Source organism: Bradyrhizobium sp. LLZ17 (assembly GCF_041200145.1).
GTDB lineage: Bacteria > Pseudomonadota > Alphaproteobacteria > Rhizobiales > Xanthobacteraceae > Bradyrhizobium.
Genome location: NZ_CP165734.1, coordinates 6,647,803 through 6,763,145 on the forward strand (window position 1 = coordinate 6,647,803; position 115,343 = coordinate 6,763,145).

Here is a 115,343-nt window from a genome sequence, read left to right on the forward strand (position 1 = left end):
AAGGTCGTCATCTCCGATGTCGATGCCGAAGGCCTTGCCGCGACGGCCGCCGAGCTGGGACGGCCGGATGCCTTGCGCGTCGTCCCCGGCAATGTTGCCAGGCGGGCTGACGTCGATCAGATCGTTGCGACAGCCGCCAAGGAGTTCGGCCGGCTCGACATCATGGTCAACAATGCCGGCGTCGCGCGCAACCAGGACATCCTGGACATTTCCGAGCAGGATTTCGACGACGTCATCGCCATCAATCTGAAGGGCGCGTTCTTCGGGGTGCAGGCGGCGGCGAGGCAAATGATCGCGCAAGGCGGCGGCGGGGTCATCATCAACATGTCCTCGGTGAATGCGCTGCTGGCAATTCCCACGCTTGCGACCTACGCCATCTCCAAGGGCGGCATGAAGCAGCTGACCTCGGTGGCGGCTGTGGCGCTTGCTCCCCACAACATTCGCGTCGTCGCGGTCGGGCCGGGTACGATTTTGACCGACATGGTGGCATCGGCGATCTACACCTCGGAGGATGCACGCAGGAACGTCTTGTCGCGCACCCCGATCGGCCGAGGCGGCGAGCCGAGCGAGGTCGCGTCCGTGGTGGCGTTCCTCGCCAGCGATGATGCCTCCTATATCACCGGCCAGACCATCTATCCCGACGGTGGCCGGCTGATCCTGAACTACACGGTGCCCGTGAAGTAGGGGCGATTGCAGGGGACTTCGGGGAGACGGGTCGGAATTGCTTCAACACCCGTCATTGCGAGGAGCCCTTGCGACGAAACAAATCCAGACTGTCTCCGCGGCAAGATTCTGGATTGCTTCGCTTCGCTCGCAATGACGGGGGTTGATGCAGGCGGGCGCAGATCTCTGGTGGTGTGATACGGTACGTTCAACACCGCCGGAGGTTGCAACCGCGACCGCGATTGGCCATGATGCTCTCCGGAATGTTGGGGGCATCACATGACGGCAGCAATGACGGTCTCTGCGGCGGCGGAGAAAGCGACGACGGCGCATGTGGTGTGGGCGAGCGCGCTTGGCACCGCGATCGAGTGGTACGATTTCCTGATCTACGGCACGGCGGCTGCGCTCGTGCTGAACAAGCTGTTCTTTCCGAGTTTCGATCCTGTCGTCGGGACCTTGGCGGCGTTCTCGACCTATGCGGTCGGCTTCGTCGCAAGGCCGATCGGCGGCGCCATCATCGGGCATTATGGCGACCGGCTCGGGCGCAAGACCATGCTGGTCGCGACCATGATCGCGATGGGGCTTGGCACGTTCCTGATCGGCTGCCTGCCGACCTATAGCCAGATCGGCGTCTGGGCGCCGATTCTGCTCGTGTGCCTGCGCTTCATTCAGGGCATCGGGCTTGGTGGCGAATGGAGCGGCGCGGTGGTGATGGTGGCCGAACATGCGGGCGACCGCCGCGGCTTTTACGGCAGCCTGGTGCAGATCGGTTTTCCGGTCGGTGTTGCCGCCTCGACCGGCATCTTCGGCTTGATGACGCAACTGCCCGAATCGGATTTCCTGAGCTGGGGCTGGCGCGTGCCGTTCCTGATCAGCATTCTGCTCGTTGGCGTCGGCCTCATCGTGCGGCTCAAGCTCGCCGAGACGCCGCATTTCAAGGAGGTGGTGGAGCGCAAGGAGGTGCTGGCGCAGCCGGTGTGGGAGGTAATCCGCCGCGACTGGCGCAGTTTTCTGCTGGCGATCGGCATCACGGTGTCCGAAGTCGGGCTCGCTTATCTCCTCACCGTCTTCACGGTGGTCTATGCCACGACGAAGCTCGGCCTGCCGCGCCAGGTGATCCTCAATGCGGTGGTCTATGCCGCGATCGTCGAGTTCGCGACGCTGCCGCTCGCCGGCTGGCTGTCCGACATCTTTGGCCGCAAGGCGCTGTATCTCGCCGGCGGCGTGTTCTCGGTGGCGCTGGCGTTTCCGCTGTTCTGGTTCCTCGACACCAGGGAGCCGGCGCTGATCACGATGGCGCTCGTCGTGACGATGACGCTGACCCATGCACTGCTGTTCGGACCAAAGGCGGCGTTCATGCCGGAACTGTTTCGCACTCAGGTGCGCTACAGCGGCGCTTCGTTGGGGGCCAATGTCGCAGCCGCCCTGAGCGGCGGCTTCTCGCCGCTGATCGCCGCGGCGCTGCTGGCGTGGGCCGGCTCGTACTGGCCGGTGTCGCTCTACATCATCGCGCTCTCGATCATCACGCTCATCGCAACGCTGATGGCGCCGGAGACGGCGCGGGATTCGCTCAGATCCTGAGCGCCGTCATCGGCACGCGGAGTTCGCGGCGCCCGGAAAGGTGAGGAAAGTGATGGTTGCCGGCGCGAGCCGGATCGCGCCGGCCGCCGTTGCCTGCCCGGAAAGGCGCGGCAGTTCATTCGCGTCGGCGAGTGCGAGTGTGGCGCCATTCAATCTCACCATGGCGCTTTGCAGTCTTGCCGCCTGCAACGTGTAGCGCTCGGACGGAAGCGGCAGCACGATCGTGCGGAATGCGTTCCGCGAGATATTGAGCGCGAGCACCGTCACGGCGCCCGGCGTTGAGGGATGACAGTGTGCGTAGACGTGAAGGTTCGACGCCGTCGCCGCGCTTGCATCGAGCACGGTCGTTCCCATCAGCTGATGCCAGAGCAGCGCGCCCCAATAATCGGGGCGCGGACGGAACGTGATTTCGTCGAGCAGGCCGTAATCGCTTGCTGCCAGCGTATTGTGAAACACCACCTGAACGCCGGCCTTCGCCAGCCGTCCGAGCTGGTCGAGATAGCGGAATGTGTCGAGAAAGGTCTTGTCCCAGCGGTTGCCGCCACAGGCGGCATCGGCGGTTTCGGTCAGCCAGATCGGCTTGCCCGGCGCGAACTGATCGCGCAAGCCGCGATAAACCGCGAACGTCGCATCAGTGCGGGCGAGCCATTGTTCCGAGAGCGCCTGCGCCGGCTCGTCGTTTCCGCCACAGCGCGCCGAGACCGCGTTGTAATGATGGTAGGAGAAGCGATCGATTCCTTCGCCTGACGCCGCGAGCAGATCGCGCGTGCGTATGCCGGGTACGGACGGCGCGGCGGAGTCGCCGACCGAACCGGGGCCGACGATCAGCGTCTCCGGCGCGGCGCGTTGTAGCCACGCGCGAAAGATCCTGAAATCGCGGCCGTAGGCTTTTGCATCATATCCGGGCGGCGCGCCATTCGTCGCTGCCAGCGTCGGCTCGTTCATGAATTCGGCAGCGGCGATCCGGCTGCCTTGCGATCGCGTCTCATCGACAAGGCGCTGCGCCTGGTCCGGCCTCCACGCGCCGTCCGCATCGCGGCAGCCGGCACTGACCGCAAAAGAGGTGACGATCTCGGCATCGACCGCGCGCGCAAAGTCGATCATGCCGCGCCACTGCGAGCGGCCTAGCACCGCGTTGAATCCCGGTGGCGGTGTCGCCGGCGCCTGTTCGCCGTCGGCGAAGAACGCCGCATTGGCCCAGGTCCCGCTGACGCGCAGATACGCCGGCGATAAAGCCGCAGCGAGCCTGCGCAGACGGGCGTTGGCAAGATCGATCGGAGATCTGTCGCTGTAACGATCATGCTGATCGAATGGCCGTGTCGTGCGCGGATACGGCTTCCAGAATCGGCCGCCCATCACCTCGGCCATCTCAATGTTGTATGATTGAAAGCGCGGATCGATCGTGCCGATCGCTTTCAATTCCGCAGCCACGATCGCCAGCTCGCCGGCCTCCGCGACGCATGAGGTTGCGGCAACGAGCAGTGCAACCCCTGTCACACGCAAAGCGCGAAGCCGCCCCCGTCGTTGATTGCGCCGTCTTGTGTGCACGCCCTGACGCCTTCTTATGCGCGCGCTGCCAAAAGCAAATGCAGCCGCCATATCCATTAGCCGCGTTTATATCGCGAATTTTTACTTCAATTTTACTTCGCGAAATCCCGCCAATACCCTCACGGGCAATTGATCTCATCGCAGCCGCTCAATGCCGATCGGTGCGACGCGTTTATTGTAGCCAACGAGGGTTGCCATGCTTGACAAGGATAAGCGGACATCCACTTCCAATCCGGCTGGAACGGAGGTCAAAACGGACGCCAAGTCGACAAAAAAGCTGAGCCGGCGCACGCTGTTGAAGGGGGTCGCTGCCGTTGCCGGCGCGGCCGCTGGCTCGGATGCGATCCGCGGATTCCCGACCATCTGGGCGCAGGAGATCAAGGACATCGAGCTGCGCCATGTCGGCGTGTCCTATTCGGTGGTGAAGGCGATCGGTGACCAGGCGGCCAAGGATCTCGGCTTCAAGGTGACGATGCAGAACCTCGACACCTCCGCTGCCATCAACCGCTTCATTAGCCAGCCTAATACGGTCGATATCGCCGATCTCGAGGGATGGCAGGCCAAGCTTGCCGCCAAGCGCAGCGTCATCCAGGGTATCGAGGTCAAGAAGATCAAGGAGTTCGACAGCATCCTGCCGATCTTCACCAAGGGCGAGATCGACGGCCACAAGATCCCGCGCCAGGGCATCTCGCCCTACGAGGCGATGTATATCGCGAAGCCGGATTCGACCGATCTGAACGACGGCGTCACCGAATGGGCGACCTTCCTGCCGCAGGTCTACAACGCCGACTCGATCGGCTATCGGCCCGACCTCGTCGGCCATCAAGTCACGGAATGGAAGGATCTGATCGATCCCAAGTTCAAGGGCAAGGCCGCCATCCTCGACGTGCCCGCCATCGGCATCATGGATGCCGCGCTCTGCTTCGAAAGCGCCGGACTGATCAAGTACGGCAACAAGGGCAACATGACCAAGGAGGAGATCGACTTCACCTGCAACAAGCTGATCGAGCTGAAGAAGCAGGGGCAGTTCCGCGCGACCTGGACAACCTTCGACCAGTCGGTGCAGCTGATGGCTGCCGGCGAAGTGGTGATCCAGTCGATGTGGTCGCCGGCGGTTGCCGCCGTGCGCGTCAAGGAGATTCCCTGCGTCTACGCGCCGGTGAATGTCAAGAACGGCAAGGAAGGCTATCGCGGCTGGTGCAACGGCATGGGCCTGATGAAACATCTCTCCGGCAAGAAGCTCGACGCGGCCTACGAATATCTCAACTGGTACCTGTCGGGCTGGCAGGGCGGCTTCGTCGCGCGCTACGGCTATTACAGCCCGGTGCCATCGACCGCGAAGAAATTCCTCACCCCGGCCGAATGGGCGTTCTGGTACGAGGGCCAGCCGGCACCGGAGGTGGTCAACGATCCCTACGGCGTGCCGATGGAGAAGGCCGGCACCAAGCGCGACGGCGGCTCGTTCCTCGACCGCGTCAAGAATATCTCGTGCTGGAACACGCTGATGGACGAGGCCGCCTACATGAACAAGCGCTGGAACGACTTCAAGGTGGCCTAGAACCGGCTTTCCCTGACCTGACGAGACCGCCGGCACGGCGACGTGCCGGCGGAAGAGACCGACTTCGAGGCGTTCGCCGACATGCAGTCCAGTTCAACTCCACAACGCGCCAATCTCGCCGGCTGGCTCTACGTGTCGCCGCTTGTGCTGGTGCTCGTGCCGTTCTTCATGGCGCCGATCCTGGTCGTGCTGGCGGCAAGCTTCTTTGCCACCGACGGTTTTGGCGGGCTGACGCCGGGCTTCACCCTCGCAAGCTATGTCGAGGTGCTGCACTCGGCGCTGACGCTGAAGCTGTATCTTGCGACCATCAAGTTCACGGTGCTGACCTGGATCTTCACGCTCATCATCGGCTTCTTCGTCGCCTATTTCCTGGTCTTCCACGTTCGCAACCAGCTTTTCGCGATCGCCCTGTTCCTGCTCTGCACCGTGCCGTTCTGGACCTCGAACATCATCCGGATGATTTCCTGGATCCCGCTGCTCGGCAAGGAAGGCTTGATCAACCAGACGCTGCTCGCGCTCGGCGTGATCCGCCAGCCGCTGGAGGTGCTGCTGTTTTCTGACCTGGCGGTGGTCATCGCCTATGTCCATCAGCTCACCATCTTCATGATCGTGCCGATCTTCAACTCCATGGCGCGGATCGACAAGAAACTGATCGAGGCCGCGATCGATGCGGGTGCCAGCCGTTTCGACATCATGCGCCTGATCGTGGTGCCGATGTCCAAGAGCGGCATCGCGCTCGGCACCATCTTCGTGGTGTCGATCGTGATGGGTGACTTCTTCGTGGTCAAGGTGATGTCCGGCGGCGGTTCGGCCTCGGTGGTCAGCGCCTTCTACGAGGACGTCGGCGTGCTGCAATATCCGACCGCGGCGGCAAGTGCGGTGCTGCTGACGCTGGTGCTGGTCGCGATCGTCTCGCTGATCCTGCGCACCGTCGACATCAGGCAGGAGATCACGCGATGAGCGCTGTTCTCGCAGAGATGCCCAAAGCTGACCTGCCCAAGCCTGACATGTCCAAGACCGACACGCCAAAGACGGTCGCGCCCGTGAGCACCAAGGCAATCGCGCCAAGCAAGGGCGGACGGCCCTGGACGTTCTACGTGCTCGCGGCGTTGTTTGCACTCTACGTGCTGGCGCTCTACGGCCCGATGTTCTGCATCTACATCCTGTCGTTCCAGGATATCCGGGGCGGCCTCGTGTTCCCGATGAAGGGGCAGTCGCTGCACTGGTTCGTCGATCTCTTCACCCAGGTGCGTACCGGCGACGTCAAGGGCTCGTTCGACCGCTCGATCAAGCTCGCGGTCATCGTCACCATCATCACGGTGGTGGTCTCGTTCCTCGCCGGCCTCGGTTTCCGCAAGCGCTTCCGCGGCGACACCGTGGTGTTCTACCTGATGATCGGCAGCCTGGTTGCGCCGGGCCTCGTGCTCGGACTCGGCACCGGTCTTCTGTTCCAGGCGCTCGGGCTGAATGCGAGCTGGTATAGTTCTGCGCTCGGCGCGCAGCTGTCCTGGACCTTGCCGTTCGGCGTGCTGGTGATGTTCGCGGTGATGTCGCGTTTCAACCATGTCTGGGAGGAGGCGGCCTATGATTTGGGCGCCAGCCGCTGGCAGTCGATCCGGCTGGTGATGATCCCGGTGCTGGCGCCTGGCCTGGTCGCGGTCGCGCTGTTCGGCTTCACGCTGTCCTATGACGAATTCGCGCGCAGCCTGCAGACGGCGGGCTCGCTCAACACCTTGCCGCTGGAGATCTGGAGCATGACGCTGAACGTCACTTCGCCGTCGCTCTACGCGCTCGGCACGGTGACGACCATCGTCTCCTTCATCGTCATCGGTGCGAGCCTCGGCAGCATCGTGCTGATCCAGAAGAAGCGCGGCAGCGGGGCAAAGGGCTAGGCCGGGAATGAACAAGGATCGCGGCGATATCGAACTGGCGGGCGTCTGCAAGAGCTTTGACGGTGCGACCTACGTGGTCGACGGCGTCAATCTCAAGATCGCGGACGGCGCCTATTGCTGTTTCATCGGGCCGTCCGGCTGCGGCAAGACCACGATCCTGCGCATGATCGCGGGCCATGAAGATCCGACCGCGGGCGAGATCGTGATCGGGGGCCAGAACGTCGTCGGGCTCGCGCCGGTGCAGCGGCGCACCGCGATGATGTTCCAGTCCTACGCGCTGTTTCCGCATTTGACCGTGCGCGAGAACATCGCCTTTGCGCTGCGCGTGCGCGGCATGTCGAAAGCCGATCGCCTGCGTGCGGCCGATGCCATGATCGAGAAGGTCCGTCTGACGCAATTCGCCGACCGGCTGCCGGCGCAGCTCTCCGGCGGCCAGCAGCAGCGTGTGGCGCTGGCGCGCGCGGCAATCACCGAGCCGCGGGTGCTGCTGCTCGACGAGCCGCTGTCCGCGCTGGACGAGCAGCTCCGGGTGCAGATGCGCCAGGAGCTGCGACGGATGCAGCAGGAGCTCGGCATCACCTTCATCCACGTCACCCATACCCAGCTCGAGGCGATCGCGCTGGCTGATCTCGTGGTGGTGATGGAGCAGGGCAGGATCAAGCAGGCGGGCGCCGCGCGCGATGTCTACGCGCATCCGCACGACCGCTACGTGGCCGAGTTCATGGGCGGCCAGAACGTGCTGTCGGGGCGGGTGGAAAAGGTCAACGGCGCGAGCTTCACGCTGGCGCAGGCCGCTCCCTCCGGCATCGAGGTGCCGCTTCAGGCGCGCTCGACAGTTAGCGTCGGCGACCAGGTCGACATCGCCGTGCGCCGTGACGATGTCGTGCTGGTCAGGTCCGGCAAGGACTTGCCGCCCGGCTGCACGACGTCACTGCCGAGCCGCGTGCTCGCGATCGAATACCAGGGCTATTTCGTCAAGGTCATGCTCGACACGGTGCCGGACGACGCGTTCGTGGCCTACGTGCCGGAAAAGATCTTCTTCGCGGATCCCTTCACCGTCGGCGATGTCGTGACGGCCACATGGGCCACCGGCAGCGCCCTTCCACTCGCCTAAAGCCCCGTCGCGCACAGGAGTATGACCGTGCAGATATCCTTCACACTCAACGGCCGGCCAACCACGATCGATGTCGAGCCGGCAACGCTCGTGACCGAGCTCCTGCGCGAGACGCTCAGCCTGACCGGCACCCATATCGGTTGCGACACCAGCCAGTGCGGCGCCTGCGTGGTGCACCTCAATGGGCTTCCGGTGAAGAGCTGCACGCTGCTCGCCCCCGCGCTCGACGGCGCGACGCTGCTGACCATCGAAGGCCTGCAAGGCGCGCCTGGCTCGAACCAATTGCATCCCATGCAGGAAGCGTTTCGCGAGCACCACGGCCTCCAGTGCGGTTTCTGCACGCCCGGCATGCTGATGACCGCGGTGGCGCTTGCCACCGAAAAGCCGGTGCTGACGGAAGCCGACGTCCGCCACGGCCTCGAGGGCAATATCTGCCGCTGCACCGGCTACCAGAACATCGTCGTCTCGGTCATGGCCGGCGCAGCCGCCATGAACGCCGCCAAGGGAGAGTGACCATGGGCAATGTGATCGGGATCGGTGCGTCACCGAAACGCAAGGAAGACCAGCGTTTCCTCACCGGACGCGGCAATTACGTCTCCGACATCAAGCGCCCCGGCATGACCGCCGGCGTGTTCGTGCGCTCGCCGCACGGCCACGCGGTGCTACGCGGCATCGACAAGAGCGCCGCTCTCGCGGCCCCCGGCGTCATCGCCGTCCTGACCGGCGACGACGTCAAGGCCGACAAGCTGGGCTCGCTGCCCTGCGGCTGGGGCATTTCGGATGCCAAGGGCGTGCCGATGAAGGAGCCGCCGTTTCCAATGCTGGCGCAGGACAAGGTGCGCTTCGTCGGCGACATGGTGGCGTTCGTCGTCGCGGAGACGCCGGCGCAGGCCAACGCGGCGGCCGAGCTGCTGACAGTCGACTACGAGGTGCTGCCTTCCGTGGTCGGCGTGCTCGAAGCGGTCCGGCCGGGGGCACCGCAATTGTTCGACGACGTGCCGAACAACATCTGCTGCGACTGGGAGCTGGGCGACAAGGCCGTGGTTGAGACCGCATTCCGCAAGGCGGCGCATGTCGCAAAGCTGAGCCTCGTCAACAACCGCCTGATCGGCAATCCGATGGAGCCGCGCGCGGCGATCGCCGAATACGAGCCCGGCACCGACCGCTTCACGCTGTGGACCACCAGCCAGTTCCCGCATGTCGTGCGCTTCCTGATGGGCGCGCTGGTCTTGAACATCCCCCAGCACAAGCTGCGCGTGGTCGCGCCCGATGTCGGCGGCGGTTTTGGCGTCAAGCAGTTCCACTACGGCGAAGAGGCCGTGATCACCTGGGCCGCCAAGCGCGTGATGCGACCGATCAAATGGGTTGCAAGCCGCTCGGAGGGCTACGTGTCCGACCGTCACGGCCGGGATCATGTCACCGAGGCCGAGCTGGCGCTCGACGAGACCGGAAAATTTCTCGCCTTCCGCGTCAACACGCTCGCCAATATGGGCGGCTATCTCTCGACCTTCGGGCCGAACATCCCGACCAATCTCTACGGCCCGCTGCTCGGCGGCGTCTACACCACGCCGGCGATCTACTGCAACGTGAAGGTCGTCTTCACCAACACCGTTCCGGTCGACGCCTATCGCGGTGCCGGCCGTCCCGAGGCGACCTTCGTGCTGGAGCGCATCGTCGATGTCGCCGCCAGCGAGATGGGCATCGACCGCGTGGAGATCCGCCGCCGCAACATGATCCCGAAGGAGGCCTATCCGTATCAGACCCCGGTGCTGGTGCAGTACGATTCCGGCGATCCGGTTGGCTGCCTCGACGGCGCGCTGGTCGCCGCCGACGTCAAGGACTTCGGCATCCGCAAGGCGGAATCCGCGCGCAGGGGCAAATTCCGCGGACTCGGCTATTCGACCTATGTCGAGGCCTGCGGCCTCGCGCCGTCGCGCTTCGCGGGCAGGCTGGGCGCGCGCGGCGGCCTCTATGAGAGCGCCACGGTGCGCGTGCATCCGACCGGCCAGGTCACCGTCATGATCGGCACGCATAACCACGGCCAGGGCCACGAGACGACTTTTGCGCAAATCGTCTCGGAAAAGCTCGGCGTGTCGTTTGAGAATGTCGACATCGTGTTCGGCGATACCGATCGCGTGCAGTTCGGCATGGGCACCTACGGCTCGCGCTCGCTGGTGGTCGGCGGCGCCGCACTGTCGAAGGCGACCGACAAGGTCGTCGCGAAAGGCAAGAAGATCGCCGCCCATCTGCTCGAGGCGGCCGAAGTCGACATCCAGTTCGAGGCCGGACAATTCTCGGTCGCCGGCACGGATCGCATGAAGACGTTCGAGGAGATCGCGGGCGCCGCCTATGTGCCGCACAATTATCCGCTCGAAGTGCTGGAGCCCGGGCTCGAAGAGCAGGCCTATTACGACCCCGTCAACTTCACCTATCCCGGCGGTTGCCATATCGCCGAGGTTGAGGTCGATCCGGAGACGGGCACGGTGACGCTGGTCAACTACACGGCGGTGGACGACGTCGGCACCGTCATCAACCCGATGATCGTCGAGGGCCAGCTGCACGGCGGCATCGTGCAGGGGGTCGGCCAGGCGCTGTTCGAGAACGCGGTCTATGACGAAGGCTCCGGCCAGCTGCTGTCGGGCTCGCTGATGGACTACTGCATGCCGCGAGCCGACCACATGCCGATGATGAAGGTCGCAACTCACTCCACCCTTTGCACGCATACCCCGATGGGCGTGAAGGGCTGCGGCGAGGTCGGGACCATCGGCTCACCGGCCGCTGTGATCAACGCGGTGGTCGATGCGCTATCGCATCTCGGCGTCACCCATGTCGACATGCCGGCGACGCCGAACCGGATTTGGCGCCTGCTTCAGAACGCATCGCTGCCAGTCGCCGCGGAATAGGGAGGTCCACAAATGAAACCGTTTGCCTATCACCAGCCGGATCAGATTCCCGACGCCGCAAAGTTGCTGATCGCGATCGAGGACAGCAAGCTCGTCGCCGGCGGCATGACGCTGATCCCGACGCTGAAGCAGCGGCTGGCCAGTCCAACGGCGCTGGTCGATCTTTCCAAACTCGGCAGCCTGAAGGGTATCACCGATGACGGTGCCACCATCACCATCGGCGCGATGACGCCGCATGCGGTGGTGGCCGCGTCAAAGCTGGTGCAGGCAAAAATCCCCGGGCTTGCCGCGCTGGCCTCGATGATCGGCGATCCGGCGGTGCGCAGCCGCGGCACGATCGGCGGCTCGGTCGCGAATAACGACCCGGCGGCGGATTATCCGGCCGGGGTGCTCGGCCTGGGCGCGACCATCGTCACCAGCGCGCGCGAGATCGCGGCCGACAAGTTCTTCCTCGGCCTGTTCGAGACAGCGCTTGTGACCGGCGAGATCATCACGGCGATCCGCTTCCCGGTGCCGCTCAAGGCGGGCTACGCCAAGTTCAAGGCGCCGGCCTCGCGCTATGCGCTGGTGGGCGTATTCGTCGCGAAGTTCGCCGGCGGGGTCCGCGTCGCCGTCACCGGCGCGGGCTCTGGCGTGTTCCGGGTGCCGCCGATGGAGGAGGTGCTGTCGCGAAACTTCGATCCCTCCGCGATCGCGGCGATCAAGATCGACACCGACGGCCTCACCTCCGACATCCACGCCGAAGCCGACTACCGTGCCCATCTCGTCACGGTGATGGCCAAGCGCGCCGTCGACGCAGCGCTCAGCTAGCTCTTTAGGGTTCATGATGACGAATGGTTCCGGCCGAACGGCCTTCCCGCCGGCGCCGACTGGCCTTGGTGCGCTCTCGGCAACCGAGATCATCGCCGGTTACCGGCGCAAGGCGTTCACTCCGCGCGATGTCATCGACGACACCATCGCCGCGCTCGAGGCGACGAATGAGGCCTGCAATGCGGTGGTGACGCCGATGTACGAGCAGGCGAGGGCGGAGGCCGATCGTGTCACCCGGGAGATGCGAGCGGGCGAGGCCAAGGGGCCGCTCGCGGGTGTGCCCGTCACAATCAAGGACCTGGTGTTCGTGGCAGGCGTGCCGGCCTATGGCGGCTCGCCCATGAACAATGCGTTCGTGCCCGAGGTCGATGCCGCCGTGGTGTCGGCGCTGAAGGCCTCCGGCGCAATCGTCACCTGCAAGACCACGACCTGCGAGTCCGGCTACAAGTTGACCGCCGATAGTCCCGTCACCGGCACGACGCGAAACCCCTGGAATCCCGCTCGCACCAGCGGCGGGTCGAGCGGCGGAGCGGCGGCGGGCGTCGCCGCGGGCTGCGGCCCGATCGCGATCGGCACCGACGGGGTCGGTTCGATCCGCGTGCCTTCGTCGTTCTGCGGCGTGTTCGGGTTGAAGCCGACTTTCGGCCTGGTGCCGCGCTCGCCCGGATTCTCGCCGCCGTCCTGGGCCTCGCTCGCGCATACCGGGCCGATCACGCGCACGGTCGCGGATGCCGCGCTGGCGCTGGAGATCATCGCTGCTTACGATCTGCGCGATCCGGCGAGCCTGCCGGTGCCGCCGCGCCGCTTCGATACGAAGGCGGGCCCATTGAATGACCTTCGCATCGGCGCGAGCGCCGATCTCGGCTACGCCCCGATCAGCGCCGACGTGCGCGCGGCGTTCAGCAAGGCGCTCGCCATTCTCGATTCCTGCGGCGCGCAAGTCACCATCGATGGGCCGGGGCTCGATCCCGGCATTCTCGAGCACACGCTGAAGCCGATCGCCTTTACAGAGCAAGCGGCAGCGGTCGCCGGCAAGACGACGGTCGATCTCGCGAGCTCGGAAGCGGATTATCGCGACGTCGTCAGCGCGGGCCGTCGCTACAGCGGCACGGACTATGTCGAGGCCGGCTACCGGCGCGGCCAGGCGCGCAACGCGTTCCTGAAACTGTTCGAGCGCGTCGATGCGCTGGTGACGCCGACGGTCGCGGTGACCGCGTTCGAGGCGGGCCGGATCGGCGTCGACCGGATCGACGGCAGCATTGTCGATCCGCATCTCGGCTGGTCGCCGTTCACCTGGCCGATCAACCTCGTTGGCCTTCCGGCCGCGACGCTGCCCTGCGGCTTTGATCGCGACGGCCTGCCGATCGGGCTGCAGATCGTGGCGCCCTGGCTCGACGAGCCGACGATCTTCCGCATCGCCGCGGCATTCGAAGCGGCGCAGCCCTGGTCGAACTTCTGGCCCCCGCTGGCCTCGCGCGAACCGGATCGGGCGCGGGCGAAGGCGTGAACCCAACCCGGCCCGGAACCGATTGGCCGCCGGCTTGCCGGCCCCGCCCCGACGCCCGAAAAATTTTTTCCGATCCCCTCTTGAAACCAGTTTCCGTTCTTCTAATTCATTTTTCGCCGCGAGAGCGGTGTGCCGGGCGCCCGAGAGGGCTTGGCACGGGCGCTGGACCGGCGTCTTCGGAGACTGTCTGAGACCTCTGTCCTGCGTTCCTTCGTATCCATCTTGCTCTTTGGAGGACTTGGTTATGAGGACCACATTCGACTTCGCGCCGCTGTGGCGCTCCACCATCGGCTTCGATCATCTGGCCGACCTCGTCGACAGCACGCTGCGCCAGACGACCGAGGACAATTACCCGCCCTATAACATCGAGCGCTCCGGCGAAGACCACTACCGGATCAGCCTCGCCGTGGCCGGTTTCGGCGTCAACGACATTACCGTGACCGCCGAACAGAACGCGCTGACGATCGAGGGTCGCAAGCCCGACGATGCTGCGCGCGAATATCTCTACCACGGCATTGCTGCGCGTCCGTTCCGGCGCGTGTTCAACCTCGCCGACTATGTCCAGGTGAAGCAGGCCTCCTTCCAGGACGGCCTCCTGATCGTCGACCTGGTCCGTGAGGTCCCCGAAGCCATGAAGCCGCGCCGGATCCAGATCGCGGGCGCGACCTCTCCTGCATCCCAGATCGAGCAGAAGAAAGCGGCCTAAGCGGCCGATCGAGGGATTGGCGGAGCGCGGCGCTCGGATGTCCGCGCCGCGCTCCGGATGCGTGAAGGAGAGAGAACCATGGCTTTTCGTGATCTCATTCCCTGGTCGAGGGGCCAGGAGCTTGCGCCGGTCCGCGACAGCTTCGATCCGTTCCTGACGCTTCATCGCGAGATGAACCGTCTGTTCGACGACGTGTTTCGCGGCTTTGCCGGAAGCAATTTGTCGCCGATGATGGAGGGCCGCTTCGGCTGGCCCAAGGTCGAACTCAGCGAGACCGACAAGGTGCTGACCGTCACGGCCGAACTTCCGGGACTGACGGAGAAGGACGTCGACGTCGAAGTCGCCAACGGCGTCCTCACCCTGCGCGGCGAGAAGAAAGCCGAGCGCAACGGTGAAGGCAGGTATTTTACCGAGCGCTACTACGGCGCCTTCGAGCGGCAAATCCCGCTGCAAGACGTCGAGGAAGACAAGGCCGAGGCGTCGTTCAAGAACGGCGTCCTGACCGTGTCGCTGCCGAAATCCGACAAGGCGCGGGAAAGCGTCAAGCGTATCGTGATCAACACGCACTAGCACGAACAGGGATGGCGGCGGTGCTCGCCGCCATCCAACCATCAACCGTCCCTTCGAAAGGAGCGTTAGGGGAGGCACATGCGATGACAAACGTGAACACGAATTCCGGCAACCTCAGTCCACTGTTTCACCCAGCGGCCCATTACGACTCGCCCGCCGATGTCCTGAACGCAGAAGAGCTGTCTGCGCCGGAGAAGCGGATCATCCTGTCGTCCTGGGCGTCCGATATGTACGCGGTCGAGTCCTGTCCCGCGTTGCGCGACATTCCCGGCATGAGCCATACCGTCCGGCTCGCCGATATTCTCGCGGCGCTGCGCCGGCTCGACGGCGACAATGACGACGACCCGCCGCGCGGCGGCGGTGTCCCGATGCGCCTGCGGCGGCCCTGGGCCGCCGCGGACCGGCGAGGCGCATGATGCTCACGCAGACCGTTCTGGCTCTGGTGCTGCTCGGGCAAGTCTCTGCGGCCTTCGCCGTCCCGTTCCTGGCCTTGCAAGGCTGGATGGACACGCCGCGCGGCCACGCGTGAAGCGGCTCTCGAATTTCAACCTCAGGCGATGCGACAGGTCATGAAGACGTATGCGGTGCGTTGGCTTTCACTTGCCGTGCTGGTGCTGACGCTCACGGCGTCGCATCCTGCCGCAGGCCAGATCCCGGATATGAAGACGGGCGGCTCGGTGCCGACCTTGGCGCCGCTGGTTCGCCAGGTGACGCCGGCAGTGGTCAACATCTCCGTGCACGGCCGCGTACGCGAGGACAATCCGCTCTATCGCGATCCGCTGTTCCGCGAGTTCTTCGACGTCCCAAAACAGATCGAGAAGGAAGTCAGTGCGACGGGCTCCGGCGTGATCGTCGATGCCCGCAGCGGCTACGTGCTGACCAACAACCACGTGGTCGAAGGCACCTCCGCCGTCCAGATCACGACCAAGGACGGTCGGCAATTTTCCGCGAAGGTCGTCGGTCGCGATCCGCCCACCGACGTCGCCGTGCTCCAGATCCAGAACCCGACGGGCCTCAAGGCGCTTCCGCTCGGCGACAGCGACGCGCTCGAAGTCGGCGATTTCGTGCTCGCGATCGGCAATCCCTTCGGTCTCGGCCAGACCGTGACGTCAGGGCTCGTCAGCGCCCTCGGCCGGACCGGCCTCGGCAAGCAAGGCTACGAAGATTTCATCCAGACCGATGCGGCGATCAATCCCGGCAATTCCGGCGGAGCCTTGGTGAGCCTGCGCGGCGAACTGATCGGCATCAATTCGGCGATCATCTCGCCCGCCGGCGGCAATGTCGGCATCGGCTTTGCCATTCCCGTCAACATGGCACGCAAAGTGATGGAACAGATCATCGCAAACGGCCGGGTCGAGCGCGGCCGCATCGGCGTTTCGCTAAAGGAGGTGCATCCGTCCGCCAACAACGGACGCAAGGAAGGCGCCGCCATCGCCGAAATTGCCGCGGATTCGCCGGCGGAAAAGGCAGGCCTGCGCAAGGGCGACATCGTGACGGCGGCGGACGGCCACCCGATCCGAACCGCCGCGCAGCTCCGCAACACGATCGGCCTGACCCGGGTTGGCGAGGATGTGAAGCTTGCGCTGCTGCGCAATGGCGCGCCCCTCAGCGTCGTCGTGCGAGTAGCTCCGGCGCTCGATCCGGGCCATGCGTTTGCAGGGGGCAATCGCGTGGTGCGCTAACGCGATCGCAGCAGAGCTGATCTCAGCAACGGTCGGGGCTCGACGCCCTGCGACCCCCAACCACCGGACAGCTCATGTCGCCCGGTGATCGAACCCGCCCTGGATATCCCTGATCAACCGCCACTCGTCGCTGTCAAGATGTTCGCGAGCTTAAGGTTGCCGCTCACGACAACTCGATCGGCACGCCCATGCCGCTGAGCTCTTCGTCCAGCCGCAGATAGTGGGCGAGGTAGTCATGGAGCGCGGTCGCGGCTTTTTGAGGTGGCGCCGCTCGACTTGTAGAGCAGGAGCTCGATCTTCGGCAGCGGTGGCAGGCCCTCGTTCGGGCCGATCTCGCGCATCGCCGGCACCAGCGCGCTGCGCCCGAGCACCGTGACGGCCATGCCGGCAAACGCGGCGGCCTGGAGCCCGCCTACGCTTTCACTGACGCAGGCGATGCGCCAGCGCAAATTGGCGCGCTCCAGCGTATCGATCGCATAGTCGCGATAGATGTTGCCCGGCGGCAGCAGCGCCAGCGGAATCGGGCGTTCCTGGTGCGCGGCGGACTGCTCACCGGTCATCCAGACCAGCTGCTCCCGCCGCACCACCTGGCCGCCGGTGAAATCGTTCATGCGGGTGACGAGCGCGATGTCGACGTCGCCGCGCTTGACGAGACCGACCAGCGGCGTCGACAGCGCGCAGTTGAGCTCGACCTGGACGCGTGGAAAGGACTTTCGGAATACGCTCAGGATCGAGGGCAGCATGAAGGCCGCATAGAGGTCCGGCGTGCCGAGCACGACCTGACCCTCGATCTCCTGCGAGGCCAGCTGCGAAATCAGCTCGTCATGCAACCGCAGGATGGATTTGGCGTAGGTGAGAACCGTGGTGCCGTCGTCGGTCAGCATCAGCCGTCGGCCGACATGCTCGAACAACAGCTTGCCGGTGAGCTCCTCCAGCCGCTGCAATTGCAACGTGATCGCCGGCTGGGTGCGGCCCAGCCGTCGCGCGGTCTCGGTGATGCTGCCGGTCTCGACCACCGAGATCAGCGACCGCAGCATGCGGATATCGAGACTGATGAGGTTCATGCGGCGTCCATGTCGCCCAGAATTTATGCAAGTTCCATGCTAGGGCGGGCCGGCGTCGGAAGATACGGCCCTGCGATGCGCTGGTCTCACCGACAGGCCTGCCCCGCGTCCCGCCAGTTCTGCGTTGCTGGCATACGGAATATCGATTATCAGCCGGGCGGCGCGCACAAAGCTGCCCAAGGCATATATGCCGCCGCCTTCGGCCGTCGCGGCTCCGATCAGGGAGATCAACAGCATGGATTTCGCGCTCACCGATCAGCAGGAAGCCATTCGCGACGCCATCGCCAAGATCTGCGAGGGCTTTGACGATGCCTATTGGCTGAAGAGGGATCACGATGGCGGCTTCCCGCATGATTTCCACAAGGCGCTGGCCGATGCGGGCTGGCTCGGCATCTGCGTGCCGGAAGCCTATGGCGGCTCGGGCCTCGGCATCACCGAAGCGGCGATCATGATGCGCACGATCGCGGAATCCGGCGCGGGCATGTCGGGTGCGTCCGCGGTGCACATCAACGTGTTCGGGCTCAACCCCGTCGTCGTGTTCGGCACTGAGGAGCAGCGCAAGCGCATGCTGCCGCCGATGGTCGAGGGCCGCGAGAAGGCCTGCTTCGCCGTCACCGAACCCAACACCGGCCTCAACACCACGCAGCTCAAGACCCGTGCGGTCGCCAAGAACGACCGTTACATCGTCAACGGCCAGAAGGTCTGGATCTCGACCGCCCAGGTCGCGCACAAGATCCTGCTGCTGGCCCGCACCACGCCGCTGGAGGAGGTGCGCTCGCCGACGCACGGCTTAAGCCTGTTCTATACGGATTTCGACCGCAACAAGATCAAGGTCCACGAGATCGACAAGATGGGTCGCAAGGCCGTCGATTCCAACGAGCTGTTCTTCGAGGATTTCGAGATCCCGATGGAGGATCGCATCGGCGAAGAGGGCAAGGGCTTCCAGTACATTCTCGAAGGCATGAACCCCGAGCGCATCCTGATCGCGGCGGAAGCCGTCGGCCTCGGCAAGCTCGCGCTGTCGCGCGCGACCGAATACGCCAAGACGCGCGTCGTGTTCAATCGGCCGATCGGCAAAAATCAAGGCGTCCAGCATCCGCTTGCGGTGAACTGGGTCGAGCTCGAGGCCGCCTGGCTGATGGTGATGTCGGCGGCCTGGCAATATGATATGGGCTTGCCCTGTGGCGCCGGCGCGAACGCCGCGAAATATCTCGCGGGCGAAGCCGGATACCATGCCTGCGAGCAGGCCGTCATGACCCATGGCGGTTTCGGTTACGCCAAGGAGTTTCACGTCGAGCGCTATTTGCGCGAAGTCTTGATCCCGCGCATTGCACCAGTCAGCCCGCAGCTCGCGCTCAGCTTCATCGCGGAGAAAGTGTTGGGCCTCGCCAAGTCGTACTAGGCGACAGTTTGGTCGGAGACAAACCTCGCGAGCTATCCCGAGTTGGCCGAGCCTATTCGGCGGCGATCCATTCCAGCGCCATGGCGCGGAGCTGGGCGCGCTGGATTTTGACACCATTGGCGCTGTCGGTAACGGGGAAGGCGTCGACAACATAGATCCGCGCCGGGATCTTGTAGCCCGCGAGCCGTTCGCGCAATTGCGCGGTGAGCGCGTCCTGCTGCGGCGTTGCTTGTTGTGGCTCCCGGGCCGGGATCACGAAAGCGACGCAGCGGGCCTGCCCCTTCAGATCGACCGCGACGACCTGGGCATCGGCAACGCCGGTGCAGGATTTGAGCTCATCCTCGATCTCGCCCGGCGCAACCAGAAAACCGCCGAGCCGCATGGCGTCGCCTGCGCGGGTCTCGTAGACGAAGGAGCCGTCGCCGCGCAGACGGCCGATATCGCCGGTGCGGAAGAAGCCGTCCGCGGTGAGGGCGTCGCGCGTTGCCTCCGGGTTGTTGAAATAGCCGAGGAAACACGATGGCGCGCTGATCTCGATTTCGCCGGAGACGCCGTCGGCTGCAAGCGCGCCGGTTTCGGTGTCGCGCACGCGCACATTGGCCCGCGGTGACATCGGCCAGCCGCCGCCCTCGATGCGATCGGCAAAGCCGTCGCTTGCGCGGCCGATCGAGAACAGCGCCTGCACCTCGCTCGAGCCGTAGAGGCCGTACAGTGGCACGCCGCGCGCCTCAGCCGCAGCGGCAAGCTCGCGCCAGCCTGGCTGAAACGCAGCGAAGCCGAACAGTTCGAGATGCGGAAACGGGCGTGGCGCATCGGTGAGGGCAAGGGTGCGGCGGAACATCTCGTCGGAGCCGAAGCTGTGCGTGATCTTGTGCTTGCTCAGGATAGCCAGCGCCGAAGCCGCCTCGAAGGCGTCGAGCACGTGGACGGTCACGCCGGCGGCCAGGCATGCGAGCAGGCCGGTCATGCCGAAAGTGCCGCAGAACGGCAGCATGGCGAGCAGCGAATGTTTTCGCGGATCAAGCTTGAGCGCCTTGGCCACCGACGCGGCATGCGTGGCCAGCGTCCTCTGCGAATGCGCGACCAGTTTTGGTCCCTTGGTGGTGCCTGACGTTGTGTAGAGCAGCACGGGGAGTTCGACGTCCTCCGGAGCTGGCGGCACAACCGGATAGGATTTCTCAAACGCGTCAAAGCGCACGTAAGGCCAGTGCGCGGGAATTGCATCCGCGCCGAGCACCGCAAGCTGTCGGAGCGCAGGGACATCGGTGGTGGCGATGTCGGCGAGAATGGCCGCGAAATCGATGGTGCGAAAGGCAGGCTCCAGCACCAGCAGCTTCGCGCCGGACAGCTTCAGGAGATGAACGACTTCGGCGCTGCGATAGCGCGTGTTGACGGCGGCTATGACTACACCGAGACGAGCGGCGGCAAACAGCAGGGCGATCCACTCGACCCGGTTGACCAGCCAGACCGCGACGACATCGCCCTTCCCGATGCCGAGCGCGGCAAGCCAGGTCGCAGTCTGCTCGACCTTCAGGGAAAATTCCGCGCGCGAGACGGGCGTGCCGTCGAACACGAAAGCGGGGTGGACGGCGGTCTCCGGCCCGATCAGCGAATGCAGTGAAAAATCGTCGGCGCGCATGGCAATCGGAGTAACCCGACCGCGCGAACCTGTCTACTTGGTGCCGAACATCCGGTCGCCGGCATCGCCGAGACCCGGCACGATGTAGCCGTGATCGTTGAGCCGCTCGTCGATCGCAGCGGTCCAGATCGGCACGTCGGCATGCTCGCTCTGGAACTTCGCGATGCCTTCGGGGGCGGCGAGAAGGCAAACGAAGCGGATGTCGCGGGCGCCGCGGTCCTTGAGCAGGGAGGCGCCGGCGCAGGCCGAATTGCCGGTCGCCAGCATCGGATCCATCAGGATCACGGTACGGTCGGACAAATCCTGCGGCGCCTTGAAGTAATATTCCACGGCCTGCAATGTTTCGGGGTCGCGGTACAGCCCGATATGGGCGATGCGCGCCGACGGCATCAGTGCCAGCATGCCATCGAGAAAGCCGACGCCGGCGCGCAGGATCGGCGCCAGCGTAAGCTTCTTGCCGGCGATCTTCGGCGCCTGCATCGGCGAGATCGGCGTCTCGATCTCGACCAGCTCCAGCGGCAGGTCGCGCGTCACCTCGTAGCCAAGCAGCATCCCGATCTCGTTCAGCATCTCGCGAAAGCTCTTGGTCGAGCGATCCTTCTCCCGCATCAGCGAAAGCTTGTGCTGGACCAGGGGGTGGGCGACGACGTTGACGTTGTTGGTGCTCATGAAGCCGCTCTACACGGTTCCGCGAAACTGCGCCAGATCGGCCGAGGTTTTTCCGCGGGATATGCGGCCTTGGCGAGGCCTGCGGTTCGCGCCCTGTTGCTCGCCCTGCGGGCAGGCGATGCTCAATTCGCGGTCGACCGCCCCTGCTAGACCCCGAGCCCGCGCGCCACGAGGGTGATGACGATCGTCAGGATCGAGCCCCAGACCAGGCTCAACGTCATGGTCAGGATGGTCGTGGTGACCGCGTGCTCGAGATTTTCCTTCAGGAGTTGCATTTTAGGTGTCCGAGGCGGGCTCTGCGGTGATACGCCTGCCGAGGAGCAGCAAGCCGATCAGCGCGACCATCATGGCGATCTTCAGCTCGATCATGTCCGCTGCCGTGTGATCACGCGTGCCAAGAGCTGCTTGGCTCCCTCCAACAATCGTGCAGCCAGCACGATCAGCGGATTGCCCCCGTTCTCGAGGTCGAGCTCGAAGGATTCAGTGGGGAACACCAACGCGCAACGCACCGGCTCGCTCTGATGGTTTGCGAAATCGACCGCGGAGCTCTTCAACAGGAAGACACCGCCGATGCGTCCGTTCGCCTCGCGCGCGACCCAGAGGCCGGCCTTGTTGCGGCCGATGAAGAACGCGGGAATGGAGGCGCTGACGACATCGGGATCGAGCGGCTTGAGCATTGCCGCGTGCGCCTGCGGGGCCTCAGGCCGGCGACGGGCAGCTTGAACAGCAATCGCGGCCATGGCCGCCTCCTCACACATGTGCAGGGTCATGACGGGCACGGGTGCCCTCAGGCGGGGAGATGCCAGACGAAGATCGCGGTTTTCAGCGCGATGAGCCCGGCGAGCACGCTACCCATTGAGAGCACGGCCAGCACGCGCAGCACGACGCGCTTGAGCTGGGCCTGACGCGCGTTCGAGATCCACGCCGGCCGTTCCGCCCAGCTAAAGGGCCGTTCAAAACCATGTGTAAGCATCGACATTTTAGGAGTGTCCTTCGTCTCTCCAGCGGCCGTTTCGGCCGCCGCTAGTCTGTTCCGTATGATGAGCGCTGCGGCATAGGAATGCGAGACGAGCGGCGGTTCTGTCATATAGCAACGTCATAAGCGCCCGCCTGATCTAGCCGAAATTATCGCAGGCGACCGGCTCGTAGAGCGGGTCCGGCGCCGGACGTACGGAGGGAACGCTCGGCCGCGGCGCGTCCATGGCCAACGCCTGGACTTCGATGAAAGCCGACAGCAATGCGAGCGCAAGATCGGCGTGGCGGGCCTCGACCGCGGCGTCGAGCCAATCCGGCAATTCGCGTTCGCGCGAAATCGCGCAATGCCATTCGCCCTCGTCATAGGCGATGCGGCGGACCTGCCACAGCGGTAGTTCAAGCTCCATCAGTGCCAGCGCGGCATCGGCCCAGGCCTCGGCATCGATCAGACGCGCGAGGCGCGCGGTGCGTTCGCTCTGTGCGAGCGAGGGGAGGCGGCGACACGCCTTGTCGATGATCTCGAGCAGCAACGGCCGCGTCATCGCCTGCACGTTGCGCAAGCGATCGTTGAGCGAGGGTGGATCGTAGTGGCGGAGAGCGGCGATCATGTCAGGCTTCCCGGATTGGGCGTCGGTCAGTCGGCCGGCCTCTCCAGGATGGCGGGAGGGGCATTTGAAAACGAGACGGGGAAGGGGCGGAAGATATAGGGATTTCATAAGTGCTGGGGATGGGGCGGTGAGGGACGCAATGCGCTGCCGACACCTCACTGTCGTCCCGGCGAAGGGCGGGACCCATTCCCCCCAGGGAGAAGTTGTTGCGCCAAGCTCTCAACCCCGAGCCTTCGCCAAACAAGATCCTGTGGTTATGGGTCCCGGATCTGCGCTTTCGCTTCGCTGCGCTTGTCCGGGACGACGGGCGAATTGCCTCGCATGCCTCGTCTGACCGCGCCACCGGGCTCCGTCCTTATGAGATTCCTATAAGTTCGCGATAGTCCTCGTCTCGAAAACCTATGTCGGTGGTGGCACTTCAGCACGGTCAAAAGTGCCGGCTGCTGCTGTGGAAGCGCGCTTCCGCATCCGCATAGGCCGCCGGACGCCCGAGAAGCGGTTGCGCCAGGCATGAGAGGCGCAACGAGGAGTTTTCCCATGATGGACGTTCTAATGCTGGCGCTGGGCTTCGGCTTCTTCGCGCTCGCGATCGGCTACACCTACGCCTGCGAACGGCTGTGAGGGAGCGGACCATGATCTTCGATTATGCGCTCGCCGGTGCCGTCTCGTTCGGCCTGCTGTTCTACCTCACCTACGCGCTGCTGCGACCCGAGCGATTCTGACCGTGCTGCTTCTCCAATTGCTGCTGGCGGGTGCCGCGACGCCGGCTGCGTGCGGTGCTGATGCCGCTATCGCGCCGGACACCAAGCCTGAAGGGTTAATGCCATGACTGTGATCGGTTGGCTCCAGATCATTCTTTTCTGCGCGCTCGTCGTCGCGCTGACCAAGCCGCTGGGCTGGTACATGACACGCGTCTTCAACGGCGAGCGGACGTTGCTGTCCCCGGTGCTGCGTCCGATCGAGGCCGGCATCTACTGGATCTCCGGCGTCGACGAGAAGCGCGAGCAGCACTGGGTGACCTATACGGTTGCGATGCTGCTGTTCCATATCGGGGGCTTCCTGATCATCTACGGCACGATGCGGCTCCAGGCCGTGCTGCCGTTCAATCCGGCGGGGCAGGGCGCAGCGGCTGAGGATCTCTCCTTCAACACCGCGATCTCCTTCATCACCAACACCAACTGGCAGAACTACGGCGGCGAGAGCACGATCTCATATCTCGTGCAGATGGTGGGCCTGACGCACCAGAACTTCCTGTCGGCGGCAACCGGCATCGCGCTCGCGGTGGCCCTGATCCGCGGCTTCTCGCGCGCCTCGATGCGCACGGTCGGCAACTTCTGGGTCGACGTGACACGCACCACGCTCTACGTGCTGCTGCCGATCTGTGTCGTCTACACGCTTTTCCTGGTCTCGCAGGGCATGCCGCAAACGCTCGGCGATTATGTCGAGGCCACGACGCTTGAAGGCGCCAAGCAGACCATCGCGGTCGGCCCCGTCGCCTCGCAGGTCGCGATCAAGATGCTCGGCACCAATGGCGGCGGCTTCTTCAATGCCAATGCCGCGCACCCGTTCGAGAACCCGACCGCACTGTCGAACTTCGTGCAGATGATCTCGATCTTCGCGCTCGGCGCGGCGCTGACCAATGTGTTCGGCCGCATGGTCGGCGACCAACGCCAGGGCTGGGCGATCCTTTCGGTGATGGGCGTGCTGTTCGTCGCCGGTGTCGCCGTCACCTATTGGGCGGAAGCCAGCGGTACCTCGATCATGCATGCGCTCGGCCTGACCGGCGGCAACATGGAAGGCAAGGAAGTACGCTTCGGCATCGTCGCGTCCTCGCTGTTCGCGGTAATCACCACGGCCGCCTCGTGCGGCGCGGTCAATGCCATGCATGACAGCTTCACCGCGCTCGGCGGCATGATTCCGCTGATCAACATCGAGCTCGGCGAGATCGTCGTCGGCGGTGTCGGTGCCGGGATGTACGGCATGCTGCTGTTCGTCATTCTCGCGATCTTCGTCGCAGGGCTCATGGTCGGCCGCACGCCGGAATATGTCGGCAAGAAGATCGAGGCGCGCGAGGTCAAGATGGCGATGCTGGCTATTCTCGTGCTGCCGCTGATGATCCTGGGCTGGACGGCGGTCGGCGTGGTCTATCCGCCCGCGGTCGCCTCGATGGCCAATGCCGGGCCGCACGGCTTCACCGAGGTGCTCTACGCCTACACCTCGGCGACGGGCAACAACGGTTCGGCCTTCGCAGGGCTGACCGGCAACACCTTCTTCTACAATTTGACGCTCGCCAGCGCGATGTTCGTCGGCCGCTTCTTCATGATCATCCCGGCGATGGCAATCGCCGGCTCGCTCGCCGCCAAGAAATCCATCCCGCCGTCGGCCGGCACGTTCCCGACCACCGGCGGACTGTTCGTCGGCCTCGTCGTCGGCGTGATCCTGATCATCGGCGGTCTCACTTTCTTCCCGGCCCTCGCGCTCGGCCCCATCGTCGAGCACCTCGCGATGAACGCCGGCCAAATCTTCTGATTGATTGGAGTGACCTCCATGGACACCATGAAACTGCAAAAACGCGCTTCCGGCTCGGCGATGCTCGATCCCCGGATCGTCGTACCGGCGATCCGCGCGTCCTTCGCCAAGCTCGACCCGCGGCTGATGATCAAGAACCCCGTGATGTTCGTGGTCGAGATCGTGGCCGCGCTCACCACCGTGATCTTCCTGCGCGACCTCGTCACGGGCGGTGCAGATCTTGGCTTCACCTTCCAGATTATCCTCTGGCTCTGGTTCACGGTGCTGTTCGCCAATTTCGCCGAAGCGGTGGCCGAAGGGCGCGGCAAGGCCCAGGCCGACTCATTGCGCAAGACCCGCACCGAAAGCCAGGCCAAGCTTCTGACCGGTACCGGTCATGCTTTCACACTGGTACCGGGCACGACCCTCAAGGTCGGCGACATCGTCGTGGTCGAGGCCGGCGACACGATTCCCTCCGACGGCGAAGTGATCGAAGGCGTCGCCTCCGTCAACGAAGCCGCCATCACCGGCGAATCCGCGCCTGTGATCCGCAGATCCGGCGGCGACCGCTCGGCGGTAACCGGCGGCACGCAGGTGCTGTCCGACTGGATCCGGGTCCGCATCACCGCGGCACAAGGCTCGACCTTCATCGACCGCATGATCAAGCTGGTCGAGGGCGCCGAGCGGCAGAAGACGCCGAACGAGATCGCGCTCAACATCCTCCTGGCCGGCCTCACCATTATCTTCGTGTTCGCCACCGTCACGATTCCGAGCTATGCGGCTTATGCCGGCGGCTCGATCTCCGTGGTCGTGCTGGTCGCGCTATTCGTGACGCTGATCCCGACCACCATCGGCGCGCTGCTCTCGGCTATCGGCATTGCCGGCATGGACCGGCTGGTCCGCTTCAACGTGCTGGCGATGTCCGGTCGCGCCGTCGAGGCCGCCGGCGACGTCGACACGTTGCTGCTCGACAAGACCGGGACGATCACGCTCGGCAACCGCCAGGCAACCTCGTTCCGTCCCGTGCGCGGTGTCACCGAGCAGGAGCTTGCCGATGCGGCTCAGCTCGCTTCGCTCGCCGACGAAACGCCGGAGGGCCGCTCCATCGTGGTTCTGGCCAAGGAGAAATACGGCATCCGCGGCCGCGACATGGCCGAGTTGGGCGCGACCTTCATTCCGTTCACGGCGCAGACCCGCATGAGCGGCGTCGACGCCGGCGGCTCGTCGGTGCGTAAGGGCGCGGTCGATGCGATGCTCAACTATGTCGGCGGCGGCGCACCGCTGGCCGTTGCCTCCGGCAACGCGGCCCGTGCCATTCAGCCCGCTGCCCTTTCGGATATCGGCCGTGAGGTTCAGGCCATTGCGGACGAAATCGCCAAGGCCGGCGGCACCCCGCTTGCGGTCGCCAGGGACGGCAGGCTGCTCGGCGTCATCCAGCTCAAGGACATCGTCAAGGGCGGCATCCGCGAGCGTTTTGCCGAGCTGCGCCGCATGGGCATCCGCACCATCATGATTACCGGCGACAACCCGATGACGGCCGCCGCGATCGCGGCGGAAGCCGGCGTCGACGACTTCCTGGCGCAGGCAACGCCCGAGGACAAGCTCAAGCTGATCCGCGACGAACAGGCCAAGGGCAAGCTGGTCGCGATGTGCGGCGACGGCACCAACGACGCGCCGGCGCTCGCGCAGGCAGATGTCGGCGTCGCCATGAACACGGGCACGCAAGCGGCGCGCGAGGCCGGCAACATGGTCGACCTCGATTCCAACCCGACCAAGCTGATCGAAGTTGTCGAGATCGGCAAGCAGCTCCTGATGACGCGCGGTGCGCTGACGACGTTTTCGATCGCCAATGACGTCGCGAAATACTTCGCGATCATCCCGGCGATGTTTCTGGCGTTCTACCCGCAGCTCAACGTACTCAATGTCATGAACCTGTCGAGCCCGCAAAGCGCCATCCTGTCGGCGATCATCTTCAACGCGCTGATCATCATCGGGCTGATTCCGCTCGCGCTGAAAGGCGTCGCCTATCGTGCGGTCGGCGCCGGCGCGCTGCTCCGCCGCAACCTGCTGATCTACGGGCTGGGCGGTATCGCCATTCCCTTCATCGGTATCAAGGCGATCGACCTCGCGGTGACCGCTTTGCATTTGGCTTAACGCGTCATTGCGAGGAGCGAGATCTCTGTCATTCCGGGGTGCCTCGAAGAGGCGAGCCCGGATCTCGAGGTTCCGGGTTCGATGCTTCGCATCGCCCCGGAACGACGGCAGGGATGCTCCGCTCGAGATGACGAAATAACTGGAGACCTAACATGCTCAGAGAAATTCGCCCCGCCATCGTCCTGTTGCTGGTGCTCACCGCCATCACGGGCCTGGCCTATCCGCTCGCCATGACCGGAATTGCCGGCATGCTGTTTCCCGCCCACGCGCAAGGCAGCTTGATCGAGAAGGACGGCAAGGTCGTCGGCTCGGCACTGATCGGGCAGGAGTTCAAGGATGACAAATATTTCCACGGCCGGCCGTCGGCGACGCTGGCGCCGGACCCGGATGATGCGACCAAGACGGTGCCGGCGCCTTACAATGCCGCCAACTCGGGCGGCTCCAATCTTGGCCCGACCAGCAAGGCGCTGGCCGACCGGCTGAAGGAAGATGTGGACGGGCTGAAGGCCGAGAACCCGAATGCCGCCGTCCCGGTCGATCTGGTCACGACGTCGGCCAGCGGCCTCGACCCTGACATTTCGCCGGAGGCGGCGCAATTCCAGGTGCCGCGCGTGGCTAAGGCGCGAAATTTGCCGGACGCTCAGGTCAGCCAACTCGTGGCGGCCAGCACCCAGGGCCGTCTGTTCGGCCTGCTTGGCGAACCGCGTGTCAACGTATTGGCGCTGAACCTTGCGCTCGACCGCGCCACCGCGAAATAGCGGTCTAGGCCCGCGGCGACCGAATGATTATATTGGCCTGATGGTCCGAGAGCGCCGCGATCCCGAACAACGTCCGTCTCCTGAGGCGCTGCTGGAAACAGCACGCCGGGAGGAGAGCGCGAGCGGCAAGCTCAAGATCTTCGTCGGCGCCGCTCCCGGCGTCGGCAAGACCTACGAGATGCTGCAAAGCGCCCACGCCAAGCGCAAGGCCGGCATCGACGTCGTGGTCGGCTTTGTCGAGACCCATGGCCGCGCCGAGACCGAGGCGCTGGTGCGCGGGCTGGAAGTGATCCCGCGCAAGACGCTCGACTATCGCGGCCAGATCGTCGAGGAGATGGACCTGGACGCCGTGATCGCGCGGCGGCCGAAAATCGCGCTGGTCGACGAGCTCGCGCACACCAACGCCGCCGGCTGCCGCCACCCCAAACGTTACCTCGATGTCGAGGAGTTGCTGTCCAACGGCATCGACGTCTACACCGCGGTCAACATCCAGCACATCGAAAGCCTGAACGACGTCGTCGCGCAGATTACTCATGTGCGGGTGCGCGAAACCGTGCCGGATTCGGTGTTCGACCGCGCCGACGGGATCGAGCTGATCGACCTCACGCCCGACGATCTGATCCAGCGGCTGAAGGAGGGCAAGGTCTACGTGCCCAAGCAGGCGGAGCGGGCGCTCGAGCATTACTTCTCGCCCGGCAACCTGACAGCCTTGCGCGAGCTCGCGCTGCGGCGGACGGCCGAGCGGGTCGACGAGCAGCTTCTGACCCACATGCAGGCGAACGCCATCGCCGGCCCCTGGGCCGCGGGCGAGCGCATTCTCGTCTGCGTCAGCGAGGACCCGCGCGCGGCCGGGCTGGTGCGCTACACCAAGCGACTCGCGGACCGGCTGCACGCGCCGTTCACCGCTGTCTCGATCGAGACGCGGCGCTCGCTCCAGCTCTCCGACGCAGAGCGCGACCGGCTCGCCGATACGCTGCGGCTTGCCGAATCGCTCGGTGGCGAGGCGCTGACCATTCCTGCCGCCGGCCGCCGCATCGCCGATGATGTCGTCAATTTCGCGCAAGGCAACAACGTCACCCAGATCGTGATCGGCAAGTCGAGCCGCTCGCGCTGGTTCGAGATGACGCGCGGCTCCGTCGTGCACGATCTGGTGCGCAGCGCCGGGAATATCAGCGTTCACGTCATTCCGGGCGACGATCTGCCCGGCGAGTCCGCGCCCAAGGCTGCGGTGCAGACCGCGGCCCGTTCGGAGCCGTTCAATCCGCTGCCCTATGTCAAGGCGCTCGGCATCGTGCTGCTCGGCCTCGGCGCAGCCGAGCTGATCCAGCCACGATTCGGCATCGAGAACGTGGATCTGGTGCTGCTGACGGCGGTGGTGGCGGTTGCGGTCCGTTATGGATTGTGGCCGTCGCTGCTCGCGACTGTCGCGGCCTCGCTGTGCTACAATTTCTTTTTCCTACCGCCGATCTACACCTTCACGATCACCGATCCGACCAATGTCGCCGCCTTCGTCCTGTTCATGGTGGTTGCGATGATCGTCTCCAATGTCGCGGCGCGGGTGCGGACGCAGGCCGATTCCGCTATCGGCCGCATCAGGACCACCGAACAACTCTATGCGTTCAGCCGCAAGCTCGCCGGCACCGCCACGCTCGACGACGTGCTGTGGGCCACCGCCTATCAGATCGCGCTGATGCTGAAAGTCCGCGTCGTGCTGCTGCTGCCGGAGGACGACCTGCTCACGGTGAAGTCCGGCTATCCGCCCGAGGACCAGCTCGACCAGGCCGACCTTGCCGCCGCCAACTGGGCCTGGAGCAATGATCGTTCCGCCGGCCGCGGCGCGGATACTTTGCCAGGCGCCAAGCGGCTGTTCCTGCCGATGCGGACCGGGCGCGGCCCGATCGGGGTGATCGGCATCGACAATGACCGTACCGGTCCGCTGCTGACGCCGGAGCAGCGCCGGCTGCTCGACGCGCTGGTCGACCAGGGCGCGCTCGCGATCGAGCGCGTGCAACTGGTCGAGGACATGGACCGCGTCAAGCGCACCGTCGAATCCGAGCGGCTGCGCTCGGCGCTGCTGACCTCGATCTCGCATGATCTCAAGACGCCGCTGGCGTCCGTGCTGGGCGCTGCTTCCACCATGCGCGATCTCGCCGCCGCGCTGTCCGACAGCGAGAAGCGCGACTTGCTCGCGACCGTGATCGACGAATCCGAGCGGCTCAACCGTTTCATCGCCAATCTGCTCGACATGACCAAGCTCGAATCCGGCGCCATCGTGCCCAACACGGCGCTGCACGATCTCGGCGAGATCGTCGGCAGCGCGCTGCGGCGTGCCAGCAAGATCCTGACCGCGCACAAGGTCGAGCTGGTCTTGGCGGCTGATATGCCGATGCTGCAGTTAGATGCCGTACTGTTCGAGCAGGTGCTGTTCAATTTGCTCGACAACGCCGCGAAATACTCGTTGCCTGACACCACGATCTCGATCAAGGGCCGGCGCGAGCGAGATCAGGTGCTGCTCCAGATCTCCGACGAGGGCGACGGCATTCCGCCCGACGAGCTCGAGATCGTGTTCGACAAATTTTATCGCGCGCAGAAGGGGGACCATGTCCGGCCCGGCACCGGGCTCGGGCTCGCCATCTCGCGAGGCTTCGTCGAGGCGATGCAGGGCACGATCTCGGCCGCCAACCGCGGCGACCGCAGCGGCGCGGTTCTGACGATCCGTCTGCCCGTTCCGGCCCCGACCCAGGCATTGGATACCGCCGCATGAGCGCTGCTCCGATCAAGGTTCTGGTCATCGACGACGAGCCGCCGATCCGAAAATTGCTCCGCATGGGGCTGACGACGCAGGGTTATGAGATCCTGGAGGCGTCAAACGGCAAGACGGCGCTGGAAAAGCTCGGTGAAGACCCGGCGCTGATCATTCTCGATCTCGGCCTGCCCGACATTCAGGGCCACGAGCTGCTGCGCACGATACGCGCGCGCAACGAGGCCGTGCCGATCGTGGTGCTGTCGAGCCGTGGCGACGAGGCCGGCAAGGTGCAGGCACTTGATCTCGGCGCCGACGATTATCTGACCAAGCCGTTCGGCATGGACGAGCTGCTGGCCCGACTGCGCGCCGCGCTCCGGCACCAGCTCCAGGTCCAGGGCGAGCGCCCGGTGTTCCGCAGCGGCGATCTCTCCGTCGATCTCGTGCGCCGGATCGTCAAGGTCGGCGAGCGCGATGTGAAATTGTCGCCGAAGGAATACGATCTTCTGCGCGTGCTGGTCCAGCACGCCGGCAAGGTGCTGACCCATCGCTTCCTGCTCAAGGAGCTCTGGGACGAGCTGACCGACGCGCAATATCTGCGGGTCTATGTCCGCCAGCTCCGCCAGAAGATCGAAGCCGATCCGGAGCGTCCGCAATATGTGCTGACCGAGACGGGGATCGGGTACCGGCTGAAGGCGGGGGATTAGCTGTTCACGTGAGACAATCCGTCATGGCCGGGCTTTGTCTCGGCCACGACCACTGGGATGGTGGCGCACGCCTGCATCAACATCGTCATTGCGAGCGCAGCGAAGCAATCCAGAGTCCCTCCGAGGAAAGATTCTGGATTGCGTCGCTACGCTCGCAACGACGGAGCTGATCAACCCGCCTTGCGGTGCCGCGCCGTCGAACGGTGCGTCTTCTTCGCAGCTCGTTGCCGGCCGGTCGCCCGGCGTGGGTGGGACTTGGCGGACTTTCCGCCGCCGCGCCCCTTCAGGCTCTGCTTCAGGGCGTCCATCAGGCTGACGACGTTGCTCGGCCGCTCCTCGGGCTCGGGAAGCTCGATCTTCTTGCCGCTCGCCTTGCGCTTCACCAGCGCCTTCAGCGCATCCTCGTACTCGTCCTTGAATTTGCCGGGGTCGAAATGCGCGGCCTTGGTGTGGAGGATGTGGCCGGCGAGATCGACCATGTCCCTGGTGATCTTCGGGCTCTTGATGTCGTCGAAGAACTGGTCCTCGTCGCGCAGCTCGTAGGGATAGCGCAACGTGGTGCCGAGCAGGCCCTTGCCGAGCGGTTCGATCGCCATGACATGCTCGCGGTTGGTGAGCACGATCTTGGCGAGCGCGACGCGGTCCTGATCCTTCATGGCGTCGCGGATCACCGCAAAGGCATCAATCGCGGCCTTGCCGTCGGGCGCGATGTAATACGGATGGTTGAGGTAGCGCTGATCAATCTCCTCGCTCGGCACAAAGCTCTCGATGTCGATGGTATGGTTGCTTTCGATCTGCACTGCCTCGAGCTCCTCCGGCTCGATCTCGACATATTTGCCCTTGCGCAGCTCGTAGCCGCGTCCCTTCTGCTCGCTCTCGACGATGTCGCCGGTCTCGGAATCGACCATCTGCTGCTTCAACCGGTTCCCGGTCTCGCGGTTGATCAGGTGAAACCGGGTCTTCTCGGCCGCGGTGGCGGCGGGGTAGAGTACGACGGGGCAGCTCACCAGCGAGAGCTTCAGCGTCCCTTTCCAATAGGCGCGGGGAGCCATTCCATTCTCCAACGTTTTCAAGGCCTTTCAGGAACTCCAACCGGGCTCCGGGGTTTTGGTTCCGGGGGCGAGTCCGGCCATGATAGGCTCGGGCAAGCGTGGAAGAATGCAGGATCAACCGTGCTGAGAAACCTCTCCACCTATCGCAAGAAGCGGGATTTCGAGATCACGCCCGAGCCGTCCGGGGCCACGGCAGTCGCGCCGTCGACCCAGCGGCGGTTCGTGATTCAAAAGCACGATGCGACGCGGCTCCATTATGACCTTCGTCTGGAGTTCGACGGCGTCTTCAAGTCCTGGGCGGTGACGAAAGGACCCTCGCTCGACCCGCACGACAAGCGGCTGGCCGTCGAGGTCGAGGACCATCCGCTCGATTACGGCGATTTCGAAGGCACCATTCCGGAAGGCCAGTATGGCGGCGGCACGGTGATGCTGTGGGACCGCGGTTATTGGGAGGCGGAGGATCCGGACCGCGGCTTCAAGAAGGGCGACCTGAAGTTCACGCTGCACGGCGAAAAGCTGCACGGCAGCTGGGTGCTGGTGCGCATGCGCAATGACCGCAGCGGCGGCAAGCGCACCAACTGGCTCCTGATCAAGCACCGCGACGAATATGCGCGAGAGGCCAAGGACAACACCATTCTCGATGAAGACAAGTCGGTCGCCTCCGGACGTGCGATGGAGCAGATCGCCGAGGGCAAGGGCCGCGCGCCGAAGCCTTTCATGCGCGCGAACGGCGCCAAGGCCAAGGCCGATGCGGTGTGGCAGTCCAATCGCACCGAGGAGCCGAAAGGCCACACGGTCAAGCCGGCCCCGCGCGCTGCGCTAAAGGGTGCCAAGACAGCAAAGAAAGCCGCGACCGCTACCAACGCCAAAAAAGTTTCGGAGATGCCGGATTTCGTGGCGCCGCAGCTCTGCACTTCGGTCGAACGCCCACCTGCTGGCGAAGGCTGGTGCCACGAGATCAAGTTCGACGGCTATCGCGTGCAGCTTCGGGTCGAGGACGGCAAGGCGGCGCTGAAGACCCGCAAGGGCCTCGACTGGACCGACAAGTTCGCCGCGATTGCCAAGGAAGCGGCCGCGCTACCGGATATGATGATCGACGGCGAGATCGTGGCGCTCGACCACAACGGCGCGCCGAATTTCTCCGCGCTTCAGGCCGCGCTGTCGGACGGCCAGTCCGAAGATCTCATCTTCTTTGCTTTCGACCTCCTGTTCGCCGAGAGCCTCGACTATCGCAGCCTGCCGCTCGGCGAGCGCAAGTCCCGTCTCAAGGAGCTGTTGGATGCGCGCAAGCGGAAATCGACCCAAATCCGCTATGTCGAGCATTTCGAGAGCGGCGGCGATGCCGTGCTGCAATCCGCCTGCAAGCTCGAGCTCGAAGGAGTCGTGTCCAAGAAGCTCGACGCGCCCTACCGCTCCGGCCGCACCGAGAGCTGGACCAAGGCGAAATGCAGGGCCGGCCATGAGGTCGTGATTGGCGGCTACAAGACCACCAACGGCAAATTCCGCTCACTGATGGCCGGCGTGCATCGCGGCGATCACCTCGCCTTTGTCGGCATGGTCGGTACCGGTTTCGGCGCCGACAAGGTGAAGCGTATCATGCCGCTGTTGAAGGCGGCGGAAGCGAAGCAAAGCCCATTCGGCGGCAAGAATGCGCCGAAGAAAGCCCGCGAGGTGCACTGGCTCAAGCCGGAGCTTGTCGCGGAGATCGAGTTCGCCGGCTTCACCGCCGACGGCAACATCCGTCAGGCCGCTTTCAAGGGCCTGCGGCAGGACAAGCCGGCCGCGGAGGTCGAGGCCGAAACGCCCGTCGATGTTAAACTTGCCAAGCCCTCGGCCGACACGCGGACCAAGTCGCGCGCGAAGGCGAAGCCCGCAAGCGCCCCGAAACAGAACGGCCAAAGCGCCGAGGTCATGGGCGTCGTCATCTCCAAGCCGGACAAGGAGCTCTGGCCCGAGGATCGTGAGGGCGAGCCGGTCACCAAGCTGGATCTCGCGCGCTATCTCGAAGCCGTCGGCGACTGGATGATCGTCCATCTCAAAGGACGGCCCTGCTCGCTGATCCGCGCGCCCGATGGCATCAAGGGCGAGTGCTTCTTCCAGCGCCACGCCATGCAGGGGACGTCGAATCTTCTGGAACTCGCAAGGGTCTCCGGCGATCGCAAGCCGTATCTGCAGATCGATCGGGTCGAGGGGCTCGCGGCCGTGGCGCAGATCGGCGGCGTGGAGTTGCACCCCTGGAATTGCGCGCCCTATGCCTATGACACGCCGGGCCGTCTGGTGTTCGACCTCGATCCGGCGCCGGACGTGGAATTTGCCGTGGTCGTCGAAGCGGCAAAGGAGATGCGGCAACGGCTGACCGCTCTCGGGATGGACAGCTTCTGCAAAACCACCGGCGGCAAGGGCCTGCATGTCGTGGTGCCCTTGCTCTACGGCGCGCGCGACAAGGTGAGTTGGAAGGAAGCCAAGGCCTTCGCGCAAGGCGTCTGCCAATGGATGGCTGATGACGATCCCGAGCGCTATCTGCTCAACATGTCCAAGAAGCTGCGCAAGGGAAAGATATTCCTCGACTATTTGCGCAATGATCGCATGTCGACCGCGGTGGCGCCGCTCTCGCCCCGCGCGCGCGATGGCGCGACCGTGTCGATGCCGGTGACGTGGACGCAAGTGAAAAGCGACCTTGATCCGAAGCGATACACGCTGCGGACCGTGCCGGGATTGCTGGCGCGCTCAAAGGCCTGGGACGGCTATGACGATGCGGCCGCGCCGATCAAGGCCGCGATGAAGAAGCTCGCGGCGAAAGTGAAGTAGCGTGGGCAAGTGAACTAGGGTGGCAAAGCGGAGCGTGCCCACCGTCGTACTGGTTGCGGCGAAAAAGGTGGGCACGGCGCAACAGCGCCTTTGCCCACCCTACGAGAACTAGATTCGCCCCATCAGCAGCAGGATCAGCAGGATGATGATCACGAGCCCGAGCCCGCCGCCGCCGTAATAACCGGTGCCGTAGAACGGGCCACCGCCGATGCCGCTGAAGCCGCCGAGCAGGGCGATGACCAGGATGATCAGAATGATCGTACCGATAGACATGCGAAACTCCTCCAGCCCTTTGTCAGAGGGTTGTGTTTGTACGTTGTGCCACGGCAACTTGCCGCAGGTTTGAAAGTTCCGCGTATGAAACAGGATGGCAGGCGGCAAGCGCATGGAACCTTTGCCCGTGCGGCCGACATAATGAGTTGAGGATCGCAGGATCATGTCGGCACCGCTCGTCGTTTCAATTCCCCATCGTCTCGGCCGCGAAGAGGCTATACGACGGCTCAAGAGCGGCCTTGGCCGTGCGGCGGCCAGCATTCCCGTCATGCAGGTGGAGGAGGAGCGCTGGAGCGGCGACAGCATGAATTTTCGCATCCGTGCGCTCGGCCAGATCGCGAGCGGCCAGGTCGATGTCACCGACGACCACGTCAACGTTCAGGTGGTGCTGCCGTGGTTATTGCAGCGCTTTGCCGAAATGGCGCAGGCGACGATCCGCAAGCGCGGGCAGTTGCTGCTGACAAAGGACGACGGAAAGTAAGCTTCAGGCGCGGAGGCGCTGCCGCGCGGGCTTGACCGCGCCTGCGGTGCGTGCCTCGACCACGGCCGCGGGAAGTTCACGAAAAGCCTGTGCAACTTGCAGCGCGTTTCTCGTCAAGCCCGGCGCGGAATAGCCTGCGATATTGATGGTCGCGTCGAAGCCTTCCAGCACGGGCCATTCGCGGCCCGTTTGCGTAAATGGCGCGAACTGCCGTCCGACCACGACGATCGCCGCGTCACGGCCATGTCGCCGGGCGAAGGCGATGACATGCTCCGCGTGCGCGCCCCGCACCTCCAGCGGTTGGTAGTCGCCATGGGCGAAGACGTCGGCGAGTGCGTTGCGCAGCTTGAGCAGCCGCCGCGTCCAGGCGAGTTTGATCTGGCCGTCCGGCCAGCTCTTGATCAGGCCGCTCCAATCCCGGTTGTCCGGCGAGCTCAGGGCTGCATGCCTCGCGGCAAAATCCACCGGGCGGCGGTTATCGGGATCGACCAGCGACAGGTCCCAGAATTCGGTGCCCTGGTAGAAATCAGGAATGCCGGGCAACGTTGCCTTCAGCGTGAGCTGGCTCAGCGAGTTCAACGCGCCCAGCAGCGCGACGCGGCGCGCCAGGGTTTGCAGCGACTCCAGAAATTCGGCGGACTGCGCGGGATCGAGGATTGTCGCGATGAAGCTCCGCACGCCCGCTTCGTACGCCTCATGCGGATTGAGCCAGCTCGTCTCTTCCTTGCCCTCGCGTGCGGCCTTGAGCGCGTAGGCCTGGATGCGCTCCACGAAATCGCCGCCGAGCCCGTCGAGCGGCCAGGCGCCGAGCAGGGTCTGGTAGAGCATATATTCGAATGTGGCCGACGGCGCGCGCAAATTACCATCCAACGCGAGATGCGGCGCGTTCAGGACTTTCCAGCGCGAAACCATGCTGGTCCATTCGCCGGGAATTTCACTCAGGGCTGCGATCCGCGCGCGAGCGTCCTCGCCGCGTTTGGTGTCATGCGTGGCCGTTGCCGTCATGCCGTGCGGCCATTCCTTGGCGCGGGCCCGCATGGCCTCGTGGAAAGCGGGAACGGTGAGCCCATTGCTGGCGGGATCGCCGCCGACCTCGTTCAGGGCGAGCAGCCGGTGGAATTGATAGAAGGCGGTGTCCTCCAGCGACTTCGCCATCATCGGTCCGGTGAACTGCTGCACCTTGAGTGCAAAGCGGCGCACTCTTGGGGCGCTATGCGGGGGGCGGTCGGGCTTGAGCAGGTCCATGGTGAGCGCATCGCGCAGGAAGTCGAAAATGCCCTCGTCCGCGGCGAACCATTCAGCGCGGGCGCGTTCGATGGTATGGTCGATCAATTTGCGGTCGTGCGCGGCGGGCGCGCCGGTCGTGAGATAGGTGCGGTACACCGGGAAGTGCAGCACGTAGAGTTCGAGCGCCTGCCGCAGGCTGTCGGCGGAAAAGTCCCGGCTCGAATAATGCCCGTTGGCGATGCGTGCGAGCAGGCGCGTCAGCACGATGAATTCGCTGGTGAGCAAGGTCTCCAGCACGCGCCGCTTGGCATCCTTGACGTAAGGCGCAAGCCGCGGCGGCCGGTTGCTGATTTGCCGCCAGGTCTCGTCCAGTGCCTCCAATCCCTTGGGATCGACCAGCACATGGGTGATGACGTTCAACCATTCATAGCCGGTGGTGCCTTGAACGCCGGCGAAGTGCGGCAGGCGCTCGTGCTCGCACAGGATCTTCTCGATGACGGTAAAGAACGGCTTCGTCGTGCCTTGCGCGTCGCGCACCAGCCGGCGCAGCCGCTGGCAATATTGCGCGGAGTCGCGCAGGCCGTCGATGTGATCGAGGCGGATGCCCTGCAATTTGCCCTCGGCGACGAGCTGCTTCACCAGCCGATGGGTGGCGGCAAACGTGCCGGGATCCTCGACGCGGAGGCCGGCGAGCCCGTTGACGTCGAAGAAGCGGCGGTAGTTGATGTCGCTGGACGCGAGCCGCCAATGAGCGAGCTTGTAGTGCTGGCGCTCCAGAAGATGATGCAGCGCCAGTGTCTGCGCCGGACGATCCTTGGCCGCGCGATAGGCGCCAAGGCCGTTCGCGATGATTTCGGCGGCGCCCGCGATCTGCTTCAGCTCGGCCTTGAAGCCGGGCGCTTCCTTGCGATTCGGCCGGCGCAATCCCGTGTAGCGGGTCGCGAGCGAAAGCAGGCGCTTGCCAGCCTCCGTCTCTGCGGCATCCGCCTCTTTCACCACCGCCCGCAGCATTTCGCCATAGCGCTCCGGTGCGATCGGCAGGCGATGCTCGAAATACCAGACCGAAAAGCTGCCCTCGTCGGGGTCGTAGCGCAGTTCGATCTCGCCGCGCTCGAGCGCTTCGCCATAGGACGCGCCGAGGATCGGCAGCAGCACGCCGCCGCGGGCACGGTAGGCCAATTGATCCCAATCGATGTCGAAGGAAACCGCGTGCGGCGAGGCCTGGCCCCACTCCAGAACGTCCAGCCACCACGGATTGTCGGCAAAATGCACGCCGACATGATTGGGCACGAAATCGATGATGAGTCCGAGATCGTGCTGCTTGAGCGCGTCGCTCAGCCGCGCGAAGCCGGGCTCACCGCCCAGTTCGGGATTGAACTGGCTGTGATCGACTGTGTCGTAGCCGTGGGTCGAGCCCTTGCGGGCCTTCATCACCGGCGACGCGTAGAGATGCGTGATCCCCAGCGCCTTCAAGTACGGCACCACGGCGGCGGCCTTGTCGAAGTCGAAATCCGCCGTGAGCTGGAGGCGATAGGTCGCGAGAGGAATGGCCGGAGGCATGCTAACCTCCGAGGCGCCAGACTACTGACCACGGCAAGAGCCGGTCGCTGGCCGCGCCGCCCCAGATCGGCGTGCCTGCGTTGTTGTCCGAATGCGCGATGTCCTTGTCCGACAGATTGGCGGCGAGCCGCAGTATCGCGCCATCGCCCATACGCCAATGTGCGGTCAGCAAACCATTGTCGCCGGCCCGGGCGTCGCCGAAACTCGCCCCCTTCAGCCGCGGCGCGATCTGCTTGCGGCGAAGCGAGAGCAGCTCGCGCACCAAAGCCAATCGCTCGTTCTGTTCCGGCGTACGGCTGTCCCAGTCGAGCACGGCCGATTGCAGCGTGGCTGGATCGAGCGGATCGGGTACCTCGTCGCCATATTTTTCGTAGGCCCAGGCATATTCCCGCTTGCGCCCCTTGCGCACCGCGTCAGCCAGTCCGCCCTGGAAATCGCAGAAGAACGGGAAGGGCGCTGTCGAGCCCCATTCCTCGCCCTGAAACAGCATCGGCACCATCGGCGCAAGCAGCGTCACTGCGAGAGCGGCCTCGATCTGGCGCGGCGGTGCCAGGCTCTCGAGCCGATCGCCCAGCGGCCGGTTGCCGATCTGGTCGTGGTTCTGGAGAAAGTTGACGAAGGTTGCCGGCGGCAGCTCGCCGCTTGGCTCGCCGCGTGGCTTCTTGCCCCAGAATTCCGAGATTTCGCCCTGATAGACGAAGCCCGACGCGAGCGCGCGCGCAAGGTCCATACGCGGCGTCTGGTAATCTGCGTAATAACCGGCGAGTTCGCCGGTCAGCATCACATGCCAGACGTGATGATAGTCGTCGTTCCACTGTCCGCGATATTTTCCGTTCGGCGGCTCCTGCGCGGCATCGAGCAGGCTCGCCTGGTTGTCGCCGTTCTCCAGCACGAGATGGATGTGTCGTCCCGTGGCCTTGGCGAGCTCGCCGGCGGCAACGCTCAGCTCCTGCAACATCGACTGCTCGCCGGGGATCGTCATGATGTGATTGGCGGCATCCAGGCGCAGACCGTCGAAGCGGTAGTCGGCGAGCCAGGACAGCGCATTCTCGACCGCAAAGGCCCGTACCTGCGGCACCCGATAGTCGATCGTGCTGCCCCAAGGTGTGTGGGCATCGGTGAAGAAGGTCGGCGCGTAGCGGCCGAGGTAATTTCCCTCGGGGCCGAAGTGATTGTAGACCACGTCGAGAAACACCATCAGCCCGCGCAGATGCGCCTCGTCGATCAACGTCTTCAAGTCTTCGGGCCGGCCATAGACGCTGTCGGGCGCGTACCACAGCACGCCGTCATAGCCCCAGCCGCGGCGGCCGGCGAAATCGGCCAGCGGCATCAATTCGAGTGCGGTGATGCCGCTGGCAGCCAGATGATCAAGCTTGTCGATCATGGCGCGGTAAGTGCCTTGCGGCGTGAACGTACCGACATGGGTCTCGATCAGCACCGTCTCTTCCCAGGGGCGGCCGCGCCAGTCCCTGGCGCGCCATTCAAACGCCGCCTGATCGATCACCTCGCTCGGGCCGGATACGTCCTCGGGTTGGAATGCCGAGGCCGGATCGGGCACGTCGATCTCGTCGTCGATCCTGAATTTGTATTGGCTCCCGGCGCTCAGGCCGGCGATGTCGGCCACATACCAGCCATCCTCGCGCCGCCGCATGGCATGACGCCGTTCGAGCAGGAGGTCGACGCGTCGTGCAGCCGGAGCCCACAGGCGGAACGACACGCCCTCATTCGTCGGCCTGGCGCCGAAGGACGGCCTCATCGCGCGCCCGCGAACGCAAGCACCGAGCGCGGCGGCGCCTTGCTGTCGCTTCCGGGCAGGAAGTCAGTCGTGTTCAGCTTGGCGTCTGTCGTGTTCAGGACCTGCAGCCAACTCTTGTATTCGCTCATCTTGGGCAATCTGAATGCGATCTCTTCGGGGGCGGCGTTCAGAACGATAAAGATCGCAGCCCCGCCGGGTTCCACCGGCCCCATCACATAGGAGAGGAACCTCCCTTCCGGGAATTTCCAGTCACTCTCCGTCATCTCGTCGCCGGCAGGGGTCAGCCAGAGCGCACCGTAGGAGACGCCGTCCGCGGGACGGCCGTCGAGCCAGCGGTGGCTGCGAAGCTGCGAGAAGCGGCGGCGGATCTCGGCGAGCTGCGCAACGAAATCGACCATGTCGTCGCTGTCCTTGCCTAGATTGTCCCAGCCGATCCACCCGATCTCATTGTCCTGGCAATAGGCGTTGTTGTTGCCGGACTGCGAGTTGCCGACCTCGTCGCCGGCCAGAAGCAGGGGAACGCCCTGGGCCAGCATCAGGCAGGCGAGCACGTTCTTGCGAAGCTGCCGGCGCAGGCTGAGGATTTCCGGATCGTCGGTTGGTCCCTCGACCCCGCAATTGTTGCTGTGGTTGTCGTTGGAGCCGTCGCGATTGTCCTCGCCATTGGCCTCGTTGTGCTTCTCGTTGTAGCTGAACAGATCGGCCAGCGTAAAACCGTCATGCACCGTGATGTGGTTGATGCTGGCGCGCGGCCGCCGTCCATCGTGGTTGAACAGGTCCGAGGACGCCGTCATGCGGCTGGAGATGTCGCCGATCAGGCTGCCTTCGCCGCTCCAGTAGCGGCGCATGGCGCTGCGATAGCGATCGTTCCACTCCGACCATTGCGAGGGGAATGCGCCGACCTGATAGCCGCCGAGGCCGAGGTCCCAGGGCTCGGCGACGAGCTTGACGGTCGCCAGCACCGGATCCTGCCGGATTGCCGTCAGGAACGAGATGCCGCGATCGAAACCGTTCGGCCCGCGCGCGAGCGTGGTGGCGAGGTCGAAGCGGAAGCCGTCGACGTGGCAGACCTCGACCCAGTAGCGCAGCGAATCCATCACCATCTGGAGCACGCGCGGATGGGTCAGGTTCACCGACGAACCGCAGCCGGTGAAGTCGTCGTAGTAGCGCGGGTTCTCTCGGTTCAGCCAGTAATAGGAGGCATTGTCGATGCCGCGGTAGCATAGAGTCGGGCCGAGATGATTGCCTTCAGCGGTGTGGTTGTAGACGACGTCGAGCATCACCTCGATGCCGGCATCGTGCAGCCGCGCGACAGTGGTGCGGAAAGAATCGAGCGCATTGTCCTGGGCGTAGCGCGGCTCCGGCGCGAAAAACGACAGCGTATTGTAGCCCCAATAATTGGCGAGCTTCTTCTCCACCAGCACGCGGTCGTCGACGAACGCGTGAATCGGCAGGAGCTCGACCGTGGTGACACCGAGCTTCTTCAGATGCTCGATCATCGCGGGCGACGACAGGCCGGCATAGGTGCCGCGCAGGTTCGGCGGCACGTCGTCGCGCTTCTGCGTCAGGCCCTTGACGTGGGCCTCGTAGATGATGGTGTCCTCCCAGGGGATGTTGGGCCTGATCTCGCGCCGGCCCCAGTTGAAGGTCTCGTCGAGGACGACGCCCTTGGGCATGCCGCGGGCGTTGTCGCGCCGGTCGAACGACAGGTCCTCGCGCGCGCTGCCGGTGCGGTAGGCGAAATGTGCGTCACTCCAGACCAAGCGTCCGGCGAGCCGCTTGGCATAGGGATCGAGTAGCAGTTTGTTGGCGTTGAAGCGGTGGCCGTGCTCGGGTTCATAGGGACCGTGGACGCGATAGCCGTAGAGCTGACCAGGCGAGACGTCGTTGAGATAGCCGTGCCAGACATCCTCGGTGCGCTCGGGCAGTTCGATGCGTTCGAGCTCACGGCGGCCCTGACTGTCGAACAGGCACAGCTCGACATTTTGCGCATTGGCGGAAAACAGCGCGAAATTGGTGCCGCGCCCGTCCCAGCTTGCACCGAGGCGTGCGGGCGATCCAGCAGTCAGGCGCATGTGTCAGCTTTCCGGAACGAGGAAGATGGCCGCGAGAGGCGGAACCGTGAGGCGTAGCTCGGGCGACTTGCCGTCAACGGCCTGAACCTCTCCGATGTTCCCGACATTGGTGCCGCCGTAATGAGCGGAGTCCGAGTTGAACACCTCTTTCCACTTGCCGGCAAAGGGTACGCGGACGCGATAATTGCGATAGACATTGGGTGAGAAGTTGACGATCACCAGGCACCGCGCGTGCTCGGCGGTCCCCTTGCGCATCCAGGCGAAGACGTTGCGGTTGGCATCGTCCGTGATCAGCCATTCGAAGCCGGCCTGGTCGCAATCCATCTGATGCAGCGCCGGCACCGCGCGATAAACCCTATTGAGATCCCGGATCAGCGACTGAACGCCGGCGTGGTTCTTGTATTCGAGCAGGTGCCAGTCGAGCGATTGGTCGTGATTCCACTCGCGGCTCTGCGCGATTTCAGCGCCCATGAACAGCAGCTTCTTGCCGGGATGGGCGAACATGAAGCTGTAGTAGGCGCGCAAATTCGCGAAGCGCTGCCACTCGTCGCCGGGCATCCGGCCGAGGATCGAGCGTTTGCCGTGCACCACCTCGTCATGCGACAGCGGCAGGATGAAATTCTCCGAGAAGGCGTAGTGCAGCCCGAACAGGATGTCGCCGTGATGATGCTTGCGGTGGATCGGATCCTTGCTGATGTAGTTCAGCGTGTCATGCATCCAGCCCATGTTCCACTTGTAGCCGAAGCCGAGCCCACCGAATTCGACGGGACGGGACACTTGCGGCCACGCGGTGGATTCTTCGGCAGCGGTGGTCGCCTGCGGGAATCGGGCAAACAGCTCGGTGTTGAAGCGGCGCAGGAACGCGATCGCCTCGATGTTCTCGCGACCGCCATACTGGTTCGGAATCCACGCACCCGGCGGGCGGCTGTAGTCGAGATACAGCATCGAGGCGACCGCATCGACACGCAGCCCGTCGATGGCGTAGCGCTCCAGCCAGAACAGCGCGTTCGACACCAGGAAGTTCGTCACTTCGGTGCGGCCGTAATTGTAGATCAGCGTGCCCCAGTCGAGGTGACGGCCCTGGAGCGGGTTGGCGTGCTCGTAGAGCGCGGTGCCGTCAAAGCTGCCGAGCCCGTGCGGATCGTCCGGGAAGTGCCCGGGCACCCAATCGAGCAGCACGCCGACGCCTTCGCGGTGGCAGGCATCGACCAGCGCCGCGAAATCCTCCGGCGTGCCGAAGCGGCTCGTCGGCGCGTAGAGGCCGGTCGGCTGATAGCCCCATGAGCCGTCGAACGGATGTTCGCTCACCGGCAGGAATTCGACATGGCTGAAGCCCATGTCGCGGACGTAAGCCGGCAATTGCTCGGCGAGCTCGCGGTAGGTGAGCCATTCGTTGCCGTTCTTGCGCCGCCACGAGCCGAGATGGACCTCGTAGATCGACATCGGCGCCGACAATGCGTTGATGCCGTCCGTCGCCGGGCGCGGCCGCGGCAGATGCGCTTCGTCGAACACGATGGACGCTGTCTTCGGACGCAGCTCGGTCGCAAACGCCATCGGGTCGGATTTCAGCGGCAGCAGATGGCCGTGCGGCCCGACGATCTCGAACTTGTAATGGTCGCCGGCCTTGGCGTGCGGAATGAACAACTCCCAGTATCCGGAGCCGCGCACCCGCATGGGATGGCGTCGCCCGTCCCAGAAGTTGAAATCGCCGACCACGGCCACGCGCCGCGCGTTCGGCGCCAGCACCACGAAGCCGATGCCGTCGACGCCTTCGAGCGTCATCGGATGCGCGCCAAGCTTGTCGTAGAGACGCTGATGGGTGCCTTCGCCGAGCAGATAGAGGTCGAAGTCGGTCAGGATCGGCGGAAAGCGGTAGGCGTCCTCGAACTCGACGATATTATCGCCGAATTTCGCACGCAACTGATAGCGCCTCGAGCCGTTGGGCAGGGCCCCGATGAACAGGCCGGCGTCGTGGACGCGGTCGAGCCGCGCCACCTCGCCGTGCTCGCCGACCGCTTCGACATTGGAGGCCTCGGGCAGGAAGGCGCGCACCACGCTCTTTCCGCCCTCGGGATGCAGCCCGAGATAGTGGAACGGGTCGGAGTGGCGGCCCTCGATGATGGCGTAGGCTTCGGCAGGCAGTTTAGGCATGGGCTTCGCTCTCGGCATTGGACATCATGCGAAGCAGCCCGGTCAGTGCCGCGCTGAGCCCCTCTGGCCGGTGGGACAGCGCGTACTCTACTTCGTCGAACGCGTGATCAAGCAGGAAAAAGCTTAACAGGCCATCCGCCAAATGCGGGCCATTGGGCCATAACCGTCGGTCGGTCATGGCCTCGCGATAGGCGGTGAGAAAGGTGGTCGTGGCACGTTCGCGCCATTCACCGAGCGCCGCCGCGAGCCGGCCCTGCTCGTCAGAGGCGCCGTTGAGCGCTCGATTCAACGCCGCGGTTGCCGCGAACTCGATCGAGCGGATCAGGCCGGCGACGTCGCGCGCGGCCGGTGCCTTGCGCCGCTTCTCGGCCAGCGGCAGGCGCGGATCGCCGTCGAAATCGATGATGAAGATGTCGTCCTTCACGATCAGAGTTTGCCCGAGGCGGAAGTCGCCATGATGACGGATGTTCAGCCCGGCGGTGTCGGATAGCAATAGCGCACTCAACCGGTCCGGCAGGGTCGGGCGCGTCGCCGCGAGTTGGTCGACCAGCGGCCGGTCGGCTTCCCGCAGGCCCTCGCGGCTTTCGATCAGCCGCTCGAACACGTGCTCGGCGCGTGCCTTGATGTCCGACGTCCAGCGGTTGACGTGTGCCGGGCTGATTGGCTCGGCGGCAAGATCGGCCGGCTTTGCGGCAGCAAGCGTCATATGCAGCTGGGCGAGCCGCCGCCCGGTCTGTGCCAGATGGTGCAGATAAGGCGCCTGGTCCGGGGTTGTGCGGGACGCCTCATCCGCCGGCAGCAGCCGCTGTTCATCCACGTAGCGGTCGAGATAGGCCGCGGTCACGGCCCAGCCGTCGCCCTGGTTCTCGACATAGGCATGCAGCACGCCGATCGTGCTGCGGCTATCGCCTTCGACCAGTTCAGCGGTGCCGAGCAGCGCCGGCGTGTTGGGGAAGCGCGCGACCTCGGTCAGATAGCGCCCGATCTCGGTCTCGGGATTGATGCCGCTTTCGAGCCGGCGATAGATCTTGGCGACGTATTGATTGTCAACCAGGGCGGTGCTGTTCGACTGCTCGATCGCGCGGATGCGCTCGGGCTCCTTGACGGTGTAATCGGCGAACAGGCTGGTGGGCTTGAACTCCAGCCGCAGATTGTTCTCCTCCACCACCAGGTGCTGCGACAAATTGCGCAGGAACAGGCCGATGAAGATCTGGTCGGTTGCGACGTCGAGCAGCGTGCCTTCGCGCGCGCCCTGGCGTACGGCGGCGAGCGCCTTGGGATTGAAGCGCTCGCGGTCGAATCGCACCCACTCGATCTGCATCGGCACCACGTAACGCGTGGCGACGCCATGTTGTGTTGCTTCGAAGAACCCGATCCAGGGCCGGTTGTCGCCGATGTCGCAGAACGGCACCGCCGAGGTCAGCGTCGGCTTGATGTGCTTGGGGTTGTGCTCGGGATACCACCGCGTGCGCGACAAAAATCCCGGCAGCACGTCACGCTCGAACACGCCGCGCTCGCGGGCGAGCGACACCCAGGTCGAATTGACCGGCACCACCAGCGTCTCGAACTCGGGCACTGCGCTCGGCTTCACCGGTTCGGACTTGTCGCGCTCCAACAGCTGGAACCAGTAGAAGCCGTACGGTCCCAGCGTGATCATGTAGGGCAGCTCGCCGATCGCGGGAAAGCGGGTGCGGCCGAGCATTTCCTGCGGGATGCGGTCCTTCCACGGCGACAGGTCGAGCTCGGTCGCCTGTGCTGCGCGCGAAAGGTTGGCGACGCAGAGGATCACCTCGTCGCGATACTGCCGGACATAGGCGAGCACGGCGCGGTTGGTCGGGCGGATGAACGTCATGCTGCCGCGGCCGAAGGCAAGCGTCGACTTGCGCACCGAGATCAGCCGCTTGGTCGCGCTGAGCTGCGAGGACAGGCTGCGCGACTGCGCCTCGACGTTGACCGATTCTGTAACCGTAGACGGGGTCCATGATCGGCGGGGCGTAGAGGCGGGCCGGATCGGCGCGCGAGAAACCGCCGTTGCGGTCCGGGCTCCATTGCATCGGCGTGCGCACGCCGTTGCGATCGCCGAGGTAGATGTTATCGCCCATCCCGATCTCGTCGCCGTAATAGATGATGGGCGTGCCGGGGAACGACAGCAGGAGCGAGTTCATCAGCTCGATCTTGCGCCGGTCGTTGTCCATCAACGGCGCAAGCCGCCGCCGGATGCCGACATTGATGCGCGCGCGGGGATCGTTGGCGTAGGTGGTCCAGAGATAGTCGCGCTCGACGTCGGTGACCATCTCCAGCGTCAGTTCGTCGTGGTTGCGCAGGAACAGCGCCCATTGGCAGCTCGCCGGAATGTCCGGCGTCTGGCGCAGGATGTCGGTGATCGGGAAGCGGTCCTCCTGCGCGATCGCCATGTAGATGCGCGGCATCAGCGGGAAGTGGTAGGCCATGTGGCACTCGTCGCCGCGGCCGAAATATTCCTGCACGTCCTCGGGCCATTGATTGGCCTCGGCCAGCAGCAGCTTGCCCTTGGCGTAGGCGTCGAGCTCCTGTCGCAGGCGTTTGATGATCGCATGCGTCTCGGGGAGGTTCTCGTTCGATGTGCCCTCGCGCTCGCAGAGATAGGGAATCGCGTCCAGCCGGAAACCATCCACGCCGGCATCGAGCCAGCGCTTCATCACCTGGATCAGCGCGCTGACGACGCGCGGGTTGTCGAAATTGAGATCGGGCTGGTGCGAGAAGAAGCGGTGCCAATAAAACGCGCCGGCTTCCGAATCCCAGGTCCAGTTCGATTTTTCCGTGTCCGTGAAGATGATGCGCGTGCCTTGGTATTTCTGGTCGGTGTCGCTCCAGACATACCAGTTGCGGGCGCTCGAGCCTGCCGGGCTGCGGCGCGCGCGCTTGAACCAATTGTGCTGGTCGGAGGTGTGGTTGACCACGAGTTCGGTGATGACGCGCAGACCGCGCCGTTTCGCCTCCTGGATGAAGCGCTTGAAATCCTTCATCGTCCCGAAATCGGGATTGACCGAGCCGTAGTCGGCAATGTCGTAGCCGTCGTCGCGACCGGGCGAGGGATAGAACGGTAGCAGCCACAGCGCGGTGACGCCGAGATCCTGGAGATAGGGCAGCTTCTCGGTCAGCCCGGCGAAATCGCCGATGCCGTCATTGTTGCTGTCGGCAAACGCCTTGACGTGGAGCTGGTAGATGATGGCGTCCTTGTACCAGAGCTCATCCACGGTGTCGGCAGCCTCGGCCTTCTTGGTGTCGACGGAAGACAATACATTCATGGCGTGCCCCTTTACGCCAGGCAGCGGAACAGCAGCGCCGGATCGCGGTCGGGATCGATGCGCAATTTGATCCCGCCCCATTCGATGCGGGACTGCTCGCCGGTGAGGAGATTTTCGAGTGCGGTGACGTGCCGGCGCTCACCGCCGGCGTCGATGGTGAGGCCGCCGAGCGGCAACCAGAACTCGCGCGCATGCCGCGAGAGTGCGATGACGCTGACGACGACATTGGCCGGATCCGCCGCCTCCTTCACGAAGGCGATCGTCTCGCCGTCCTCGATGCCGAGGAAGCGGAGGCTCGCCGTCTGTTGAAGCGCCGCGTTCTCGTTGCGGATGCGGTTCAGCTCCGTGATGTAGCGCTTGATCTTGCCCGGCTTGTCCCAGTCGCGCTGCTTGATCTGGTATTTCTCGGAATCAAGATACTCCTCGCGGCCGGGAATAGCCTCGTGCTCGAGCAGCTCGAACCCGCTGTAAATGCCGTAACTGCCCGCCAGCGTCGCCGCCAGCGCAACGCGCGACTTGAACGCCCAGGCTTCGCCGCTCTGGAGATGATAGGGCAGGAGATCAGGCGTGTTGACGAACAGGTTCGGACGGTAGAAGTCGCGTTCCGGATAATTTGTGAGCTCGCTGAAATATTGCTCCAGCTCCCATTTCTCGGTTCGCCACGGAAAATAACTGAACGATTGCGCGAAGCCGAGCTTGGCCAGGCCCTTCATCAATTTCGGGCGCGCGTATGTCTTGGAGAACAGGATCACCTCGGGATGCCGGCGGCGGATGTCGCGGATAAGCCATTCCCAGAACTGGAACGGCGCCGTGTCGTGATTGTCGATGGCGAAGATGGTCACGCCATGGTCGATCCAGAACAACATTGCGTCGCGAAACGCGTTCCACAATCCGATCCTGTCGACCGAGTTGAAATCGGGGATGACGATATCCGAATAGGGTCCGTCCGCCGTCCGCACCGAACGGTCCGGCCGCCACCTGAACCATTCCGGATGCTGCGTCAGCCAGGGATGATCAGGCGAGCACTGCACGGCGAAGTCGAGCGCGAGCTCCAGGCCGTATTCGAGGCAGGTTGCCACCAGCGCGCGGAAATCCTCGATGGTGCCGAGCTCGTGATGCAGCGCATCGTGGCCGCCCTCGGCGGCGCCGATCGCATAGGGCGAGCCGGGCTCGGCTTCGGTTGCGACGGCAGCATTGTTGCGGCCCTTGCGGCGGGTGCGGCCGATCGGGTGGATCGGCGTGAAATAGAGCACGTCAAAACCCATCGCGGCGATGTCGGGCACGCGCGCGATGCAATCCCTCAGCGTCCCGTGCCGGCCCGCCACATTGCTCTGGCTGCGTGGCATCATCTGATACCAGGCGCCAAAGCGTGCCTTGTCGCGGTCGACGATCAGCGGGAAGAGGGGGAACGGGTCAGGTCAGGCCGCGACTGGCTCTCAGACATGGCCTCGTTCAGCTCGGCCGCAAGCAGCGGCGCGACGTCGCCATTCCTGAGATAGTCCTCGCATTGCCTGAGGATGAGATCAGCGGCGTCTTGCCGTGCGCCGTGCGCTTTGGTCAGCAGGCCCGCGCCTTCGATCGCATCGAGGCTGAGATCGGCGCCGGAGCGCTGCTTGCGCGCGAGATGGTGCCGCCAGGTGGCGAATTCGTCGGTCCAGGCCTCAATGGCATAAACATATGGCCCGGGCTCGGTCGGCGTGAATGCGCCCGACCAGCGGTCATTGCCGTGATGGATCATCGGCTCGCTCCGCCATTCACGGTCCTGCTCGGCACGCCAGATCAGCGCGGCGCCGATCACGGCATCGCCGTCGCGATAGATGTCGGCCCAGACCTCGACCGGTTCGGCCGCGATCCGTTTCACGGCGAAGCGGCCGCCGTCAATCAGCGGATAGATGTCTTCAATGAGGAAAGCGCTGCCTGACGCGGCACTCTCGACAGTTTGAATTGTCTTGTTCACGGTGATGCCATTGACAAGAAAGCAGGGGCCCGTTTCCCTTGGCGGGAGCCTACGCTTGGTACCTATATAGAAAGCCGCTTGTGTGTCATTAGTTCCCGCTGGGAACGGCAGGTGCGGTTTGCGAGTTAACCCTGACTAACGTCTTCCGCAACCTCGTCAAAATCGATGCCCCCGGCCGATTGAAGGCCTGCAAACCGCGTGCCGAATGGATCTTTTAGCTCAAGCCCGGATCAAGGGCGTTCAGTCTGAATTCGTCGATGCCCTCGGAAAGCTGAGGGTCACCGATCCCGTGGCCCTCAAAACCATCCTGGATGCCCTGCCGGAGAAGCGGGTCTACCGCTTCGTCAGCGGGCCGGTCGTGGTCCGGGCGCTGGCAAATCCGCGCACCGAGCTGGTCACCACCGGCACTGCGCCGCTGCGATGGAAAGTGACCGGCAACGGCAATTTGATCGCGCAAGGCGAGACCCGCGAGCCGGTGCTGGCCTGGCCGGCCGCGCTGCCGCTCGGTTACCACCGGTTGACGCTGACAGATGCTGCCGGCGTGACCGAAGAGGTGCCGATGATCGTGGCGCCCGAGCGCGCCTTTGGCGGCGATTTCGACCGTGGCTGGCTGCTCGCGGTCCAGCTCTACAGCGTCCGCTCCAATCGCAATTGGGGCATCGGCGATTTCACCGATCTCGCCGGTCTCGTCCGGCTCGCAAAGCAGCTCGGCGCGGATGGCGTCGGGCTCAACCCGCTGCATGTGCTGTTCGACGACCAGCCCAGCGATTGCAGCCCCTATTCGCCGAACAGCCGGCTGTTTCTCAATCCGCTCTATATCGACGTCGAGGCGATCCCGGAATTTTCGGCAGATCTCATCCCCGATGCGGCCGCGACCGCCGCGCGGCTGCGTGAAGGCGATCGTGTCCCCTATGCCGACATGGCGGCATTGAAATGGCTGGGCCTGCGCGCCGCCTTTGACAGCTTCCTGACAAAGGCAAGCGGTGTCCGCCGCAATCAGTTTGACGCCTTCCGCGCTGCCCGCGCGCCGCTGTTGTCGCGTTTCGCCTGCTTCGAAGTGCTGCGGCATCGTTTCAATGCTCCGTGGTGGGAATGGCCGCCGGAATGGCAGCAACCGGACGAGACTAAATGCGCCGAGCTGCGTAGCGGTCGCGCCAAGCGCGACGTCGAATTCGTCGAATTCGTGCAATGGACCGCTGATGCGCAGTTGCAAGCGGCAAAGGAGCTCGCCGTTGAGCTCGGCATGCGGGTCGGGCTCTATCTCGATGTCGCCGTTGGCGTGCAGTCCAACGGCTTCGACGCCTGGAACGAGCAGATGGCGATCTCGCGCCATCTCGCCGTCGGCGCGCCGCCCGACGTGCTCAACACCGTCGGCCAGGATTGGGGGCTCGCCGGCTTCAATGCGGGTGGCCTCGAAGCCCAGTCCTTTGTGCCATTCGCCGACATGCTGGCCGCCTCGATGCGGCACGCCGGCGCGATCCGTCTCGATCACGTGCTGGGGCTGAAACGGCTTTACCTGGTGCCGCGCGGCTTCAAGCCGGACAACGGCGCCTATGTGGAGATGCCGTTCGAGGCGCTGCTTGGCGCGGTGGCGCGCGAGAGCGCGGCGCACAAATGCATCGTCATCGGCGAGGACCTCGGCACGGTGCCGGAGGGCTTTCGCGAGACTATGCAGGACTTCGGCATCTGGTCATATCTCGTCATGATGTTCGAGCGCGACAATGCCGGCCGTTTCCGCAACAGCGACTATTACCGGCCGAACGCGCTGGTGACGCTGAACACGCACGATTTGTCGACCTATGCCGGCTGGCGCTCGTTCAGCGATCTCAAGATGAAGCGCTCGCTCGGGCTCGACCCCGGCGAGAACGAGCAGGCACGCTGGGATGCGCTCGGGATGCTCGACGAGATCCTGGGCCAGAACGGCATTCATGCCAACGACGTCTATTCGGTGCTCGCCTTCCTGTCGCGCACGCCGTCGCGGCTGTTGGCGGTGTCGCTGGAGGATCTGCTCGGCGTGATCGACCAGCCCAACATCCCCGGCACCATCGACGAGCACCCGAACTGGCGCCAGCGCCTGCCGGTTGCGCTCGACAAGATCGCCGCCAAGATCGATCTCGCAGCTTTGAAGGCCGCGACGCGGGAACGTTCCTTGCCCGGCGGGAGTTGATTGGGCGAGGGATTTCTTGGGCTCGCGAACATTGTCTCAGAGGATCGAGGACTATGCGCTGATCGGCGACTGCGAGACCGCGGCGCTGGTCGGGCGCAACGGCTCGATCGACTGGCTGTGCTGGCCGGCCTTCGATTCCGATGCCTGCTTCGCGGCAATCCTCGGCGGGTCCAAGAACGGCTGCTGGCGGATTGCGCCAACCGGGGACATCACGGGCACGTCGCGCCGTTATCTCGGCAACACCCTCATTCTCGAAACACGCTTCGAGACCAAGAGCGGCACCGTCGCGCTGGTCGACTTCATGCCGCCGCGCGGCAAGGCGTCCGATATCGTGCGGCTGGTCCGGGGCGTCAGCGGCAAGGTCAAGATGCGGATGCAGCTCGTCATCCGCTTCGGTTTCGGCGCCGACATTCCCTGGGTGCGCCGCGGCGAGCATGGCGCGCTGCTGGCGATCGCCGGCCAGGACATGACGGTGCTGCGGACGCCGGCCAAGACCCGCGGCGAGGATTTCACGACGGTCGCCGAATTCGAGGTCGCGGCCGGGGAGACCGTACCGTTCGTTCTGACCTATGGCCCCTCGCACCTCGATCCGCCTGAGCCGATCGATCCGGAGATTGCGCTCCGGGAAACCGAGAAATTCTGGGACGACTGGTGCAGTCGCTGCACCCGCGACGGCGCCTATCGCGATCTCATCCTGCGCTCTCTGATCACGCTGAAAGCGCTGACCTTTGCCCCGACCGGCGGCATCGTGGCCGCGCCGACCACGTCGTTGCCGGAAAAGCTCGGGGGCGCCAGAAACTGGGATTATCGCTTCTGCTGGCTGCGCGACGCCACTTTCACGCTGCTGGCGTTGATGAACTCGGGCTACACCGAGGAAGCCTTGGCCTGGCACAATTGGCTGTTGCGCGCGGTGGCCGGCGCGCCGGCGAACATGCAGATCATGTACGGCATCTGGGGGCAGCGCCGGCTGCTGGAATGGGAAGCGGGCTGGCTCGACGGCTATGAGGGTGCGCAGCCGGTACGCGTCGGCAATGCCGCGCATGCGCAGCTCCAGCTCGACGTCTACGGCGAATTGATCGACGCGTTCCACCAGTCGCGGATGGCAAAGCTGAAGCTTGACCATGAAAGCTGGGCGCTGGAATGCGCCGTGCTCAACCATCTGGCGGAGGTTTGGGACCATCCCGACCACGGCATCTGGGAGCGGCGCGGACAGCCGAGGCACTACGTCTTTTCCAAGGTGATGACCTGGGTCGCCTTCGACCGCGGCATCAAGAGCGCCGAGACGTTTGGCTTCAAGGCGCCGTTGCTGCACTGGCGTACCTTGCGCGACGCGATCCATCGCGAGGTCTGCAACAAGGGGTTTGACGCGGCAGAGAATGCCTTCGTCGAGTCCTACGGCTCGAAGCTGCTCGATGCCAGTTTGCTGCTGCTCCCGGCGGTCGGCTTTCTGCCCCCATCCGATCCGCGCATTCGTGGCACCATCGCGGCCATCGAAAAGCACCTGATCCGCAACGGCTTCGTCCTCCGGCACGATCCACGCGAGGTATCGGGGGAGACGCAGCCGGTCGAGGGCGCATTCCTGGCCTGCAGCCTGTGGCTGGCCGATGCCCATGTGCTGTCAGGTGATCTCGAGAAGGCGCAGGTGTTGTTCGACCGGGTCGCGGGGCTCGCGAACGATGTCGGGCTGTTGGCCGAGGAATATGATTCCGTGGCGCGTCGCCAGACCGGCAATTTCCCGCAAGCACTGACCCATATCGCGCTGGTCAATACGGCGCATAATCTTTCGGCGGCACGGCACGGCAGCGAGAAGCCGGCGATGCAGCGGTCGAAGTAGAGCGCAATTGACTTCGATCAAATGCAGCGAGGTGCGCCTGTCACCTCTCCCCATCGGGGAGAGGTGGAGCACCAGCGGCGTACTTTGACGCCATCAAGCTCAGCCCGCCCCGTTCCGCTTCAAGATCATCTCGATTGCCTCGGCAAAACCGTCCTGCTCATTGGTCGCAGTGACGTTGGTGGCTTGGTCCTTGACGTTGTCGGCAGCATTGCCCATGGCGATCGACATGCCGCTGACGCGGAACATGGCGAGGTCATTCTGCATGTCCCCGATGGTGGCGACGGCGTCGGTGGCGATGCCCAGGCGCTTGGCCATTGCTTGGACGAAGGTGCCCTTGTCGAAGCCAGGCGGGGTGATGTCGAGATAATAGGTCTGCGACCGGACCGCGGTCGCCTGCCTGCCGAGCGCCTCCTGCATGACTTTCTCGCAACGCTCCAGGCCTGGCGCATCCGCACTCGCGCCGACGATCTTGCAGGCCGTCGCGAGGTAGGGCGAAAAATCCGTCACGGTGGTTGGATCGGCCCTTATCGTGTGCTGCTCGTGGGCGACGTAGCTGCCGTTGGGATTGTCGATCAGCCATTGATCGGCGGTAAATACCCAGATATCAGCGCCGAATTCCCTGAGGATCTTCAACGAGCGCTCGGCCGCGGCCTGCGGGATCAGGTGCTGCTCGACTGGATGCATCTCGGGATCGATGATCGAGGACCCGTTGAACGGGCCGACCGGCAGCCAAAGCGCGAGCGGCTCGATCAGGAAGCGCATGCCGATAGCGGGGCGGCTGGAGGTGATGGTGAAGCCGATGCCGGCCTTGTGCAGCCGCTGGACCGCGCTTTTTGCGCGGTCGGTCAGCGTCTTGTCCTTGGTCAACAGCGTGCCGTCGACGTCGGACACCACGAGTGAGATTTGCGTCATGGCAAGACCTTGGGTTTTGTGGCCTCAGCGGTCGTGCCGGCCAATTTCAACTGTCGCACGATGCCGTCCACGATCGCCTCGACGGATTCGTCGATCGATGCCGTGATGACGTGCTCGCTCGCCTCCGGTGGCTCCAGCGTGTTGAACTGGCTGGTCAGCAGCCCGGGCGGCATGAAATGGCCCTTGCGGTGCGCGAGCCGGTCGGCGATCAGCTCCTGCGTGCCCTTCAGGAAGATGAAGCGGACGTCGTCGCGACCGCGTAGCAGCACGTCGCGATAAGCGTGCTTCAGCGCCGAGCAGGCGATGATGACGTGCTCGCCTTTGTCGCACACCCGCGCGATCTCGTCGGCGATGGCATTGAGCCATGGCCAGCGGTCCTCGTCCGTGAGCGGATGGCCGGCCCTCATCTTCTCGACATTGCTGGCGGGATGAAAGCTGTCGCCGTCCTCGAAGCGCCAACCGAGACGTTTGCCGAGCAATTCTGCAATGGTGCTCTTGCCCGAGCCCGACACGCCCATCACAATCAACGCACAAGGTGCTTTAGCGCCCGCCACGAATTCCCTCCGGAAGCGCGGCCTGGTCGACCAGCCAGACGGTCTCACCATTCGAGCGCGCGCGTACGGCCGGCAGAGTCTCGCCATTGAGGAGGCGCGTCAAGATCGGCTGCTTGTCATGCCCGGCAATCTCGAACAGCATTTCGCGGCAGGACGCCAGCGCGGGCAAGGTGAGCGAGACCCGTGGCACGAAGGGCGCGACATTGGCCTTGGGCACGCCGACGACCCAGCGCTCGGTCTCCTCCACCGCGGGATAGCCCGGGAAAAGTGAAGCGGTGTGGCCGTCGGGACCTACGCCCATCAAAACCATGTCGAACAGCGGCCGCGCCGGATCGAGTTGGTCCGAGCCGTAGAAGGCCTGCAATTCGCGCGCATAGGCCTCGGCGCTGCGATCGGGATTTTCGGCAGTGGTCGGGATCGGGTGGATATGGCTGGAGGGCGCGCTGCGATCGAGAAAGGTCGCGCGCGCGATCGCCATGTTGTTGAGGGGATCGCTCGAAGGCACGAAGCGCTCGTCGCCGATGAACCAGTGCACCCGATCCCATGGGATCTGGCCGCGATACTCATCGCTGCCGAGCAACTGATAGAGCTTCCTGGGGCTGGAGCCACCGGTGAGACAGATCGCGATGCGGCCGGGATTGGCGGAAGTCCGCGCCATCACCCGTGCGGCGGCTGCACAGGCGAGGGCCTCGGCGTCGGCCACGACGATCAGCTTGGGCTGGCCGGTCGTATCCATCACGTGAATTTCCGCCAGCTTCGGCCGTCGCGCCGAAGCAACTCGTCGGCGCAGGTCGGGCCCTCGCTGCCGGCCGGATAGGTCTCGATGCCATTGGTGCCGGCCTGCTTCCAGGCGTCCAGGAACGGCTGCACCGCCTGCCACCCGGCCTCGATGCCGTCGGCGCGCTGGAACAGGATGTTGTCGCCGATCATGCAGTCGTAGATCAGCGTCTCGTAGCCGGTTGACGGATCGGCGCGGAAATAATCGCCGTAGCGGAATTTCATCTCGACGCCGTCGATGGTGATGCTCGGCCCCGGGATCTTGGCGTTGAACTGCAGCTCGATGGTCTCGGTCGGCGCAATGCCGATGGTGAGGAAGTTCTGCGAGAGGCGATCGACCGCCGTGCCCGTGAACATCGACAGCGGCGCCTGCTTGAACTTGATCGCGACCTCCGTGCGCTTGTGAGCCAGCGCCTTGCCGGTGCGCAGATAGAACGGCACGCCGGCCCAGCGCCAATTGTCGATCATCAGTTTGAGCGCGACAAAGGTCTCGGTGGTGCTGCCCGGTTTCACGTCCTCGGTCTTGCGATAGTCCGGGATCTCGTCGTCGCCGATCCGGCCGGCGAGATATTGCGCGCGAACCGAGCTCTTGAGCGCTTCCTCCGCATTCGGCTGCTGGATCGCGGTCAGAACCTCGGCCTTCTCGGAGCGCACCGAATGGGCGTCAAAGCGAGCGGGGGGCTCCATCGCCACCAGCGACATCAGCTGGAACAGATGGTTCGGCACCATGTCGCGCAATGCCCCGGTGGCATCGTAGAAGCCGCCGCGATGGCCGACGCCGAGCTTCTCCTCGACCGTGATCTGGATGTGGTCGATATGGTTGCGATTCCAGATCGGCTCGAACATGCCGTTGGCAAAGCGCAGCACCAGGATGTTCTGCACCGTCTCCTTGCCGAGATAATGATCGATCCGGTAGATCTGGTGCTCGTCCATGATCTTCAAGAGTTCGGCGTTCAGCGCGCGCGCCGAGACAAGATCGGTACCGAACGGCTTTTCGATCACCAGCCGTCGCCAGGCGCCATTCTCCTTCATCATGCCCGTGCGACCGAGCTCGCGCGCCGTCGGCGCGAACGCGACCGGCGGCGTCGCCAGATAGAACAGCCGGTTGCCGCCGGTACCTTCCGCGCATTCGAGCGTATCCAGATGTGCGCGCAGGCGGTCGAAGGACGGCGGATCCTTTGCATCCGCCTCGACGAAGGTCACGCATTGCAGCAGCTGCTTTGCTACGACATCGTCGACCGGGCGGGTGGCGAACTCGCGCAGGCCCTGCATCAGGCTGTCGCGCAGCTCCTCATCGGACTGGCGATTGCGAGCGACGCCAACGACGCAGAACTTCTCCGGCAGCATGTTCTCGGCCGCCAGATTGTAGAGCGAGGGCATCACCAGCCGATGGGTCAGGTCTCCGGTCACGCCAAAGATGACGAAGGCGCAATTTTCCGGCTTGCGCTTGGGCTGCGGGTCTTTTGTCACGAATGTTCGGCCTTCGCTTTGTTGTTTCTACTTTGGCTTCGCGGCGTCCGGCTGCTTCGGCTCCTTGTGGCCGCCAAAACCCGCGCGCATCGCGGAGAGAATTTTTTCGGCGAAGGTGTGTTCCTTGCGGGAACGGAAACGTGCGTAGAGCGCAGCGGTCAGGACTTCGGCCGGCACGGCTTCGTCGATCGCCGCATTCACGGTCCAGCGTCCCTCGCCGGAATCCTCGACAAAGCCGGAATATTCCGTCAGCGCCGGGCTGTCGGCGAGCGCGGTCGAGGTGAGATCGAGCAGCCAGGACGGGATCACGCTGCCGCGCCGCCAGACTTCGGCGACGTCGGCGAGGTCGAAATCGTAGCGGTGATCCGCGGGCAAGGCCTCGATGCTGGCGTTCTTGAGGATGTCGAAACCTTCGGCATAGGCCTGCATCAGGCCGTATTCGATACCATTGTGGATCATCTTGACGAAATGCCCGGCGCCCACGGGACCTGCATGGATGTAGCCCTGCTCGATCCGGGGATCGCGCCCGTCGCGTCCCTCCGTGCGCGGAATGTCGCCGGCGCCGGGGGCGAGCGCGGCGAAGATCGGATCGAGCCGGTCGACCACCGGCTTCTCGCCGCCGATCATCATGCAATAGCCGCGCTCGAGCCCCCACACACCGCCGGAGGTGCCGACGTCGACATAGTGGATGCCGCGCTCTTTCAGCGCCTTGCCGCGGCGGACGTCGTCCTGCCAGAAGGTGTTGCCGCCGTCGATGATGACGTCGCCGTCCTGCATCACGCCCGCGATCGTGTCGATCGTCGTCTCGGTGATGCGTCCCGCGGGCAGCATCACCCAGGCGGTACGCGGCCGTTCCAGCTTGGCGATGAACTCTTCCAGCGTCGCCGAGCCCTGCGCGCCCTCTGCCGCCAGGCCGGCAACGGCCTTGGCGTCCTTGTCATAGACCACGGTCGAATGGCCGTGGCGCATCAGCCGGCGAACGATGTTGCCGCCCATCCGGCCGAGGCCGATCATGCCGAGTTGCATTTGAGATATTCCCTTAGTTCAGCGCGTTCGTGAGTGCGGCGTTGAGCGCCGCGAGACCTTTCTTGAGCCCGCCCTTCAGGTGCACCCGAAGCGCGCGCCGGCCGCGCTCGGTGAGCACGTCGAAATCGCCGCGCGCCTGCGCCGCCTTGATCACGCCAAAGCTCGCCTTCTGGCCCGGCACCGGAAGATCCCTGGCATCATCGGCGGTGATCTGGAGGAACACGCCGCTGTCGGGTCCGCCCTTGTAGGCCTGGCCGGTGGAGTGCAGGAAGCGCGGGCCGAACTCGGCGCAGGTCGCGACGTGATGCTTCTCGCGCACTTCCAGCCGCATCGTCTGGAGTGCGTCGATGGTGGCCTTGTCGCGCGCGATGTAGCCGAGCAGGGCGACATAGTCGCCACGGCTGGAACGCGAGAGATGCGCCTTCAGCCAGGAGGTGAGATCGCCATTGGCGCCGGCGGCGCGCAACGCCGCGGCGTTGGTTGCGTCGGTGTAGAGATCGGCCTCCGCGGTGCTGACCACCGGCTGCTCGTCCGGGAGCGCGCCGGTCTTCTCATACGCGGTCGTCAGTTCGCGGGTCTTGATCTTGGCGGCTTCGACGTCGGGCTGGTCGAACGGGTTGATGCCGAGGATCGAGCCTGCGACAGCCGTTGCCATCTCGAAGCGGAAGAACTCCTGGCCGAGATGGTCGATCGACTTCATCACGATGCGCACGACGGGATGGCCGGCTGCCTCGATGGCGGCGAGCGCCGAGTCATGGGCGGCGTCCGCCTCGCCCTCGGTGCGGATGTCGATGAAGAAGCGGTCGTTGCCGTAAAGCGAGGGGGCGCCCAGCGGCTCGCCGGCAATCGGAATCAGGCCCTTGCCCTCCTTGCCGGTCGATTCCGCGATGAGCTGCTCGGCCCATGCGCCGAAATCGGCGATCTTCTTCGACGACAGGATCGTCACCTTGTCGCGGCCCTCGAGGCCGGCGAGGCCCATGGCAAGCCCGAGCTGCACGCCCGGATTTTCCGACGGCGGCACGTCCGGCCCGCAGGAGCGGGCCATCGAGAGCGCGTGCCTGATCAGGGTCTTGACGTCGATGCCGGCCGTTGCCGCCGGCACCAGGCCGAACGGCGATAGCACCGAATAGCGTCCGCCGATCGAGGGCTCGCCGTGGAAGATGCGGGCATAGTTCAGCTTCTTCGCGGCTTTCTCCAGCGACGAGCCGGGATCGGTCACCGCGATGAAGCGATAACCGGTCCTGACCTTCGGGCCGACCGCCTGCGCGACGCGCTCGTGGAAATAGTCCTTCATGGCGTTCGGCTCGGTGGTGCCGCCGGACTTGCTGGAGACGATAAACACGGTGTTGGCGATGTCGATCTTGGCCTCCATCGCCCGTACCTGCGCCGGATCGGTGGAATCCAGCACGTGCAGCTTCGGGAAGCCGGACTTGCGCGCGAAGGTCTCGGCCAGCACCTCGGGTCCGAGGCTCGATCCGCCCATCCCGAGCACGACCGCGTCGGAGAATTTCTGGCCCTTCACGCGGTTGGCGTAATCTTCGTAATCGGCGAGGTCGGCCTTGGCCGCGCTGTCGAGCCAGCCCAGCCATTTGTCCTCGTCCGTCCCGGTCCAGACCGACTTGTCGCGTTGCCACAGCCGGCGGATCTTTGCGGATGTCCGCCATTCCTCGGTGCTCTTGGCCACAGCTTTGCCGAGCCCGTCGCCGAGCGAGAGCTGCTGGCGGTCGATCGCGGGCCCCAGCACGGTGGCGCGCTTGTGGGCGACCGCGCCGTAGAGCTTGTCGGCGGCATCGGCGAACTGCTTGACGCCGTCCTTGACGAGCTCCTCGGTGATCGCGTCGAGCGAAACCCCGGAACGCTCCAGCTCTTCCAGCACGCGGCGGGCGTCGTCGACGTTCTCCTCCAGACTGTCGCGCGGCTTGCCGTGGTCGCGGAACGCATCCAGCGTCGCCGGTGGCATCGTGTTGATGGTGTCGGGGCCGATCAATTCCTCGACATAGAGGACGTCGCTGTAATCCTTGTTCTTGGTGCCGGTCGACGCCCACAGCATGCGCTGCGGCTTGGCGCCTTTGGCCGCCAGCTTGTCCCAGCGCGGGCCCGAGAACAGGCGCTTGTAGTCCTGATAGGCGACCTTGGCATTGGCGATCGCGACCTTGCCCTTGAGCGCGGCTAGCCGCTCCTTTTCGCTCGGATCGTTGGCGCGCGCGATCTTCTCGTCGAGCTGCTTGTCCACCACGGAGTCGATGCGGCTGACGAAGAAGCTCGCCACGCTCGCGACATGCGAGGGATCGCCGCCACCCGCGACATGTTTTTCCAGCCCGGCGAGATAGGCCTCGGCGACCTCGAGATAGACCGCCTTCGAGAACAGCAGCGTGATGTTGATGCTGATGCCGTCGCCGATCAGCGTTTCGATCGCCGGCAGGCCCTCCGGCGTCGCCGGCACCTTCACCATCAGGTTCTTGCGGTTGACGTCCTTCCAGAGCCGGCGCGCCTCCGCGATCGAGCCGGCGGTGTCCATCGCCAGATAGGGCGAGACCTCCAGGCTGACATAGCCGTCGCCTCCCTTGAGCCTGTCATAGACCGGGCGGAGCACGTCGGCGGCGTGCTGGATGTCCTCGACGGCGACGGCTTCGAACAGGTCGGCGACGGTGCGGTCGCCGCGCTTCAACGCCTTGCCGATCGGGGCGTCGTATTCGTCCGAGCTGCCGATCGCCTTCTCGAAAATCGACGGGTTCGAGGTGACGCCCTTGACGCCGTCGGTGTCGATCAGCCGCTTCAAATCGCCCTTGGCGATGAAGCCGCGGGCCAGGAAGTCCAGCCAGACGGCTTGTCCGTGCTTTTCCAGTTCTTTGACGGGATTCATGAGGTTTATTTATCTCCAAGCCTGCGGGCGAGGGGTTTCCGCGCCGGTCCTGACGCGCTATCCTGTAGCTTACATGCTCCCGGGAGGGAACCAATCAAGGGCATTGGCGTCATAGTCTCAGTCTAACTCCGTCGCGATCATGACGATCCAGGCGGCGGCGGTGGATTGGCATTATTAAACTTATTGTCCATGACGGTTCGGCCCAGGTGCTGTTGCATAGTCTTGCGTCGTTTTAGCTGTCGCGTCGCGGAGTGTCGCCAGGGGAGTCCGGTCCCGCTTGAGGCAACATTGGCTCGGTCGCGAATGGCCATGCTGGGGGAAAGCATGCACGCAATTCCTGATGGTGCGGCGCTCGCCGTCGCCGACAATTCGCATTCGGTCGCTGCGGCGATGGGCATCGATGCATTTCACGATCTCGAAATCGGTCAATGCGCCACGCGCCTGCGGCTGCTGGTCGCGGTCAGCTTTGCGATGACGCTGCTCTGCGCAAGCCTTGTCTTGAATTCAAGCCTCGCCCTGGATTGGTGGGGAGGCATCGGCGACTACGACAGGGCGATCGGCTATGCCGGCGTCGCGGTGTTGGGTCCGATCACCTGCTGGCTGATCTGGATGCTGCCGGCCGAGCGGGGACCGGTCGTGATCGTCACCTCCGACGGCATCCGTGATCTCCGGATCGGTAATGAATTTCTGCTGTGGGATTCAATTGCGGATGTTTCGGCTGAGAAATGCCGCGGCCACAAGGCGATTGTGCTGCCGCCGACGCCGGCCTTGCAGCGGCAGCTTCGCTGGATCCGCGCCGCCTCGCGCAGGACGCAGGCAGACCGCATCGTCATTCGCTCAGAGGGGCTGGCGACGGATTTCGACACTTTGCTGCGCGCCTGCCGCGACTGTCATGCTGCCAGTGATCCACGCACCGCATTGCGGCGAGACCGCGATCACGGCGTGCAAAGCCTGGCCGCACAAACGTCATAAAGCTGCCGCCGGTCGGCTTCTATGCTGCGCTGCCGGATGGGCCTGTACCCGGTAACGCCCGGATGTTGCGGCGAGGCGACATTTGCTGGAAATTAGCAATTGCGGATATAGATTCGCATAAATAACAGGCAGGTGCCTGTTCGTAACTCACCCGATGCCTACGTTGTGCGTTGCGTGGTGAAGGCCTGCGGGTGTCGAATGATCGTCATGTGCTCACGCTGATTCGAGAGTGGCGCTAGGGAACGGTCCGGTCGCTGCTTTAGTTTCAGTTGTGTAGCGGAACTCACGCGGAGAGGGATCATGTACAACGATTCTCTATTCAACGCTTTCGCAAAGTCGTTCGAGGCGAGAAGCCAGCACGACATGTCGATGGCGGAATACCTGGAATCGTGTCGAAGCGATCCCATGAAATACGCGAACGCGGCCGAACGACTATTAGCGGCGATCGGTGAGCCCCAGACGATTGACACGGCCAAGGACCCACGCCTTGGCCGTATCTTTTTGAATCGCACCATCCGCACCTATCCGGCCTTCGCCGGCTTCTACGGCATGGAAGAAACCATCGAGCGCATCGTCGGTTTCTTCCGTCACGCGGCGCAGGGGCTCGAAGAGCGCAAGCAGATCCTCTATCTGCTCGGCCCGGTCGGCGGCGGCAAATCCTCGCTCGCCGAGCGGCTGAAATCGCTGATGGAAGTGCATCCGATCTACGTGCTCAAAGCCGGTGACGAACTCAGCCCAGTGTTCGAAAGCCCGCTCAGCCTGTTCGATCCCGAGCAGCTCGGCCCGATGCTGGAAGAGAAATACGGCATTCCGCGCCGTCGTCTCACCGGCCTGATGAGTCCGTGGTGCTACAAGCGCCTCGAGGCCTTCGGCGGCGACATTTCCCAGTTTCGTGTCGCAAAGATCCAGCCGTCGCGACTGCGTCAGATCGCCATCGCCAAGACCGAGCCTGGTGACGAGAACAACCAGGACATCTCCTCGCTGGTCGGTAAGGTCGACATCCGCAAGCTCGAGACCTACGCCCAGAACGATCCCGACGCCTACAGCTATTCCGGCGGCCTCAATCGCGCCAACCAGGGCGTGCTCGAGTTCGTCGAGATGTTCAAGGCCCCCATCAAGATGCTGCACCCGCTGCTCACCGCAACGCAGGAAGGCAACTATATCGGCACCGAGAATATCGGCGCGATCCCGTTCACCGGCGTCATCCTCGCCCACTCCAACGAGGCGGAGTGGTCGAGCTTCAAGGCCAACAAGAACAACGAGGCCTTCATCGACCGCATCTGCGTGATCAAGGTGCCGTACTGCCTGCGGGTCACGGAGGAGCAGAAGATCTACGAGAAGCTGATCCAGGGCTCCGAGCTCGCGGCCGCGCCGTGCGCACCCTCGACGCTGGAGACGCTGGCGCGGTTCTCGGTGATGTCGCGCCTGCGCAAGCACGAGAACTCCACCGTGTTCGCCAAGATGCGGGTTTACGACGGCGAGAGCCTGAAGGAATCCGATCCGAAGGCGCGCAGCGTGCAGGAATACCGCGACGCCGCCGGCGTCGACGAGGGCATGGACGGCGTGTCCACCCGCTTTGCCTTCAAGATCCTGGCTGCGACCTTCAACCACGATCCGCAGGAAGTCGCCGCCGATGCCGTGCACCTGATGTACGCGCTGGAGCAGTCGATCAAGCGCGAGCAACTGCCCGAGGAAGTCGAGAAGCGCTACCTCGAATTCATCAAGGCGGACCTCGCGCCGCGCTATGCCGAGTTCATCGGCAACGAGATCCAGAAGGCTTATCTCGAATCCTACTCGGATTATGGCCAGAACCTGTTCGACCGTTACGTCGACTACGCCGATGCCTGGATCGAGGACCAGGACTTCAAGGATGCCGACACCGGCCAGCTGCTTGATCGCGAGCTTTTGAACCAGGAGCTGACCAAGATCGAGAAGCCGGCGGGCATCGCCAACCCGAAGGATTTCCGCAACGAGGTGGTCAAATTCTCGTTACGGTCCCGAGCCCAGAACGGCGGCAAGAATCCGACCTGGATCTCCTACGAGAAGATTCGCGATGTGATCGAAAAGCGGATATTCTCCCAGGTCGAGGACCTGCTTCCAGTCATCTCGTTCGGGTCGAAGAAGGACGGCGAGACGGAGAAGAAGCACGGCGAGTTTGTCGCACGCATGGTGGAGCGCGGCTACACCGAGCGTCAGGTTCGCCGGCTGGTCGAATGGTACATGCGCGTGAAGCAAGCCGGTTGAGGCGGATGAGAAAGTGGCCATTCACATCATTGACAGGCGCCTGAATCCAGGCGGCAAGAGTCTTGAGAACCGCCAGCGGTTCTTGCGTCGGGCCAAGTCCCTGGTGCAGGGCGCCGTCAAGAAGACCTCGCAGGAACGCGACATCAAGGACGTCCTGGAGGGTGGTGAGGTCACGATCCCGCTGGACGGCATGCACGAGCCGCGGTTCCGCCGTGAAGGCGGGACGCGCGACATGGTGCTGCCCGGCAACAAGAAGTTTATCGAGGGCGACTACCTGCAGCGCTCCGGCCAGGGCAACGCCAAGGATTCCGGTCCCGGCGAAGGCGACAGCGAGGACGCCTTCCGCTTCGTGCTGAGCCGCGACGAATTCGTCGATCTCTTCCTCGACGATCTCGAGTTGCCGGATCTCGCCAAGCGCAAGATCGCGCAGACCGAGAGCGACGGTCTGCAGCGCGCCGGCTACACCACCTCCGGCTCGCCCGCCAACATCTCGGTCAGCCGGACGGTCCGGCTCGCGCTGGCGCGCCGGATCGCGCTCAAGCGTCCCCGCAAGGACGAGATCGAAGACCTGGAGGCCGCCATCGCGGCTTGTACGGACGAGGACGAGCGCATTGAGCTGCTCGCCCAGCTCGAAAAGCTGAAGGCCAAGACCAAGCGCATTCCCTTCATCGATCCGCTCGACATCCGCTATCGCCGCTTCGAGACGGTCCCCAAGCCGGTCGCGCAGGCCGTGATGTTCTGCCTGATGGACGTCTCCGGCTCGATGTCCGAGCACATGAAGGATTTGGCAAAGCGCTTCTACATGCTGCTCTACGTGTTCCTGAAGCGGCGCTACAAGCACGTCGAGATCGTCTTCATCCGTCATACCGACCGCGCCGAGGAGGTCGACGAGCAGACCTTCTTCTATGGTCCGGCCTCGGGCGGCACGCTGGTCTCCAGCGCGCTTCAGGCGATGCACGAGATCGTGCGCGAGCGCTTCAATCCGTCGGACTGGAACATCTATGCGGCGCAGGCCTCCGACGGCGACAATTCCTATTCCGATGGCGAGCTCGCGGGCATGCTGCTGACCGACAAGATCCTGCCGGTCTGCCAGTTCTTTGCCTATCTCGAGGTCGGCGAGGCCGGCGGCAGCGCCTTCGATCTCTCCGACTCCTCGCTCTGGACCCTCTACGAGCGCCTGCGCAACAGCGGCGCACCGCTCTCGATGCGCAAGGTCAGCGAGCGCAGCGAGATCTTCCCGGTGTTCCATGACCTGTTCCAGCGCCGCGAAACCCAGGAGAAGGCCGCTCCATGACGGAACGCTTGTTCGAAGGCGCGGATTGGGATTTTCACACCTTGCAGCGCATCACCGATGCCTGCGAGGAGGTGGCGATCAACGATCTCGGCCTCGACGTCTATCCGAACCAGATCGAGGTCATCACCGCCGAGCAGATGCTGGACGCCTATTCGTCCGTCGGCATGCCGCTGTTCTACAAGCACTGGTCCTTCGGCAAGCACTTTGCCTATCATGAGGCATCCTATCGCAAGGGCCTGATGGGCCTCGCCTATGAGATCGTGATCAACTCCTCGCCCTGCATCTCATATTTGATGGAGGAGAACACGGCGACGATGCAGACGCTGGTGATCGCGCACGCCGCCTTCGGCCACAATCATTTCTTCAAGAACAATTATCTGTTCAAGCAGTGGACCGACGCCGACGGCATCCTCGACTATCTCGACTTCGCCAAGAACTACGTGATGAGCTGCGAGGAGCGCTACGGCCGCGTCGAGGTCGAGCGTACGCTCGACGCCGCGCATGCACTGATGTCGCACGGCATCGACCGCTATCCAGGCAAGAAGAAGCTGGATCTACGCGAGGAAGAGAAGCGGGCCGGCCGCCGTCGCCAGCACGAAGAGGAGGTCTTCAACGATCTCTGGCGCACCGTGCCAAAGGGTGCCTCGAAGACCCGGACCGCAATCTCCCTTGAGCGCCGCCGCAAGCTGCTCGGCCTGCCGCAGGAAAACCTGCTCTATTTCCTGGAGAAAAGCGCGCCCAGGCTCGCACCGTGGCAGCGCGAATTGCTGCGCATCGTCCGCCACATCGCGCAATATTTCTATCCGCAGAGCCAGACCAAGGTGATGAATGAGGGGACGGCGACCTACGTCCACTATCGCATCATGAGCAAGCTGCATCAGCAGGGCCGCATCACCGACGGCAACTTCCTCGAATTCCTGCAATCGCACACCAATGTGGTGTTCCAGCCCGAATTCGACGACCAGCGCTTTTCCGGCTTCAACCCCTATGCGCTCGGCTTTGCCATGATGCAGGACATCGAGCGCATCGTCACCAATCCTGCCGATGAAGATCGTGAATGGTTCCCGGATATCGCCGGGAAGAACGACGTGATGGGCGTGCTGCGCGACGTCTGGGCCAACTATCGCGACGAAAGCTTCATCGCGCAGTTCCTGAGCCCGAAGCTGATGCGGCACTTCCGCATGTTCCATCTGCACGACGATCCCGAGGAGCGCGCCGGCATCCGGGTCGATGCCATTCACGACGACCGCGGTTTTCGCCGCGTCCGGCGCGAATTGGCGCGACAGCATGACGTCGGCTACATCGATGCCAACATCGAGGTGGTCGATGTTGACCTCTCCGGCGACCGCCGGCTGATCCTGCACCACCGCGTCATCAAGGGCTCGCAGCTCAACGAGACCGACGCCAAGCGGGTGCTGCAGCATCTCGCCGATCTCTGGACCTACGACGTCGCGCTGATCGAGGTCGACGCCAACGACAAGGTGCTGCGCGAATACGTCGTGAGCCCGCGCCCGATCACCGCCGCGGCGTAACGCCGCTGATCATGCGGAGCGATACGGCGAGATGCGTGTCGATGTGCCCTCGCCCCTTGTGGGAGAGGGCAGCGACGCCGGTAGACGCAAGCTCACTGGGGGTGAGGGGTATCTCTCCGCACTTTCATGTGTTGATAGAGACCCCTCATCCGGCGCTTCGCGCCACCTTCTCCCACAAGGGGAGAAGGGAAGGCGTTCGTGCTGCACCACAGAGCTGGTCTATGCGGAACGTTTGGTCGCCTTCTTCTTCGCCTTCGACGCATTCAACTCCACGGCCGCATGGATCAGCGCTTTCAGCGCCTTCTCGTTGATCTTCGCGCCCTCCTGAAAATCGATCGCGCGCCGCACATTTCCCTCGAGGCTGGAATTGAACAGGCCGGCGGGATCTTGCAGCGCCGCGCCCTTGGCAAACGTCAACTTCACGACGGACTTGTAGGTCTCGCCGGTGCAGATGATGCCGTCGTGCTCCCATACGGGAACGCCGCGCCACTTCCATTCCTCGACCACATCTGGGTCGGCCTCCCTGATCAGGCCGCGGATCCGCGCGAGCATCTCGCCGCGCCAGTCGCCGAGCTCCTTGATTCGGCTATCGATCAGTTTTGAGGGCGAAGGCCCATCCGTCTTCGTCGTGCTGCTGCTTTTCGCGGTCACGGCCTTCTTCATGTTCACGCCTCTTGTCGGGCGCCGCGGCGGCGGCCGAGATATGGCAGCGCGAACATGTAGAGCCCGGTCGCAAGCAATGGGATCAATGGGACGAAGGCGAGCAAGCCGATCCACGTCGCCTGGACTTGCAGCGTCAGGGCGACGATGTTGGCGATGACGGCAAGCGTGAAAGCGATCGACAGCCAACGATGGATCTGCCGAATCCACATATTTCCAGTCAATGAAACCTCCTCTTGAGATGATCGAATGAAGGCAGGTGGTCGATCTACTCTGCCCTTGCCAGCAACTCGTCGAGCTTTGCGAAGAACTGCTTCCAGCCGGCATGCGCGCCGCCATAGGCCTGTTTCTGGCTGGGGCGGAAGCCCGCCTGCTCGACACGCAGATGCGTGCCCGCGCTCGTCGGCGTCAGCGTGAACGTCACCACGCTCTTGAGATCGTACGCCGCATCCTCATGCGTGAAATTCCAGGTGTAGGCGAGCGATCGCTGCGGCTCGACGGCGAGGACCTCGCAGTCCAGCACGCCGCCCCACTCGCCGCGAAGATTGAAGCGGTGGCCGACGCTGGGTTTGAAGTCGTTCTTCATCAGCCATTCCTCGATCAGATGCGGCTGGGTCAGCGCGCGCCAGAGCCGCTCCGCCGGGAAGGCGAATTCGCGCTCGATCACGACGGAACGGGTTTCAGTCGCAGCCTCTGTCATTGGTCCATCCTCTTCAGGAGATCGTCGAGCGCATCGAGCCGGTTCTGCCAGAACCCGGCCATCTGGCTGGTCCAGTCGACCAGCGGATCGAGCGCACCGGGTTGTGCGCTGTAATGCGTTTGCCGTCCCTCGTGGCGATCGCGCACGAGGCCAGCCTGCTTCAGCGCGCCGAGATGTTTCGAGACCGCGGGCTGGGAGACGCCGGATCGCGCCGTTAGCGCCCCGACCGTCTGCTCGCCTTCGCGGCAAAGCCGCTCGAAGATCGCCCGCCGGGTCGGGTCGGCGAGCGTCCTGAACAGAAGGTCGGGTGCGGCGGACATGCGGAATCCATAATCGATCAGTTATGGATTATTCATAACCATGGAGTTATAGATGTGTCAAGCACGGTGCGGATATGTCGTGAAGTGGGCCCCACGGACTCCCGAACCTCTCCCGCTTGCGGGAGAGGTCGACGCGTCCGGGCGATGCGAAGCATCGTCCCGCGCGTCGGGTGAGGGTTCTATCCTCTTGGGGGTTCTCGATTGCGGAGACACCCTCGCCCCGACCCTGCCCCGCAAGCGGGGGAGGGAGCACACCGAACTTCACGCGGCCCCTACGGCCGCAAATAAAGATAGCCCTGTGACTGAAGCTCGGCCAGGCGGACCACGCCGCCTTTTTCCGCGCTGACGAAGCCGGGCAGCAGATCCGTCAGCGTGATGTTCTGCGCCTTCATCGTGTTGCCGCAGGCGGCGAGCTCGACGCCGTCCTTGGAGAAATCGCCGATCCGCTTGCTGATGTCGGGATTGGCCTGCGCCCAATGAAACGCCTTCAGCGCCGGCCCGTGGATCACCAGCGCGATGGTGACATGGTCGGGACCGCCGACGCCGTCGATGTGGTTCTGGATGTTGCCGAGCACGAAATTGACCTTCTCGGCGTCGCTGAGATGATAAACGACCTTGAGCTTGTCCGACGGCGCAGCCTCGGTCGCGGCCTGCGCACGCGATGCGGCAAAGGCCGTGCCCAGGGCCGAGATGATGCTCCACAAGATGTTCCGGCGATTCATGGCGATCTCCCTGCATGATCCGGAACAGCGCGAAGCGATTTTCCGGAAAGCTCATGCCTCAACGACAACTGAGCCTGACTCCGCCGGACACATATCATTTGTGGCGCAGCGCGGCGAGTTCCTTGCGGTCGGTCACCAGCGCGGCGCACTCGCTGGCGTCGGTGCGGTCGAGGCGGAAGATCCCGTCGTCGGCGCCTGCGACCAAAGATCGTTCTGCATCTTCATCCGGCTTGTTGTGCTGCCAGACCCTGACCCGCTCGAGCCGCACGATGGCCGACTTGTCGTCCTTCGACAGCGCCACGTCGATGCCGCCGCCCTCGCAGTCGACACCGCAGCCCAGGCGCACCTCGTTGCCTTCCATGGTGAACACCGTGTGGTGACAGGAACCGCTGGAGCCGAAATCGCCCGAACGGTGGCGATATCTGAAGCCGAGCCGGAACGAATTGTGGAGCTGCTTGTCTTCGCCGTCGACTTCCGCCGAGACCAGCAGCTTCATGGAGGCCGCCTTCTGCTTCGGATGTTTCGCCAGATGCTCGGCATCGTAGCGGCGCACGAAGCACGCATAGGCCTTGTCGCCGGGCGTGCCTGCATAGATCCGCGCGTTGAAGCTCTCGGCCTCGGCCTTGCTGGCCTCGCGGACATGATCGGCCTCCTCGGCGCGGGCGACGCCGATGAACGCGGCAAAGGCAAGCGGAAGGACGAGCGCAAGCTTCATGTTCGCACCGTGAACAGCAATTGGGCCTGCCACGTTGGACGGCGCAGGCCGGTCTGCCGTTAGTCGCAGGCGAGGTGCGCTGCGTTCAAGTTCACGCGTGCAGGTCAGGCCAAACCCTCGGCGGCAAAGATTTGCCATTCGCCGGGAATGCCCTTCAGCGCGGTCGTGCCGCGGCTTGCGAAGCGCAGGCCTGAGCCGGCGACGAGATCCTTCACCGTCCCAGAAACCAATACCTCGCCTGCGCCAGCCAGCGCTGCGACACGTGCTCCGATGTGGACGGCCATGCCGCCGACGTCGTCGTCGATCATCTCGCATTCGCCGGTGTGCAGGCCCGCACGGATCTCGATGCCGAGCAACTTGATCTCATCCGAGATCGCGCAAGCGCAGCGGACGCCACGCGCTGGTCCGTCGAATGTCGCCAGAAATCCGTCGCCCGTGGTCTTGACCTCACGGCCCCTGAAGCGCGCGATGTTGCGGCGGATCACGGCGTGATGCTCATCCAGCAATGCGCGCCAGCGGCGATCGCCCAGCGACGCAGCCTTTTCGGTCGAGCCGACGATGTCGGTGAACAGCACCGTGGCAAGCACGCGATCAACCGCTGGAGAGCCACGTGTCCCCGTCAGAAATTCCTCGATCGCGTCGGAAATGTCGTCGGCATTCTCACCGACATAGAACAGGTGGTCGGTGCCGGGAAACTCGGCCAGGCGCGCTCCGGGAATCTTCGCGGCGACATCGCGGCCGCCTTCGACGCGCACGACCTGATCGTCAGTCCGGTGGATGACGAGCGCAGGAACGCGAACCGCCGGCAATACGCCGCCAATTTCGATCTGGCTGTTCATGCGCATCAGGGCCATCACTGCGGAGGGACTCGCACCCAGCCGCTCGTTTCGTCCCCACCAGCGCTGAAACGCGGCGTCATTCGCCCGCGACGGCGCAAATCTCTGGATACTGCCGCCCGTGCCCCAAGCCTTCTCGACATAACCGAAGAACGTCTCTAGCGCCTCCTCGGTGGGAAACCAGTAGGAAAAGCGTGAAAAGCTTCCGTAGAGCACGATCGCCCGGCATCGATGCGGATAAGTGGCCGCATACATGATCGAAAGCGGCGCCCCTTCCGAGATGCCGAGCAGGGCCGCCTGCTCCATGCCGGCCGCGTCCATCACCGCACGCAGATCGTCCATACGCACGTCGAGTCCCGGAAGCTCTGCGACACGATCGGAGCCGCCGGTACCGCGTTTGTCGAAGGTGACGACCCGGGCGTAGCTCGCGAGGCGCGTCAGGAACCGAGCGAAGTCGGGTTGCTCCCAATAGTTCTCGACATTGGATACGAAGCCGGGCACCAGAACCAGGTTGATCGGACCGTCACCGAAGGCCTGGTAGGCGATATGGACGTCTCCACTCCTCGCGTATTGCGTAGCGGGCTGCATACATCGTCCTTTCCTGCCGGAACACCATAGCAAACAAGCGTTACGGGCGGATAGCCGCCACTTCGCCAAAAAGGCGAAGGCGCGCTCGTACGATGAGCGCCTCTAAATCGCGCGCAAATTGGCGTTCGCCGCCTGGCTTGAACTTGTCCAGCACCGCCGAACCTGGGCAGAGCGCGACGGCTCCCACCGAGCTGTCTGGATACTCCGCGCGGTGCCTCAGTCGCAGTTGCACCGGGAAGGTTCAGGCCAATGTCGCGCCCAGCCTTCTGGAACTCGATATCGACGATTGCTTCGATATTGTCCGAGTTCGTCAATGTGATACCCTTCACAGACGAAGGTTTCTCCAAGTCGTAGGCTGGGGCGGCGTCTGGTAAGCTTGTGGAGTCCCGCCGCCATGGGCGAAATTCGCAACTTCAGATCCGGAAATCAGGATGGTCCGCCTCCACACGGTCCAATACCGCGTCGCCTCGCGGCTATCATCGTCGGTGACATCGCTTCCTACAGCCGCCTGATGCAGGCGGACGAGGAGGGCACGCATGTCCGCGTCAAGCGGATCGAGCGGGATCTCATTCAGCCCAGCATCGTCGAGCACCATGGATCGCTGGTGAAGACGACGGGCGATGGCTTCATCGCGATTTTCGATAGTCCTGTCGAGGCCGTCCGGTGCAGCATTGTGATCCAGCAGAATCTCGTAGGCCGCAACGCCTCGCTTCCAAAGGATTCCCGGATCGAATATCGGATCGGCGTCAATCTCGGTGACGTCATCGTGGAGCCGGACGATGTCTACGGTGACGGCGTCAACATCGCCACGCGTATCGAGGGGATTGCCGAGCCCGGCCAAGTCTACATCTCAGGCGCGATCTACGAACAGATCAAGCACAAGGTGGTGTGCGGCTACGAGTCGGTTGGTGACCGCAGGGTCAAGAACATCACCGATCCCGTGCGCATCTATCGCGTGCTGCCGGACGCAGAGGCCGTGGGAAGAACGCGCGGCCGGCGCGAGAATACGCTGCTGTTCCTTCTGGCCCTGACACTGATTGTGATCGCGACCGGCGTGCTGTGGTATCTGCTCATGCAGCCGTACGGTCGCCCCGGCGAACAGGCGGGGGCTCCCCCGTTGCCGGCTCCGGCAGCATCGCCGACGTCGCAATCCGTTCAAGCCGAACCCGGTTCGTCGACGCAGGCGCCGCGGACAGCACCCGCGGCTTCTCCCTCGCCGGCAGCAGCGGCGGCAAGCGCGCCCTCGCCGGCCCCGTCGCAATCCACGGTATCGATCGTGGAACCGGACATGGTTGCGATCCGCGGGGGCAGTTTTGCAATGGGCAGCAACGATGATCCGACGGAAAGGCCCGTCCATCAGGTCGCGATCAAGCCGTTCGCGATCGGAAAATATCCCGTGACCGTTCGTGAATGGAACGAATGCGCGGCAGCGAAGGCATGCGGTTTTACAGCGACCGGGAAGGACGATGTCCCTATCACGAATGTGAGCTGGGCCGACGCACAGCAATATGCGGGCTGGCTCGCGCAGGCGACGAAGAAGTCGTACCGGCTTCCAAGCGAAGCCGAATGGGAATATGCGGCGCGGGGCGGAACGCAGAGCAAATATTGGTGGGGAGACAAGCTCCAGCCGGGCATGGCCGAGTGCAAAGATTGCGGTGACGTCGGAGCCGAGCAGCCTGCGAAGGTCGGAAGCTTCAAGCCGAATCCATTCGGACTCTATGACATGGGCGGCGGCGTTGACCAATGGGTCGAAGACTGCTGGCACAGGACGTATCAGGGCGCGCCCAATGACGGTTCGGCATGGAGCGGTGGAGACTGCAACTCGCACGTCCTGCGCTCGGGCTCCTGGAAGAACGACTCGAGATACGTACGGCCGTCCAACCGCGACGGTTACGACACCAATGTTCGTTATCCCACCCATGGATTCCGCGTCGCGCTCAGCCCCTAACTGCCGGAGTAGATTGATGCAAATCCTTCGTTGCGTGGCGCTGTCGGCGATGCTCGCATTGCTTCCGGGCGTCGCCTATCCGCAGGGCAAGGCGGCTCCAAAGGACGCAAAGGTTTATTTTATCACGCCGTATGATGGGCAAAAGATACGCGGCGGATTCTGGTCCGGTTCGGCTTGCGTAATATGGGCGTGACGCATGCCGGCGACGACTACCAGAACGCCGGCCATCATCATTTGCTGATCGACGTCAACGAGCCCATCGATCCGAAGGAACCGATCCCGCAGGACAAGTCGCATCTGCATTTCGGGGCAGGGCAGACTGAAACATTCCTCGAGCTTCCGCCCGGGACCCACACCTTGCAACTGGTGCTGGGCGATGCGAAGCACTACCCGTTCGACCCGCCTGTCGTGTCGGAGAAGATCACCGTGCGCGTCAGGCCTCAGCGCGGCAAATAGTCAGCGCAGGCTGGCGTTGAACTTGTCCAGCGCCGCCGAGCCGGGGCAGAGCGCGTCGGCTTCCAGCGTATTCAGCGGCGTGTCGACCGTATTGAGATGGGCGTGCAGGTCTTCAGCGTCGGGATCGACGTACAGGAGCCCGGTGACGATCTGGCCCTTGGCGGCGTGCTTCTGCAGGAACGTTTGCGCGCCGAGCCGGTCATGCGGATCGTAATCGGCGTCGATCTTGCGCAGCGCGATCTTGCTGCCGTCATGCTGCTCGACTACCTGCACCGTGCCCGGCGCGTAGTCGACCGCGATCGGGTCGCGGCCGACCAGCACGTCGAGCCTGTTCACCGCGTCATTGTGCTCGCGGACATAGTCGAAGCTCTTGGTCGAGCCGGCGTGATTGTTGAAGGCGATGCAGGGGCTGATGACGTCGATGAAGGACGCCCCCTTGTGGCCGATCGCGGCCGCGATCAGCGGCACCAGCTGGCTCTTGTCGCCGGAGAAGCTGCGCGCCACGAAGGTTGCGCCCAGCTGAAGCGCGATCGCGACGAGGTCGATGGCGTTGTCGGTGTTGGTGACGCCCTTCTTGGATTTCGAGCCGCGGTCGGCGGTCGCGGAGAACTGGCCCTTGGTCAGGCCGTAGACGCCGTTGTTCTCGACGATGTAGGTCATGTTGACGCCGCGCCGGATCGAATGCGCGAACTGGCCGAAGCCGATCGAGGCGGAATCGCCGTCGCCGGAGACGCCGAGATAGATCAAATCGCGATTGGCGAGGTTGGCGCCGGTGAGCACCGAGGGCATGCGCCCGTGCACGGAGTTAAAGCCGTGCGAATTGCCGAGGAAATAATCCGGCGTCTTCGACGAGCAGCCGATGCCGGAGATCTTGGCCACCCGATGCGGCTCGATCGAGAGCTCGTAGCAGGCTTCGATGATCGAAGCCGTGATCGAGTCATGGCCGCAGCCCGCGCACAGCGTCGAGATCTTGCCCTCGTAGTCGCGATGGGTGTAGCCGAGTTCGTTCTTCTTCAGGCCCGGGTGATGGAATTTCGGCTTTGCGATGTAGGTCATGACACGGCCTTGCGGAGCGGGGTCACCTTGAGGTGATCCTGGTGGTCGCCAATGGCTTTTGCGATGTAACGGGCGGTGATCGGGGTGCCGTCGTAGTGCACGATAGGAATGAGGCGCACCGGGTCGATGCCGTTCTCGTTGACAATCAGAGAGCGGAGCTGGCTGTCGCGGTTCTGCTCGACCACGTAGACGAAGTCGTGCTCGGCGAGGAAGCTCGCCACGCTGGAGTGGAACGGGAAGGCGCGGATGCGCAGCCGGTCGAGCTGGTGCCCGCGTGCCTCCAGCAATCCGATCGCCTCGTCCATCGCCGGCGAGGTCGAGCCGAAATAGATCACGCCGTATTTGGTCGGCCGTTCCGCATTGGCCTGCAACGGCCGCGGCACGAGATCCTGCGCGGTCTCGAACTTGCGCACCAAACGCTGCATGTTGTCGGCGTAGACCGAACCTTCCTCGGAATAGCGCGCATAGCGGTCACGCGAGGTGCCGCGGGTGAAAAAGGAGCCTTTGGTCGGATGGGTGCCGGGATAGGTGCGATAGGGGATGCCGTCGCCATCGACGTCGAGATAACGGCCGAAGTCGCGGCCTTCCTCCAGCATCTCCGCGGTCATGACCTTGCCGCGGTCATACTGCTTGGAGTCGTCCCACTTCAGCGGACGGCAGAGCCGGTGGTTCATGCCGATGTCGAGATCGAGCATCAGGAAGATCGTGGTCTGGAGCCGCTCGGCGAGGTCGAACGCGGCGGCTGCGAACTCAAAGGCTTCCGCCGGATCTTCGGGGAACAGCAACACATGCTTGGTGTCGCCATGCGAAGCGTAGGCGCAGGCGATGATGTCGCATTGCTGGGTGCGGGTCGGCATGCCCGTCGAGGGGCCGGCGCGCTGGATGTTCATGATCACGGCCGGGATCTCGGCAAAATACGAAAGGCCGATGAACTCGGTCATCAAGGAGATGCCGGGACCGGATGTCGCGGTGAACGCGCGCGCGCCGTTCCAGGAGGCACCGATGACGATGCCGATGGAGGCCAGCTCGTCTTCGCCCTGCACGATGGCGTATTTTGCTTTGCCGGTCTCCGGATCGTGCCGGTACTTCTTGCAATGGGCGGTGAAAGCCTCCGCCACCGACGAGGACGGCGTGATCGGATACCAGGCGCACACGGTGGCGCCGCCATAGACCGCGCCGAGCGCGGCGGCGCTGTTGCCCTCGATGAAGATGCGGTCGCCGACCTTGTCGGACTTCTTGACGCGCAGCCCGATCGGGCATTTCAGGTTTTGCAGCGCCCAGTCGCGGCCGAGATGCAGCGCGTGGACGTTGGAGGAGAGGAGCTTCTCCTTGCCCTTGTACTGCTCGCCGATCAGCTGCTCGATCAGCTTCGGGTCCATGTCGAGCAGCGCCGAGAGCGCGCCGAGATAGATGATGTTCTTGAACAGCTGGCGCTGGCGCGGATCGGTGTAGGTCGAGTTGGTGATCGCCGTTAAGGGCACGCCGATCACGCTGATGTCGTCGCGGAATTTGGTCGACGGCATCGGCTTGGTGGAATCGTAGAACAGATAGCCGCCGGGCTCGATGCCGGCGACGTCCTTGTCCCAGGTCTGCGGGTTCATCGCCACCATCATGTCGACGCCGCCGCGGGCGCCGAGATGGCCTTCCTCCGTCACCCGCACCTCGTACCAGGTGGGCAGTCCCTGGATATTGGAGGGGAAGATGTTGCGTGGTGACACCGGCACGCCATGGCGCAGGATCGCGCGCGCGAACATTTCGTTGGCGCTGGCGGAGCCCGAGCCGTTGACGTTGGCGAAGCGGACGACGAAGTCGTTTACGCTGCTGATCGGCTTTTTGTCGGACATGCTGAACCTGCGTGAGTCATCTCGATAAGATATTTCTGCATGTCCCAGGCGCCGGTGGGACAACGCTCGGCGCACAGCCCGCAATGCAGGCAGACATCCTCGTCCTTCACCATCACGCGCCCGGTCTTGAGATCGGACGACACGTAGAGGTCCTGGTCCGGATGCGGCGAGGGCGCCTTGAGGCGGGCGCGCAGATCGGTTTCCTCGCCATTTTCCGTGAAGGTGATGCAATCCATTGGGCAGATGTCGACGCAGGCGTCGCATTCGATGCAGAGCGAGGTCGAGAACACGGTCTGGACGTCGCAGTTCAGGCAGCGGTGCGCTTCGCCGAGCGCGAGCTTGACGTCGTAGCCGAGCTCGACCTCGGTGCGGATGTCCTTCAGCGCGACCACCTTGTCGCGATGCGGCACCTTGTAGCGCTTGTCGATGGAGATGTCGTTGTCATAGCTCCATTCGTGAATGCCCATCTTCTGCGAGGAGACATGCACCTCCGGCAACGGCCGTTCGGTGATGTTCTCGCCCGAGAGCAGCTTGTGGATCGACAGCGCGGCATCGTGGCCCTGGGCCACCGCCCAGATGATGTTCTTGGGGCCGAACGCAGCATCGCCGCCGAAGAACACTTTTGGGTTGGTCGAGACGAAGGTCTTCGGATCGACCTTCGGCATGTGCCATTTGTCGAACTCGATGCCGCAGTCCTGCTCGATCCAGGGGAAGGCGTTCTCCTGGCCGACCGCGACCAGCACGTCGTCGCATTCGAAGGTCTGGTCGGGCTCTCCTGACGGAACGAGATTGCGGCGGCCCTTGGCGTCGTATTCGGCCTTCACCTTCTGGAAGGTGACGCCGGTGAGCTTGCCGTTGTCATGAATGAAGGCGACCGGGACCAGGAAATTGAGGATCGGGATGTCCTCGTGAAGCGCGTCTTCCTTCTCCCAGGGGAGGCCTTCATCTCCTCGAAGCCGGAGCGCACGATCACCTTAACGTCTTCGCCGCCGAGCCGGCGCGCGGTGCGGCAGCAATCCATCGCGGTGTTGCCGCCGCCGAGCACGATGACGCGCTTGCCGATCTTGTCGGTGTGGCCGAACGACACCGAGGACAGCCAGTCGATGCCGATATGAACGTGGCTTGCTGCTTCCTTGCGGCCGGGAATGTCGAGCTCACGTCCGCGCGGCGCGCCGGAGCCGACGAAGATCGCGTGGTAGTTCTCCGCGAGCAGCGCCTTCATGCTCTCGACGCGGTGACCGCCCTTGAACTCGACGCCGAGGTTGAGGATGTAGCCGGTCTCCTCGTCGATCACCGAATCGGGCAGGCGGAATTTCGGAATCTGCGAGCGCATCATGCCGCCGGCTTGCGGATCGGCATCGAAAACCGTGCAGTGATAGCCGAGCGGTGCGAGATCGCGCGCCACCGTCAGCGAAGCGGGGCCGCCGCCGACGAAGGCGACGCGCTTGCCGTTTTTCGCCGCGGGCCGCGGCAGGTGCTGCGTGATGTCGTCCTTGAAGTCAGCGGCGACGCGCTTGAGGCGGCAGATCGCCACCGGCGTCTCCTCGACGCGTCCGCGGCGGCACGCCGGCTCGCACGGTCGATCGCAGGTGCGTCCCAGGATTCCGGGAAACACGTTCGATTTCCAATTGACCATATAGGCGTCGCTGTAGCGGCCTTGCGCGATCAGTCGGATGTATTCGGGAACCGGAGTGTGCGCAGGACAGGCCCATTGGCAATCGACCACTTTGTGAAAGTAGTCGGGGGCCGCGATATCGGTCGGTTTCATTCCTACCCTGTCCGCACAGGCTCAAAGACCCGGCGGCCTTTTCTTGAGCTTGTCGAACGCTAACGCGCGGCGATCTGGTTTATGAATGGCGTCATTGGGTTAGCTTATTAGAACCGCTCCGAAGTACAACGGCAAATTTCCGCGATCACCCGCTTTCATGGGAGCTGCGCGTAGACAGCATCAACGGCCGCGCGCGGCAAATGCGGCGCTGCAATATGTTGCGGTGCAGATGGCTGCGTTAGAGCGGCGCCTTCGACGCAAGATCGGCGATCGACTTCATGACCGCGTCCCGCACGCCAGTATCATAGAGCGAGTGCCCGGCCTCTTCCACGATCCGAATCTCTGAACCGGGCCACAGCTTCGCCAGCCGCTCGGATGTTTCAGGCGGGCACAACAGATCATAGCGGCCCTGGACGATGATGCCGGGGATGCCCGCGACCCGGCCGGCGTTCTGCAGCAGCTGGTTCTCGGTCATGAAGCTGTCGTTGAGGAAATAATGCGCCTCCATGAACGGCGTCGCGGGCAATGTGCGCCACACGTTCAATGACGCCAGGTCCAGTCGCGTCTTTGCCGGCTTGTGCTCCGACAAGGCGCGCTCGGTGTCGTGCCAGGCCCGCGAGGCCGGCCCATGCACGGCCGGATCGGCGTCGAGGATGCGGCGCCAATAGGCGTCCACCGGCCGCTCCCGCTCGTCTGGCGGCAGCACGCTCAGAAAGTCCGCGTGCAGCGCCGGATAGAACTGCTGAAGCCGCGAGGTGAAAGCAGTCTCGACTTCCGCCCGCGTGCCCAAAAACGTCGCGCGCAGCGCGATGCCGGACACGCGATCGGGATGCGCTTCTGCATAGGCCAGCGCCAGCGTCGCGCCCCAGGAGCCGCCAACCAGCATCCAGCGCGTGAAGCCGAATTTTTCGCGGATCTTCTCCAGGTCCGCGATCAGATGAGCCGTCGTATTGTGCGCGCGCGAGCCCTTGGGACGGCTGCGGCCGCAGCCGCGCTGGTCGAACAGTACCGCGCAAAATCGTTCGGGATCGAACAGGCGGCGATGATCGGGCTGGCAGCCGGAGCCCGGCCCGCCATGCAAATAGACCGCAGGAATGCCATCAGCGCGGCCGACGCTCTCGACGTAGAGTTCGTGGCCGTCGCCGACGTCCAGCATGCCGGAGGTCAGCGGTGCAAACGGATCGGCGCGCTTGACCGAGTTGGCCGCGTCGGCGTCAGGCGTCATTCCCGGATTCCAAAGTGCCGCCGGCGAAGTTGCGGTAGACGAAGCGGTTGGTCTCGCCCTCGGCCTCGCGCTCGGCCTGCTTGAAGATGGTCTCGTGCAGCGGCGACAGCGCGCAGGCCGGGTCGGTATTGGCGGCGTCACCGGTCAGCGCAAAGGCCTGGCAGCGGCAGCCCCCGAAATCGATCTCGCGGAATTCGCAAGTCTTGCACGGCTCCTTCATCCAGCCGGTGCCGCGATAGCGGTTGAAGGCCTCGGAGTTCTGCCAGATCCAGGCGATCGAATGATTGGAGCGCACCGATTCGAACTCGAGCCCGGTGATGCTCTCGGCGGCGTGGCAGGGCAGCACCTTGCCGGCCGGCGAGATGTTGAAGAACTGCCGGCCCCAGCCGCCCATGCACTTCTTCGGCCGCAGCGCGTAATAGTCCGGCACGACATAGTCGATCGCAAGCGTACCCTTGAGCCGCTCGCGCGCGTCCTCCACGATGCGGGTGCATTCCTCTAACTGCTGCACCGTCGGCATCAAGGCGGCGCGGTTCTTCAGCGCCCAGCCGTAATATTGCACATTGGCGACCTCTAGCCGGTCGGCGTCGAGATCAACAGACATCTGGATGATGTCGGGGAGCTGATGCAGGTTCTGCCGGTGCATCACCGCGTTCACGGTGAGCGGCAGGTCGAGTTCGCGAGTCCATTTGGCGACTTCGAGCTTCTTGCGGTGACCGTTCCGGTAGCCGGCGACGCGGTCGGCGAGACCTTCTTCGACGCCCTGGAAGCTGATCTGCACATGACAGAGACCGGCATCGGCAAGCTCGCTCAATTTCTCGCGCGTCAGCAGCACCGCCGAGGTGATCAGATTGGTGTAGAGGCCGACGTCGGTGGCATGCTTCACCAGCTCGACGAGATCCTTCCGCGCCGTCGGCTCGCCGCCGGAGAAGTGCACCTGGAGCACGCCGATCTCGGCAAGCTCGCTCAACACCTTCTTCCATTCCTCGGTGGTCAGCTCCTTGCCGGAACGGTCGAGCTCGACCGGATTGGAGCAATAGGGGCATTGCAGCGGGCAACGATGCGTGATCTCGAGCAAGACGGCGAGCGGAATGCCAAAGGTCTCCGCGGTCGAGCGGCTTTTCTCCAGCACCGCGAGGCTGTCGCTGGCGTCGGCTGGAATAGCCGGATTGCCAATCACATCGCTCATGGCGTCTTCTCCCGGGCTTCGGTGAGAAAGCCCTTGTCGGCGAGGTCCTGGAGCATCGCGATCACGTCGGTCAGGATCGCCTCGCGCGGTGCGGCATATTTCGCGGCGAGCTGATCGGACACGTCGCCCACGCTGCGCTCGCCATCGCAGAGTTGCAAGACCTCGACCGCGATCTCGTCCGGCGCCAGCACGCGCTCCGGCGCCAGGATCACCCAGACCTTTCGCGTCTCGTCATATTTCAGCTTGGCGTGCCGTGGCAGCACCGGGCGGCTTGCCTCGCTGACGCTGATGTGACGCGGCCCGGCCATCGCTCCTGTTCCCTAGCTCGCTTTGGGCACGAACGCGCCCGGCGGAATGTGGCTCTCGACATAGGCGTGCTGGAGCGCGTCGAGCTGCACCCACAGCACGTTGGTCTTGAAGATCAGCGCGTTGCACACCTGCGCGCGCTGCTCCGGCGTGGTGGCGTGCGCCTTGACATAGTCGAGCGCGAAATTGGCATCGCGCGGCGCCTGTGTCAGCCGGCGCTTGAAGTAGCTCATGATGTCCGGATTGACGAAATCGTAGTGCTCCAGCATGCCGGAGATGCGCTCTTCATGCAGGTTCGGCGCGAACAGTTCCGTGAGTGAGGAGGCGATCGCCTCCAGCGGTGACTTCTCCCGGCAATAGTGCACATAGGCTTCCACTGCGAAGCGCGTCGCCGGCAAAATCCCCTCAGTCGACTCCACGTAAGATGTGTCAAGCCCGAGCCCTTCGGTCAGCTTGAGCCAGCGCTCGATGCCGCCTTCGCTGCCGATGTCGCCATCATGATCCTCGATGCGGTGGCGCCATTCCACGCGCGTGGCGCGGTCGCGGAAGCGCGAGATCACCACCGCGTCCTTGATCGGGATCGTGCTCTGGTAATAATAGCGGTTCAGCGCCCAGGCCTGCACCTGGCCTTTGTTGAGCTTGCCGCCGTGCAAGAGCTTGTGGAACGGATGCAGGCTGTGATAGCGCGTCCCACCGATATGGCGCAGCGTCTCCTCCAGTTCCTCGGCCGAGTTCAGCCGGATGTCCTTGCCGACCGAGAGCGCGGTCATTCCTGTCAGTGACGCGGCATTCACAGCACGATCTCCGTTCCGTCGGCGGGTATCTGCCAGCCCGCCTGCTCGGCGGCCTTGCGCTCGGGTGAAGCGGGCAGCAGCGCCGGGTTCGAGTTATTGATATGCAGAAATAGCTTCCTGTCGAGTGCGAGATCCGCAAGTCGCGCGATCGCGCCGTTCTCGCCGGACATCGCGACATGTCCCATGCTCTGGCCGGTCTTGTGGCCGAGCCCGGCCCTGATCATCTCGTCGTCGCGCCAGACCGTGCCGTCAAAGAACACCAGCGCCGCGCCGTCGATCTCGGCCTTGAGCGCATCGGTCACCTCGGCGCAGGCGGCAATGAAGTAGAAGCACTTGCCGGTCGCCTTGTCGGTGATCTTCAGGCCCACCGTATCGCCGTCGCCGGTTTCGCCGCCGGGATGTGCTTTGCCTTCGAGATACCAGGCCGATTTGCCGGAGACGGCGAACGGCAGCACTTGTAGCCCCGAGCGCGCGCCGTCCGGCAGCCGCGGCTCGAACGGCTCGTTGATCGCGATCGGCTGCCGCCGCACGTACTTGTCGTTCAGCACATTGAAGATGCTGTTGGCGTTCAAGATCGCCAGCACCTTCTCATGCGCGTAGACCGTGAACGGCGAGCTCTCGCGCATCGACAACAGTCCAGCCACCGCATCCACCTCGCCATTGGTCAGGATCACGCCGGCGATCGGCGTGTGACGTAGCGCGCCCGCCTTGGGATGCAGCTGTGGCGTGGCATTCAATTGCTGGCGCAGGTCGGGCGAGGCGTTGATCAGGAACCAGTGCTCGCCGTCGCCGCTGAAGGCCACCGAGGCTTGGGTCCGTTGCAGTTCATGGCCGTTGATGCGGGCCGCCCGGCACCCCTCGCAGCCGCAATTCCACTGCGGCACTCCGCCGCCGGCTGCGGCGCCCAGGACGACGACGCGAAGCATGATCCGTCTCCTGGCGGCAACGTCGCGCGGTGGATCTCACGTCGACACAAAATCTGTCTTCCGGAAACGTATCGTGACCGGAAGAAAGAGCGCGATCGAAAGACCCACCTGCGCTGAACGCGAACTGACCAACCGCTTACTTGCGGGTGGCGCTCACATACATGTTGATTTCCATGCCGCAGGGCACTTCGATGATCTTCGGGGTTTTCCAGGCCATTTTGGCTCTCCATTTTCAGAATTCGGACGTATCCGCCCACGGTTAAAGTAATGCGGGGGGAAAAGTTCGCCAGTTAAATCTTGCGGGACCTAGGTAGTAGTGCCGGCGGAATTGCTGCGGTGCAAAGACCGCGATAGCGTAGTGGCGCCGCAAAGACCGCGGACAAGTCATGCAAAACTGCCGATGTGTCGTGATGCCTGCCGGGATAAACCAGTTGTGAGTGTGGGACAGCTTTCAATCGGCGACATGCGCCCCAATTGGAATTCGTGATGCCAAGATATTTCTTCAACACCCGGATCGGCCAGGAATTGATCGTGGATCCCGAAGGCGAGGATCTGCGCAATCCTGATCGCGCCTGGGAGGTCGCGCGCCAGATGATCCTGGAGGTGCTGAAATCCGAGGGAACCCAGCCGGCGCTCATGCAGGCGGTGATCGAGGTCACCGACCGCGAAGGCGACATCGTGCTGGAGTTCCCGTTCACCGAGGCCTTGCTGGACGTACCGGATCAATCCGCCACGCGGCATTAGGGCTCGCTCCGTCCACCGTCATTGCGAGGAGCCCTTGCGACGAAGCAATCCAGACGGCTTCCGCGGAGGGATTCTGGATTGCTTCGCTTCGCCGCTTCGCTCGCAATGGCGGCGGTACCCCTGCGAAATCCGCATGGCTTTGCCGCGTTTCCGGCGCTAAAAGACGCCGGTTATACGGAGCAAGCCATGCAAGACCTCTGGCGCCTGTCGGCCGCCGACCTCGCCACCCTCGTCAAAGCCAAAAAGGTGTCCGCCAGGGAAGCCGCGCAGGCCGGCCTCGCCCGGCTCGATGCGGTCAATCCCAGGCTCAATGCCGTGATCGATCACCGGCCGGAAGACGTGCTCAAGCAGGCCGACGCGGTCGATGCCGTCATCGCCCGTGGCGAGGACCCCGGTGTCCTGGCCGGCGTGCCCGTCACCATCAAGGCCAATGTCGACCAGCAAGGCTTTGCCACCACCAACGGCCTGAAGCTCCAGCGCGACCTGATCGCCCGGGAAGACAATCCGGTGGTCGCCAATTTCCGCAAATCCGGCGCCATTCTCCTTGGCCGCACCAATTGCCCGGCCTTCTCCTACCGCTGGTTCACCACCAATCTGGTCCATGGCGACACCAAGAACCCGCGCGACACCTCGCTGACCCCGGGCGGCTCGTCGGGCGGCGCCGGCTCGGCGGTCGCGGCCGGCATCGGCCACATCGCCCATGGCACCGACATTGCCGGCTCGATCCGCTACCCTGCCTATGCCTGCGGCGTGCACGGCCTGCGCCCGACGCTGGGCCGCATTCCGGCGTTCAATCCGGCGCTGCCGGAGCGTCCGATCGGGCCGCAGATCATGGCGGTGTCGGGTCCGCTGGCCCGTACCGTCAACGATTTGCGCATCTCGCTCGCCGCGATGTCGGCGCCCGACATGCGCGATCCCTGGTTTGCACCGGTGCCGCTGGAAGGTGAAGTGCGGCCGAAGCGCGCCGCGCTCTGCCTCAACCCGGATGGCCTTGCGACCACGCCCGACGTGAAGGCGGCCGTGACGGATGCCGGCAAGCGCCTCGAGCGTGCCGGGTGGACCGTCGATACCATCGAGAACACGCCGCCGATGCGCGAAGCGGTCGAGTGGCAGGTCAAGCTGTGGCTTGGCGATGGCTACGAGGCCCAGCTCGAGATGGCCGAGCGCGAGGGCGATCCCGGAGCGCTGGCCTGCCTGCGCGGCAACCGCGCCAAGGTCACGCCGCTCGACCAGGCGAATTATGCCAAGGCGCTGACCCGCCGCGCCACGCTGACCCGCGACTGGATGCTGTTCTTCGAGCAATATGCGGTGGTGCTGACGCCGGTGTCCGGCGAGCTGCCGTTCCCGGATCATCTCGACCGCAAGGACGACGACTCGTTCAAGCGGGTCTGGGAGGCGCAGCTGCCGCAGATCGCCATTCCCTTCATGGGATTGCCGGGCCTCGTGGTCTCGACCGGGCTCGTCGGCAAGGCGCCGGTCGGCGTTCAGATCGTGTCCGGCCGCTATCGCGAGGACCTCTGTCTTCTTGCCGGCGAAGCGATCGAGGCGGGCGGCGTGCCGCCGTCGCCGATCGACCCGGTGGGCTAGCGATGTCTGCCATTTACGACTTCAAGGCCAATTCGCTCGCCGGCGAGGAGATCGCCCTGCGGCGCTTCGAAGGCCAGGTGCTGTTGATCGTCAACACCGCGAGCAAATGCGGCTTCACGCCGCAATATCGTGGCCTGGAGGATCTCTATCGCGATCTGTCGCCGCGCGGCTTTCGGTGCTCGGCTTTCCCTGCAACCAGTTCGGCGCGCAGGAGCCGGGGCAGGCGGGCGAGATCCAGACGTTCTGCTCGACCAATTACGAGGTCACCTTCCCGCTGTTCGAGAAGATCGACGTCAACGGCGCCAAGGCGCATCCGCTGTATGAGTATCTGAAACGCCAGCAATCCGGCCTGTTAGGGGCCTCCATCAAATGGAATTTCACGAAATTCCTGGTGGACCGCGCCGGCAAGGTCATCGCGCGCTATGCGCCGACCGCACGGCCCGAAGGATTGCGGCAGCAAATCGAGACCCTGTTATGAGCGAGACAATCATGAGCGACGAATTCCCCGACCGCCTGTCGGTCGATCCGAACAGTCCCTATTACAACGCGGACATTCTGGCGCGCGATGTCGGCATCCGCTTCAAGGGCGTCGAGAAGACCAATGTCGAGGAATACTGCATCAGTGAAGGCTGGGTCCGCGTCACCGCCGGCAACGCCAAGGATCGTCACGGCAATCCGCTGACCATCAAGGTGCATGGTCCCGTGGAGCCGTATTTCAGGGACAAGAAGTAAGCGCGGCGCTCCACTCCTCCATTGCTAGGAGCACACCCTCTCTCCTCGTCATTGCGAGGAGCCCTTGCGACGAAGCAATCCAGACTGTCTCCGCGGATGCATTTCTGGATTGCTTCGCTTCGCTCGCAATGACGAAAGCAAAAGGCAAACCCCATGTCCGTCCGTATCGTCGACGTGCGCGAGATCACCGAGCCGATCTCCTCGCCGATCCGCAACGCCTATATCGACTTCAGCAAGATGACGACGAGCCTTGTCGCCGTGGTCACTGACGTCGTCCGCGACGGCAAGCGCGTGGTCGGCTACGGCTTCAACTCCAACGGCCGCTACGGGCAGGGCGGGCTGATCCGCGAGCGCTTTGCCTCGCGCATCCTCGAAGCCGACCCGAACTCGCTGTTGAATGCGGCCGGCGACAATCTCGATCCCGACAAGGTCTGGGCCGCGATGATGACCAATGAGAAGCCGGGCGGCCATGGCGAGCGCTCGGTCGCGGTCGGCACCATCGACATGGCGGTGTGGGACGCGGTGGCGAAGATTGCGGGCCAGCCGCTGTTCCGCCTGCTGGCCGAACGTCACGGCCGCAGCGCCAATCCGCGCGTGTTCGTCTACGCCGCCGGCGGCTATTATTATCCCGGCAAGGACCTCTCGGCGCTGCGCGGCGAGATGCGCGGCTATCTCGACCGCGGCTACAACGTGGTCAAGATGAAGATCGGCGGCGCTGACATCGAGGACGATCGCACCCGCATCGAGGCGGTGCTGAAAGAGATCGGCAACGACGCACAGCTCGCCGTCGACGCCAACGGGCGTTTTGATCTCGAGACCGCAATCGCCTACGCAAAAATGCTGCGCGAGTATCCGCTGTTCTGGTACGAAGAGGCCGGCGATCCCCTCGACTACGCGCTGCAGGCCGCGCTCGCCGAATACTATCCGGGACCGATGGCAACCGGCGAAAACCTGTTCAGCCATCAGGACGCCCGCAACCTCATCCGCTACGGCGGCATGCGCCCGGACCGCGATTGGCTGCAATTCGACTGCGCGCTGTCCTACGGCCTCTGCGAATACCAGCGCACGCTGCAAGTGTTGAAAACCCACGGCTGGTCCCCGAGCCGCTGCATCCCGCATGGCGGCCACCAGATGTCGCTCAACATCGCGGCCGGCTTAGGCCTCGGCGGCAACGAGAGCTATCCGGACCTGTTCCAGCCCTACGGCGGCTTCCCCGACGGCGTCCGTGTCGAGAACGGCCACATCATCATGCCCGACCTCCCCGGCATCGGCTTCGAAGGCAAGTCGGATCTCTACAAGGAAATGAAGGCGCTGGCGGAGTAGCCGGGCGCTTGGGGGACGACGGCCCCGCCAAATACTCCGCTGTCATGCCCCGGCTTGACCGGGGCATCCAGTACGCTGCGGCGGATGTGGTTACGGCGAGCTCTTTAACGCCGGCCTCTGGAATACTGGATCGTCCGCCTTCGCGGACGATGACACCGTCACTGGAGCGACATCTCGGCGCCTACGACAACCGCATATCCAGCAGTCGTCGCCCGTCGCCCTTCAGCAGCTTCTTCACCGCGCTCGAGGCCACGACCTCGCCGTCATTGGCATAGGCTTCGTGGTTCTTCTCGATGTCTTCGAGGCGGTAGAGGTAGTTGACCATGATGCCCGCCGACTCCCGGAGGCCCTTGGGCGAGACATCGCCGAGCCAGTTGATGCGCTCCAGCCGTGCGCCGTTGCCGAGATGGAAGCGCGCGACCGAGTCGATCAGGCGCCCCTTCGGCGTGCGCGCCTTCAGGAAATAGTAGGCGGCGAGCGGTTCGACGACGCTGCGCAACAGCGCGGCGGCCTCCGCATCTTCGAACCATTTCGGCTCGTCCAGGCGCTTCAGCAGTTCACGGTCCTCGTCCGTCAGCGGCAGGTCCTTGTCCTGCTTGATCCACGGCATGAAGCCGGGCACCGGCGACAGCGTCACGAAATTGTCGAGTCTTGGCAATTCGCGGCGCAGCTCCTCGACCACCTGCTTGATCAGGAAGCTGCCGAAGGAGATGCCGCCAAGGCCGCGCTGGGTGTTGGAGATCGAATAGAACACGGCGGTGCGCGCGCGCTCGATCGGGACCAGCTGGCGGTCGACCGCGAGCAGCGGTGCGATCGCGCCGGGGATGGTCTCGGTCAGTGCCACCTCGACGAAGATCAAGGGTTCGTCGACCATCGCCGGATGAAAGAAGGCGTAGCAGCGGCGGTCGACCGGATCGATGCGGCGGCGCAGATCGTCCCAGTCGCTGATCTCGTGCACGGCCTCGTAGCGGATGATCTTTTCGAGGATGTTGGCCGGGGTCGACCAGTCGATCCTGCGCAGCACGAGAAACCCCCTGTTGAACCACGAAGAGAGCAGATGCGACACGTCGCGATCGAGCGCGGCGAGATCGGCGTGCCCGTTCATCATGCCGAGCAGATCGGCGCGCATCTTGACGAGATCGCCGGTGCCGCCGGGCGCGCGATTGAGGCGGCGGATCAGTTCCTGCCGCCGCGGCTCCGAGGCGAAATGCAGCGCGCTCGCGTCTTCGTCGCCGGGCTGGGCGCGCCATGTTTCGATCGCCTTGGCCAGACGCTCCCGGTCCGGGCCGAAATCGCGCACCAGCGCTTCGAAGAAGGCGCGGCGTCCGGCCGCATCGAGATCCTGGTAGAGGTCAAGCACCTCGCGTGCCATGGCCGTGCCGGAGGCTTCGCCCCGGCCCGACAGCAGCGCGCCGCAGAGCTCGATCAGCCCGTCGGCGTCCTGTTTTGTGTCCGCGGAATCGCGGCGCAGCAGCGTGCGGCCACGTTCGGAGATGGTGGCAAGCAGATCGGAGAAGAAGGCGTTGGCCATCTGGGCTTTTCGAATCCGGGTTTGTGCGATGCGGAAGCTTACACGGGATTTAGGCGGAAGCCGATCACATTCAAGCTGGGGGAATTGGCAAGTTGAGTTAGGCCGCGCGTTTCGAGAATGCTGTCATGCGCAGCAACGCGCCGTCATGCCCCGGCTTGACCGGGGCATCCAGTACGCCGCGGCGTCTCCGTTCAATCACTACTGTCTCGGAGTACTGGATCGCCCGGTCAAGCCGGGCGACGACACCGAGTGTGAGGCGGCAACGGACCGAAGGGCGGCTGCCTCACCCCTTCCCGGCAAACTCCCTCGGCGTCCGCCCGGTCACCCGGCGGAAAGCGGCCGAAAAAGCCGGCACGCTGGCGTAGCCGAGCTGGGCGGCGAGCTGCTTCACCGAGACATTGGCATCCGTCGATATCCGCCGGATCGCCGCCGCAACCCTTGCGCGCTGGCACCAGCTCTTGAAGCTCAGCTGCGTCTCGCTCGAGAACAGCCGTGACAGCGTGCGCGCGGAGGTTCCGACCTCGCGCGCCAACGTGTCGATGTCGTGCAGGCCGGTCGGATCGTCGAGCACGATCATCGCGGCGCGCCGGCAGCGCGGCTCGCGCGGCAGCGGCACGAAGGTTGCGGAATCCTCGGCTTGGTGCAATTCCAGCATCACCAGGCGCACCAGCAGCTCGGTGCGCGCTTCCGTGTTGCGTGAATCGAACAGCGCGAGGATCGCCTGGTGCAACAGCGGCGACACCCGCACCACGAACTCCCTGGCGAGGCCGTCGTAGCGCTGCTCGCGCTCCAGCCAGGGCAGGTCGAAATACAGCGTGCGCATCTCGATGTCGGCGAGCACGTCGATGGCGTGCTCGAGTCCGGCCGGGACCCAGACCGCGCGGTCCGGTGGCACCAGCCAGCGCCCCTTCGGCGTCGTCACCTGCATGGTGCCCTTCGCGGCATAGACCAGCTGCGCCTCGCGGTGCATGTGCGGATCGAGCCGCAGTCCCCTGGGATAGTCGCGCGCGACCAGGTGTACGCCCGCCGGGGAGCGATGGTTGCTCCGGACCTCCCGGAGGATTGGCTTATCCAAGACAGTCATTGGCAGCATCCCGTCATTGGCACGACATATAACTCATTTCGGAGCAGGAGAGGATCTGCAATGAACAGCCCCGGCCGGGTGATCGGCTTCGTCAACGCAGGCCATTTCATCGACCATTATGCGATGCTGATCTTTGCCGCCGCCGTCATCATCATGGGGCCGGCGCTCGGCATGGCCTATTCGGAACTGCTGCCTTACGCCACGCCGGGCTTCATCGCCTTCGGCGCGGGCTCGCTTTTGACCGGCTGGCTTGGCGACCGCTGGAGCCGCCGCCACATGATGCTGATCTTCTTCATAGGCATCGGCCTTGCCATGATCTCGGTCGGCTTGGTGCAGACGCCGCCGCAGCTCGGTATTGCTTTGTTCGCGATCGGCATCTTCGCCTCGATCTACCATCCCGTCGGCACGGCCATGATCGTGTCCTATGCCGAGAAGCTTGGCCGCGAGATGGGGCTGAACGGCGTCTGGGGCAATCTCGGCGTCGCTTCGTCCGCGCTGGTCACCGGCGTGATCGGGCAATATTTCGGCTGGCGCTTGGCCTTCATCGTCCCCGGTGCCGTCACGGTCCTGATCGGCCTCGTCTTTGCGATCAGCGTCGTGCACGAGGACCGCAAGGGCTCGAAGCAGGCCGCCGCTCAGGCGCGGGTCGCCAAGCAGGACATGTGGCGCGTGATCCTGTCGTTGCTGATCGTCGTCATCGCGATCTCCACCACGTTCAATGCCGTCACTGTCGCGCTGCCAAAGCTGTTCGCGGAGCGGCTCGCCGATCTCACCAAAAGCCCGGCATTGCTCGGCGTCATCGCGGCCTGCGTCTACGTGTTCGGCGCGATGACGCAGTACACGATCGGCCGGCTGCTCGACCGCTATTCGCTGAAGACGGTGGCGCTGCCGTTGTCCTTCATGCTGGCGCCGTTCTTGTATCTGGCGGCGAGCCTGTCCAATTTGCCGCTGATTTTGGTGTCGATCGGCATCGTGATGGGCGCGTTCGGGCAGGTCACGGTCAACGACGCCATGGTCGGCAAATACACCAGCGAAGAATGGCGCTCGCGCGCCTATGCGGTGCGCTATTTCGTCGGCTTCACCGCCGCGGGCGCGTCCGTCGGCCTGGTCGCCTGGCTGTACGAGCAGGGAGGCTTCGTCACCATGCTGCACGCCTTCGCCGGCCTGTGCCTGCTGGCGATCGCCGCCGCCATCATCCTGCCGCGCGAGATCAGGACGCCGCAGGCGGCGTGAGGCCACGAGGCGCGTGGCTGCCTCCGTATCGTCATGGCGAGCGCTGCGAAGGTGCGAGGCTGCTTCCAGATCGTCATTGCGAGCGCAGCGAAGCAATCCAGAGTCCCTCCGCGGAAAGATTCTGGATTGCTTCGCTACGCTCGCAATGACGAAGAAGCCGGTGAGGGCGGGGGGATGCCGCTTCACCCACTCTCTGCCGATGATGTCATTCTGCCGGTGTTTTGCCCGACGAGTCAAACGCCTCAGCGCGGCTGAATCAAAAGCTCAGCCTTGTCAATCCCATCTCTACTGTGCATGGGGTTGTTTTCGCGATTTTAGGTCTTCACCCCTGCCACCGGCTGCGCCTCCGGTGTCTTCCGCGACGCGCGCCAGTTCTCAAACCGCTGCACCACCACGAAGAAGGCCGGCACGAACAGCACCGCAAGGCAGGTCGAGGCCAGCATGCCGGAGAACACCGTGATGCCGATCGACTTGCGCGCGCTGGCGCCGGCGCCGGTCGCGATCACCAGCGGCACCACGCCGAGGATGAAGGCGAACGACGTCATCAGGATCGGACGGAAGCGGGCGCGCGCCGCCTCGATCGCGGATTCCGCGACCGGCTTGCCGTCGCGGCCGTGCAGCTCGAGCCCGACCTCGACGATCAGGATCGCGTTCTTGGCCGACAGCGCGATCAGCAGGATCAGGCCGATCTGGCAATACAAATTGTTGTCGATCTTCAAGCCGTTGAGGATCAGCATCGGCCCGATCAGCGACAGCGGCACCGCGAGGATCACCGAGATCGGCGCATACCAGCTCTCGTACTGGCCGGCGAGCACGAAATAGACCAGCAGCATCGCGAGCCCGAACACCCAGTAGATCTGGCTCGAGACCGCCTTCTCCTGATACGACATCGCGGTCCATTCGAAGCCCGTGCCCGGCGGCAGCGTCTTGTCCGCGATCTCCTCCATCAGCTGCAGCGACTGCCCCGACGAATAGCCTTGCGCCGGCAGGCCGACGATGGTCGACGACGGATAGAGATTGTAGAGGCTGATCAGCGATGGGCCGGTGACCGGCGTGATCGTAGCGACGGTGCCGATCGGGATCATGTCGCCGTTCTGGTTGCGCACCATCATGTTGGCGATGTCGCGCTCGGTGACGCGGAACGCCGGATCAGCCTGGGTATAGACCTGGAATACGCGGCCGAACTTGTTGAACTGGTTGACGTAGGACGAGCCGAGATAGGTCGACAGCGCCGAGAACACCTGGTCCGTCGTCACGTGCAGGGTCTGGGTCTTGATGCGGTCGATCTCGACGTTGAACTGCGGCACCGAAGAGCGGAACGAGGACGACACGCGCTGCAGCGCGCTCTGGCTCTGCGCGTTGGAGACCATCGCACCGGTGATCGCCTGGAGCTTTGCGAAATCGCTGTTGCCGTCGCGCAGCTCGACCTGCATCGAGAAGCCGGCGGCGTTGCCGATACCCTGGATCGGCGGCGGCGGCAGCACCAGCGTGCGCGCCTCCATGATGGTCGCGAGCTTGTCGTTCAGCCCGAACACCAGTGAGCGCAGGTCCTCGCCGGGGCCTTTGCGCGCGCCCCAGTCCTTCAGGATGATGTAGGCGACGCCGGCATTGGCAAGGCTCGCGCTGCTGTCGAGCGCGGAGATACCGGCGATGGTGATGACCTGCTGGACGCCCGCCGTGTCCTTGATGAGTTCGCTGGCCCGGTCGAGCACCTTTTGCGTTCGCTCCAGCGAGGCGCCGTCGGGCAGCTGCACCGCGGCGATCAGATAGCCCTGGTCCTCGATCGGAAGGAAGCCGGTCGGCACCCGCGACAGGCCGTAGCCGCCGATCGCGATCAGGACAAGCGCAACCGCAACCGACACCGTGGCGTGCCTGACCAGGACCCCGATCAGCCGGATGTAGCCCCGCTCGACCCGGTTGTAGATCGCGTTGAAGCCCCGGTAAAAGAAGTTGCGCTGCTCCGGCGGTACCGTCGGCCGCAGCCAGAGCGCGCATTGCGTCGGCTTCAGGGTCGCCGCGTTGATGGCGGACAGCAGCGCGGTTGCGGCGATCACCAGCGCGAATTGCGAGTAGATCCGCCCGGTGAGGCCGGCCAGGAACGAGGCCGGCAGGAACACCGAGATCAGCACCAGGGTGATGCCGACGATCGGCGCGAACAGCTGGTCCATCGCCTTGATCGCGGCGTCGTGGCCGTTCATGCCCTGCTCGATATTGTGGGCGGCGCCTTCGACCACGACGATGGCATCGTCAACCACGATGCCGATCGCCAGCACGATCGCAAACAACGTCGACATGTTGATGGTGAAGCCGAGCGCCGCCATCGCGGCGAACGCGCCGATGATGGTCACCGGGACGGTCGTCGCCGGCACCAGCATCGCGCGCCAGTCTTGCAGGAACACCAGGATCACCACCAGCACGAGCAGGCCGGCTTCGATCAGCGTCGTGTAGACCTCATGCACCGAGGCCTGCACGAATTTCGTGGTGTCGAACGGGGTGTCGTACTTCATGCCTTGGGGGAAGGCCTTGGCGAGCTCCGCCATTTTCTTCTCGACGGCCTGCTCGACCTGGAGCGCGTTGGCACCGGGTGACTGGAACACGCCGATGCCGACCGCGGGCTGCTTGTTCAGCGAGAAGATCTGGCTATAGGTCTGCGCGCCGAGCTCGACCCAGCCGACATCGCGCACCCGCGTGACATCGCCGCTGGTGCCAGACTTGACGATGATGTTCTCGAACTGGCTGGTATCGTCGAGCCGGCCATTGACGTTGAGCGTGTACTGGAACGCCTGACCCGGCGGTGTCGGCGGCGCGCCGACCTGGCCCGCCGACACCTGCTGGCTCTGCTGCTGGATCGCCTGGATGACGTCCTGCGGCACCAAACCGCGGGCCTGGAGCTTGTTCGGATCGAGCCAGATCCGCATCGAATACTGGCCGGCGCCGAACACCGTGACGTTGCCGACGCCGGGCAGGCGGGACAGCTCGTCGCGCAAATTGATGGTCGCGTAGTTGCTCAGATACAAGCTGTCGAACGTCGAGTCGGGCGAGGTCAGCGTCACGAACAGCAGGATCGAGGTCGACTTCTTCTGGACGGTGACGCCCTGGTTCTGCACGGACGTAGGCAATTGGGAGAGCGCGCTGGAGACGCGGTTCTGCACCAGCACTTGCGCGAAGTTGAGGTCGGTGCCGATCTTGAAGGTTACGGTCAGGGTATAGGTGCCGTCGGACGCGCTGTAGGACTGCATATAGAGCATGTCCTCGACGCCGTTGACCTGTTGCTCGATCGGGAGCGCAACGGTGTCGATCACGGTCTTGGCGCTGGCGCCGGGATAGCGCGTGGTGACCTGCACTGTCGGCGGCACCACGTCCGGGTATTGCGAGATCGCGAGATTGAACAGCGCCACGCCACCGATCAGGATCATGAGGAGCGCGATGACGTTCGAGAGGACCGGCCGCTCGATGAAGAATTTTGAGATCATGGCCGGCGACCCCTCACTTGACTGATCACTTCGCAGTTCACTTGGCAGACGCTTGCGGCTGTTCGATCTTGGTCAGCTGCGGATCGATCTTCTGGCCCGGAATCACCCTGAGCAGCCCCGCGATGACGATGCGGTCGTCCGGCTTCAGGCCGCTTTCGATCACGCGCAGGCCGTTGTCCACGGCGCCGATCTGCACCTTGCGCTGCTCGACCAGATCGTCCTTGTTGACCACCAGGATATAGCGGCCGCCCTGGTCGCTGCCGAGCGCGGTGTCGGGAACGAGCAGAGCGTTCTTGTCCCGGTCGAAGGGCACGCGGACGCGGGCGAAATAGCCGGGCAGCAGCACCCGATTGTCGTTGGGGACGAGGCCGCGCACCGCGAGCGTTCCGGTCGACTGGTTGAGGGTCGGCGCGACATAATCGAGGTGGCCTTCATGGGGATAGCCGGTCTCGGTCTGGAGGCCGACCTCGATCGGAAACTGCTTGAGATCGGCGGGGGTCAGCCCGCGGCGCTGCGCCTCGGCGCGAATCCGCAGCACGTCCTGCTCGTTGACGGTGAAGTTCACATAGATCGGCTCCATCGCCACGATGGTCGCGAGCTGGGTTGGCGAGGCGACGCCGACAAGCTCGCCGATCGAGACCATGTGCGCACTGACGATGCCGTCGAACGGCGCGACCACCTTGGTGTAGCCGTAGTTGACCTCGGCAAGCCTGGTATTGGCCTGGGCCTGCTGGAGATTGGCCTGGGCGTTGTCGCGGGTCGACGTCGAGGTGTCGAGGGTGGCCTGCGATACGGCCTGCCGCTGCACCAGATCGCTCTGTCGCTTGAAGTCGGCTTCCGCCTGCTTGAGCGAGGCCTGCGCGCCGGCTTCGGCCGCCTGCGCCTGATCGAGCTTGAGCTTGTAGGTCTCGGGCTCGATCGTGAACAGCTGGGTGCCCTGCTTGACGAAGGTGCCGTCCTGATAGTCGATCGATTGCAGGAAGCCCTGCACCCGTGCCACCAGATCGACGCTCTTGATCGGCGCGGTATTGCCGGTGGCCTCGACATAGCGCGTGACCGGGCGCTGCACGGGTATGGCGACGTCCACCTTGGGCGGCGGCGGTGCCACGAAGCTGTTCTTGTCCTCGCAGCCCGCGAGCGCGACTATCGCCGCGACAGCAGCTAGCCGGCCGATCTGCCGCCACTGCCTCTCGCGTCGAACAGGAGAAGTGAGATTCGAGCGCGTCATTCGGTGGCCCCCGATGGCTGTCTGTCGGTGCGACAAGTTAGCAACAAATGACCGGTCGTGGAACCACCATAGCCATGGCAGTCGCAGGCCTTGCACCGCAAACAGTGGCGTGGCCTTTGGCAGTCTGGCGGCCGCGCACTTGGCGGAGGCGTTTGAAAGCTACATCGCTCGCTCCCTCGCCGAGGAGATCGATGGTGCCTTCCTGGCAATGCGGCCTCATGAAATCCTGTCCGAACAGCAGCGCGAGGTGCCTCTCGCGTCAAACTGACACAGCTCTGTCAAATGCGATCGCTAGGGTTTGCCGCGTCACTTCTTCGGGGGCAAACAAAGATGAAATCCAGATTTTTGACGACGGCTGCGATTTTCGCGGTCGCGACGGCACTTGCGTGCGCCATGCCGGTTCTCGCAGACGATTTCGGCCGGGATCGGGATCACGATCACGATCATGATCGCCATCCGCATGAGATCCACACCGAGACGCCGATCAAGCATCTCGTGATCATCTTCAACGAGAACCGCTCGTTCGATCATTACTTCGCGACCTATCCCAACGCGGCCAATCCGTCCGGCGCGATTCCCTTCGTGCCGAAGCCGCATACGCCGAAGGTCAACAATCTCGCCAATGCCAATCTGCTGGTGAACAATCCGAACAACAATCCCGCCAACGGCACCGGCGCGACCGATCCGTTCCGGCTCGATCGTACCCAGGCCAACACGCGTTCGCAGAACCACGCTTACACGCCCGAGCAGCAGGCGGTCGACAACGGCAAGGACGACCTGTTCCCGAAATTCACCGGCCGCGGCACCGCCGGCGGCGCCGGCGCGTTCGGCACCAACGGGCAGGTGATGGGCTATTTCGACGGCAACACCGTCACAGCGTTCTGGAACTACGCCCAGCACTTTGCCATGAGCGACAATGCCTGGACCGACACCTTTGGTCCGTCGACGCCGGGCGCGCTCGAGGTGATCTCGGGCCAGACCAACGGCGCCGTGAATATCGTCGGCACGTCGACACAGACCGTTCCCGACGGCCAGGGCGGACTGACGCTGATCGGCGACACTGATCCGGGCATTGACCCCTGCTCGAGCACGACCAGCACGGTCCTGATGGACGGCAAGAATATCGGCGACCTGCTCAACGACGAGCACATCAGCTGGGGCAGCTTCATGGGCGGCTTGATCTCACGCTCAAGAATGCCAACGGCACGACCGGGTGCGCACGCAGCACCTTCTCGACCGTCGTGGGCGCCGCCACTGCGGACTACATTCCGCACCACGCCTGGTTCCAGTACTACAAGTCGACGGCCAACCCGACCCATGCGCGGCCGAGCTCGGTCCACGCGATCGGCCATACCCACGACCTCAACGGCAAGATCGACCCGGCCAATCACGGCTATGATCTCGAAGACTTCTACGCTGCGGTGAAGGCCGGCAATTTTCCGGCGGTTTCCTACATCAAGTTGCCGGCTTACCAGGACGGTCATGCCGGCTATTCTGATCCGCTCGACGAGCAGATCGGGAGTGTCGAGCTGATCAACTTTCTCCAGAAGCAGCCGGAGTGGCGCGAGACCGCCGTCATCGTCACCTATGACGACTCCGACGGCTGGTACGACCACCAGTACGTCGCGCCGAAGAGCGCGTCCTATGATCCGGCCGCCGATCAGGTCAACGGTCCGGGCTTGTGCGGCCTCGGTCCGAAGAAGCAACCGGCGCCGAACGGCCTCAACGGCAAACCGGTGAACGGCCGCTGCGGGCCCGGCGCCCGCGTGCCCTTCATCGTGGTCTCGCCCTATGCGAGGGCGAACTTCGTCAGCCATACCTATGTCTCGCAGGCGTCCGTGGTGGGGTTCATCGAGGACAATTGGCTGCACGGCAAACGCCTGGGCGGTGGCTCGTTCGATGCCACGACCGGATCGATCATGGACCTGTTCGACTTCGATCGGGACCACAGCCACGACTTCCGCACCGACGCGCTGTTCCTCGATCCGACCGCCGGCACGGTCATGGTCAGCCCGCCGGACGAGCACCATCACCACTAGTCCGACGGAAGGTCATATGCACAGCCGCACTTTGTGGCTCCTCGGCGCCGGCCTGCTCTCGCTGGCCGGCGCTGTTTTTGCGGCCGAGACGCAAGCACCGGCCGAAGCGATTCCGTCGGGCCTCAATCCGAACCCGGTTCATCTCTATCGCCCGCCCTCCGAACCGCTCTCGGCGATGGCGCAGCTCGGCAAGGCGATCTTCTTCGACGCATCGTTGTCTTCGTCCGGTGCGCTGTCATGCGCATCCTGTCACAGTCCGGATCACGCTTACGGCCCGCCCAATGACGCCCCGGTCATGCTTGGCGCCGCCGATTTGTCGCGGCAGGGTGCGCGTGCCGTTCCGTCGCTGACCTATCTGGAGCGCCAGCCGAATTTCAGCATCGGCCCGGACAAGGGCGACGACGACCACGTCATGGACCTCGCGCAGATGGCCGCGCTCGGCCGGCAGTCCGCACGCACCACGAAAACCGCTGGCGGGAATGCCGCGTCGGCGGCGAACATCGTGCCGCAAGGCGGGCTGTTCTGGGACGGCCGCGCCGACACGCTGCAGGACCAGGCGCTGTTCCCGCTGCTCGATCCCAACGAGATGGACGGCGGCAGCCCCGAGATCGTCGCGGACAAGCTGCGCCATGCGTCTTACGCCCAGCGTTTCGTCGAGCTGTTCGGCGCCCGCGTGCTCGACAATCAGCGGCTCCTGATCGCGGAGGCGATGTTTGCGGCGGCGCGCTATCAGGTCGAAGAGCCGAGCTTCCATTCCTACAGCAGCAAGTACGATCACTGGCTCGAGGGCAAGGCGCAGCTGAGCGAGAGCGAACTGCGCGGCCTGCAATTGTTCAACGATCCCGACAGGGCCAACTGCGCCGGCTGCCATCCCTCGGCGCCGACCCGCGATGGCCTGCCACCGTTGTTCACCGACCATCAATACGAGGCGCTCGGCGCGCCGCGCAACGCAGCGCTCGCGAATAATCGCGATCCGAACTATTTCGATCTCGGCGTCTGCGGGCCGCATCGCACCGACATCTCCGAGCAGACGCAATATTGCGGCATGTTCCTGACCCCGACATTGCGCAACGCCGCAACGCGCCACGCCTTCTTCCATAATGGCGTCTTCAGCACTCTCGAGCAGGTACTCGATTTCTATAATTTCCGTGACACCAACCCGGGAAAATTTTTTCCGCGCGCCGCCGACGGCACGGTGCAGAAGCACGACGACCTGCCGCGAAAATATCACTCCAATGTCGACGTCACCGATCCGCCGTTCAATCGTCATGCCGGCGAGAAGGCGGCAATGACCGAGCAGGACGAGGCCGACATTATCGCGTTCCTGAAGACGCTGACCGACGGCTACAAGGCGGAAAACTAGCTCGTCTCCCGCAGGGTACGGCCCTATCGTGGCTTGATCTCCGCGTATTTCGCCATCGCCTTCTCGAACTTCCGCTTGAACAGCCACATCGCGCCGAGAATCTCGCGGAAGCTGGCCGAGCTTCGCGCGCGGTCTGCCTTGCCGAAGGCGAAGATGCTGTTGTTGCGCAGGTGCTTCATGATGGTGGGATCTGACACCCTGTAGTTCAAGAAGTCGCCCGACTTCAGTGCGGAGCGCGTCGGCGTCGGGATGATCTGGATCAGCTCGAACAGCTTCATCTGCTCGATCGGATCGGGTAACGTCTTGACGATCGCGGGGATCTCGGCAAACAGCTCCGCATGCGCGTTCATGAGGCCGTCGCGCACATTGGTCCAGTGATTGAAACGGCGATCGGTGCCGCGGGACCGCGCCTCTTCCTTGTCGTCGCGCGCGTTCAACGCGGGATCGGCGGCCGCGATCGCGCCCTTGATGGCTTCCCATTTGCGCTGGCCGTTGCGGTCCTCGGACGGGCCGGTCTGGAGGCTGCCCATATAGGTGTTCGAGCGCCCGTTGCGGACGTTCTGCTTGCCGTTGGTCTCGGCAAAGAACAGGCCCAGACTGATGCGGCCTGCAGCTTCAGCGTGGGCCGGCGCAAGCCCCTTGGCGCGCGCGATCGCTGTGGCGAGATCGACCACGTCCCTGAACGGCGTCGCCGAGTTTTGTGCGTTTGCGGGCGGCGCCTCCATGATCTCGAACAGATCAGCATATTCGTCGACCAGCGGTTCGATCTCGGCATCGAAATAGGCCGGGGGAATCTCGAACTTGTTCGGCCTTCCGATCCGCGACGGCATGGCGTCGGTGAGATCCTTGTACGTGCTGATCACCGCGACGCGCGCGAGATAAAGTGCCTGGCCCGGCAGGTTCGGCAGCACTTGCTTCGTCTCGATCTGGCGGCGCCGCTCGGCAAGGACCGATTTGAAATCGGCCAGCGCGCGATCGTAGGCGGCTTGCGCCTCCGATTGCGTTGGCGTCAGCGCTTGCGCCTGGCTCGCGGCAAATGTCGCGAAGAGCAGCGCGAGCGCCGCGATGGCGCGACCTCCTGCACGCATGGCCGGTTTCCCCAACGATTCGTCCGTCAGGGCATCATAGCCTAGTCGTTGGCTTCCGGCGGCAGGAAGTCGACCTCGTGCAGGGCCGAGATGCGGACGACCTCGGCGGGGTCGGTCAGATTGTGAAGCTGGTTGAACAGCGCCTCGAGCTTCTGCATCGGCGAGACCCAGAACAGCGCGCGGGCCGGCTTGTCGGACTTGTTGAAATAGCCGTGCGGGATACCGCGCGGCAGGCGCACGAGGTCGCCGGCATGGGCCTTGACCCACTGGCCGTCCAGCTTGAGGTCAAGCGTGCCTTCCTGCACCAGGATGAATTCGTCCTGGGTCGGATGGATGTGCACCGGCACGAATTGACCCGGCTCGCTGTTGGTCTCGAATGCGAAGGTGGACTCGGTGACGGCCTTGGGGAAATAGACCTGGCCCAGGATGTTCCAGCTCTTGCCGCCATAGCCAGTGCCGTTTGCAGTAATGCCTTTTTCAAGTGCGGTCATGGCTCGCCTCCAAATGGATCCCGATGGGCGGCAGCATCGGCTGTGGGCGGGTGCTTGTCTATCGCGAAACGCATCCCGAGCCGACCAGCGGCTTGCCGCACGCTCGGAGGTCGGCCGCTCGCTCATGGCACCACGACGTGCCTCATCTTCGCGGGTTGAGGCTGCCGAACATCAAGGCTGCCTCGGCTCCGTGGTCCATTGCGTATGGCAGCCGCGGCGGTCGTCACCGGCGCAGATGATCCGGCACGCATCGTCCATCGCGCAGTCGACATAGAACCACACGAAATAGGAGACGATGACGATAAAGGCGATCCACAGCGTTGCCCTGGTCTGTCGATCCATCTGCCTACTGAACTCGTCTTGAAGGTTGCCGCGCTTCAGCCTGCCGGCGAATCGGTCTGGTGCAGTGTCGTGACCCAGATCACACGCGCCGCGTGCTGCGTTGGGTTGTCGAACATGTGCGGCACGGTGCTCGGAAAGCGGAAACTGTCGCCGGCCTCCAGCAAATGCGCCTGGTTGTCGAGCCACAGCCGCAGGCTGCCGGAGATGATATAGCCGGCCTTCTCACCGGTGTGCTGCAAGAAATCAGTGCCGGAGGACGCGCCAGGGTTGAGCGTGAGTTCGTACAGCTCGAGCTGGCCCTTGTCTGACGGTGTCAGCGCCTCCTTGACGACGCCGCTCGCGGTGAGCCGCAGCAGGCGCCGGCTGCTCTTGCGCACGATGTAGCGCTGCACGTCGGCGGCATCGGGCGTCTCGAAGAAATACGAGATCGGAACGTCGAGCGCGATGCTGAGCAGCCGCAGCGTGCGGATCGACGGCATGGCGCGCGCGCGTTCGAGCTGGCTGATCATGCCGTTGGACAGGCCGGTCCTGTTGGCAACGTCCTGGATCGAGAGGCCGGCGCGCTGACGCAGCAGCCGCACGGTTTCGCCGAGGCGCTGGTCGCTGGCCTCATCGCCGTCCATCGCTGGAGCGTCCTTCGGACCGCTCGTGTCGCCGCGACCATCCATGTCGCTCTCCCATGCATCGCCTCGCCGCCGGAATGCGCCGGCGGCGTTCAGTCGAGGTGAAAACGTCGCGCATCCTAGCAATGCGATTGACAGCTGTATTTAGTCATGATGAACTTTTGGGAGAAAAATTTAGAAGCACTAAAGCCCACTCCTGTCCCTTTGCCGGGGTTGGGGGCGCGGGAGACGGTGCCGTGTGCGACAACGGAGAGTGGTCATGGCAGACGACACCGGTAGGTTCGGCGTTGGGGCACTGCATCTGGGCATTCCAGATCGGCGTCAGTTTGTCCAGCTCGGTGCAGGCGCGGCGGCGGGATGGACATTTGCAGGCAATGCCTTTGCCCAGACCGAGCGCCCCACCAATCCACCGGACAAGCCGCGCGGGCAGGTGATCGCGGCACTGTCGCAGGAGCCGACGGTCTTTCATCCGCTGATGCCCGGCATCGAAGTCGATCAGGGCATCTGGTGGCAGGTGTTCTCGCCGCTCTGGTTCATCGACCCCGACGGCAACTTCATTCCCGATCTCGCCCGCGAAGTCCCTACAATCGAGAACGGCGGGCTGTCGGCCGACGGCCTGACCTGGAAGATCAAGCTGCGCAGCGACGTAAAATGGCACGACGGCACACCGTTCACGGCGGAGGACGTGAAGTTCTCGCTCAACTTGATCAACAGTCCGGATTTCCGCGCGCGCAGCCGCGTCGGGCATCATCTGGTGAAGGACATCGACATCGTCGCGCCGGACGAGATCCATTGGCGGATGGAGACGGCTTATTCGCCCTACATGTCGATCCTGGCGGCGCTGACCTTTATCGTGCCCAAGCACATCCTGGAGAAGGTGACCGATCCGAACGCTTCACCGTTCCACAACGCGCCGGTCGGCACCGGTCCGTTCCGCTGGGGCGAGCGGGTGCCCGGCGACCACATCCAGTTGAATGCAAATGCCGGCTACCACGGCAAAGGACCTTACGTCGAACGCGTGGTCTTCAAATACATCCCGGATCTCACCGTTCTCTACACCCAGTTCCGCACCGGCCAGGTCGACTACACCGGCCTGCAAGGCATTTTGCCGAACTTCGTGCAGGAGGCGAAGACGTTGAAGGGGCGCAAGATCTTCGTCTCCTCGACGTCCTCGGTCGAGCACATCGCGCCCAATCTGGAGTTCGGTGCGTTCGCCGACCGCACGGTGCGTGAGGCGCTGTATCTCGCGATCAACAAGCAGGCGATCATCGATGCACTGAACTACGGCCTGCCGACCCAGACCGAAAGTTTCGTGCCGCAGCAGGCCTGGTCGTTCCAGCAGGGCCTGCCGCAACACAAATATGATCCGGCAAAAGCCAATGCGCTGCTCGATGCCGCCGGATGGGTGCGCGGCGCGGGCGGCGTGCGCGAGAAGGGCGGCGTCAAGCTCGAATTCACCAATTCTACGACATCCGGCAATGCGGTCCGCGAGCAGACCCAGCAGCTCCTGATCCAGGACTGGCGCGCGATTGGTGCTGCGATGCGCGTCAACAACATGCCCGCCGCGGTGATCTGGGGTGATTTCTGGCAGCAGTCGAAGTTCAACTCGGTGATCGTGGGGGTGAACTTCATGCTGGGCAGCGACCCCGACGTGACGCCGCGGTTCGGCTCTGGTGCGATTCCCGCCAAGGGCGGCCGCGGCTACAACACCTATCAATACCAGAGCGCGGAAGCCGACCGGCTGCTTGCCCAGGGCGCCAGACAGTTCGATCTCGCGCAGCGCAAGACCACCTATGGCGAACTGCAAAAGCTCGTGCGCAACGACCTCGCCATCCTGCCGCTGTTCCAGGGCTTCATCGCCGAAGGCGTGAAGGAGGGGCTCCAGGGTTTCCGTCCCAACATCAACATGTCGATCAACTGCTGGAACATCCGCGAGTGGTATTGGGCCTGATGCATCCGATCCGCGGGATCGCCTGAGATGGCCCGTTACGTCGCCAATCGCCTGACGCAGGCGATCCTGCTGCTGGTGATCGTCTCCGCGATCGGCTTTGCCGTCCTGCACCTGGCGCCGGGCGGGCCGCTGTCGCAATTTGCCGCCTCCGCGCAGATGACGCAGGAGGATTTCGAGCGCGTCAGCAGGCAGCTCGGCCTCGATCGCTCGCTGCCGATCCAGTACCTCGATTGGTTCGGCCGCATGCTGAAAGGCGACTGGGGCCGCTCGTACCGCGACGGCGAGGCGGTGCTCTCGGTGATCTCCTCGCATCTCGGCGCCACGCTGGAACTGATGGCGACGGCGACCATCATCGCGGTGCTGCTCGGCTGCTGGATCGGCGTGCTCGGTGCGCTGCGCCGCTATTCGCTGTTCGATACGCTCGCAACCGTCGGGGCCATGATCGCGCTGTCGATCCCGACCTTCTGGTTCGGCCTCGTCACCATCTACGTCTTCTCGGTGAAGCTCGGCTGGCTGCCGGCCGGTAATCGCGAGACCATCGGCGACGGGTCGCCGCTGGACCTGCTGCATCATCTGATCGCGCCGGCGCTGGTGCTGGCGCTGGTCGAGACCGCGATGTGGGGGCGCTTCATGCGCTCCGCGATGCTCGAAGTCATCAACCAGGATTACATCCGCACCGCGCGCGCCAAAGGCATGCCGGAATGGCGCATCCTCACCGTGCACGCGCTACGCAACGCGTTGCTGCCGATGATCACCGTTGCGGGGCTTCAATTTCCGACGCTGCTTGGAGGAGCGCTGGTTGCCGAGACCGTGTTCACCTGGCCCGGCATGGGCCGGCTGTTCCTCGATTCCATCGGCTATCGCGATTATCCCGTGGTGATGGGCATCCTGATGTTCTCGGCCACCATGGTGCTGATCGGCTCGCTGCTTGCCGACATCCTTTACGCGGTCGTCGATCCGCGCATCCGGGTGGGCTAGGCGATGGCGACTGTAGTCGTGTCCACCGCTCAACCCGCACCCGGCCAGGCCGCGTGGCAGCGATTCCGCCGACACCGGCTTGCGCTCGCGGGCGCGGTCATCATTCTCGTCCTTGTTCTCGGCTCGGCGCTCGGCCCTTATCTGCTGCCGTTCGACGACACGTATATCGACATCATGAAGCGGTTCGCGCCGCCGCTGTCGGGCGCGCACATTCTCGGCACCGACGAGCTTGGCCGCGATGTGCTGGCCCGGCTGATGATGGGCGCGCGCGTCTCGCTGTCGATCGGCATCGTCGCGATGGTGATCGCGATGGCGGTGGGCATCGCCGTCGGCGCCTTCGCCGGCTTCTACGGCGGCGTGGTCGGCGCGGTCCTGATGCAGCTCGTCGACGGCGTGCTGTGCTTTCCGACCATCTTTCTCCTGCTTGCGCTGGCGGCGCTCACCGAGCCCGGCGTCGTCACCACCACCGTGCTGATCGCAGCGACCGCCTGGATGTGGGTGGCCCGCGTCGTCGAAGCCCAGGTGCGCTCGCTGCGGGAGCGCGAGTTTGCGGTGGCCGCGCTCGCGTTCGGCTCGTCGAACCTGCGGATCATGTTCCGCGAGCTCGTGCCCAATGCGATGGCGCCGATCGTGGTGGCAGCGACGCTGAACGTCGCCAAGTCGATCCTGCTGGAATCCTATCTCAGCTATCTCGGTTACGGCATTCAGCCGCCGGCCGCTAGCCTGGGCAACATGCTCAACAACGCGCAGATCTATCTCACCAGTGCGCCCTGGCTTGCCATTGCGCCGGGCGTTGTCATCACGCTCGCGGTGACGAGCTTCAACTTCCTCGGCGACGGGCTGCGCGACGCGCTCGACCCGCGGATGAACATCCCATGATCTGCAAACCAGCGACGAGCAAGCTTGCATCGATCGAACCGACTTCCAGGAGTGTCCTATGTCCCCGCCGCTCAACCGTATAAACAGCGACGAACGCCTGCCGGCGCAGGTGGACGTCGTCGTCATCGGCGGCGGCGTGATCGGCGTCTCGGCGGCCTATCATCTCGCGAAGAAGGGGCTTTCCGTCGCGTTGGTCGAGAAGGGGCATGTCGGGGGCGAGCAGTCGAGCCGCAACTGGGGCTGGTGCCGGCAGCAGGGCCGCGCGCGGGAGGAGATTCCGCTGGCGCGCGAAGCGTTGCGACTGTGGGAGGACATGCAGAACGACGCCGGCGTCGATGCCGGCTTCCGCCGCACCGGCGTGCTGTTCCTGACCAAGAGCAAGGACGAGCTCGCCAGCTGGGAGCGCTGGGCGGCGATGGCGCGCGAACAACAGGTTCACTCCACCGTGCTGACGCCGGCCGAGATCGCCGAGCGCCTGCCCGGCAATGCCGAGACGTGGGTTGGCGGCCTGCACACGCCGAGCGACGGGCGCGCCGAGCCCTCGATGGCCGTGCCCGCGCTTGCGACCGCTGCGCGAAAACACGGCGTCACCATCCACCAGGGCTGCGCCGCGCGCGGATTGGAGACACAGGGCGGACGCGTCAGCGCCGTCGTCACCGAGAAGGGGACCATTCGCACGCAATCCGCCCTGCTGTCGGGTGGCGCGTGGTCGTCGCTGTTCTGCCGCCGCCATGGCATCGAGCTGCCGATAGGCCTCGTCAACGCCACCGCGTGCCGGACCACGCCGGGTCCGGAGATCACGTCGGGTGCGCTTGGCACCGATTTCTACTGTATCCGCCGCCGCCTCGACGGCGGCTTTACGCTCGCGCTGCGCAACCGCGGCACGGTCGAGCTGTCGCCCGACCTGTTCCGCTACGCACGCACCTTCTGGCCGACCTACCTGCATCGCCGCAACGGCTTGAAGATGTCGTTCGGCAAGTCGTTCTTCGACCAGCTCGCGCGCGGCACGAGCTGGGGCTTTGACAAGCCGTCGCCGTTCGAGACCGAGCGTGTGCGCGATCCCGAGCCTGACATGTCGCTGGTCAATGCGGCGCTGGCTTCGCTGATCAAGTCGAACCCCGAGCTGAAGGACATCGAGATCGCAGAAGCCTGGGGTGGCACCATCGACTGCACGCCGGACACGATTCCGGTGATCTCGCAGGTCGACGCGCTTCCGGGCTTCTTCCTCGCCACCGGATTCTCCGGCCACGGTTTCGGCATCGGCCCTGCGGCCGGCAAGCTCGCCGCCGATATCGTGACGGGGTCGACGCCGCTGGTCGATCCGGCAGCTTACAGCCACACGCGCATGATCGACGGCCGCCGGCTCGCGCCGGTCAGCCCGTTCTGAGGCTTTGACAGTATGACGGTTCTCTACAAGGCCAACATGGTGCGCGGCGCGGAGTGGGCGCGCTTCTTCGCGGAGCGCGCGCCCGACCTGCCGTTCCGGCTCTGGCCCGACATCGGCGATCCCGCGGAGGTGCGCTACCTGGTGGCGTGGGTGCCGCCGGATGACATCGCGGCGACCTTTCCCAATCTCGAGCTGGTCTTCTCGGTCGGCGCCGGCGTCGATCAGTTCGACACCACGAAAGTTCCGCCCCACATCCCGCTTGTCCGGATGCTGGAGCCGGGCATTGCCGAGACGATGGTGGAATACGTCACCATGTCCGTGCTGGCGCTGCACCGCGATCTCCTGCACTTCATCAGCCAGCAGAAGGCGCAGATCTGGCGCGAGATCCGGATCACGCCGGCGAAGCGTCGGCGCGTCGGCGTCATGGGGCTCGGGCAGCTCGGCCAGGCCGTGCTCGAACGCCTCAAGGCGTTCGAGTTTCCGCTTCTCGGCTGGAATCGCTCGCCGCGCGATATCGAAGGCGTTGCTTGCTATGCCGGCGCGGAGACACTCCCAAAATTTCTCGCGCAGGCTGACATTCTGGTGTCCCTGCTGCCGCTGACCGACGACACTCGCGGTATCCTCAACGCGGACCTGTTCGCGCGGCTGCCGCGCGGTGCCTCTCTCGTTAACGTCGGCCGTGGCCCGCATCTGGTCGAAGCGGATTTCCTCGCCGCGCTCGATAGTGGCGCGCTTTCAGGTGCGGTGCTCGACGTCGCCGAACCCGAGCCGCTGCCCGCCGGTCATCCCTTCTGGAGCCACCCGCGCATCCTGCTGACCCCGCACAATGCCAGCATGACGACGCCGGATACGGCGGTCGATTACGTGCTCGACGTCATCGCACGGCACCGCCGCGGCGAAGAGCTGCCGGGGCGTGTCGATCGTAGTCGAGGCTACTGAGGGCGCAATGGCAATGGTGACATCAGTGCAGCCACGAGCTCAGTTCACCTCTCCCGCTTGCGGGAGAGATCGGCGCGCAGCGCCGGGTGAGGGTTCTCTCCTCTTGGAGGTCCTCGATCGTGGAAGCACCCTCTCCCCAACCCTTCCCGGCAAGCGGGGGAGGGAGCGCACCTTCGTTGCGGCATGCATCAGGTGCTTCGCATGAACACCGGCGCAAATGCATCCGAGCAGGTCGTCGCCGAAGCACAGTGTCCCATGCTGTCGGTCGCAGGCCTCACGACCTCGTTCATGCGCGAGCAGCAATGGGTCCCGGTCGTTCGCAACGTCTCGTTCGACATTGCCGCGCGGGAAACCGTTGCCATCGTCGGCGAGTCCGGGTCGGGCAAGAGCGTCACCGCGCTCTCCATCATGCGCCTCATTCCGAGGGAGAGCGGCCGTATCGAGGGCCGCGTCGCGCTTTCCGGCCGCGATCTGCTGACGCTGCCCGAAGCGGGCATGAAGGATATTCGTGGCAACGAGATTGCCATGATCTTCCAGGAGCCGATGACGAGCCTCAACCCGGTGCTCACCATCGGCTTCCAGATTGCGGAAGCACTGATTCAGCATCGCGGACTGTCGCGCCCCGCTGCCGAGACCGAGACCATCCGTCTGCTCGATCGTGTCCGCATCCCCGCAGCGAAATCGCGTTTTCACGAGCATCCGCATCGCTTCTCGGGCGGCATGCGCCAGCGGGTGATGATCGCGATGGCGCTCGCCTGCAAGCCCAAACTCCTGATCGCCGACGAGCCCTCCACGGCACTCGACGTCACCATCCAGGCCCAGATACTGGAGCTTCTGAAAGAGCTCCAGCGCGAGGAGGGGATGTCGATCCTCTTCATCACCCACGACATGGGCGTGGTCGCCGAGATCGCCGATCGCACCGTGGTGATGTATGCCGGCCAGGCGGTGGAGACCGACGCGACTGCGCACATCTTCGCATCACCCTCGCATCCCTACACAAGCGCGCTGCTCGCGGCCGTGCCGCGCCTCGGCTCGATGGACGGACGCGCGCGGCCGATGCGTTTTCCGATCGTTGACAAGATGACGGGGACGTCCGACGATCCGACGGAAACGCCTGATACGGTCTCGACCGCCGAACGCCCGCTGCTCGAGGTGTCCAACCTCACCACGCGCTTCGCGATCCGGTCGGGATTGTTCGGAAAGGTCTCCGGCCGGGTCCACGCGGTCGAGAACATCTCATTTACGCTACGCGCCGGCGAGACGCTGGCGCTGGTCGGCGAGTCCGGGTGCGGCAAGTCGACGACCGGCCGCTCGATCCTCAAGCTGATCGAGCCGGACAGCGGCACGGTTCTGATCGAGGGCCAGGATGTGCTCGCCATGAACGGCCGCACCTTGCGAGACTTCCGCAAGAGGATGCAGATCGTGTTCCAGGATCCGTTCGCGAGCCTCAATCCGCGCATGTCGGTGGGAACGGCGATCGCCGCGCCGCTGCTCGCCAACGGCCTCGCCACCGCCGCTCAGGCGCGCGACAAGGTCGCCGATCTGCTCACGCGCGTCGGCCTGACGGCTGACATGGCCGCGCGTTTCCCGCATGAGTTCTCCGGCGGCCAGCGCCAGCGCATCTGCATCGCGCGTGCGCTGGCGCTCGGACCGAAGCTGATCATCGCCGACGAGGCGGTCTCGGCGCTCGACGTCTCGATCAAGGCGCAGGTGGTCAATCTCATCCTCGATCTTCAGGCCAGCATGGGCCTGGCCTATCTCTTCATTTCCCACGACATCGCGGTGGTCGAGCGCATGAGCCATCGCGTCGCGGTGATGTATCTCGGCGAGATCGTCGAGATCGGTCCGCGTGCGGCCTTGTTCGGCAATCCCCAGCATCCCTACACGAAGAAGCTGATGGCCGCGGTGCCGGTGCCCGATCCTGCTCGGCGCGGCATCAGGCGCGAGGTCGCCAACGACGAAATCAGAAGTCCGGTGCGCGCGCCGGATTACCAGCCGCCGGTGCGGCAATATCGCGAAGTCTCGCCGGGTCACGTCGTCCAGGTCTGGGGCGCGGAGTGGTCGGCCTGAGGCGCGGAGCCGCCGGGCCGTCCTAAGAATTGACGTGCACGAAATCCCGCAGCAGCGGATAGATCTCGTTGTTCCAGCGTTTGCCCGAGAACACGCCGTAATGGCCGACGCCGGCCTGCATGTGGTGCACCCGGCGATAGGCGCGCACGCCGGTGCAGAGGTCCTGGGCTGCGAGCGTCTGGCCGATCGAGCAGATGTCGTCCTTCTCGCCCTCGACCGTCATCAGCCCCATGCGGCTGACCGCCTTGGTGTCGACGGGACGTCCCCGATGCATCAGCTTGCCTTGCGGCAGCAGGTGCTCCTGGAACACGTCGCGCACGGTTTCGATGTAGAACTCCGCCGGCAGGTCCATCACGGCGAAATATTCGTCGTAGAAGGTCTTGATGCTGGCGGCCTTCTCCTTCTCGCCCTTGGCGATGTGATTGGCGAGATCCATGTGTTGCTTGATGTGCCGCTCGAGATTCATCGAGACGAAGGCGGTGAGCTGCACGAACCCTGGATAGACCTTGCGGAGCGCGCCGCGGCACTGCACCGGCACATAGTTGATGAGGTTGCTCTCGAACCAGTCGATCGGCCTGCTCTTGGCGAACTCGTTGACCCTGGTCGGCTGGATACGGGTGTCGATCGGGCCGGCCATCAGCGTCAGCGTCGCAGGCCGTGAGGGGTGATTGCCCTCGCACATGATCGCGGCCGCGGCGAGCGCCGAGACCGACGGCTGGCAGATCGCGACCATATGCGGCCGCGGCCCCAGCTGTCCGAGGAAGTCGATCAGATGCTCGGTGTAGTCGTCGAGACCGAAGCGTCCCTCGCTGCGCGGAATGTCGCGCGGATTGTGCCAGTCGGTGATGTAGACGTCGTGATCCTGCAGCAGCGTCTTCACGGTGCCGCGAAGCAGCGTGGCGAAGTGGCCGGACATCGGCGCCACCAGAAGCATGCGCGGCTGCTCGCCCACGCCCTCCTTCTTGAAACGCAGCAGCGAGCCGAACGGCGTCGAGTAGGCGATCTCCTCGGTGACCGCAACCTCGCGATTGCCGACCATGACGCTGTCGATGCCGTAGGCCGGGCGATGGTAAGTGAGGGTGGACCGCGAGATCAGCTCCAGCGCAGCCGAGAGTCGGCCCACCACCTGATCCGACATGCCCTGTGGCACCAGATGGAGGAATTTGAGCGCGGACGCGGCGCCCGCCCGCCACGGCGCCGTCAGATCCATCTGGTTCTGAAAGGTCTGATAAAACATCGACATCATACTGAAGTGCCCACCTGTCCGATGTTGTCATGCAATATCGAAGCCAAAGCGGGGTCAAATCGCCCGGAAAACTGGCACATCGCTTGCTATTCAAGCCGAGCGAGCCACTCGGGAAGCACAGGCAATGGGCACGCCGGTGGGCCCGGCGGGGGGTGCATCACAGGCGTGAGGGAACGGCCATATGGCGAAAGCGACACTGACCATCAGCAGCAAGAACTACTCATCCTGGTCGCTGCGTGGCTGGCTGCTGACGAAGTTTTCCGGGCTCGATTTCGAGGAGATCGTGACCGCGCCGGACGACGCATCGGCGCGCGCCGAAATCCTGTTGCTGTCGTCCTCGATCCTGGTGCCATGCCTGCGGCACGACGGCGCCACGGTCTGGGATACGCTGGCGATTGCCGAATATCTCAACGAGGCGATGCCGGATGCCGGGCTGTTGCCGGCGGATCGCGTCCAGCGGGCGCATTGCCGCTCGATCTGCGGCGAAATCCATTCCGGTTTCACCACTCTGCGCGCCTCGCTGCCGGTCAACCTGAAGGGCCACTTCCCGGCCTTCAAGATCTGGTCGCGCGCGCAGGCCGACATCGATCGCGTCTGGGCGATCTGGCGCGACTGCCTGGACAAGTCCGGCGGTCCGTTCCTGTTCGGCGAAAAGCGAACCATGGCGGATGCGATGTATGCGCCGGTGGTGACGCGCTTCGTCACCTATGACGTCAAGCTCGAGCCGCAGCTGAAGGCCTATGCCGATGTCATCATGGCCATGCCCGAGATGAAGGAATGGATCGCGGCAGCCAAGGACGAGCCGGCCGAGATCGAGGAGCTGGAGGTCGAATATTAGGCAGCCGCGCCCCGTCCTGCCCGTTTCGGCGGCGGAACTGGGGCGTGCAGGGCTGCGCCTCGGGAATTAACGTTTGCAGTCGGCAATGTGCTCAGGCCCGCCCGCGCCTCTCGCAGATGTGGTACGCGCGCACGGGCTGACTTCGATATCTAGCCGTGAACAGGCGTGGACGGAGCCATCAGGCTGATTCGGACGCGATTCGTTCGAACCGCGTTCCGAAGGTTAAGGTGCCACGCGTCGCCGTCGCATTTCGGGACAGGTGCGAGGTTTCAGGCGACCCCGGTGTGCTTCATGCGCGGCAGCCGCCATCCGATCACGGTTGCTTCCACCGCGACCCCGGCCGCGTCATTCTGCCAGCGCCCCCTCGACATAACGGCATGCGAACGGCAGCTGATACGTACCGCTGTGGTCCTCGCACAAAACCTCGACCGGCAGGCCGGGTGGCGGTTCTCCGGCGCCATCGAATTCCGCCAGACGTCTGTCGCGCGTTGCCATTCCAATAATCTCCCCTCATCAAAGCTGCGGAACGAGCGCCCACTTCTTCCGCGTACGGTTCATTGCTCCCTGTCCGAGGGAACATGCCAAGCTCAACGCGAGAATGCGGTACGAGTGTGGTAGCTTCGCCAAGGCGCGCCCAATCGGCGCAAATTGCCGTGATCAATTTGGCAAGGAACCTGGATGCCGCGCACGTTGGCTGCCGTTTGTTTCGCGATCTTACCGCTCGTCACGCCGGCGCATGCGCAGGACGTGCCCGGCATCGAGATCTGCACGGTCGAAAAGACCATGGAGCGTCGCACCAGCTGCCTTCAGAGCAATGTCGATTTCCTCCAGAAGACGATCACGAAACTTAACCTCGATCATCAGCAGAAGCTCGATGCCGCCAATCGCCAGATCGATGCGTTGAAGGTGACGCTTGCCGGCTTGCAGAAGACCATCGGCGATCTCCAGGCGGCGCAGACGAAGATCATCGAGGATGTGAAGAAGAAGCAGGACGCGCCGGCGCCGAAGGATGCGAAGTAGGTTTTGTAGGCTGGCAAAGCGAACCGTGCGGGAGCAATCCTGATCAAGCGAAGCGCGCGGGGACGGCGCATGATCGCCCCGCTTCGAATGAGAGGCGCAACCCATGAACCCAGCCCAGCGCGCGCTCTGGTACATCGAAAGCCATCTGACCGAGCCGATGACGCTCGACGAGATCGCTGCGATCGGCGGCGTGTCGCGGTTCCACATGGTGCGCGCGTTTGCCGCGGCCACCGGCTTGCCGGTGATGCGGTACGTGCGCGCACGCCGGCTGAGTGAGGCGGCGCGCAGCCTTGCCAGGGGCGCGCCGGACATTCTCAGCCTCGCGCTGGAGGCGGACTACGGCTCGCACGAAGCATTCACCCGCGCGTTCCGCGACCACTTTGGCACCACACCAGAAGCGGTGAGGGCGGCGACGTGCATCAGCCATCTCAAGCTTCAGGAGCCGATCCTCATGGACTCCACCGTATCAGACAACCTCGCCCCGCCCCGTTTCGAAACCGCAAAGGCCTTTCTTGTCGCCGGCCTCACTGACCGCATTGCCTGCGACAACGGTGCGATCATTCCCGGGATGTGGCACCGCTTCCACCAGGAGGTCGCCGACATTCCCGCGCGCATTGGCAAGGTGGCCTATGGCATCTGCTGCAATGGCGACGATGCCGGCAATTTCGACTACATCGCCGGTGTGGAAGTCGCCGACTTCTCGGATCTGCCGCGCCGCTTCGGTCGCATTCGCATCCCCGAGCAGCGCTATGCGGTGTTCACCCATTCCGATCACGTTGCCTCGATCCGCCGCACCGTCAACACGATCTGGAATCAATGGCTGCCTGCCTCTGGCCTCAAGGCCGCGGATGCGCCGAACTTCGAGCGTTATGACGAGGCGTTCGATCCCATGACCGGCAATGGCGGCTTCGAGATCTGGGTGCCGGTGAAGGACTAGCGCGCAACGCTGGCATACCTTCCCGGTTGCTTGGCAAGACGGACCTGCTTTGCCATAACCGCAGGCAAATCTTGTGTGCGAGGCCCATGCCGGACATCCCGCGCAAGCCATAACAAGCAGCCGGGAGGGTC

Annotated in this window: 93 protein-coding genes and 6 pseudogenes (1 of these 99 running past the window's edge); 50 read left to right on the top strand and 49 right to left on the bottom strand. The window is 64.3% G+C overall.

The features are described from left to right. A protein-coding gene (locus AB8Z38_RS31915) for an SDR family NAD(P)-dependent oxidoreductase (protein ID WP_369721565.1) crosses the window boundary here: on the top strand, window positions 1–684 show its 3' portion. Its footprint begins 90 nt before the window's first position; 684 of the gene's 774 nt are visible here — the last part of the coding sequence; its start codon lies beyond the left edge, outside the window; it ends in the stop codon at window positions 682–684. Between the two features lie 258 nt (window positions 685–942). Then, the gene (locus tag AB8Z38_RS31920) at window positions 943–2,244 is read left to right on the top strand and encodes an MFS transporter (RefSeq protein WP_369721566.1); all 1,302 of its coding nucleotides are present in this window, start codon (window positions 943–945) and stop codon (window positions 2,242–2,244) included. A gap of 6 nt (window positions 2,245–2,250) precedes the next feature. On the opposite strand, the gene AB8Z38_RS31925 is transcribed toward AB8Z38_RS31920, so the two are convergent. After that, window positions 2,251–3,741 carry a hypothetical protein gene (locus tag AB8Z38_RS31925; protein ID WP_369721567.1) on the bottom strand — a complete coding sequence of 497 codons (1,491 nt, stop codon included), beginning with the start codon at window positions 3,739–3,741 and terminating at the stop codon, window positions 2,251–2,253. Window positions 3,742–3,988: 247 nt separating this feature from the next. Between AB8Z38_RS31925 and AB8Z38_RS31930 the strand changes: the two genes are divergently transcribed. From AB8Z38_RS31930 to AB8Z38_RS31985, 12 genes are all read left to right on the top strand, one after another. Continuing rightward, window positions 3,989–5,350 (top strand): PotD/PotF family extracellular solute-binding protein, encoded by a 1,362-nt coding sequence (locus AB8Z38_RS31930; RefSeq protein WP_369721568.1) that lies wholly within the window; start codon window positions 3,989–3,991, stop codon window positions 5,348–5,350. An 81-nt stretch (window positions 5,351–5,431) separates the two neighbouring features. Then, complete coding sequence (locus AB8Z38_RS31935) at window positions 5,432–6,310, top strand: ABC transporter permease (protein WP_369726657.1); 879 nt, start codon at window positions 5,432–5,434, stop codon at window positions 6,308–6,310. Beyond that, on the top strand, window positions 6,307–7,242 hold the full coding sequence (locus AB8Z38_RS31940; RefSeq protein ID WP_369721569.1) for an ABC transporter permease: 936 nt from the start codon (window positions 6,307–6,309) through the stop codon (window positions 7,240–7,242). The genes AB8Z38_RS31935 and AB8Z38_RS31940 overlap by 4 nt, the downstream gene beginning before the upstream one ends. Window positions 7,243–7,249: 7 nt before the next feature. After that, window positions 7,250–8,356, top strand: coding sequence for an ABC transporter ATP-binding protein (locus tag AB8Z38_RS31945; protein WP_369721570.1), 1,107 nt, complete (start codon window positions 7,250–7,252; stop codon window positions 8,354–8,356). A 21-nt stretch (window positions 8,357–8,377) separates the two neighbouring features. Beyond that, window positions 8,378–8,869, top strand: a complete 492-nt coding sequence (locus AB8Z38_RS31950; protein ID WP_369721571.1) for a (2Fe-2S)-binding protein — start codon at window positions 8,378–8,380, stop codon at window positions 8,867–8,869. A 2-nt stretch (window positions 8,870–8,871) separates the two neighbouring features. Then, window positions 8,872–11,259, top strand: coding sequence for a xanthine dehydrogenase family protein molybdopterin-binding subunit (locus AB8Z38_RS31955; RefSeq protein ID WP_369721572.1), 2,388 nt, complete (start codon window positions 8,872–8,874; stop codon window positions 11,257–11,259). Between the two features lie 12 nt (window positions 11,260–11,271). Continuing rightward, window positions 11,272–12,069, top strand: coding sequence for a xanthine dehydrogenase family protein subunit M (locus tag AB8Z38_RS31960; RefSeq protein WP_369721573.1), 798 nt, complete (start codon window positions 11,272–11,274; stop codon window positions 12,067–12,069). Between the two features lie 16 nt (window positions 12,070–12,085). Next, entirely contained in the window at window positions 12,086–13,576 is a 1,491-nt protein-coding gene (locus tag AB8Z38_RS31965; RefSeq protein WP_369721574.1) for an amidase, read from the top strand. 244 nt (window positions 13,577–13,820) lie between these two features. Then, complete coding sequence (locus AB8Z38_RS31970; protein ID WP_369721575.1) at window positions 13,821–14,282, top strand: Hsp20 family protein; 462 nt, start codon at window positions 13,821–13,823, stop codon at window positions 14,280–14,282. 78 nt (window positions 14,283–14,360) lie between these two features. Next, entirely contained in the window at window positions 14,361–14,852 is a 492-nt protein-coding gene (locus AB8Z38_RS31975) for an Hsp20/alpha crystallin family protein (RefSeq protein WP_369721576.1), read from the top strand. An 83-nt stretch (window positions 14,853–14,935) separates the two neighbouring features. Beyond that, the gene (locus AB8Z38_RS31980) at window positions 14,936–15,268 is read left to right on the top strand and encodes a hypothetical protein (protein WP_369721577.1); all 333 of its coding nucleotides are present in this window, start codon (window positions 14,936–14,938) and stop codon (window positions 15,266–15,268) included. 153 nt (window positions 15,269–15,421) lie between these two features. Beyond that, entirely contained in the window at window positions 15,422–16,534 is a 1,113-nt protein-coding gene (locus tag AB8Z38_RS31985; RefSeq protein WP_369721578.1) for a trypsin-like peptidase domain-containing protein, read from the top strand. A 233-nt stretch (window positions 16,535–16,767) separates the two neighbouring features. On the opposite strand, the gene AB8Z38_RS31990 is transcribed toward AB8Z38_RS31985, so the two are convergent. Then, window positions 16,768–17,598, bottom strand: a complete 831-nt coding sequence (locus AB8Z38_RS31990) for a LysR substrate-binding domain-containing protein (RefSeq protein WP_369721579.1) — start codon at window positions 17,596–17,598, stop codon at window positions 16,768–16,770. 39 nt (window positions 17,599–17,637) lie between these two features. Further along, the gene (locus AB8Z38_RS31995; protein ID WP_369721580.1) at window positions 17,638–17,835 is read right to left on the bottom strand and encodes a hypothetical protein; all 198 of its coding nucleotides are present in this window, start codon (window positions 17,833–17,835) and stop codon (window positions 17,638–17,640) included. Between AB8Z38_RS31995 and AB8Z38_RS32000 the strand changes: the two genes are divergently transcribed. Continuing rightward, the gene (locus AB8Z38_RS32000) at window positions 17,834–19,000 is read left to right on the top strand and encodes an acyl-CoA dehydrogenase family protein (protein WP_369721581.1); all 1,167 of its coding nucleotides are present in this window, start codon (window positions 17,834–17,836) and stop codon (window positions 18,998–19,000) included. The two genes, AB8Z38_RS31995 and AB8Z38_RS32000, sit on opposite strands and share 2 nt — an antisense overlap. 52 nt (window positions 19,001–19,052) lie before the next feature. Here the strand turns inward: AB8Z38_RS32000 and AB8Z38_RS32005 are convergent, their stop codons facing one another. The 6 genes from AB8Z38_RS32005 to AB8Z38_RS32030 all read right to left on the bottom strand — a co-directional run bounded on the left by AB8Z38_RS32005 (window position 19,053) and on the right by AB8Z38_RS32030 (window position 22,891). Then, complete coding sequence (locus AB8Z38_RS32005; RefSeq protein WP_369721582.1) at window positions 19,053–20,639, bottom strand: AMP-binding protein; 1,587 nt, start codon at window positions 20,637–20,639, stop codon at window positions 19,053–19,055. A gap of 33 nt (window positions 20,640–20,672) precedes the next feature. Then, the gene (gene upp, locus AB8Z38_RS32010) at window positions 20,673–21,308 is read right to left on the bottom strand and encodes a uracil phosphoribosyltransferase (RefSeq protein ID WP_369721583.1); all 636 of its coding nucleotides are present in this window, start codon (window positions 21,306–21,308) and stop codon (window positions 20,673–20,675) included. Window positions 21,309–21,454: 146 nt separating this feature from the next. Continuing rightward, window positions 21,455–21,583 carry a hypothetical protein gene (locus AB8Z38_RS32015; RefSeq protein WP_369721584.1) on the bottom strand — a complete coding sequence of 43 codons (129 nt, stop codon included), beginning with the start codon at window positions 21,581–21,583 and terminating at the stop codon, window positions 21,455–21,457. A 90-nt stretch (window positions 21,584–21,673) separates the two neighbouring features. Then, window positions 21,674–22,048 (bottom strand): hypothetical protein, encoded by a 375-nt coding sequence (locus AB8Z38_RS32020; protein ID WP_369721585.1) that lies wholly within the window; start codon window positions 22,046–22,048, stop codon window positions 21,674–21,676. 47 nt (window positions 22,049–22,095) lie between these two features. Beyond that, complete coding sequence (locus tag AB8Z38_RS32025) at window positions 22,096–22,287, bottom strand: hypothetical protein (protein ID WP_369721586.1); 192 nt, start codon at window positions 22,285–22,287, stop codon at window positions 22,096–22,098. A 136-nt stretch (window positions 22,288–22,423) separates the two neighbouring features. Further along, window positions 22,424–22,891, bottom strand: a complete 468-nt coding sequence (locus AB8Z38_RS32030; RefSeq protein ID WP_369721587.1) for a hypothetical protein — start codon at window positions 22,889–22,891, stop codon at window positions 22,424–22,426. A 632-nt stretch (window positions 22,892–23,523) separates the two neighbouring features. Here AB8Z38_RS32030 and AB8Z38_RS32035 point away from each other — a divergent pair. From AB8Z38_RS32035 to AB8Z38_RS32060, 6 genes are all read left to right on the top strand, one after another. Continuing rightward, window positions 23,524–23,613 carry a K(+)-transporting ATPase subunit F gene (locus tag AB8Z38_RS32035; protein ID WP_038965694.1) on the top strand — a complete coding sequence of 30 codons (90 nt, stop codon included), beginning with the start codon at window positions 23,524–23,526 and terminating at the stop codon, window positions 23,611–23,613. Between the two features lie 103 nt (window positions 23,614–23,716). Next, complete coding sequence (gene kdpA / locus AB8Z38_RS32040; RefSeq protein ID WP_369721588.1) at window positions 23,717–25,420, top strand: potassium-transporting ATPase subunit KdpA; 1,704 nt, start codon at window positions 23,717–23,719, stop codon at window positions 25,418–25,420. Window positions 25,421–25,438: 18 nt separating this feature from the next. Then, the gene (gene kdpB / locus AB8Z38_RS32045) at window positions 25,439–27,553 is read left to right on the top strand and encodes a potassium-transporting ATPase subunit KdpB (protein ID WP_369721589.1); all 2,115 of its coding nucleotides are present in this window, start codon (window positions 25,439–25,441) and stop codon (window positions 27,551–27,553) included. Window positions 27,554–27,705: 152 nt separating this feature from the next. Continuing rightward, complete coding sequence (locus AB8Z38_RS32050; protein WP_369721590.1) at window positions 27,706–28,311, top strand: K(+)-transporting ATPase subunit C; 606 nt, start codon at window positions 27,706–27,708, stop codon at window positions 28,309–28,311. A 40-nt stretch (window positions 28,312–28,351) separates the two neighbouring features. Then, complete coding sequence (locus AB8Z38_RS32055; RefSeq protein ID WP_369721591.1) at window positions 28,352–31,075, top strand: DUF4118 domain-containing protein; 2,724 nt, start codon at window positions 28,352–28,354, stop codon at window positions 31,073–31,075. Further along, the gene (locus tag AB8Z38_RS32060) at window positions 31,072–31,761 is read left to right on the top strand and encodes a response regulator (RefSeq protein ID WP_369721592.1); all 690 of its coding nucleotides are present in this window, start codon (window positions 31,072–31,074) and stop codon (window positions 31,759–31,761) included. Before AB8Z38_RS32055 ends, AB8Z38_RS32060 begins: the two co-directional genes overlap by 4 nt. Window positions 31,762–31,931: 170 nt before the next feature. On the opposite strand, the gene AB8Z38_RS32065 is transcribed toward AB8Z38_RS32060, so the two are convergent. Further along, window positions 31,932–32,813 (bottom strand): Ku protein, encoded by an 882-nt coding sequence (locus tag AB8Z38_RS32065; RefSeq protein WP_369721593.1) that lies wholly within the window; start codon window positions 32,811–32,813, stop codon window positions 31,932–31,934. Between the two features lie 120 nt (window positions 32,814–32,933). On the opposite strand from AB8Z38_RS32065, the gene ligD reads away from it, so the two are divergent. After that, window positions 32,934–35,621 (top strand): DNA ligase D, encoded by a 2,688-nt coding sequence (gene ligD, locus AB8Z38_RS32070; protein WP_369721594.1) that lies wholly within the window; start codon window positions 32,934–32,936, stop codon window positions 35,619–35,621. 108 nt (window positions 35,622–35,729) lie between these two features. Here the strand turns inward: ligD and AB8Z38_RS32075 are convergent, their stop codons facing one another. Continuing rightward, window positions 35,730–35,894, bottom strand: coding sequence for a DUF3309 family protein (locus AB8Z38_RS32075; RefSeq protein WP_084298933.1), 165 nt, complete (start codon window positions 35,892–35,894; stop codon window positions 35,730–35,732). 163 nt (window positions 35,895–36,057) lie between these two features. Here AB8Z38_RS32075 and AB8Z38_RS32080 point away from each other — a divergent pair, with 163 nt between their 5' ends. After that, window positions 36,058–36,375, top strand: a complete 318-nt coding sequence (locus AB8Z38_RS32080; protein WP_369721595.1) for a polyhydroxyalkanoic acid system family protein — start codon at window positions 36,058–36,060, stop codon at window positions 36,373–36,375. Window positions 36,376–36,378: 3 nt separating this feature from the next. Here the strand turns inward: AB8Z38_RS32080 and treY are convergent, their stop codons facing one another. The 6 genes and pseudogenes from treY to AB8Z38_RS32110 form a co-directional block, all read right to left on the bottom strand. After that, on the bottom strand, window positions 36,379–39,162 hold the full coding sequence (gene treY / locus AB8Z38_RS32085) for a malto-oligosyltrehalose synthase (protein WP_369721596.1): 2,784 nt from the start codon (window positions 39,160–39,162) through the stop codon (window positions 36,379–36,381). A 1-nt stretch (window position 39,163) separates the two neighbouring features. Then, a complete protein-coding gene (gene treZ / locus AB8Z38_RS32090) occupies window positions 39,164–40,918 on the bottom strand; it encodes a malto-oligosyltrehalose trehalohydrolase (protein ID WP_369721597.1) in 1,755 nt (584 codons plus the stop codon). After that, window positions 40,915–42,993 carry a glycogen debranching protein GlgX gene (glgX, locus tag AB8Z38_RS32095; RefSeq protein WP_369721598.1) on the bottom strand — a complete coding sequence of 693 codons (2,079 nt, stop codon included), beginning with the start codon at window positions 42,991–42,993 and terminating at the stop codon, window positions 40,915–40,917. The genes treZ and glgX overlap by 4 nt, the downstream gene beginning before the upstream one ends. Before the next feature lie 3 nt (window positions 42,994–42,996). Then, complete coding sequence (gene glgB / locus AB8Z38_RS32100) at window positions 42,997–45,144, bottom strand: 1,4-alpha-glucan branching protein GlgB (protein WP_369721599.1); 2,148 nt, start codon at window positions 45,142–45,144, stop codon at window positions 42,997–42,999. Further along, window positions 45,137–48,431, bottom strand: a pseudogene (treS, locus tag AB8Z38_RS32105) (maltose alpha-D-glucosyltransferase). Before treS ends, glgB begins: the two are co-directional and overlap by 8 nt. A gap of 11 nt (window positions 48,432–48,442) precedes the next feature. Next, window positions 48,443–50,388: pseudogene (locus AB8Z38_RS32110) on the bottom strand (maltotransferase domain-containing protein). A gap of 205 nt (window positions 50,389–50,593) precedes the next feature. Here AB8Z38_RS32110 and malQ point away from each other — a divergent pair. Both malQ and AB8Z38_RS32120 read left to right on the top strand, forming a co-directional pair. Next, complete coding sequence (gene malQ / locus AB8Z38_RS32115) at window positions 50,594–52,555, top strand: 4-alpha-glucanotransferase (protein ID WP_369721600.1); 1,962 nt, start codon at window positions 50,594–50,596, stop codon at window positions 52,553–52,555. 31 nt (window positions 52,556–52,586) lie between these two features. Further along, complete coding sequence (locus AB8Z38_RS32120; protein ID WP_369721601.1) at window positions 52,587–54,389, top strand: glycoside hydrolase family 15 protein; 1,803 nt, start codon at window positions 52,587–52,589, stop codon at window positions 54,387–54,389. Window positions 54,390–54,488: 99 nt separating this feature from the next. Here the strand turns inward: AB8Z38_RS32120 and AB8Z38_RS32125 are convergent, their stop codons facing one another. Genes AB8Z38_RS32125 through AB8Z38_RS32150 form a run of 6 tightly spaced genes read right to left on the bottom strand, consistent with a single transcriptional unit; the run spans window position 54,489 to window position 61,991 of the window. Continuing rightward, complete coding sequence (locus tag AB8Z38_RS32125) at window positions 54,489–55,301, bottom strand: HAD family hydrolase (protein ID WP_369721602.1); 813 nt, start codon at window positions 55,299–55,301, stop codon at window positions 54,489–54,491. Further along, the gene (locus AB8Z38_RS32130) at window positions 55,298–55,855 is read right to left on the bottom strand and encodes a gluconokinase (RefSeq protein WP_369721603.1); all 558 of its coding nucleotides are present in this window, start codon (window positions 55,853–55,855) and stop codon (window positions 55,298–55,300) included. The genes AB8Z38_RS32125 and AB8Z38_RS32130 overlap by 4 nt, the downstream gene beginning before the upstream one ends. Beyond that, a complete protein-coding gene (pgl, locus tag AB8Z38_RS32135) occupies window positions 55,842–56,591 on the bottom strand; it encodes a 6-phosphogluconolactonase (RefSeq protein WP_369726658.1) in 750 nt (249 codons plus the stop codon). The genes AB8Z38_RS32130 and pgl overlap by 14 nt, the downstream gene beginning before the upstream one ends. Beyond that, window positions 56,591–58,102: a glucose-6-phosphate dehydrogenase gene (zwf, locus tag AB8Z38_RS32140; protein ID WP_369721604.1), complete on the bottom strand. Its 1,512-nt coding sequence runs from the start codon at window positions 58,100–58,102 to the stop codon at window positions 56,591–56,593. The genes pgl and zwf overlap by 1 nt, the downstream gene beginning before the upstream one ends. A 27-nt stretch (window positions 58,103–58,129) precedes the next feature. Next, entirely contained in the window at window positions 58,130–59,128 is a 999-nt protein-coding gene (gene gnd / locus AB8Z38_RS32145) for a phosphogluconate dehydrogenase (NAD(+)-dependent, decarboxylating) (RefSeq protein ID WP_369721605.1), read from the bottom strand. 13 nt (window positions 59,129–59,141) lie between these two features. Continuing rightward, entirely contained in the window at window positions 59,142–61,991 is a 2,850-nt protein-coding gene (locus AB8Z38_RS32150) for a bifunctional transaldolase/phosoglucose isomerase (RefSeq protein WP_369721606.1), read from the bottom strand. 303 nt (window positions 61,992–62,294) lie between these two features. Here AB8Z38_RS32150 and AB8Z38_RS32155 point away from each other — a divergent pair, with 303 nt between their 5' ends. From AB8Z38_RS32155 to AB8Z38_RS32170, 4 genes are all read left to right on the top strand, one after another. Then, window positions 62,295–62,963, top strand: a complete 669-nt coding sequence (locus tag AB8Z38_RS32155; protein ID WP_369721607.1) for an STM3941 family protein — start codon at window positions 62,295–62,297, stop codon at window positions 62,961–62,963. 300 nt (window positions 62,964–63,263) lie between these two features. Next, a complete protein-coding gene (locus AB8Z38_RS32160; RefSeq protein WP_369721608.1) occupies window positions 63,264–65,207 on the top strand; it encodes a PrkA family serine protein kinase in 1,944 nt (647 codons plus the stop codon). A gap of 19 nt (window positions 65,208–65,226) precedes the next feature. Further along, complete coding sequence (locus AB8Z38_RS32165; protein ID WP_369726659.1) at window positions 65,227–66,501, top strand: YeaH/YhbH family protein; 1,275 nt, start codon at window positions 65,227–65,229, stop codon at window positions 66,499–66,501. Then, entirely contained in the window at window positions 66,498–68,033 is a 1,536-nt protein-coding gene (locus AB8Z38_RS32170) for a SpoVR family protein (RefSeq protein WP_369721609.1), read from the top strand. Before AB8Z38_RS32165 ends, AB8Z38_RS32170 begins: the two co-directional genes overlap by 4 nt. Window positions 68,034–68,252: 219 nt before the next feature. Here the strand turns inward: AB8Z38_RS32170 and AB8Z38_RS32175 are convergent, their stop codons facing one another. From AB8Z38_RS32175 to AB8Z38_RS32205, 7 genes are all read right to left on the bottom strand, one after another. Next, the gene (locus tag AB8Z38_RS32175) at window positions 68,253–68,696 is read right to left on the bottom strand and encodes a DUF1801 domain-containing protein (RefSeq protein ID WP_369721610.1); all 444 of its coding nucleotides are present in this window, start codon (window positions 68,694–68,696) and stop codon (window positions 68,253–68,255) included. A gap of 2 nt (window positions 68,697–68,698) precedes the next feature. Next, window positions 68,699–68,917, bottom strand: a complete 219-nt coding sequence (locus tag AB8Z38_RS32180) for a hypothetical protein (protein WP_027570573.1) — start codon at window positions 68,915–68,917, stop codon at window positions 68,699–68,701. Between the two features lie 44 nt (window positions 68,918–68,961). Next, complete coding sequence (locus AB8Z38_RS32185) at window positions 68,962–69,393, bottom strand: SRPBCC domain-containing protein (RefSeq protein WP_369721611.1); 432 nt, start codon at window positions 69,391–69,393, stop codon at window positions 68,962–68,964. Beyond that, window positions 69,390–69,713 (bottom strand): ArsR/SmtB family transcription factor, encoded by a 324-nt coding sequence (locus AB8Z38_RS32190; protein ID WP_369721612.1) that lies wholly within the window; start codon window positions 69,711–69,713, stop codon window positions 69,390–69,392. The genes AB8Z38_RS32185 and AB8Z38_RS32190 overlap by 4 nt, the downstream gene beginning before the upstream one ends. Window positions 69,714–69,985: 272 nt before the next feature. Continuing rightward, window positions 69,986–70,435, bottom strand: a complete 450-nt coding sequence (locus tag AB8Z38_RS32195; RefSeq protein ID WP_369721613.1) for a DsrE family protein — start codon at window positions 70,433–70,435, stop codon at window positions 69,986–69,988. Window positions 70,436–70,529: 94 nt separating this feature from the next. Further along, window positions 70,530–71,150 (bottom strand): hypothetical protein, encoded by a 621-nt coding sequence (locus AB8Z38_RS32200; RefSeq protein WP_369721614.1) that lies wholly within the window; start codon window positions 71,148–71,150, stop codon window positions 70,530–70,532. 104 nt (window positions 71,151–71,254) lie between these two features. After that, window positions 71,255–72,574: an adenylate/guanylate cyclase domain-containing protein gene (locus AB8Z38_RS32205; RefSeq protein ID WP_369721615.1), complete on the bottom strand. Its 1,320-nt coding sequence runs from the start codon at window positions 72,572–72,574 to the stop codon at window positions 71,255–71,257. A 394-nt stretch (window positions 72,575–72,968) separates the two neighbouring features. Between AB8Z38_RS32205 and AB8Z38_RS32210 the strand changes: the two genes are divergently transcribed. Together AB8Z38_RS32210 and AB8Z38_RS32215 are read left to right on the top strand one after the other, a co-directional pair. Continuing rightward, on the top strand, window positions 72,969–74,522 hold the full coding sequence (locus tag AB8Z38_RS32210) for an SUMF1/EgtB/PvdO family nonheme iron enzyme (protein ID WP_369721616.1): 1,554 nt from the start codon (window positions 72,969–72,971) through the stop codon (window positions 74,520–74,522). Between the two features lie 16 nt (window positions 74,523–74,538). Further along, window positions 74,539–74,978, top strand: a pseudogene (locus AB8Z38_RS32215) (DUF4399 domain-containing protein). Here the strand turns inward: AB8Z38_RS32215 and AB8Z38_RS32220 are convergent. From AB8Z38_RS32220 to pqqA, 9 genes and pseudogenes are all read right to left on the bottom strand, one after another. Continuing rightward, entirely contained in the window at window positions 74,979–76,034 is a 1,056-nt protein-coding gene (locus AB8Z38_RS32220; protein WP_369721617.1) for a 2-oxoacid:ferredoxin oxidoreductase subunit beta, read from the bottom strand. Next, on the bottom strand, window positions 76,031–77,878 hold the full coding sequence (locus AB8Z38_RS32225; protein WP_369721618.1) for a 2-oxoacid:acceptor oxidoreductase subunit alpha: 1,848 nt from the start codon (window positions 77,876–77,878) through the stop codon (window positions 76,031–76,033). Before AB8Z38_RS32225 ends, AB8Z38_RS32220 begins: the two co-directional genes overlap by 4 nt. Further along, window positions 77,848–79,646 (bottom strand): annotated as a pseudogene (locus AB8Z38_RS32230) (FAD-dependent oxidoreductase). The gene AB8Z38_RS32225 and the pseudogene AB8Z38_RS32230 overlap by 31 nt, the downstream one beginning before the upstream one ends. 238 nt (window positions 79,647–79,884) lie before the next feature. Then, on the bottom strand, window positions 79,885–80,871 hold the full coding sequence (gene pip, locus AB8Z38_RS32235) for a prolyl aminopeptidase (RefSeq protein ID WP_369721619.1): 987 nt from the start codon (window positions 80,869–80,871) through the stop codon (window positions 79,885–79,887). Next, window positions 80,861–82,060: a pyrroloquinoline quinone biosynthesis protein PqqE gene (pqqE, locus tag AB8Z38_RS32240; protein WP_369721620.1), complete on the bottom strand. Its 1,200-nt coding sequence runs from the start codon at window positions 82,058–82,060 to the stop codon at window positions 80,861–80,863. Before pqqE ends, pip begins: the two co-directional genes overlap by 11 nt. After that, window positions 82,057–82,368, bottom strand: coding sequence for a pyrroloquinoline quinone biosynthesis peptide chaperone PqqD (pqqD, locus tag AB8Z38_RS32245; protein WP_369721621.1), 312 nt, complete (start codon window positions 82,366–82,368; stop codon window positions 82,057–82,059). The genes pqqE and pqqD overlap by 4 nt, the downstream gene beginning before the upstream one ends. Before the next feature lie 12 nt (window positions 82,369–82,380). Continuing rightward, window positions 82,381–83,160 carry a pyrroloquinoline-quinone synthase PqqC gene (gene pqqC, locus AB8Z38_RS32250; protein ID WP_369721622.1) on the bottom strand — a complete coding sequence of 260 codons (780 nt, stop codon included), beginning with the start codon at window positions 83,158–83,160 and terminating at the stop codon, window positions 82,381–82,383. Further along, a complete protein-coding gene (pqqB, locus tag AB8Z38_RS32255) occupies window positions 83,157–84,086 on the bottom strand; it encodes a pyrroloquinoline quinone biosynthesis protein PqqB (protein ID WP_369721623.1) in 930 nt (309 codons plus the stop codon). The genes pqqC and pqqB overlap by 4 nt, the downstream gene beginning before the upstream one ends. A gap of 136 nt (window positions 84,087–84,222) precedes the next feature. Next, window positions 84,223–84,303, bottom strand: a complete 81-nt coding sequence (gene pqqA / locus AB8Z38_RS32260; RefSeq protein WP_129268256.1) for a pyrroloquinoline quinone precursor peptide PqqA — start codon at window positions 84,301–84,303, stop codon at window positions 84,223–84,225. 269 nt (window positions 84,304–84,572) lie between these two features. On the opposite strand from pqqA, the gene AB8Z38_RS32265 reads away from it, so the two are divergent. The 5 genes and pseudogenes from AB8Z38_RS32265 to AB8Z38_RS32285 all read left to right on the top strand — a co-directional run bounded on the left by AB8Z38_RS32265 (window position 84,573) and on the right by AB8Z38_RS32285 (window position 88,472). Beyond that, entirely contained in the window at window positions 84,573–84,830 is a 258-nt protein-coding gene (locus AB8Z38_RS32265) for a hypothetical protein (RefSeq protein WP_369721624.1), read from the top strand. Between the two features lie 186 nt (window positions 84,831–85,016). After that, the gene (locus AB8Z38_RS32270) at window positions 85,017–86,417 is read left to right on the top strand and encodes an amidase family protein (protein ID WP_369721625.1); all 1,401 of its coding nucleotides are present in this window, start codon (window positions 85,017–85,019) and stop codon (window positions 86,415–86,417) included. Between the two features lie 2 nt (window positions 86,418–86,419). Next, window positions 86,420–86,895: pseudogene (locus AB8Z38_RS32275) on the top strand (glutathione peroxidase). Beyond that, entirely contained in the window at window positions 86,892–87,149 is a 258-nt protein-coding gene (locus AB8Z38_RS32280) for a DUF3297 family protein (RefSeq protein ID WP_018318553.1), read from the top strand. The pseudogene AB8Z38_RS32275 and the gene AB8Z38_RS32280 overlap by 4 nt, the downstream one beginning before the upstream one ends. Before the next feature lie 153 nt (window positions 87,150–87,302). Continuing rightward, complete coding sequence (locus AB8Z38_RS32285; protein WP_369721626.1) at window positions 87,303–88,472, top strand: mandelate racemase/muconate lactonizing enzyme family protein; 1,170 nt, start codon at window positions 87,303–87,305, stop codon at window positions 88,470–88,472. 181 nt (window positions 88,473–88,653) lie between these two features. On the opposite strand, the gene AB8Z38_RS32290 is transcribed toward AB8Z38_RS32285, so the two are convergent. Continuing rightward, on the bottom strand, window positions 88,654–90,003 hold the full coding sequence (locus tag AB8Z38_RS32290) for a malonyl-CoA decarboxylase (protein WP_369721627.1): 1,350 nt from the start codon (window positions 90,001–90,003) through the stop codon (window positions 88,654–88,656). A 283-nt stretch (window positions 90,004–90,286) separates the two neighbouring features. After that, a complete protein-coding gene (locus AB8Z38_RS32295) occupies window positions 90,287–91,096 on the bottom strand; it encodes a helix-turn-helix transcriptional regulator (RefSeq protein WP_369721628.1) in 810 nt (269 codons plus the stop codon). 51 nt (window positions 91,097–91,147) lie between these two features. Here AB8Z38_RS32295 and AB8Z38_RS32300 point away from each other — a divergent pair, with 51 nt between their 5' ends. Continuing rightward, window positions 91,148–92,320, top strand: coding sequence for an MFS transporter (locus AB8Z38_RS32300; protein ID WP_369721629.1), 1,173 nt, complete (start codon window positions 91,148–91,150; stop codon window positions 92,318–92,320). A gap of 314 nt (window positions 92,321–92,634) precedes the next feature. Here AB8Z38_RS32300 and AB8Z38_RS32305 read toward each other — a convergent pair whose 3' ends face one another. Together AB8Z38_RS32305 and AB8Z38_RS32310 are read right to left on the bottom strand one after the other, a co-directional pair. Continuing rightward, on the bottom strand, window positions 92,635–95,793 hold the full coding sequence (locus AB8Z38_RS32305; protein WP_369721630.1) for an efflux RND transporter permease subunit: 3,159 nt from the start codon (window positions 95,791–95,793) through the stop codon (window positions 92,635–92,637). 37 nt (window positions 95,794–95,830) lie between these two features. After that, the gene (locus AB8Z38_RS32310; protein ID WP_369721631.1) at window positions 95,831–97,021 is read right to left on the bottom strand and encodes an efflux RND transporter periplasmic adaptor subunit; all 1,191 of its coding nucleotides are present in this window, start codon (window positions 97,019–97,021) and stop codon (window positions 95,831–95,833) included. Window positions 97,022–97,130: 109 nt separating this feature from the next. Here AB8Z38_RS32310 and AB8Z38_RS32315 point away from each other — a divergent pair, with 109 nt between their 5' ends. From AB8Z38_RS32315 to AB8Z38_RS32330, 4 genes are all read left to right on the top strand, one after another. Further along, the gene (locus tag AB8Z38_RS32315) at window positions 97,131–97,289 is read left to right on the top strand and encodes a hypothetical protein (protein ID WP_369721632.1); all 159 of its coding nucleotides are present in this window, start codon (window positions 97,131–97,133) and stop codon (window positions 97,287–97,289) included. Between the two features lie 62 nt (window positions 97,290–97,351). Then, window positions 97,352–98,446 carry an alkaline phosphatase family protein gene (locus tag AB8Z38_RS32320; RefSeq protein WP_369721633.1) on the top strand — a complete coding sequence of 365 codons (1,095 nt, stop codon included), beginning with the start codon at window positions 97,352–97,354 and terminating at the stop codon, window positions 98,444–98,446. Continuing rightward, window positions 98,443–99,060 (top strand): alkaline phosphatase family protein, encoded by a 618-nt coding sequence (locus tag AB8Z38_RS32325; RefSeq protein WP_369721634.1) that lies wholly within the window; start codon window positions 98,443–98,445, stop codon window positions 99,058–99,060. The genes AB8Z38_RS32320 and AB8Z38_RS32325 overlap by 4 nt, the downstream gene beginning before the upstream one ends. Window positions 99,061–99,076: 16 nt before the next feature. Then, window positions 99,077–100,423, top strand: a complete 1,347-nt coding sequence (locus tag AB8Z38_RS32330; protein ID WP_369721635.1) for a cytochrome-c peroxidase — start codon at window positions 99,077–99,079, stop codon at window positions 100,421–100,423. Window positions 100,424–100,446: 23 nt separating this feature from the next. Here AB8Z38_RS32330 and AB8Z38_RS32335 read toward each other — a convergent pair whose 3' ends face one another. The 4 genes from AB8Z38_RS32335 to AB8Z38_RS32350 form a co-directional block, all read right to left on the bottom strand. Beyond that, the gene (locus tag AB8Z38_RS32335) at window positions 100,447–101,511 is read right to left on the bottom strand and encodes a hypothetical protein (protein ID WP_369721636.1); all 1,065 of its coding nucleotides are present in this window, start codon (window positions 101,509–101,511) and stop codon (window positions 100,447–100,449) included. A gap of 41 nt (window positions 101,512–101,552) precedes the next feature. Beyond that, window positions 101,553–102,002: a cupin domain-containing protein gene (locus AB8Z38_RS32340; protein WP_369721637.1), complete on the bottom strand. Its 450-nt coding sequence runs from the start codon at window positions 102,000–102,002 to the stop codon at window positions 101,553–101,555. Between the two features lie 171 nt (window positions 102,003–102,173). Then, a complete protein-coding gene (locus tag AB8Z38_RS32345) occupies window positions 102,174–102,344 on the bottom strand; it encodes a hypothetical protein (protein WP_369721638.1) in 171 nt (56 codons plus the stop codon). A 35-nt stretch (window positions 102,345–102,379) separates the two neighbouring features. Further along, complete coding sequence (locus AB8Z38_RS32350) at window positions 102,380–103,012, bottom strand: helix-turn-helix domain-containing protein (RefSeq protein ID WP_369721639.1); 633 nt, start codon at window positions 103,010–103,012, stop codon at window positions 102,380–102,382. Window positions 103,013–103,226: 214 nt separating this feature from the next. On the opposite strand from AB8Z38_RS32350, the gene AB8Z38_RS32355 reads away from it, so the two are divergent. From AB8Z38_RS32355 to AB8Z38_RS32380, 6 genes are all read left to right on the top strand, one after another. After that, on the top strand, window positions 103,227–104,918 hold the full coding sequence (locus AB8Z38_RS32355; RefSeq protein WP_369721640.1) for a peptide ABC transporter substrate-binding protein: 1,692 nt from the start codon (window positions 103,227–103,229) through the stop codon (window positions 104,916–104,918). Window positions 104,919–104,945: 27 nt separating this feature from the next. Further along, window positions 104,946–105,896 carry an ABC transporter permease gene (locus AB8Z38_RS32360; RefSeq protein WP_369721641.1) on the top strand — a complete coding sequence of 317 codons (951 nt, stop codon included), beginning with the start codon at window positions 104,946–104,948 and terminating at the stop codon, window positions 105,894–105,896. 3 nt (window positions 105,897–105,899) lie between these two features. Beyond that, complete coding sequence (locus tag AB8Z38_RS32365; RefSeq protein WP_369721642.1) at window positions 105,900–106,775, top strand: ABC transporter permease; 876 nt, start codon at window positions 105,900–105,902, stop codon at window positions 106,773–106,775. Window positions 106,776–106,833: 58 nt separating this feature from the next. Beyond that, window positions 106,834–108,162 carry an NAD(P)/FAD-dependent oxidoreductase gene (locus AB8Z38_RS32370; protein WP_369721643.1) on the top strand — a complete coding sequence of 443 codons (1,329 nt, stop codon included), beginning with the start codon at window positions 106,834–106,836 and terminating at the stop codon, window positions 108,160–108,162. 12 nt (window positions 108,163–108,174) lie between these two features. Beyond that, window positions 108,175–109,101, top strand: coding sequence for a 2-hydroxyacid dehydrogenase (locus AB8Z38_RS32375; RefSeq protein ID WP_369721644.1), 927 nt, complete (start codon window positions 108,175–108,177; stop codon window positions 109,099–109,101). 201 nt (window positions 109,102–109,302) lie between these two features. After that, complete coding sequence (locus tag AB8Z38_RS32380; protein ID WP_369721645.1) at window positions 109,303–111,171, top strand: dipeptide ABC transporter ATP-binding protein; 1,869 nt, start codon at window positions 109,303–109,305, stop codon at window positions 111,169–111,171. A gap of 22 nt (window positions 111,172–111,193) precedes the next feature. On the opposite strand, the gene AB8Z38_RS32385 is transcribed toward AB8Z38_RS32380, so the two are convergent. Further along, window positions 111,194–112,417 carry a polyhydroxyalkanoate depolymerase gene (locus AB8Z38_RS32385; protein WP_369721646.1) on the bottom strand — a complete coding sequence of 408 codons (1,224 nt, stop codon included), beginning with the start codon at window positions 112,415–112,417 and terminating at the stop codon, window positions 111,194–111,196. Between the two features lie 181 nt (window positions 112,418–112,598). On the opposite strand from AB8Z38_RS32385, the gene AB8Z38_RS32390 reads away from it, so the two are divergent. Next, window positions 112,599–113,255 carry a glutathione S-transferase family protein gene (locus AB8Z38_RS32390; RefSeq protein ID WP_369721647.1) on the top strand — a complete coding sequence of 219 codons (657 nt, stop codon included), beginning with the start codon at window positions 112,599–112,601 and terminating at the stop codon, window positions 113,253–113,255. A gap of 269 nt (window positions 113,256–113,524) precedes the next feature. On the opposite strand, the pseudogene AB8Z38_RS32395 reads toward AB8Z38_RS32390, so the two are convergent. Next, window positions 113,525–113,750, bottom strand: a pseudogene (locus tag AB8Z38_RS32395) (hypothetical protein). 183 nt (window positions 113,751–113,933) lie between these two features. On the opposite strand from AB8Z38_RS32395, the gene AB8Z38_RS32400 reads away from it, so the two are divergent. Next, window positions 113,934–114,275, top strand: a complete 342-nt coding sequence (locus AB8Z38_RS32400; RefSeq protein WP_369721648.1) for a hypothetical protein — start codon at window positions 113,934–113,936, stop codon at window positions 114,273–114,275. 103 nt (window positions 114,276–114,378) lie between these two features. Then, window positions 114,379–115,212, top strand: a complete 834-nt coding sequence (locus AB8Z38_RS32405; protein WP_369721649.1) for a GyrI-like domain-containing protein — start codon at window positions 114,379–114,381, stop codon at window positions 115,210–115,212. Window positions 115,213–115,343 lie beyond the last annotated feature (131 nt).

Excerpts from the sequence above, each read along its gene's own strand:
- AB8Z38_RS32185 (WP_369721611.1), bottom strand. The coding sequence starts at position 69,393 with ATGACAGAGGCTGCGACTGAAACCCGTTCCGTCGTGATCGAGCGCGAA.
- pqqB (WP_369721623.1), bottom strand. The coding sequence starts at position 84,086 with ATGCTTCGCGTCGTCGTCCTGGGCGCCGCAGCCGGCGGCGGAGTGCCG.
- AB8Z38_RS31990 (WP_369721579.1), bottom strand. The coding sequence starts at position 17,598 with ATGAACCTCATCAGTCTCGATATCCGCATGCTGCGGTCGCTGATCTCG.
- upp (WP_369721583.1), bottom strand. The coding sequence starts at position 21,308 with ATGAGCACCAACAACGTCAACGTCGTCGCCCACCCCCTGGTCCAGCAC.
- pgl (WP_369726658.1), bottom strand. The coding sequence starts at position 56,591 with ATGGATACGACCGGCCAGCCCAAGCTGATCGTCGTGGCCGACGCCGAG.
- AB8Z38_RS32195 (WP_369721613.1), bottom strand. The coding sequence starts at position 70,435 with ATGAATCGCCGGAACATCTTGTGGAGCATCATCTCGGCCCTGGGCACG.
- AB8Z38_RS32190 (WP_369721612.1), bottom strand. The coding sequence starts at position 69,713 with ATGTCCGCCGCACCCGACCTTCTGTTCAGGACGCTCGCCGACCCGACC.
- AB8Z38_RS32050 (WP_369721590.1), top strand. The coding sequence starts at position 27,706 with ATGCTCAGAGAAATTCGCCCCGCCATCGTCCTGTTGCTGGTGCTCACC.
- AB8Z38_RS32220 (WP_369721617.1), bottom strand. The coding sequence starts at position 76,034 with ATGACCTACATCGCAAAGCCGAAATTCCATCACCCGGGCCTGAAGAAG.
- AB8Z38_RS32310 (WP_369721631.1), bottom strand. The coding sequence starts at position 97,021 with ATGACGCGCTCGAATCTCACTTCTCCTGTTCGACGCGAGAGGCAGTGG.
- AB8Z38_RS32155 (WP_369721607.1), top strand. The coding sequence starts at position 62,295 with ATGGCCATGCTGGGGGAAAGCATGCACGCAATTCCTGATGGTGCGGCG.
- AB8Z38_RS32150 (WP_369721606.1), bottom strand. The coding sequence starts at position 61,991 with ATGAATCCCGTCAAAGAACTGGAAAAGCACGGACAAGCCGTCTGGCTG.
- AB8Z38_RS31970 (WP_369721575.1), top strand. The coding sequence starts at position 13,821 with ATGAGGACCACATTCGACTTCGCGCCGCTGTGGCGCTCCACCATCGGC.
- AB8Z38_RS32385 (WP_369721646.1), bottom strand. The coding sequence starts at position 112,417 with ATGATGTCGATGTTTTATCAGACCTTTCAGAACCAGATGGATCTGACG.
- AB8Z38_RS32355 (WP_369721640.1), top strand. The coding sequence starts at position 103,227 with ATGGCAGACGACACCGGTAGGTTCGGCGTTGGGGCACTGCATCTGGGC.
- AB8Z38_RS32320 (WP_369721633.1), top strand. The coding sequence starts at position 97,352 with ATGAAATCCAGATTTTTGACGACGGCTGCGATTTTCGCGGTCGCGACG.
- AB8Z38_RS31930 (WP_369721568.1), top strand. The coding sequence starts at position 3,989 with ATGCTTGACAAGGATAAGCGGACATCCACTTCCAATCCGGCTGGAACG.
- pqqE (WP_369721620.1), bottom strand. The coding sequence starts at position 82,060 with ATGAGCGATGTGATTGGCAATCCGGCTATTCCAGCCGACGCCAGCGAC.
- AB8Z38_RS32015 (WP_369721584.1), bottom strand. The coding sequence starts at position 21,583 with ATGCAACTCCTGAAGGAAAATCTCGAGCACGCGGTCACCACGACCATC.
- AB8Z38_RS32065 (WP_369721593.1), bottom strand. The coding sequence starts at position 32,813 with ATGGCTCCCCGCGCCTATTGGAAAGGGACGCTGAAGCTCTCGCTGGTG.
- AB8Z38_RS32125 (WP_369721602.1), bottom strand. The coding sequence starts at position 55,301 with ATGACGCAAATCTCACTCGTGGTGTCCGACGTCGACGGCACGCTGTTG.
- AB8Z38_RS32000 (WP_369721581.1), top strand. The coding sequence starts at position 17,834 with ATGGATTTCGCGCTCACCGATCAGCAGGAAGCCATTCGCGACGCCATC.
- AB8Z38_RS32175 (WP_369721610.1), bottom strand. The coding sequence starts at position 68,696 with ATGAAGAAGGCCGTGACCGCGAAAAGCAGCAGCACGACGAAGACGGAT.
- kdpB (WP_369721589.1), top strand. The coding sequence starts at position 25,439 with ATGGACACCATGAAACTGCAAAAACGCGCTTCCGGCTCGGCGATGCTC.
- AB8Z38_RS32280 (WP_018318553.1), top strand. The coding sequence starts at position 86,892 with ATGAGCGAGACAATCATGAGCGACGAATTCCCCGACCGCCTGTCGGTC.
- malQ (WP_369721600.1), top strand. The coding sequence starts at position 50,594 with ATGGATCTTTTAGCTCAAGCCCGGATCAAGGGCGTTCAGTCTGAATTC.
- AB8Z38_RS32390 (WP_369721647.1), top strand. The coding sequence starts at position 112,599 with ATGGCGAAAGCGACACTGACCATCAGCAGCAAGAACTACTCATCCTGG.
- AB8Z38_RS32225 (WP_369721618.1), bottom strand. The coding sequence starts at position 77,878 with ATGTCCGACAAAAAGCCGATCAGCAGCGTAAACGACTTCGTCGTCCGC.
- AB8Z38_RS32285 (WP_369721626.1), top strand. The coding sequence starts at position 87,303 with ATGTCCGTCCGTATCGTCGACGTGCGCGAGATCACCGAGCCGATCTCC.
- AB8Z38_RS32305 (WP_369721630.1), bottom strand. The coding sequence starts at position 95,793 with ATGATCTCAAAATTCTTCATCGAGCGGCCGGTCCTCTCGAACGTCATC.
- pip (WP_369721619.1), bottom strand. The coding sequence starts at position 80,871 with ATGACGCCTGACGCCGACGCGGCCAACTCGGTCAAGCGCGCCGATCCG.
- glgX (WP_369721598.1), bottom strand. The coding sequence starts at position 42,993 with ATGCGCCTGACTGCTGGATCGCCCGCACGCCTCGGTGCAAGCTGGGAC.
- AB8Z38_RS32265 (WP_369721624.1), top strand. The coding sequence starts at position 84,573 with ATGCCAAGATATTTCTTCAACACCCGGATCGGCCAGGAATTGATCGTG.
- AB8Z38_RS31960 (WP_369721573.1), top strand. The coding sequence starts at position 11,272 with ATGAAACCGTTTGCCTATCACCAGCCGGATCAGATTCCCGACGCCGCA.
- AB8Z38_RS32300 (WP_369721629.1), top strand. The coding sequence starts at position 91,148 with ATGAACAGCCCCGGCCGGGTGATCGGCTTCGTCAACGCAGGCCATTTC.
- AB8Z38_RS31935 (WP_369726657.1), top strand. The coding sequence starts at position 5,432 with ATGCAGTCCAGTTCAACTCCACAACGCGCCAATCTCGCCGGCTGGCTC.
- AB8Z38_RS31975 (WP_369721576.1), top strand. The coding sequence starts at position 14,361 with ATGGCTTTTCGTGATCTCATTCCCTGGTCGAGGGGCCAGGAGCTTGCG.
- AB8Z38_RS32030 (WP_369721587.1), bottom strand. The coding sequence starts at position 22,891 with ATGATCGCCGCTCTCCGCCACTACGATCCACCCTCGCTCAACGATCGC.
- AB8Z38_RS31945 (WP_369721570.1), top strand. The coding sequence starts at position 7,250 with ATGAACAAGGATCGCGGCGATATCGAACTGGCGGGCGTCTGCAAGAGC.
- AB8Z38_RS31955 (WP_369721572.1), top strand. The coding sequence starts at position 8,872 with ATGGGCAATGTGATCGGGATCGGTGCGTCACCGAAACGCAAGGAAGAC.
- AB8Z38_RS32380 (WP_369721645.1), top strand. The coding sequence starts at position 109,303 with ATGAACACCGGCGCAAATGCATCCGAGCAGGTCGTCGCCGAAGCACAG.
- AB8Z38_RS32200 (WP_369721614.1), bottom strand. The coding sequence starts at position 71,150 with ATGAAGCTTGCGCTCGTCCTTCCGCTTGCCTTTGCCGCGTTCATCGGC.
- AB8Z38_RS32340 (WP_369721637.1), bottom strand. The coding sequence starts at position 102,002 with ATGACCGCACTTGAAAAAGGCATTACTGCAAACGGCACTGGCTATGGC.
- treY (WP_369721596.1), bottom strand. The coding sequence starts at position 39,162 with ATGCCTCCGGCCATTCCTCTCGCGACCTATCGCCTCCAGCTCACGGCG.
- AB8Z38_RS31995 (WP_369721580.1), bottom strand. The coding sequence starts at position 17,835 with ATGCTGTTGATCTCCCTGATCGGAGCCGCGACGGCCGAAGGCGGCGGC.
- kdpA (WP_369721588.1), top strand. The coding sequence starts at position 23,717 with ATGACTGTGATCGGTTGGCTCCAGATCATTCTTTTCTGCGCGCTCGTC.
- glgB (WP_369721599.1), bottom strand. The coding sequence starts at position 45,144 with ATGCCTAAACTGCCTGCCGAAGCCTACGCCATCATCGAGGGCCGCCAC.
- AB8Z38_RS32365 (WP_369721642.1), top strand. The coding sequence starts at position 105,900 with ATGGCGACTGTAGTCGTGTCCACCGCTCAACCCGCACCCGGCCAGGCC.
- AB8Z38_RS31980 (WP_369721577.1), top strand. The coding sequence starts at position 14,936 with ATGACAAACGTGAACACGAATTCCGGCAACCTCAGTCCACTGTTTCAC.
- AB8Z38_RS31940 (WP_369721569.1), top strand. The coding sequence starts at position 6,307 with ATGAGCGCTGTTCTCGCAGAGATGCCCAAAGCTGACCTGCCCAAGCCT.
- AB8Z38_RS32330 (WP_369721635.1), top strand. The coding sequence starts at position 99,077 with ATGCACAGCCGCACTTTGTGGCTCCTCGGCGCCGGCCTGCTCTCGCTG.
- AB8Z38_RS32270 (WP_369721625.1), top strand. The coding sequence starts at position 85,017 with ATGCAAGACCTCTGGCGCCTGTCGGCCGCCGACCTCGCCACCCTCGTC.
- AB8Z38_RS32055 (WP_369721591.1), top strand. The coding sequence starts at position 28,352 with ATGGTCCGAGAGCGCCGCGATCCCGAACAACGTCCGTCTCCTGAGGCG.
- gnd (WP_369721605.1), bottom strand. The coding sequence starts at position 59,128 with ATGCAACTCGGCATGATCGGCCTCGGCCGGATGGGCGGCAACATCGTT.
- AB8Z38_RS31950 (WP_369721571.1), top strand. The coding sequence starts at position 8,378 with ATGACCGTGCAGATATCCTTCACACTCAACGGCCGGCCAACCACGATC.
- AB8Z38_RS32025 (WP_369721586.1), bottom strand. The coding sequence starts at position 22,287 with ATGTCGATGCTTACACATGGTTTTGAACGGCCCTTTAGCTGGGCGGAA.
- AB8Z38_RS32075 (WP_084298933.1), bottom strand. The coding sequence starts at position 35,894 with ATGTCTATCGGTACGATCATTCTGATCATCCTGGTCATCGCCCTGCTC.
- pqqA (WP_129268256.1), bottom strand. The coding sequence starts at position 84,303 with ATGGCCTGGAAAACCCCGAAGATCATCGAAGTGCCCTGCGGCATGGAA.
- AB8Z38_RS32400 (WP_369721648.1), top strand. The coding sequence starts at position 113,934 with ATGCCGCGCACGTTGGCTGCCGTTTGTTTCGCGATCTTACCGCTCGTC.
- AB8Z38_RS32005 (WP_369721582.1), bottom strand. The coding sequence starts at position 20,639 with ATGCGCGCCGACGATTTTTCACTGCATTCGCTGATCGGGCCGGAGACC.
- AB8Z38_RS32360 (WP_369721641.1), top strand. The coding sequence starts at position 104,946 with ATGGCCCGTTACGTCGCCAATCGCCTGACGCAGGCGATCCTGCTGCTG.
- AB8Z38_RS32060 (WP_369721592.1), top strand. The coding sequence starts at position 31,072 with ATGAGCGCTGCTCCGATCAAGGTTCTGGTCATCGACGACGAGCCGCCG.
- AB8Z38_RS32375 (WP_369721644.1), top strand. The coding sequence starts at position 108,175 with ATGACGGTTCTCTACAAGGCCAACATGGTGCGCGGCGCGGAGTGGGCG.
- AB8Z38_RS31920 (WP_369721566.1), top strand. The coding sequence starts at position 943 with ATGACGGCAGCAATGACGGTCTCTGCGGCGGCGGAGAAAGCGACGACG.
- AB8Z38_RS31965 (WP_369721574.1), top strand. The coding sequence starts at position 12,086 with ATGACGAATGGTTCCGGCCGAACGGCCTTCCCGCCGGCGCCGACTGGC.
- AB8Z38_RS32020 (WP_369721585.1), bottom strand. The coding sequence starts at position 22,048 with ATGGCCGCGATTGCTGTTCAAGCTGCCCGTCGCCGGCCTGAGGCCCCG.
- AB8Z38_RS32345 (WP_369721638.1), bottom strand. The coding sequence starts at position 102,344 with ATGGATCGACAGACCAGGGCAACGCTGTGGATCGCCTTTATCGTCATC.
- AB8Z38_RS32170 (WP_369721609.1), top strand. The coding sequence starts at position 66,498 with ATGACGGAACGCTTGTTCGAAGGCGCGGATTGGGATTTTCACACCTTG.
- AB8Z38_RS32335 (WP_369721636.1), bottom strand. The coding sequence starts at position 101,511 with ATGCGTGCAGGAGGTCGCGCCATCGCGGCGCTCGCGCTGCTCTTCGCG.
- AB8Z38_RS32295 (WP_369721628.1), bottom strand. The coding sequence starts at position 91,096 with ATGCTGCCAATGACTGTCTTGGATAAGCCAATCCTCCGGGAGGTCCGG.
- AB8Z38_RS32080 (WP_369721595.1), top strand. The coding sequence starts at position 36,058 with ATGTCGGCACCGCTCGTCGTTTCAATTCCCCATCGTCTCGGCCGCGAA.
- pqqD (WP_369721621.1), bottom strand. The coding sequence starts at position 82,368 with ATGGCCGGGCCGCGTCACATCAGCGTCAGCGAGGCAAGCCGCCCGGTG.
- treZ (WP_369721597.1), bottom strand. The coding sequence starts at position 40,918 with ATGAGGCCGTCCTTCGGCGCCAGGCCGACGAATGAGGGCGTGTCGTTC.
- AB8Z38_RS32210 (WP_369721616.1), top strand. The coding sequence starts at position 72,969 with ATGGGCGAAATTCGCAACTTCAGATCCGGAAATCAGGATGGTCCGCCT.
- AB8Z38_RS32350 (WP_369721639.1), bottom strand. The coding sequence starts at position 103,012 with ATGGATGGTCGCGGCGACACGAGCGGTCCGAAGGACGCTCCAGCGATG.
- AB8Z38_RS32370 (WP_369721643.1), top strand. The coding sequence starts at position 106,834 with ATGTCCCCGCCGCTCAACCGTATAAACAGCGACGAACGCCTGCCGGCG.
- AB8Z38_RS32405 (WP_369721649.1), top strand. The coding sequence starts at position 114,379 with ATGAACCCAGCCCAGCGCGCGCTCTGGTACATCGAAAGCCATCTGACC.
- AB8Z38_RS32205 (WP_369721615.1), bottom strand. The coding sequence starts at position 72,574 with ATGCAGCCCGCTACGCAATACGCGAGGAGTGGAGACGTCCATATCGCC.
- AB8Z38_RS32290 (WP_369721627.1), bottom strand. The coding sequence starts at position 90,003 with ATGGCCAACGCCTTCTTCTCCGATCTGCTTGCCACCATCTCCGAACGT.
- AB8Z38_RS32160 (WP_369721608.1), top strand. The coding sequence starts at position 63,264 with ATGTACAACGATTCTCTATTCAACGCTTTCGCAAAGTCGTTCGAGGCG.
- AB8Z38_RS32035 (WP_038965694.1), top strand. The coding sequence starts at position 23,524 with ATGATCTTCGATTATGCGCTCGCCGGTGCCGTCTCGTTCGGCCTGCTG.
- AB8Z38_RS31985 (WP_369721578.1), top strand. The coding sequence starts at position 15,422 with ATGAAGACGTATGCGGTGCGTTGGCTTTCACTTGCCGTGCTGGTGCTG.